General features: G+C 73.0%; 103 protein-coding genes (1 of these 103 running past the window's edge). 83 read left to right on the top strand and 20 right to left on the bottom strand.

Annotated features, from left to right (window positions below; all coding sequences use genetic code 11):
* Positions 1 to 307: 307 nt before the first annotated feature.
* The 22 genes from ACTG9Q_RS30555 (at position 308) to ACTG9Q_RS30450 (ending at position 25,991) form a co-directional block, all read left to right on the top strand.
* A complete protein-coding gene (locus ACTG9Q_RS30555) occupies positions 308 to 2,122 on the top strand; it encodes a peptidoglycan D,D-transpeptidase FtsI family protein (RefSeq protein ID WP_455576402.1) in 1,815 nt (604 codons plus the stop codon).
* Between the two features lie 224 nt (positions 2,123 to 2,346).
* On the top strand, positions 2,347 to 3,897 hold the full coding sequence (locus ACTG9Q_RS30550) for a UDP-N-acetylmuramoyl-L-alanyl-D-glutamate--2,6-diaminopimelate ligase (RefSeq protein WP_455576401.1): 1,551 nt from the start codon (positions 2,347 to 2,349) through the stop codon (positions 3,895 to 3,897).
* Entirely contained in the window at positions 3,894 to 5,351 is a 1,458-nt protein-coding gene (locus ACTG9Q_RS30545; RefSeq protein ID WP_455576400.1) for a UDP-N-acetylmuramoyl-tripeptide--D-alanyl-D-alanine ligase, read from the top strand. The genes ACTG9Q_RS30550 and ACTG9Q_RS30545 overlap by 4 nt, the downstream gene beginning before the upstream one ends.
* Complete coding sequence (mraY, locus tag ACTG9Q_RS30540) at positions 5,348 to 6,436, top strand: phospho-N-acetylmuramoyl-pentapeptide-transferase (RefSeq protein ID WP_455576399.1); 1,089 nt, start codon at positions 5,348 to 5,350, stop codon at positions 6,434 to 6,436. The genes ACTG9Q_RS30545 and mraY overlap by 4 nt, the downstream gene beginning before the upstream one ends.
* Before the next feature lie 2 nt (positions 6,437 to 6,438).
* Positions 6,439 to 7,818, top strand: a complete 1,380-nt coding sequence (murD, locus tag ACTG9Q_RS30535; protein ID WP_455576413.1) for a UDP-N-acetylmuramoyl-L-alanine--D-glutamate ligase — start codon at positions 6,439 to 6,441, stop codon at positions 7,816 to 7,818.
* Positions 7,818 to 9,221: a putative lipid II flippase FtsW gene (ftsW, locus tag ACTG9Q_RS30530; protein WP_455576398.1), complete on the top strand. Its 1,404-nt coding sequence runs from the start codon at positions 7,818 to 7,820 to the stop codon at positions 9,219 to 9,221. Before murD ends, ftsW begins: the two co-directional genes overlap by 1 nt.
* Positions 9,218 to 10,336, top strand: a complete 1,119-nt coding sequence (murG, locus tag ACTG9Q_RS30525) for an undecaprenyldiphospho-muramoylpentapeptide beta-N-acetylglucosaminyltransferase (RefSeq protein WP_455576397.1) — start codon at positions 9,218 to 9,220, stop codon at positions 10,334 to 10,336. Before ftsW ends, murG begins: the two co-directional genes overlap by 4 nt.
* Positions 10,337 to 10,356: 20 nt before the next feature.
* The gene (gene murC, locus ACTG9Q_RS30520) at positions 10,357 to 11,733 is read left to right on the top strand and encodes a UDP-N-acetylmuramate--L-alanine ligase (protein ID WP_455576412.1); all 1,377 of its coding nucleotides are present in this window, start codon (positions 10,357 to 10,359) and stop codon (positions 11,731 to 11,733) included.
* A gap of 49 nt (positions 11,734 to 11,782) precedes the next feature.
* Entirely contained in the window at positions 11,783 to 12,424 is a 642-nt protein-coding gene (locus ACTG9Q_RS30515) for a cell division protein FtsQ/DivIB (protein WP_455576396.1), read from the top strand.
* Positions 12,425 to 12,473: 49 nt separating this feature from the next.
* Complete coding sequence (locus tag ACTG9Q_RS30510; RefSeq protein WP_455576395.1) at positions 12,474 to 12,980, top strand: DinB family protein; 507 nt, start codon at positions 12,474 to 12,476, stop codon at positions 12,978 to 12,980.
* A gap of 188 nt (positions 12,981 to 13,168) precedes the next feature.
* Positions 13,169 to 14,437, top strand: a complete 1,269-nt coding sequence (ftsZ, locus tag ACTG9Q_RS30505; RefSeq protein WP_455576394.1) for a cell division protein FtsZ — start codon at positions 13,169 to 13,171, stop codon at positions 14,435 to 14,437.
* A 9-nt stretch (positions 14,438 to 14,446) separates the two neighbouring features.
* Positions 14,447 to 15,154, top strand: a complete 708-nt coding sequence (gene pgeF / locus ACTG9Q_RS30500) for a peptidoglycan editing factor PgeF (RefSeq protein WP_455576393.1) — start codon at positions 14,447 to 14,449, stop codon at positions 15,152 to 15,154.
* A complete protein-coding gene (locus tag ACTG9Q_RS30495) occupies positions 15,151 to 15,885 on the top strand; it encodes a YggS family pyridoxal phosphate-dependent enzyme (protein WP_455576392.1) in 735 nt (244 codons plus the stop codon). Before pgeF ends, ACTG9Q_RS30495 begins: the two co-directional genes overlap by 4 nt.
* Positions 15,886 to 15,996: 111 nt before the next feature.
* A complete protein-coding gene (locus ACTG9Q_RS30490; protein ID WP_455576391.1) occupies positions 15,997 to 16,614 on the top strand; it encodes a cell division protein SepF in 618 nt (205 codons plus the stop codon).
* A gap of 19 nt (positions 16,615 to 16,633) precedes the next feature.
* Positions 16,634 to 16,918 carry a YggT family protein gene (locus tag ACTG9Q_RS30485; protein WP_455576390.1) on the top strand — a complete coding sequence of 95 codons (285 nt, stop codon included), beginning with the start codon at positions 16,634 to 16,636 and terminating at the stop codon, positions 16,916 to 16,918.
* A 46-nt stretch (positions 16,919 to 16,964) separates the two neighbouring features.
* A complete protein-coding gene (gene wag31 / locus ACTG9Q_RS30480; RefSeq protein WP_455576389.1) occupies positions 16,965 to 17,774 on the top strand; it encodes a DivIVA-like cell division protein Wag31 in 810 nt (269 codons plus the stop codon).
* Positions 17,775 to 17,837: 63 nt separating this feature from the next.
* A complete protein-coding gene (locus tag ACTG9Q_RS30475) occupies positions 17,838 to 18,404 on the top strand; it encodes a hypothetical protein (protein ID WP_455576388.1) in 567 nt (188 codons plus the stop codon).
* A 2-nt stretch (positions 18,405 to 18,406) separates the two neighbouring features.
* Positions 18,407 to 18,991, top strand: a complete 585-nt coding sequence (locus tag ACTG9Q_RS30470) for a nitroreductase family protein (RefSeq protein WP_455576387.1) — start codon at positions 18,407 to 18,409, stop codon at positions 18,989 to 18,991.
* Positions 18,992 to 19,056: 65 nt separating this feature from the next.
* Positions 19,057 to 20,277, top strand: coding sequence for an MFS transporter (locus ACTG9Q_RS30465; protein ID WP_455576386.1), 1,221 nt, complete (start codon positions 19,057 to 19,059; stop codon positions 20,275 to 20,277).
* A 39-nt stretch (positions 20,278 to 20,316) separates the two neighbouring features.
* Positions 20,317 to 20,976: a hypothetical protein gene (locus ACTG9Q_RS30460; protein ID WP_455576385.1), complete on the top strand. Its 660-nt coding sequence runs from the start codon at positions 20,317 to 20,319 to the stop codon at positions 20,974 to 20,976.
* A 182-nt stretch (positions 20,977 to 21,158) separates the two neighbouring features.
* Positions 21,159 to 24,296: an isoleucine--tRNA ligase gene (gene ileS, locus ACTG9Q_RS30455; RefSeq protein ID WP_455576411.1), complete on the top strand. Its 3,138-nt coding sequence runs from the start codon at positions 21,159 to 21,161 to the stop codon at positions 24,294 to 24,296.
* 111 nt (positions 24,297 to 24,407) lie between these two features.
* The gene (locus ACTG9Q_RS30450) at positions 24,408 to 25,991 is read left to right on the top strand and encodes a penicillin-binding transpeptidase domain-containing protein (RefSeq protein ID WP_455576384.1); all 1,584 of its coding nucleotides are present in this window, start codon (positions 24,408 to 24,410) and stop codon (positions 25,989 to 25,991) included.
* A 78-nt stretch (positions 25,992 to 26,069) separates the two neighbouring features.
* Here ACTG9Q_RS30450 and ACTG9Q_RS30445 read toward each other — a convergent pair whose 3' ends face one another.
* Entirely contained in the window at positions 26,070 to 27,113 is a 1,044-nt protein-coding gene (locus ACTG9Q_RS30445) for a hypothetical protein (protein WP_455576383.1), read from the bottom strand.
* A 196-nt stretch (positions 27,114 to 27,309) separates the two neighbouring features.
* Between ACTG9Q_RS30445 and ACTG9Q_RS30440 the strand changes: the two genes are divergently transcribed.
* The 6 genes from ACTG9Q_RS30440 to ACTG9Q_RS30415 all read left to right on the top strand — a co-directional run bounded on the left by ACTG9Q_RS30440 (position 27,310) and on the right by ACTG9Q_RS30415 (position 32,460).
* On the top strand, positions 27,310 to 27,582 hold the full coding sequence (locus ACTG9Q_RS30440; protein WP_455576382.1) for a DUF167 domain-containing protein: 273 nt from the start codon (positions 27,310 to 27,312) through the stop codon (positions 27,580 to 27,582).
* 116 nt (positions 27,583 to 27,698) lie between these two features.
* Positions 27,699 to 29,180, top strand: coding sequence for a potassium/proton antiporter (locus tag ACTG9Q_RS30435; protein WP_455576381.1), 1,482 nt, complete (start codon positions 27,699 to 27,701; stop codon positions 29,178 to 29,180).
* A 76-nt stretch (positions 29,181 to 29,256) separates the two neighbouring features.
* The gene (locus ACTG9Q_RS30430) at positions 29,257 to 30,579 is read left to right on the top strand and encodes an aminotransferase class V-fold PLP-dependent enzyme (protein ID WP_455576380.1); all 1,323 of its coding nucleotides are present in this window, start codon (positions 29,257 to 29,259) and stop codon (positions 30,577 to 30,579) included.
* Positions 30,580 to 30,613: 34 nt separating this feature from the next.
* A complete protein-coding gene (gene lspA / locus ACTG9Q_RS30425) occupies positions 30,614 to 31,171 on the top strand; it encodes a signal peptidase II (RefSeq protein WP_455576379.1) in 558 nt (185 codons plus the stop codon).
* 41 nt (positions 31,172 to 31,212) lie between these two features.
* Complete coding sequence (locus tag ACTG9Q_RS30420) at positions 31,213 to 32,097, top strand: RluA family pseudouridine synthase (RefSeq protein WP_455576410.1); 885 nt, start codon at positions 31,213 to 31,215, stop codon at positions 32,095 to 32,097.
* Positions 32,098 to 32,208: 111 nt separating this feature from the next.
* A complete protein-coding gene (locus ACTG9Q_RS30415) occupies positions 32,209 to 32,460 on the top strand; it encodes a hypothetical protein (RefSeq protein WP_455576378.1) in 252 nt (83 codons plus the stop codon).
* Here the strand turns inward: ACTG9Q_RS30415 and ACTG9Q_RS30410 are convergent.
* On the bottom strand, positions 32,457 to 33,542 hold the full coding sequence (locus ACTG9Q_RS30410) for an AsnC family protein (protein ID WP_455576377.1): 1,086 nt from the start codon (positions 33,540 to 33,542) through the stop codon (positions 32,457 to 32,459). The genes ACTG9Q_RS30415 and ACTG9Q_RS30410 overlap by 4 nt on opposite strands.
* A gap of 315 nt (positions 33,543 to 33,857) precedes the next feature.
* On the bottom strand, positions 33,858 to 34,487 hold the full coding sequence (locus tag ACTG9Q_RS30405; protein WP_455576376.1) for a uridine kinase: 630 nt from the start codon (positions 34,485 to 34,487) through the stop codon (positions 33,858 to 33,860).
* A gap of 62 nt (positions 34,488 to 34,549) precedes the next feature.
* On the opposite strand from ACTG9Q_RS30405, the gene dnaE reads away from it, so the two are divergent.
* From dnaE to ACTG9Q_RS30385, 4 genes are all read left to right on the top strand, one after another.
* Entirely contained in the window at positions 34,550 to 38,110 is a 3,561-nt protein-coding gene (gene dnaE / locus ACTG9Q_RS30400; protein WP_455576375.1) for a DNA polymerase III subunit alpha, read from the top strand.
* A gap of 49 nt (positions 38,111 to 38,159) precedes the next feature.
* Positions 38,160 to 39,365, top strand: a complete 1,206-nt coding sequence (locus ACTG9Q_RS30395) for a cytochrome P450 family protein (RefSeq protein WP_455576374.1) — start codon at positions 38,160 to 38,162, stop codon at positions 39,363 to 39,365.
* Between the two features lie 188 nt (positions 39,366 to 39,553).
* Positions 39,554 to 40,240, top strand: coding sequence for a hypothetical protein (locus ACTG9Q_RS30390; RefSeq protein ID WP_455576373.1), 687 nt, complete (start codon positions 39,554 to 39,556; stop codon positions 40,238 to 40,240).
* 10 nt (positions 40,241 to 40,250) lie between these two features.
* Positions 40,251 to 41,522 carry an adenosylmethionine--8-amino-7-oxononanoate transaminase gene (locus ACTG9Q_RS30385; protein WP_455576372.1) on the top strand — a complete coding sequence of 424 codons (1,272 nt, stop codon included), beginning with the start codon at positions 40,251 to 40,253 and terminating at the stop codon, positions 41,520 to 41,522.
* On the opposite strand, the gene ACTG9Q_RS30380 is transcribed toward ACTG9Q_RS30385, so the two are convergent.
* The gene (locus ACTG9Q_RS30380; RefSeq protein WP_455576371.1) at positions 41,512 to 41,763 is read right to left on the bottom strand and encodes a glutaredoxin family protein; all 252 of its coding nucleotides are present in this window, start codon (positions 41,761 to 41,763) and stop codon (positions 41,512 to 41,514) included. The two genes, ACTG9Q_RS30385 and ACTG9Q_RS30380, sit on opposite strands and share 11 nt — an antisense overlap.
* A gap of 69 nt (positions 41,764 to 41,832) precedes the next feature.
* Between ACTG9Q_RS30380 and bioD the strand changes: the two genes are divergently transcribed.
* The 4 genes from bioD to ACTG9Q_RS30360 all read left to right on the top strand — a co-directional run bounded on the left by bioD (position 41,833) and on the right by ACTG9Q_RS30360 (position 44,499).
* A complete protein-coding gene (bioD, locus tag ACTG9Q_RS30375) occupies positions 41,833 to 42,549 on the top strand; it encodes a dethiobiotin synthase (protein ID WP_455576370.1) in 717 nt (238 codons plus the stop codon).
* A 72-nt stretch (positions 42,550 to 42,621) separates the two neighbouring features.
* Positions 42,622 to 43,647 (top strand): biotin synthase BioB, encoded by a 1,026-nt coding sequence (gene bioB / locus ACTG9Q_RS30370; RefSeq protein ID WP_455576369.1) that lies wholly within the window; start codon positions 42,622 to 42,624, stop codon positions 43,645 to 43,647.
* Positions 43,648 to 43,654: 7 nt separating this feature from the next.
* On the top strand, positions 43,655 to 43,855 hold the full coding sequence (bsaP, locus tag ACTG9Q_RS30365) for a biotin synthase auxiliary protein BsaP (RefSeq protein ID WP_455576368.1): 201 nt from the start codon (positions 43,655 to 43,657) through the stop codon (positions 43,853 to 43,855).
* A gap of 65 nt (positions 43,856 to 43,920) precedes the next feature.
* Positions 43,921 to 44,499 carry a DUF2567 domain-containing protein gene (locus ACTG9Q_RS30360; protein WP_455576367.1) on the top strand — a complete coding sequence of 193 codons (579 nt, stop codon included), beginning with the start codon at positions 43,921 to 43,923 and terminating at the stop codon, positions 44,497 to 44,499.
* An 86-nt stretch (positions 44,500 to 44,585) separates the two neighbouring features.
* Here the strand turns inward: ACTG9Q_RS30360 and ACTG9Q_RS30355 are convergent, their stop codons facing one another.
* On the bottom strand, positions 44,586 to 45,266 hold the full coding sequence (locus tag ACTG9Q_RS30355) for an LON peptidase substrate-binding domain-containing protein (protein ID WP_455576366.1): 681 nt from the start codon (positions 45,264 to 45,266) through the stop codon (positions 44,586 to 44,588).
* A gap of 52 nt (positions 45,267 to 45,318) precedes the next feature.
* Positions 45,319 to 46,026 carry an NUDIX hydrolase gene (locus tag ACTG9Q_RS30350; RefSeq protein ID WP_455576365.1) on the bottom strand — a complete coding sequence of 236 codons (708 nt, stop codon included), beginning with the start codon at positions 46,024 to 46,026 and terminating at the stop codon, positions 45,319 to 45,321.
* A gap of 61 nt (positions 46,027 to 46,087) precedes the next feature.
* On the opposite strand from ACTG9Q_RS30350, the gene nadA reads away from it, so the two are divergent.
* The 4 genes from nadA (at position 46,088) to ACTG9Q_RS30330 (ending at position 50,999) form a co-directional block, all read left to right on the top strand.
* Positions 46,088 to 47,095, top strand: coding sequence for a quinolinate synthase NadA (nadA, locus tag ACTG9Q_RS30345; RefSeq protein ID WP_455576364.1), 1,008 nt, complete (start codon positions 46,088 to 46,090; stop codon positions 47,093 to 47,095).
* Positions 47,092 to 48,711, top strand: a complete 1,620-nt coding sequence (locus ACTG9Q_RS30340) for an L-aspartate oxidase (RefSeq protein ID WP_455576363.1) — start codon at positions 47,092 to 47,094, stop codon at positions 48,709 to 48,711. Before nadA ends, ACTG9Q_RS30340 begins: the two co-directional genes overlap by 4 nt.
* Positions 48,712 to 48,791: 80 nt before the next feature.
* Complete coding sequence (gene nadC, locus ACTG9Q_RS30335) at positions 48,792 to 49,682, top strand: carboxylating nicotinate-nucleotide diphosphorylase (protein ID WP_455576409.1); 891 nt, start codon at positions 48,792 to 48,794, stop codon at positions 49,680 to 49,682.
* Between the two features lie 27 nt (positions 49,683 to 49,709).
* Positions 49,710 to 50,999 (top strand): cytochrome P450, encoded by a 1,290-nt coding sequence (locus ACTG9Q_RS30330; RefSeq protein WP_455576362.1) that lies wholly within the window; start codon positions 49,710 to 49,712, stop codon positions 50,997 to 50,999.
* Here ACTG9Q_RS30330 and ACTG9Q_RS30325 read toward each other — a convergent pair whose 3' ends face one another.
* A complete protein-coding gene (locus tag ACTG9Q_RS30325) occupies positions 51,000 to 51,791 on the bottom strand; it encodes a carbon-nitrogen hydrolase family protein (RefSeq protein WP_455576361.1) in 792 nt (263 codons plus the stop codon).
* A 63-nt stretch (positions 51,792 to 51,854) separates the two neighbouring features.
* Here ACTG9Q_RS30325 and ACTG9Q_RS30320 point away from each other — a divergent pair, with 63 nt between their 5' ends.
* From ACTG9Q_RS30320 to ACTG9Q_RS30295, 6 genes are all read left to right on the top strand, one after another.
* Positions 51,855 to 53,312: an ABC transporter substrate-binding protein gene (locus ACTG9Q_RS30320; protein ID WP_455576360.1), complete on the top strand. Its 1,458-nt coding sequence runs from the start codon at positions 51,855 to 51,857 to the stop codon at positions 53,310 to 53,312.
* A gap of 59 nt (positions 53,313 to 53,371) precedes the next feature.
* A complete protein-coding gene (locus ACTG9Q_RS30315; protein ID WP_455576359.1) occupies positions 53,372 to 54,538 on the top strand; it encodes an aminotransferase class V-fold PLP-dependent enzyme in 1,167 nt (388 codons plus the stop codon).
* Between the two features lie 71 nt (positions 54,539 to 54,609).
* Positions 54,610 to 55,932 carry a histidinol dehydrogenase gene (hisD, locus tag ACTG9Q_RS30310; RefSeq protein ID WP_455576358.1) on the top strand — a complete coding sequence of 441 codons (1,323 nt, stop codon included), beginning with the start codon at positions 54,610 to 54,612 and terminating at the stop codon, positions 55,930 to 55,932.
* Positions 55,929 to 57,029 carry a histidinol-phosphate transaminase gene (locus ACTG9Q_RS30305; RefSeq protein ID WP_455576357.1) on the top strand — a complete coding sequence of 367 codons (1,101 nt, stop codon included), beginning with the start codon at positions 55,929 to 55,931 and terminating at the stop codon, positions 57,027 to 57,029. The genes hisD and ACTG9Q_RS30305 overlap by 4 nt, the downstream gene beginning before the upstream one ends.
* Complete coding sequence (hisB, locus tag ACTG9Q_RS30300) at positions 57,029 to 57,631, top strand: imidazoleglycerol-phosphate dehydratase HisB (protein WP_455576356.1); 603 nt, start codon at positions 57,029 to 57,031, stop codon at positions 57,629 to 57,631. The genes ACTG9Q_RS30305 and hisB overlap by 1 nt, the downstream gene beginning before the upstream one ends.
* An 11-nt stretch (positions 57,632 to 57,642) precedes the next feature.
* The gene (locus ACTG9Q_RS30295; protein WP_455576355.1) at positions 57,643 to 57,798 is read left to right on the top strand and encodes a hypothetical protein; all 156 of its coding nucleotides are present in this window, start codon (positions 57,643 to 57,645) and stop codon (positions 57,796 to 57,798) included.
* A 6-nt stretch (positions 57,799 to 57,804) separates the two neighbouring features.
* Here ACTG9Q_RS30295 and soxR read toward each other — a convergent pair whose 3' ends face one another.
* From soxR to ACTG9Q_RS30280, 3 genes are all read right to left on the bottom strand, one after another.
* Entirely contained in the window at positions 57,805 to 58,269 is a 465-nt protein-coding gene (gene soxR, locus ACTG9Q_RS30290; RefSeq protein WP_455576354.1) for a redox-sensitive transcriptional activator SoxR, read from the bottom strand.
* 24 nt (positions 58,270 to 58,293) lie between these two features.
* Positions 58,294 to 58,812 carry an RNA 2'-phosphotransferase gene (locus tag ACTG9Q_RS30285; RefSeq protein ID WP_455576353.1) on the bottom strand — a complete coding sequence of 173 codons (519 nt, stop codon included), beginning with the start codon at positions 58,810 to 58,812 and terminating at the stop codon, positions 58,294 to 58,296.
* 63 nt (positions 58,813 to 58,875) lie between these two features.
* Positions 58,876 to 59,094 carry a hypothetical protein gene (locus ACTG9Q_RS30280; protein WP_455576352.1) on the bottom strand — a complete coding sequence of 73 codons (219 nt, stop codon included), beginning with the start codon at positions 59,092 to 59,094 and terminating at the stop codon, positions 58,876 to 58,878.
* Positions 59,095 to 59,194: 100 nt separating this feature from the next.
* Between ACTG9Q_RS30280 and hisH the strand changes: the two genes are divergently transcribed.
* Positions 59,195 to 59,824 carry an imidazole glycerol phosphate synthase subunit HisH gene (gene hisH / locus ACTG9Q_RS30275; RefSeq protein WP_455576351.1) on the top strand — a complete coding sequence of 210 codons (630 nt, stop codon included), beginning with the start codon at positions 59,195 to 59,197 and terminating at the stop codon, positions 59,822 to 59,824.
* A 19-nt stretch (positions 59,825 to 59,843) separates the two neighbouring features.
* Positions 59,844 to 60,575: a bifunctional 1-(5-phosphoribosyl)-5-((5-phosphoribosylamino)methylideneamino)imidazole-4-carboxamide isomerase/phosphoribosylanthranilate isomerase PriA gene (priA, locus tag ACTG9Q_RS30270; RefSeq protein WP_455576350.1), complete on the top strand. Its 732-nt coding sequence runs from the start codon at positions 59,844 to 59,846 to the stop codon at positions 60,573 to 60,575.
* Between the two features lie 15 nt (positions 60,576 to 60,590).
* Here the strand turns inward: priA and ACTG9Q_RS30265 are convergent, their stop codons facing one another.
* Positions 60,591 to 60,980, bottom strand: coding sequence for a PPOX class F420-dependent oxidoreductase (locus ACTG9Q_RS30265; protein ID WP_455576349.1), 390 nt, complete (start codon positions 60,978 to 60,980; stop codon positions 60,591 to 60,593).
* 99 nt (positions 60,981 to 61,079) lie between these two features.
* Here ACTG9Q_RS30265 and ACTG9Q_RS30260 point away from each other — a divergent pair, with 99 nt between their 5' ends.
* Positions 61,080 to 62,690, top strand: a complete 1,611-nt coding sequence (locus tag ACTG9Q_RS30260; RefSeq protein WP_455576348.1) for an alkaline phosphatase D family protein — start codon at positions 61,080 to 61,082, stop codon at positions 62,688 to 62,690.
* A 4-nt stretch (positions 62,691 to 62,694) separates the two neighbouring features.
* Here ACTG9Q_RS30260 and ACTG9Q_RS30255 read toward each other — a convergent pair whose 3' ends face one another.
* Positions 62,695 to 63,270 (bottom strand): S1 family peptidase, encoded by a 576-nt coding sequence (locus ACTG9Q_RS30255; RefSeq protein ID WP_455576347.1) that lies wholly within the window; start codon positions 63,268 to 63,270, stop codon positions 62,695 to 62,697.
* Positions 63,271 to 63,525: 255 nt separating this feature from the next.
* Between ACTG9Q_RS30255 and ACTG9Q_RS30250 the strand changes: the two genes are divergently transcribed.
* From ACTG9Q_RS30250 to hisI, 4 genes are all read left to right on the top strand, one after another.
* A complete protein-coding gene (locus ACTG9Q_RS30250; protein WP_455576346.1) occupies positions 63,526 to 64,050 on the top strand; it encodes a hypothetical protein in 525 nt (174 codons plus the stop codon).
* 266 nt (positions 64,051 to 64,316) lie between these two features.
* Positions 64,317 to 65,078, top strand: coding sequence for an imidazole glycerol phosphate synthase subunit HisF (gene hisF / locus ACTG9Q_RS30245; protein WP_455576345.1), 762 nt, complete (start codon positions 64,317 to 64,319; stop codon positions 65,076 to 65,078).
* Positions 65,075 to 65,422, top strand: a complete 348-nt coding sequence (locus ACTG9Q_RS30240) for a hypothetical protein (RefSeq protein WP_455576344.1) — start codon at positions 65,075 to 65,077, stop codon at positions 65,420 to 65,422. Before hisF ends, ACTG9Q_RS30240 begins: the two co-directional genes overlap by 4 nt.
* Complete coding sequence (gene hisI / locus ACTG9Q_RS30235) at positions 65,415 to 65,753, top strand: phosphoribosyl-AMP cyclohydrolase (protein ID WP_455576343.1); 339 nt, start codon at positions 65,415 to 65,417, stop codon at positions 65,751 to 65,753. The genes ACTG9Q_RS30240 and hisI overlap by 8 nt, the downstream gene beginning before the upstream one ends.
* A 12-nt stretch (positions 65,754 to 65,765) precedes the next feature.
* On the opposite strand, the gene ACTG9Q_RS30230 is transcribed toward hisI, so the two are convergent.
* Positions 65,766 to 66,374, bottom strand: coding sequence for a TetR/AcrR family transcriptional regulator (locus ACTG9Q_RS30230; RefSeq protein ID WP_455576342.1), 609 nt, complete (start codon positions 66,372 to 66,374; stop codon positions 65,766 to 65,768).
* Between the two features lie 92 nt (positions 66,375 to 66,466).
* Here ACTG9Q_RS30230 and ACTG9Q_RS30225 point away from each other — a divergent pair, with 92 nt between their 5' ends.
* From ACTG9Q_RS30225 to tesB, 15 genes are all read left to right on the top strand, one after another.
* Complete coding sequence (locus ACTG9Q_RS30225) at positions 66,467 to 68,023, top strand: anthranilate synthase component I (protein ID WP_455576341.1); 1,557 nt, start codon at positions 66,467 to 66,469, stop codon at positions 68,021 to 68,023.
* A 19-nt stretch (positions 68,024 to 68,042) separates the two neighbouring features.
* Entirely contained in the window at positions 68,043 to 68,510 is a 468-nt protein-coding gene (locus ACTG9Q_RS30220) for a Trp biosynthesis-associated membrane protein (protein ID WP_455576340.1), read from the top strand.
* Positions 68,511 to 68,628: 118 nt separating this feature from the next.
* Positions 68,629 to 69,438, top strand: coding sequence for an indole-3-glycerol phosphate synthase TrpC (gene trpC / locus ACTG9Q_RS30215; protein ID WP_455576408.1), 810 nt, complete (start codon positions 68,629 to 68,631; stop codon positions 69,436 to 69,438).
* Complete coding sequence (gene trpB / locus ACTG9Q_RS30210; protein WP_455576407.1) at positions 69,417 to 70,685, top strand: tryptophan synthase subunit beta; 1,269 nt, start codon at positions 69,417 to 69,419, stop codon at positions 70,683 to 70,685. Before trpC ends, trpB begins: the two co-directional genes overlap by 22 nt.
* Positions 70,685 to 71,479, top strand: a complete 795-nt coding sequence (gene trpA / locus ACTG9Q_RS30205; protein WP_455576339.1) for a tryptophan synthase subunit alpha — start codon at positions 70,685 to 70,687, stop codon at positions 71,477 to 71,479. The genes trpB and trpA overlap by 1 nt, the downstream gene beginning before the upstream one ends.
* Before the next feature lie 140 nt (positions 71,480 to 71,619).
* Positions 71,620 to 72,168 (top strand): Uma2 family endonuclease, encoded by a 549-nt coding sequence (locus ACTG9Q_RS30200; protein ID WP_455576406.1) that lies wholly within the window; start codon positions 71,620 to 71,622, stop codon positions 72,166 to 72,168.
* A 47-nt stretch (positions 72,169 to 72,215) separates the two neighbouring features.
* On the top strand, positions 72,216 to 73,298 hold the full coding sequence (lgt, locus tag ACTG9Q_RS30195; RefSeq protein ID WP_455576338.1) for a prolipoprotein diacylglyceryl transferase: 1,083 nt from the start codon (positions 72,216 to 72,218) through the stop codon (positions 73,296 to 73,298).
* Between the two features lie 44 nt (positions 73,299 to 73,342).
* Positions 73,343 to 74,098, top strand: a complete 756-nt coding sequence (locus ACTG9Q_RS30190; RefSeq protein ID WP_455576337.1) for an SAM-dependent methyltransferase — start codon at positions 73,343 to 73,345, stop codon at positions 74,096 to 74,098.
* A 208-nt stretch (positions 74,099 to 74,306) separates the two neighbouring features.
* The gene (gene gltB, locus ACTG9Q_RS30185; protein ID WP_455576336.1) at positions 74,307 to 78,839 is read left to right on the top strand and encodes a glutamate synthase large subunit; all 4,533 of its coding nucleotides are present in this window, start codon (positions 74,307 to 74,309) and stop codon (positions 78,837 to 78,839) included.
* Positions 78,832 to 80,319 carry a glutamate synthase subunit beta gene (locus ACTG9Q_RS30180; protein ID WP_455576335.1) on the top strand — a complete coding sequence of 496 codons (1,488 nt, stop codon included), beginning with the start codon at positions 78,832 to 78,834 and terminating at the stop codon, positions 80,317 to 80,319. Before gltB ends, ACTG9Q_RS30180 begins: the two co-directional genes overlap by 8 nt.
* Before the next feature lie 142 nt (positions 80,320 to 80,461).
* Positions 80,462 to 81,928, top strand: coding sequence for a PstS family phosphate ABC transporter substrate-binding protein (locus ACTG9Q_RS30175; RefSeq protein WP_455576334.1), 1,467 nt, complete (start codon positions 80,462 to 80,464; stop codon positions 81,926 to 81,928).
* A gap of 22 nt (positions 81,929 to 81,950) precedes the next feature.
* Positions 81,951 to 82,709, top strand: coding sequence for an aminotransferase class IV (locus ACTG9Q_RS30170; RefSeq protein ID WP_455576333.1), 759 nt, complete (start codon positions 81,951 to 81,953; stop codon positions 82,707 to 82,709).
* Positions 82,706 to 83,362 carry a DUF2461 domain-containing protein gene (locus tag ACTG9Q_RS30165; protein WP_455576332.1) on the top strand — a complete coding sequence of 219 codons (657 nt, stop codon included), beginning with the start codon at positions 82,706 to 82,708 and terminating at the stop codon, positions 83,360 to 83,362. The genes ACTG9Q_RS30170 and ACTG9Q_RS30165 overlap by 4 nt, the downstream gene beginning before the upstream one ends.
* Positions 83,363 to 83,449: 87 nt before the next feature.
* Positions 83,450 to 84,874: a pyruvate kinase gene (gene pyk, locus ACTG9Q_RS30160; protein ID WP_455576331.1), complete on the top strand. Its 1,425-nt coding sequence runs from the start codon at positions 83,450 to 83,452 to the stop codon at positions 84,872 to 84,874.
* Positions 84,875 to 84,908: 34 nt separating this feature from the next.
* Positions 84,909 to 85,799: an acyl-CoA thioesterase II gene (tesB, locus tag ACTG9Q_RS30155; protein WP_455576330.1), complete on the top strand. Its 891-nt coding sequence runs from the start codon at positions 84,909 to 84,911 to the stop codon at positions 85,797 to 85,799.
* Positions 85,800 to 86,018: 219 nt separating this feature from the next.
* On the opposite strand, the gene ACTG9Q_RS30150 is transcribed toward tesB, so the two are convergent.
* Positions 86,019 to 86,354: a hypothetical protein gene (locus ACTG9Q_RS30150; RefSeq protein WP_455576329.1), complete on the bottom strand. Its 336-nt coding sequence runs from the start codon at positions 86,352 to 86,354 to the stop codon at positions 86,019 to 86,021.
* A 342-nt stretch (positions 86,355 to 86,696) separates the two neighbouring features.
* Between ACTG9Q_RS30150 and ACTG9Q_RS30145 the strand changes: the two genes are divergently transcribed.
* From ACTG9Q_RS30145 to ACTG9Q_RS30130, 4 genes are all read left to right on the top strand, one after another.
* On the top strand, positions 86,697 to 87,548 hold the full coding sequence (locus ACTG9Q_RS30145; RefSeq protein WP_455576328.1) for a helix-turn-helix domain-containing protein: 852 nt from the start codon (positions 86,697 to 86,699) through the stop codon (positions 87,546 to 87,548).
* A 23-nt stretch (positions 87,549 to 87,571) separates the two neighbouring features.
* Positions 87,572 to 87,772: a DUF397 domain-containing protein gene (locus ACTG9Q_RS30140; protein ID WP_455576327.1), complete on the top strand. Its 201-nt coding sequence runs from the start codon at positions 87,572 to 87,574 to the stop codon at positions 87,770 to 87,772.
* A gap of 150 nt (positions 87,773 to 87,922) precedes the next feature.
* Complete coding sequence (locus ACTG9Q_RS30135) at positions 87,923 to 88,075, top strand: hypothetical protein (protein ID WP_455576326.1); 153 nt, start codon at positions 87,923 to 87,925, stop codon at positions 88,073 to 88,075.
* A gap of 11 nt (positions 88,076 to 88,086) precedes the next feature.
* Positions 88,087 to 91,071 carry a helix-turn-helix transcriptional regulator gene (locus ACTG9Q_RS30130; protein ID WP_455576325.1) on the top strand — a complete coding sequence of 995 codons (2,985 nt, stop codon included), beginning with the start codon at positions 88,087 to 88,089 and terminating at the stop codon, positions 91,069 to 91,071.
* A 47-nt stretch (positions 91,072 to 91,118) separates the two neighbouring features.
* On the opposite strand, the gene ACTG9Q_RS30125 is transcribed toward ACTG9Q_RS30130, so the two are convergent.
* From ACTG9Q_RS30125 to ACTG9Q_RS30115, 3 genes are all read right to left on the bottom strand, one after another.
* Positions 91,119 to 92,048, bottom strand: coding sequence for a zinc metalloprotease (locus tag ACTG9Q_RS30125; RefSeq protein ID WP_455576324.1), 930 nt, complete (start codon positions 92,046 to 92,048; stop codon positions 91,119 to 91,121).
* A 91-nt stretch (positions 92,049 to 92,139) separates the two neighbouring features.
* On the bottom strand, positions 92,140 to 93,708 hold the full coding sequence (locus ACTG9Q_RS30120) for a succinic semialdehyde dehydrogenase (RefSeq protein WP_455576323.1): 1,569 nt from the start codon (positions 93,706 to 93,708) through the stop codon (positions 92,140 to 92,142).
* Between the two features lie 52 nt (positions 93,709 to 93,760).
* A complete protein-coding gene (locus ACTG9Q_RS30115) occupies positions 93,761 to 95,065 on the bottom strand; it encodes a GNAT family N-acetyltransferase (RefSeq protein WP_455576322.1) in 1,305 nt (434 codons plus the stop codon).
* A 131-nt stretch (positions 95,066 to 95,196) separates the two neighbouring features.
* Here ACTG9Q_RS30115 and ACTG9Q_RS30110 point away from each other — a divergent pair, with 131 nt between their 5' ends.
* Positions 95,197 to 95,691 (top strand): hypothetical protein, encoded by a 495-nt coding sequence (locus ACTG9Q_RS30110; RefSeq protein WP_455576321.1) that lies wholly within the window; start codon positions 95,197 to 95,199, stop codon positions 95,689 to 95,691.
* A 52-nt stretch (positions 95,692 to 95,743) separates the two neighbouring features.
* Here ACTG9Q_RS30110 and ACTG9Q_RS30105 read toward each other — a convergent pair whose 3' ends face one another.
* A complete protein-coding gene (locus ACTG9Q_RS30105) occupies positions 95,744 to 96,094 on the bottom strand; it encodes a helix-turn-helix transcriptional regulator (RefSeq protein ID WP_455576320.1) in 351 nt (116 codons plus the stop codon).
* A gap of 238 nt (positions 96,095 to 96,332) precedes the next feature.
* On the opposite strand from ACTG9Q_RS30105, the gene ACTG9Q_RS30100 reads away from it, so the two are divergent.
* Complete coding sequence (locus ACTG9Q_RS30100; RefSeq protein ID WP_455576319.1) at positions 96,333 to 97,274, top strand: TerC family protein; 942 nt, start codon at positions 96,333 to 96,335, stop codon at positions 97,272 to 97,274.
* Positions 97,275 to 97,308: 34 nt separating this feature from the next.
* Here the strand turns inward: ACTG9Q_RS30100 and ACTG9Q_RS30095 are convergent, their stop codons facing one another.
* Positions 97,309 to 97,704, bottom strand: a complete 396-nt coding sequence (locus ACTG9Q_RS30095) for a PAAR domain-containing protein (protein ID WP_455576318.1) — start codon at positions 97,702 to 97,704, stop codon at positions 97,309 to 97,311.
* On the bottom strand, positions 97,701 to 98,297 hold the full coding sequence (locus ACTG9Q_RS30090; RefSeq protein ID WP_455576317.1) for a Pvc16 family protein: 597 nt from the start codon (positions 98,295 to 98,297) through the stop codon (positions 97,701 to 97,703). The genes ACTG9Q_RS30095 and ACTG9Q_RS30090 overlap by 4 nt, the downstream gene beginning before the upstream one ends.
* Before the next feature lie 189 nt (positions 98,298 to 98,486).
* Here ACTG9Q_RS30090 and ACTG9Q_RS30085 point away from each other — a divergent pair, with 189 nt between their 5' ends.
* From ACTG9Q_RS30085 to ACTG9Q_RS30045, 9 genes are all read left to right on the top strand, one after another.
* Positions 98,487 to 100,013, top strand: a complete 1,527-nt coding sequence (locus ACTG9Q_RS30085; RefSeq protein ID WP_455576316.1) for a phage tail sheath family protein — start codon at positions 98,487 to 98,489, stop codon at positions 100,011 to 100,013.
* A gap of 9 nt (positions 100,014 to 100,022) precedes the next feature.
* The gene (locus ACTG9Q_RS30080) at positions 100,023 to 100,484 is read left to right on the top strand and encodes a phage tail protein (protein WP_455576315.1); all 462 of its coding nucleotides are present in this window, start codon (positions 100,023 to 100,025) and stop codon (positions 100,482 to 100,484) included.
* Positions 100,481 to 100,876 carry a phage tail assembly protein gene (locus tag ACTG9Q_RS30075; protein ID WP_455576314.1) on the top strand — a complete coding sequence of 132 codons (396 nt, stop codon included), beginning with the start codon at positions 100,481 to 100,483 and terminating at the stop codon, positions 100,874 to 100,876. The genes ACTG9Q_RS30080 and ACTG9Q_RS30075 overlap by 4 nt, the downstream gene beginning before the upstream one ends.
* On the top strand, positions 100,873 to 101,025 hold the full coding sequence (locus ACTG9Q_RS30070) for a DUF6760 family protein (protein ID WP_455576313.1): 153 nt from the start codon (positions 100,873 to 100,875) through the stop codon (positions 101,023 to 101,025). The genes ACTG9Q_RS30075 and ACTG9Q_RS30070 overlap by 4 nt, the downstream gene beginning before the upstream one ends.
* Positions 101,026 to 101,206: 181 nt before the next feature.
* Entirely contained in the window at positions 101,207 to 103,399 is a 2,193-nt protein-coding gene (locus tag ACTG9Q_RS30065) for an eCIS core domain-containing protein (protein WP_455576312.1), read from the top strand.
* A gap of 16 nt (positions 103,400 to 103,415) precedes the next feature.
* On the top strand, positions 103,416 to 103,880 hold the full coding sequence (locus ACTG9Q_RS30060) for a phage tail protein (RefSeq protein ID WP_455576311.1): 465 nt from the start codon (positions 103,416 to 103,418) through the stop codon (positions 103,878 to 103,880).
* Positions 103,881 to 103,905: 25 nt separating this feature from the next.
* Entirely contained in the window at positions 103,906 to 104,352 is a 447-nt protein-coding gene (locus ACTG9Q_RS30055) for a phage tail protein (RefSeq protein WP_455576405.1), read from the top strand.
* Entirely contained in the window at positions 104,352 to 105,188 is an 837-nt protein-coding gene (locus ACTG9Q_RS30050; RefSeq protein ID WP_455576310.1) for a LysM peptidoglycan-binding domain-containing protein, read from the top strand. Before ACTG9Q_RS30055 ends, ACTG9Q_RS30050 begins: the two co-directional genes overlap by 1 nt.
* A protein-coding gene (locus ACTG9Q_RS30045) for a phage baseplate assembly protein V (RefSeq protein ID WP_455576309.1) crosses the window boundary here: on the top strand, positions 105,185 to 106,338 show its 5' portion. Its footprint extends 757 nt past the window's final position; 1,154 of the gene's 1,911 nt are visible here — the first part of the coding sequence; its start codon is at positions 105,185 to 105,187; its stop codon lies beyond the right edge, outside the window. Before ACTG9Q_RS30050 ends, ACTG9Q_RS30045 begins: the two co-directional genes overlap by 4 nt.

Raw genomic sequence — 106,338 nt, 5'->3', positions numbered from 1 at the left:
CGCGGGGCGGGGGGGATGGCGTGGGGCGGCGGCTGGGCAGGCGCACGTTCGGGGGGTGGCTGAGGGCGGTGCCGGTGGGCGAGGGGGTCAGGGGGTCCGTGGTGCGGGTAGCAGGCAGTGGCGGGGCAGCGAGGGGACGGGCTCGCTCGGGTGGAGTGGGCGCGGGCCTGGAACCGGCAAGGCCGGGGGGCGGGGTGGGTCTGGTTCGGGCGGTGGCCGGGGTGGCGGCGGTGGGCCGGTCGCTCCCGGGCGGATGCGGCGGGTCAAGAAGCGGGCGCAGGGGACCGATCACCGGGTTCGGGTGGTGGTGACCCGGTTCCTGTTGATCGCGTCGCTGCTGGCCGCCGGGGTGCGGTTGGTGCAGGTGCAGGTTTTCGAGGCCGAGGCCCTGGCGGCCAAGGCGGAGAGGCAGCGGGTGCAGACGATCCCCATTCCCGCTTCGCGGGGATCGATTGTGGACCGCAACGGGGTGGAGCTGGCGTTCAGCGTCGAGGCGCGGGCGTTGGCGTTCCGGCCACGGCCGCAGCGAGAGTTGTTCGACAAGCACAACGCCGAGCAGATGGAGAAGCCCGAGGCGCAGCGCAAGCTGCTGGACTTCGACGCCGAGACGGCGGCGCTGGCCAAGCGGATGGTGCAGGTCCTGGGCAGGGAGGTGGTGTCCGAGGCCGAGGTGCTGGCGAAGCTGCGGTCGGACAAGAACTACGTCTACCTGGTCACCAACGTCGAGCCGGGCAAGGCGCGCGTCCTCAAGACCGAGTTCCCCTGGCTGAACGAGGAGTACCGGGCGCTGCGGGAGTACCCGGGCGGAAACCTGGCCTCCAACGTCGTCGGGTTGGCGACGTGGTGGATGGAGGACCCCGTCCCGGCCAACCACAACCTGCACGGGCGCGTCGGGCTGGAGATGCTGCGGGACAACGACCTCGCCGGGCGGCCGGGGTCGATGCGGGTGGAGACGCAGGGCGGGTCCAACGTCGTGCTGCCCGGCAGCGAGCAGAACCGCCAGCCCGCGGTGGACGGGTCCGACGTCGAACTGACCATCGACGCCGACCTGCAGTTCTACCTTCAGCAGAAGGCGGGCGAATACGCCAAGCGCAGCGGGGCCGAGTCGGTCAGCGTCGTGGTGCTCGACGCCAAGACCGGCGAGGTCTACGGGCTGGCCAACGACCGGGCCTTCGACCCGACCGCGGGGCGCTGGGACCCCAAGCTGATGACCAACCCCGCGGTGACCACGCCCTACGAGCCAGGGTCGGTCAACAAGGTCGTGACCGCCATGGCGGCGATCGAGTACGGGCTGACCACGCCGGGAGAAGTGCACCCGGTGCCGGGCTCGACCAAGGTCGCCGACCGGGTGATCAGGGACGCCTGGACGCACGGGCGGCTCAACATGACCACCACCGGCATCTTCGGTAAGTCGTCCAATGTGGGCACGCTGCTGCTGGCCGACGAGATCGGCCCCGACCGCTACGCCGACATGCTGACCCGCCTCGGCATCGGCCGGCGGACCGGCGTCGGGCTGCCCGGGGAGAGCCCCGGGTCGTTGCTGCCGCAGAGCCAGTGGTCGGGCAGCACGTTCGGCAACCTGCCGATCGGGCAGGGCCTGTCCATGACCGTGCTGCAGATGGCGGGCATGTACCAGACCATCGCCAACGGCGGGGTCCGCGTGCCGCCGCGCATCGTGCGGGCCGTGGTCAAGGCCGACGGCACGCGGGTGGAGGAGCCGCGCCCGGAGGGGATTCGGGTGGTCTCCCCGGAGACGGCGAAGACCACGACGGAGATGTTCCGCGCCGTGGCGCAGAAGGCGCCCGGCCAGAACAGCGGCACCGCGCCCAAGGCGGCGGTGACCGGCTACCAGATCGCCGGGAAGACGGGCACGGCGCAGCAGTTCGACAAGGCCCTCGGCCGCTACAGCGACTCCAACTACTGGATCACCTTCGCCGGGATCATGCCCGCGGACGACCCGCGCTTCGTGGTGGGCATGGTCTACGACCGGCCGAGCTACTCCACACCGGAGGGACACTCGGCCGCGCCGTTCTTCCATGACGTCGCCACGTTCCTCGCGCAGCGTTACAACCTGCCGATGTCGAAGGAGGCCAGCCCCGTCGTCCCGCTCGTGGTGCCGTGACCGGGGTGGCGGGCCGGTGTCCGGAGAGGACAGTGGGACGCGGGCCGGGATCAATTCGCTCATGTGTTCGAGATTACCCGGATCGCGACCGGCTTGAGCTGGGAAAATGTTCGGGTTGTGTTCGGGTTCTGTAAAGATCGGCCGGGCTTCTACCCCATGCCCGCGCACCCGGTGCCTGCCAGGGGTGGGATGGTCGCACTCCGTGCGCGGGTAGCCTCCCCGACGTGCCCGCCAAGCTCGTCGGCAAGGCAGTCACAGCGCCGCCTCGCCCCTCCCGCATACCGCCCGTCGCGCTCGCCGACCTGGCCGCTCGCGCCGACGTCCGCACGGCTCCCGGTCTTCCCGGGTTGTCCGATGTGGCCGTGACCGGTGCGACGCTGCGCGCGCAGCACGTCCGGCCCGGTGACGTCTTCGCCGCCTTGCCCGGCGCCCGCGCGCACGGCGCCGATTTCGCCGGCGACGCCATCCGCGCGGGCGCGGTCGCCGTCCTGACCGACGCCGCGGGCGCCGACCGGCCCGCCGTGCGCGCCGCGGGCGTCCCCGTCCTGATCCACGACGACCCGCGCACCGCGCTGGGCCCGATGGCCGCCCGGATCTACGGCGAGCCCGCCCTCGCGCTCAAGATCATCGGGGTGACGGGCACCTCGGGCAAGACCACCACGACCTACATGATCGACGCCGGGCTCGTCGCGGCCGGGCACACCACCGGCCTGATCGGCACCGTCGAGACCCGCATCGCGGGCGAGCGGCTGGCCAGCGCGTTCACCACCCCCGAGGCCCCCGACCTGCAGGCCCTGCTGGCCGTCATGCGCGAGCGCGGCGTCACGCACGTGCCGATGGAGGTCTCCAGCCACGCCCTGGAGCTGGAGCGGGTGGGCGGGACGCGGTTCGCCGTCGGCGCGTTCACCAACCTCTCCCAGGACCACCTGGACTTCCACACCGACATGGACGACTACTTCCGGGCCAAGGCGCGGCTGTTCGACGGCCGCTCCGCCACCGAGGTGGTGTGCGTCGACGGCGAGTGGGGTCCCCGCCTGGTCACCCCGGACACGATCACCGTCGCCCTCGGCGCCGACGCCCAGTGGACCGCCTCCGACGTGCGGACCTCGCGCTCCGGCGAGCAGTCCTTCGCGATCCGGCCCCCCGACGGCGCGCCGCTGGAGATCGTGCTGCCCATGCCGGGGCTGTTCAACGTCGCCAACGCCCTGGTCGCCGCCGCCTGCCTCGACGCGGCGGGCATCGCGCGCGGGGCCATCGCCGCGGGGCTGGCGACCGTGCAGGTCCCCGGCCGGATGGAGCGGGTCGCGGTCGGGCAGGACTTCACCGCCGTCGTCGACTACTCCCACAAGCCCGAGGCCGTCGCGCTGGCCCTGGACGCCGTGCGCGCCCGCACCGACGGCCGGGTGATCGTCGTCCTGGGCTGCGGCGGCGACCGCGACACCGCCAAGCGCCCGCTGATGGGCGCGGCCGCGGCCCGCCGCGCCGACCTGCTCGTGGTGACCGACGACAACCCGCGAGGGGAGGACCCGGCCGCCATCCGCGCCGCCATGCGCGCGGGCGCGGAGGCGGTGTCCGAGCGCGGCGAGGTCACCGAGGTCGGCGACCGCCGCGCGGCCATCCGCACCGCCATCGCCGCCGCCCGTCCCGGCGACGTCGTCGTCGTCGCGGGCAAGGGGCACGAGACCGGCCAAGAGGTCGCCGGGGTGGTCCACCCCTTCTCCGACCGCGACGAACTGGAGGCGGCGATCCGCGCCCGTCTGGGAGACACCGCATGATCCCGCTGACCCTCGCCGAGATCGCCACGGCGACCAACGGCCGCCTGCACAACGCCGACGGCACCGAGACCGTGACCGGCAGCGTCGAGTTCGACTCCCGCAAGGTCACCCCCGGCGGGCTGTTCGTCGCCGTGCCCGGCGAGAACGTCGACGGCCACGACTACGCGGCGGCCGCCGTGGAACGAGGCGCGACCGCAGTGCTGGCCGCCCGCGAGGTCGACGCCCCCGCGGTCATCGTCCCGCCGGTCGCCGAGGCCCACCGCGGCTCGGTCGCCCTGGCCGGCGACCGCGACGGCTCCGGCGCCGCCGTGCTGGCGGGCCTGGCCGCGCTGGCCCGCGCCGTGGTCGACCGCCTCGATGGCCTCACGGTCGTCGGCGTCACCGGCTCCTCCGGCAAGACCTCCACCAAAGACCTGATCGCCCAGGTGCTCGCTCCGATAGGCGCCACGATCGCCCCGCCCGGCTCGTTCAACAACGAACTGGGCCACCCGTGGACCGCGCTGCGCGCCGACGAGCAGACGAAGTTCCTCGTCCTGGAGCTCTCCGCCCGCGGCCCCGGCCACATCGCCGCCCTCTGCGACACCGCCCCGCCCCGGATCGGCGTCGTGCTCAACGTCGGCTCGGCGCACCTGGGCGAGTTCGGCTCGCGGGAGGACATCGCCCGCACCAAGGGGGAGCTGGCCGAGAAGCTGCCCGCCGACGGCGTCGCCATCCTCAACGCCGACGACCCACTGGTCGCGGCGATGGCCGCGCGCACGAAGGCGCGCGTCGTGCTGGTCGGCGAGGCCAGGAACGCCCACGTCCGCGCCGAGGACGTCCGCCTCGACGAGCAGGCCCGCGCGTCCTTCCGGATGGTCACCCCGCACGGCGACGCCGACATCGCGCTGGGCCTGCACGGCGCCCACCACGTCGGCAACGCGCTGGCCGCCGCCGCCGTGGCGCTGGAAGCGGGCGCCACCCCGGACCAGGTCGCCCGCGCCCTGTCCGACGCGCGGCGGGTGTCGGCGCGCCGGATGGAGGTCACGACCCGCGCGGACGGCGTCACGATCGTCAACGACTCCTACAACGCCAACCCGGAGTCCGTGCGCGCGGCGCTGAAGACCCTGGCGACCATGGCGCGCACGGGCAACCGACGCCGCTCCTGGGCCGTCCTGGGAGTGATGGGCGAGCTGGGCGCGGAGTCGGTGGCCGCGCACGACGAGATCGGCAGGCTCGCCGTTCGACTGGACATCAACCGCCTGGTGGTGGTCGGCGAGCAGGCCCGGCCGATGCACCAGGGGGCGAGCCTCGAGGGCTCGTGGGGAGAGGAGTCGGTGCTGGTGGGGGATGTCGACGCCGCCGTCGCGCTGCTGCGCGCCGAGCTGGCCCCCGGTGACGTGGTGCTCGTGAAGGCCTCCAAGGTGGCCGCCCTGTGGCGGGTCGCCGACGCGCTGCTGGACGGGGACGCCCGGTGAAGTCAATCCTGATCGCCGCGGCGATCGCGCTCATGGCCTCCATCCTGCTCACCCCGTACCTGATCCGGGTCTTCTCCCGGCAGGGCTTCGGGCAGGAGATCCGGGAGGAGGGCCCGCAGGGGCACAAGTCCAAGCGCGGCACCCCGACCATGGGCGGCGTCGCCATCATCGTCGCGATGTGGGTGGGCTACGGCACCGCGCACGTGTTCAACGCGATGACCGCCCCGACGAGCGAGGCGCCGTCGGCGTCCGGCCTGCTGGTGCTGTTCCTGGCCACGGGCCTGGGCATGGTCGGCTTCCTCGACGACTTCATCAAGATCCGCAAGCAGCGCAACCTCGGTCTCAACAAGACCGCCAAGCTGGTCGGCCAGCTCGTCGTCGCGATCGTCTTCGCCGTCCTGGCGCTGAGCTACCCCGACGAGAACGGCCTGACCCCGGCCTCGGACCACCTGTCCTTCGTCCGCGACATCAGCATCGTCTCCTTCGGCACCATCGGCTTCATCGTCTTCTGCTACCTGGCGGTCTCGGCCTGGTCGAACGCGGTGAACTTCACCGACGGCCTCGACGGCCTCGCGGGCGGTTCGTCGGCGATGGTGCTCGGCACCTACGTGGTGATCTCGTTCTGGCAGTTCAGCCACGACTGCGCCCGGGTGCAGGAGGCGGCCTGCTTCGACACCCGCGACCCGCTGGACCTCGCCGTCGTGGCCGCCGCCGCGATGGGCGCGTGCATCGGGTTCCTCTGGTGGAACGCCGCCCCGGCGAAGATCTTCATGGGCGACACCGGCTCGCTCGCCCTCGGCGGCCTGGTCGCGGGCCTGTCCATCGCCACCCGCACCGAGCTGCTGATGATCGTCATCGGCGGTCTGTTCGTGGTCGAGATGATGTCGGTGGTCCTGCAGATCGCGGTCTTCCGCACGACCCGCAGGCGGCTGTTCCGGATGGCGCCGTTCCACCACCACTTCGAACTCGCCGGGTGGGCGGAAACCACGGTGATCATCAGATTCTGGCTGCTGGCCGGGGTCTGCGCGATGTTCGGCCTCGGCCTGTTCTACGCCGACTGGCTGGGCCTCGGCGGCGCCCAGTGACCCTGTTCGCCGGGCGGAACGTCCTGGTCGCGGGCGCGGGAGTCGCGGGAACGGGCGTGGCGAGGGCGCTGCTGGCCCTGGGCGCCGAGGTCACCGTGGCCGACGGCAACGCCGAGCGGCTGGCCGCGCTCGGCCTCGACGTCCGCACCGCGCACGCGATCACCGAGCCGCCCGCGGGAACCGACCTCGTGGTCACCAGCCCCGGCTGGCGCCCGGACAGCCCGCTGCTGCGCGCGTCCGAGGTCGAGGTGATCGGCGACGTCGAGCTGGCCTGGCGGATCGGCGCGACGCTGCCCGAGCCGCCGGTCTGGCTGGCCGTCACCGGCACCAACGGCAAGACGACCACGGTCGGGATGCTGGAGTCGATCCTGCGCGCCGCCGGGCTCAACGCCGTCGCCTGCGGAAACGTGGGCCTGCCCGTGGTCGACGCGGTGCTGGCGGGCCACTCGGTGCTGGCCGTGGAGCTGTCGAGCTTCCAGCTGCACTGGCAGTCCTCCCTGCGCGCGCACGCCGCCGCCGTGCTCAACATCGCCGAGGACCACCTCGACTGGCACGGCTCGATGGACGAGTACGCCAAGGCCAAGGCGAAGATCTACGCAGGCACGCGATACGCCGTGTACAACACCGCCGACGAGTGGTCCACCCGCCTCGCCCAGGACGCCGAGACCCAGCGGGTCGGCTTCGGCCTGGACACCCCGCGGCCCGGCGGGCTCGGCGTGGTGGAGGACCTGCTCGTCGACCGCGCCTTCACCGCCGACCCCGTCAACGAGGCCGCCGAGCTGGCCACCCTCGCCGACGTGCGCCCGCCCGGTCCGCACAACGTCGCCAACGCCCTTGCCGCCGCCGCCCTGGCGCGCTCATACGGAGTGACGCCAGAGGACGTCAGGGCGGGCCTGCTCGCCTTCACGCCCGGTGCCCACCGCGCCGAGACCGTCGCCGAGGACAGCGGCCTCACCTACGTCAACGATTCCAAGGCGACCAACCCGCACGCCGCCGGGGGTTCCCTGCGCGCCTTCGAGTCCGTCGTGTGGATCGCGGGCGGACTGCTCAAGGGCGCGACCGTCGACGACTTGGCCAGGGAAGTGGCGGGCAGGCTGCGCGGGGTGGTGGTCATGGGCGCCGACGGCGAGGTCATCGCCACGTCCGTGGCGCGACACGCGCCGGATGTCCCCATCGCGCGGGTGTCGGGGGGAGACGATGAACCCATGATCGCAGCGGTCCGCGCGGCACGCGCCCTGGCACGCCCGGGTGACGTCGTCCTGCTCGCCCCCGCCGCGGCCTCCCTCGACATGTTCCGCGACTACGCCCACCGCGGCGAGGCGTTCGTCGAAGCCGTCCAGCGGCTCATCGGGGAGGACCACGGCGGCACCGGGGTCCGGTGATGGCCGTCGAGGCGGCGCCCCGGCCGCGGCGCGCCATCCGCGCCACCGGGAAGCTCGCCGCGTTCCGCACCGCCCTGACCGCGTGGCTGGGCAGGCCGCTGGCGTCCTTCCACCTCGTCCTCGCCGTGTTCGGCCTGCTGACGGTCCTCGGGCTCGTCATGGTGCTGTCCGCCTCGTCGGTGGTGTCCTATGACACCGGTGACGGCCTCTACACGGTGTTCATCAAGCAGCTGATCTACGTGATCATCGGCTCGGTCCTGTTCTGGCTGGGCGTGCGCCTGCCGCTGGCCAAGATCCGGGCGTGGAGCCCGCCCGCGCTGATGGGCAGCATCGTGCTGCTGGTCCTGGTCATCACCCCGCTGGGCGCGAACATCAACGGCACCAGCAGCTGGTTCGTCGTCGGGCCGGTGTCGTTCCAGCCGGTCGAGGTGGCCAAGGTCGCGCTGGCGCTGTGGGGCGCGCACGTGCTCGTGATCAAGAAGGCGGTGCTGCACCGCTACCGGCACCTGCTGGTCCCGGTCCTGCCCGTCGCGCTGCTGATGTTCGCGCTGATCATGCTGCAGCCCGACCTCGGCGGCACGGTCACCCTCGGCGTCATCCTGGTCGCCCTGCTCTGGTTCGCGGGCGCGCCGATGCGCCTGTTCGGCGCGCTGGTCGCGGGCGGGCTGGCCGGGGTCGCCCTGCTGGCCGTCGGCACCGGGTACCGGCTGGAGCGGGTCCTGGGCTTCTTCTCCCCTGAGGCGGACACGAGCGGGAAGAACTACCAGGCGGTGCAGGCGTTGCTCGCCCTCGCCGACGGCGGTGCGTTCGGCCAGGGCCTCGGCCAGGGCTCGTCCAAGTGGAGCTTCCTGCCCAACGTCCACAACGACTTCATCTTCGCGCTGATCGGCGACGAGCTGGGCCTGCTGGGGTGCTCGCTCGTCCTCGGCCTGTTCGCCATGCTGGCCGTGGTCGGGCTGCGGATAGCGACGCGCAACATCGACCCGTGGATCAGGATGGTCGCGGGCACGCTGACGGTGTGGCTGGTCGCGCAGGCGTCCATCAACGTCGGCTACGTCGTCGGCCTGCTCCCGGTCACCGGCATCACCCTGCCGATGATCTCCTCCGGCGGGACGTCGGTGGTCGTGACCATGTTCGTCTTCGGCGTCCTCGCCAACTGCGCGCGGAATGAGCCCGAGGCCGTCTCGGCGCTACGCTCGCAGGGGCCGGGCCGGTTCGGCCGGGTCATGCGCCTGCGGGCCCCCGACCCGTACCAGCCGCCGAAGAAGCGCAGGCCGGTGCGGCCCACCGCCCGCCCGCGCGGCGCGGACCGGCCCACCGGGCTCACCCCCAAGAGGGTGCCCCAGGCCCGGCAGAAGGGAAGCCGCGCGACCCCGCGCGCCACTAAAGGAGGACGTCGTTGAGCTCTGGTAGTCAGGCCGCCCGCACGGGACCCTGCGTCGTCGTCGCGGGAGGTGGCACGGCCGGGCATATCGAGCCTGCCCTCGCCCTGGCCGACGCGGTGCTCAGGCTGCGCCCGGACGCCCGGGTCGTGGCCCTGGGCACCGAGCGCGGTCTGGAGAAGACCATCGTCCCCGCCCGCGGCTACCAGCTGGAGATGATCCCGCCGGTCCCGATGCCGCGTAAGCCCAACATCGACCTGCTCAAGCTGCCGCTGCGGGTCCGCTCGGCCATCAAGCAGACCCGCGAGGTGCTCGACCGCGTCGGCGCCGATGTGCTGGTCGGCTTCGGCGGCTACGTCGCCCTGCCCGCCTACCTGGCCGCGCGCGGGCGAATGCCGATCATCGTGCACGACTCCAACGCCCGGGTCGGCCTGGCCAACAAGGTCGGCGCCCGCTTCGCCGACCGGGTCGCCGTCGCGGTGCCGGACTCGGGGCTGCCGGGCGCGGAGGTCGTCGGCATCCCGCTGCGCGAGTCGATCATCAAGCTGGACCGGGTCGCGCTGCGCGCGCAGGCCCGCGAGTTCTTCGGCCTGCACCCCACCGCGCCGACCCTGCTCGTCTTCGGCGGCTCCCAGGGGGCGCGCTCCATCAACACCGCGGTGTCCGGGGCCGCGCGCGCCCTGGCCGACGCCGGTATCGGCGTCCTGCACGCCCACGGCCCCAAGAACACCCTGGCAGTGCAGGAAGTCCCCCATGCGCCCCGGTACGCGTCGGTGCCGTACCTGGAGCGCATGGACCTCGCCTACGCCGCCGCGGACGCCGTGCTGTGCCGCTGCGGCGCGATGACGGTCGCCGAGGTCTCCGCCGTCGGCCTGCCCGCGGTCTACGTCCCGCTGCCGCACGGCAACGGCGAGCAGGCCCTCAACGCGGGCCCGGCCGTCACCGCGGGCGCCGCGCAGCTCATCGCCGACGCCGACCTGACCCCGGAGCGGGTCGCCGAGCTGGTCATCCCGATGCTGCGCGACCCGGCCCGCCTCTCGGCGATGAGCACGGCCGCGCAGGGCAGCGGGCACCGCGAGGCCGCCGACGTGCTGGCCCGCATGGTGCTCGACGCGGTCGACAAGGCGCGGTCGTGAGCCTGGAGAGGGCCCACCTGATGGGCATCGGCGGGGCGGGGATGAGCGGCATCGCGCGCATCCTGCTCGCCCGCGGCATGGCCGTGTCCGGGTCCGACGCGAAGGAGGCGCGGGCGTTCCTGCCGCTGCGCGCGCAGGGGGCGAAGATCGCCGTCGGCCAGGCCGCGGCGAACCTGGACCTGCTCGACGGCGGGCCGACCGCGGTGGTCGTGTCCACCGCGATCAAGGAGTCCAATCCGGAACTCGCTGAGGCGCGCAGGCGCGGACTGCCCATCCTGCACCGCGCGGAGGCCCTCGCCGAGCTGATGGTCGGCCAGCGCGCGGCCTGCATCGCGGGCACCCACGGCAAGACCTCCACCACGTCGATGCTGACGGTGGCGTTGCAGCACTGCAGGCTCGACCCGTCCTTCGCCATCGGCGGGGACCTCAACGAGTCCGGCTCCAACGCCCACCACGGCAGCGGCGGGGTGTTCGTCGCCGAGGCCGACGAGTCCGACGGCTCGTTCCTGGTGTTCAGCCCGTCGGTGGCGGTGGTGACCAATGTGGAGGCCGACCACCTCGACCACCACGGCACCGTCGAGGCCTACGTCGCGGTGTTCGACGCGTTCGTCGAGCGCATCGAGCCCGGCGGGGTGCTGATCGCCTGCGCCGACGACCCCGGTTCGGCGGCGCTGGCCGAGCGCGCTTCCGCCCTCGGCGTCCGCGTCCGCCGCTACGGCCGCGCGGCCACCGGCGAGCAGGACGCGGTGCTGCTGGACTACCAGCCGCGCGACGGCGGCGGGCAGGCGCGGGTGCGGATCGGCGCCGACGAGTTCGACATGGGTGTGTCCGTGCCCGGCGAGCACATGGCGGGCAACGCCCTGGCCGCGCTGCTGGCGGGGGAGGAGCTGGGCGCGCCCAGGGAGTGCCTGGCCGAGGGCATCGGGTCCTTCGGCGGGGTGCGCAGGCGCTTCGAGTACAAGGGCCGGGTCGACGGGGTGCGGGTCTACGACGACTACGCCCACCACCCGACCGAGGTCGACGCCCAGCTGCGCGCTGTGCGGCCCGCGGCAGGGCCCGGCCGCATCGTGGTGGTCTTCCAGCCGCACATGTACTCGCGGACGAAGGCGTTCTCCGCGGAGTTCGCCACCGCGCTGGCGTTGGCCGACGAGGTCGTGGTGCTCGACGTCTTCGGGGCTCGCGAGGAGCCCATGCCGGGGGTGTCCGGGGCGCTGATCGCCGACGCGGTCCCGCTGCCGCGCGAGCGGGTGCACTACGAGCCGGCGTTCGACAAGGTGATCGTGAAGGTCGCCGACCTCGTCCGCGACGGCGACCTGGTGCTCACCATGGGGGCGGGCGATGTGACCTCGCTCGGACCGGAACTGCTCGCGGAACTGGACCGACGCGCCGGTGAGTAGGGCGGTGGCGGCCCGATCACGACGACGGGCGATCAGGCGCAGGTACCTGATGCGCCGTCTGACCGTGGTCGGGGCGCTGCTGGTCACCACGGCGGTGGTCTACGTGGTGCTGTTCACGCCGGTGCTGGGTGTGCGGCAGATCGAGGTGGTCGGCGTGCGGGAGATGCCCGCCGACGAGGTGCGGGCCGCCGCGGCGGTGGCGGCGGGGACCCCCCTGGTGCGGCTGGACACCGACGAGGTCGCCGAGCGGGTGGCGCAGCTGCCGCGGGTGGCCGGGGTGGACGTGCAGCGGTCGCTGCCGGGCACGCTGGAAATCCTGATCACGGAGCGGACACCGGTGGCGGTGATCGTCGCCGAGGACGGTTTCCACCTCGTGGACGTCGAAGGCGTGGACTACTCGGTGAAGAAGAAGCGCCCGCCCGCGCTGCCGACGCTGAAGGCGGCGGAGCCCGCGGCGGTGAAGGCCGCGGTGACCGTGCTGGGCTCGGTGCCGGACAAGCTGCGGCCCAAGGTGACGCTGGTGGACGCGCAGAGCCCGCACAACGTGCGCCTCACGCTGGCCGACGGGCGCCTCGTCAAGTGGGGCGGGGTGGAGGACTCCCATCGCAAGTCCGCCGTCCTCGGCCCGCTGCTCACCCAGCCCGGCAAGGTCTACGACGTCGCTGCCCCGGAGTTCCCGACGATCGGCTGAGCGGGAACTCGGGTGCGGGGTGCCGGTTCCGTGGGCGAGACTGCGCGCCATGACGACCGCTGACACCCGCACCGACCCGCCCTACACCGGGACCGAGCCCGACCAGGCCATCGGTTTCCTGGACTACCTGCGCGAGACCGTCGTCATGAAGGCGGCCGGGCTGTCCGAGGACGAGACCCACAAGGCGGTGCTGCCCTCGCCGCTGATGACCGTCGCGGGGCTGCTCTCCCACTTGCGCTGGGTCGAGGCGTATTGGTTCCGCACCGTGCTCTGCGGCGAACCCGATCGCGCGCCCTACAGCACGGAAAACCCGGACGGTGAGTTCGAGGCCGCCGCGGACCTGCCGACCGAGCAGTTGATCGCCGAGTACCGCGCCGAATGCGCCAACAGCCGGGCCGTCACGACCCGGATGCCATTCGACGACACCGTGCCATTTCGGGACCGCGGGCAGGTCAGCGTGCGGTGGGTGGTGCTCCATATGATCGAGGAGACCGCGCGGCACGCGGGCCACCTCGATATCATTCGCGAGTTGCTCGACGGCGCCACCGGTGAATAACCACCGGGCGTGTTCACACCGAGTGACACACATCCGGATGCCCCTACGGCGTGGCGGCTGGATCGTGCGTCATTCGGTGCCTACCTTCCTCACAGTAGGTCCGGGGTTGACACAGCTCTGACTCTCTGGTTGAGGTCGAGGGTTTCGCCGGGCGGCACCGCAGGTCCAGCGAACAGGAAGGCGGCTCGATGACGCCCCCGCACAACTACCTCGCCGTGATAAAGGTCGTCGGCATCGGTGGCGGCGGCGTGAACGCCGTCAACCGAATGATCGAGGTCGGTCTCAAGGGCGTCGAGTTCATCGCCGTGAACACCGACGCGCAGGCGCTGCTGATGTCCGACGCCGACGTCAAGCTCGACATCGGCCGCGAGCTGACCCGCGGCCTGGGCGCGGGCGCCAACCCCGACGTGGGAACCAGGGCGGCCGAAGATCACCGCGAGGAGATCGAAGAGGTCATCAAGGGCGCCGACATGGTGTTCGTCACCGCTGGTGAAGGCGGTGGCACCGGCACCGGCGGAGCGCCCGTGGTGGCCTCGATCGCCCGCAAGCTGGGCGCGCTCACCATCGGCGTGGTCACCCGGCCGTTCTCCTTCGAGGGCAAGCGCAGGGCCAAGCAGGCCGAGGACGGCATCAACGCGCTGCGCAACGAGTGCGACACGCTCATCGTGATCCCCAACGACCGGCTGCTCCAGCTCGGCGACGTGGGCGTCTCGCTCATGGACGCCTTCCGCTCCGCCGACGAGGTGCTGCTCTCCGGTGTCCAGGGCATCACCGACCTGATCACCACCCCCGGCCTGATCAACCTGGACTTCGCCGACGTCAAGTCGGTCATGTCCGGCGCGGGGTCGGCCCTCATGGGAATAGGGTCCGCGCGCGGGGAGGGCCGCGCAGTGCAGGCCGCGCAGAAGGCGATCAACTCGCCGCTGCTGGAAGCCAGCATGGACGGCGCGCACGGCGTGCTGCTGGCCATCGCGGGCGGCTCCGACCTCGGCCTGTTCGAGATCAACGAGTCCGCCTCGCTGGTGCAGGAGGCCGCGCACCCCGAGGCCAACATCATCTTCGGCACGGTCATCGATGACTCCCTCGGCGACGAGGTGCGGGTCACCGTGATCGCCGCCGGGTTCGACGCGGGCGCGCCGACCCACAAGAAGCTCGAGCCGACGGCGCTGACCTCGGCCAAGCCGAGCCAGGCCACCGCGACCGCGACGGCGGGCCAGGTGCAGGAGCCCGTCGAAGCCGCGCCGCCGCCCCCGCAGCCGATCCCCGCCGACCCGCCGCCCCCGCCGACCTACGCGGGCGGCTACCAGAGCACGGCGTACCCGTCGCGCCCGGCGCCGTCGCAGGCCGCCCAGCCGGTGGCGCGGCCGACCTCGCAGGGCAGCCTGCCCCACCACGCGTTCCCGGTCGGCGACGACCCCGACGACGAGGTCGACGTCCCGCCCTTCATGCGCCGGTAGGGTTCCCGCGTGCGGATACGTCGCGTGGTGACCACGCGTGAAGGCGGGGTCTCCAAGGCCCCCTACGACTCGTTCAACCTCGGCGACCACGTCGGCGACGACCCGGGGGCCGTGACGGCCAACCGGGCGCGGCTGGCGGCGGAGCTGGGCCTGCCCGACGAGCGCGTCGTCTGGATGGAGCAGGTGCACGGCCGGACGGCGACCGTGGTCGACGGGCCGAGGAAAGAGCCGGTCGAGGTGACCGACGCCCTGGTGACCGCCGAACCCGGCCTGGCCGTGGTCGCGCTCGTCGCCGACTGCGTTCCCGTCCTCCTGGCCGACGCGGAGGCGGGCGTGGTCGCCGCCGTGCACGCGGGCCGCGTCGGCGCGCGGATCGGGGTGATCCCGGCGGCCCTGGGCGCCATGGCGTCGCTGGGGGCCGACGCGGCGCGGGTCGAGGCGCTGCTGGGCCCGTCGGTGTGCGGCGAGTGCTACGAGGTCCCGGCCGCCATGCGCGAGGACATGGAGTCCCGGCTGCCCGGCAGCGGGTGCCAGACGCGCTCCGGCACGCCCGGGGTCGACCTGCGCGCGGGCCTGTGGCGCCAGCTCGCCGACGCGGGTGTCGGACGCATCGGCGTGGACCCACGGTGCACCCTTGAGGACCGATCCCTGTTCAGTCACCGCAGGGAAGGGACCACTGGGCGATTGGCTGCCCTCATCTGGATCGAGGGCTCGTGAACCCCGAGGGACGGGCCGCCGAGATCGCGGCCAACCTCGCCGACGTGCGCGCCAGGGTCGACGCCGCCTGTGCCGCGGCGGGCCGCGACCCCGCCGGGGTGCGGCTGCTCGCGGTCACCAAGACCTTCCCGGCCCAGGACGCCGCCACCCTCTCCGACCTGGGGGTACTCGACCTGGCGGAGAACCGCGACCAGGAGGCGGCGCTGAAGACCGACGAGGTCCGCGCGCTGCGGCCACACGCGCCGGTCCGCTGGCACATGGTCGGGCGGATGCAGCGCAACAAGGTCCGCTCGGTGGTCCGCTGGGCCGACGAGGTCCAGTCCGTGGACTCCCCGCGCCTCGCCGACGCCCTGGCCACGGCCGTCGCCGCCGCCCGGGAGGCGGGGGAGCGGGAGGCGCCGCTGGACGTCCTGCTCCAGGCGAGCGTCGACGGCGACCCCGCGCGCGGCGGGTGTCCGCTGGGGGAGATTGAGAACCTGGCTCACGGGGTAATTCGTTCGAGTGAGCTTCGACTCCGCGGAATCATGGCGGTCGCACCGCTCGGGATGGAACCCCGGGCGGCCTTCGATCGTCTTGCAAGTGTGGCCGGAGAGCTGCGAGCCGTGTTCCCCACGGCCAGCGAGCTTTCCTGCGGCATGAGTAACGATCTCGAGGAAGCGATCGACTATGGGTCGACCTGTGTGCGTGTCGGAACAGCCCTGCTCGGGGGCCGAGGATTAGCCTCCGGATGAGCAAGTTCCGGTTGCCAGAACCCCGGGGAGTGGTTGAGTCGGGCTGGGACGGGGTAGATCGACGCAGGTCGCGAACGTCGAACCACGTCCGGGGAGTCGCGGAGGAACGCCATGAGCACACTGCAGAAGCTGAAGGCTTACTTCGGCATGGTGCCTGCCGACGAGTTCGACGACTACGAGGCGGAGGACTACGACCGGCGTGGTGGCTACCGGCGACCGGAGTACCTGGACGAGGACTTCGACGACTACCCGCCCGGCCGTCGCCGGTGGTTCGGCGGCCAGCGTGACTATGCCGACGATGACTTCGAGCCCGCGGACCGCCCCCCGGCGCGGCCCGCGTGGACTCCCGCGGCCGAGCCCGCCACCCACGGCGCCTTGGCCGTCGACGCCCGACGCGAGCCCGCTGTCCGGCTGCGCCCGGTCGAGCTGCCCGTGACCGGCGCCTACCCGCTCGGTCGGGTCATCACACTGCACCCGACCAGCTACAACGAGGCCCGCACGATCGGCGAGCACTACCGCGACGGCCGCCCGGTGATCATGAACCTCACCGAGATGGACGACGCGGACGCCAAGCGGCTGGTCGATTTCGCCGCCGGTCTGGCCTTCGCGCTGCGGGGCTCGATCGACAAGGTCACCAACAAGGTGTTCTTGATCTCACCACCCAATATCGACCCCACCGCCGAGGACAAGAGGCGCCTTGCCGAGGGTGGGTTCGACCGGCGTGGCTGAGAGATGGCAGAGTTGAGCTGTGAACCTGGTGCTGCTCATCGCCTACTGGCTGCTGTTCGCCTTCTGGCTGGTCCTCACCGCGAGGGTTGTCGTCGAACTCGTGCGCACGTTCGCTCGCGAGTGGCGGCCCGCCGGTGGAGTTGCGGTGACGCTGGAGACCATCTACACAGTGACGGACCCTCCCGTTCGGTTGCTTCGTCGGATCATCCCGACGGTCCGAATCGGAGGCGTGGGCCTGGACCTATCGATTATGGTGCTGCTGTTGGTCGTATTCATCCTGATGCGGCTGGCCTATCCCGGGTGACGGGGAACCTGGGTCATCGCAGCCCTGGAGTGCGTGAGGTGATCAGATGTCGTTGACCCCCGCTGACGTGCACAACGTGGCGTTCAGCAAGCCTCCCATTGGCAAGCGGGGCTACAACGAGGACGAGGTGGACGCTTTCCTCGACTTGGTCGAGGTGGAGCTCTCCCGCCTGATCGAGGAGAACAACGACCTGCGCGCGCAGGTCGAGCAGCTCGACGCGCAGCTGGAGTCCACCCGCGCCGACCTCGACGAAGCCCGCTCCGGCGCCGCTCCTGTCCGTGAGGAGCCGCGGCGGCTGCAGCCGGTGCCCCCGCCGAGCCCGATGGAGCAGACCAGCCCCGGCGGTGGCGACCACCACGTGCAGGCGGCCAAGGTCCTCGGTCTTGCCCAGGAGATGGCCGACCGGCTGACCGGCGAGGCCAAGGCCGAGGCCGACGGGATGCTCGCGGAGGCCCGGACCAAGTCCGAGCAGCTGCTCTCCGAGGCGCGCACCAAGGCCGACACGATGGTCAACGAGGCCCGCACGCGGGCCGAGACCATGCTCAACGACGCCCGCACGCGGGCGGAGACGCTGGAGCGGCAGTCGCGCGAGAAGGCGACCACGCTGGAGCGCGACGCGCAGCGCCAGCACGCGGAGATCATCGGCGCGGTGCAGCTGGAGCGCACCACGCTGGAGAAGAAGATCGACGAGCTGCGCACGTTCGAGCGGGAGTACCGCACCCGCCTGAAGACCTTCCTGGAGTCCAGCCTGCGCGAGCTCGGCGACCGCGGCTCCGCGGCCCCGTCCACCGAGGGCGGGCGCGCGGGCGGTCAGCAGACCGGATACTCGTTCGGCCCGCGGGCCGAAGCGGGCTGATCCTTCTCACCGGTCGACCCGGGCCGCCGTGATGGCAGCCCGGGTCACCGCTGAGGCGCAACCGTGCTGTACATCGTCCTGATCCTGGTTCTGGCCGCGCTGGGCCTGCTGGTCGCCGCGCTGTCCACGGCCAGCACGCTGTGGGCCTGGCTGTCGATCGTGGTCAGCCTGGCGGGCGCGACCATCCTGTTCCTGGACTGGCTGGGCAACCGTCGCGTCTCCGCGTCCCCGGAGGAGTCGTCGCAGGAGGAGTCGTCCCAGGAAGAGTGGCGGGCGGAGTCGGAGCCCGCCGACGACCCCTGGGCCGAGGAGCCTGTCGAGGCCGTCGAACCGGTCGCCGCCGTCGCCGAGGATGTTCCGGACACATCGGACGTACCCGATGATGAGCCCGGCGAGGAGTCGACCGACGCCGCGGACCTGCTGGTCGTCGCCGCGCTGACCGTCGAGGTGCGGGTGGTCGATGAGCGCCCGCGCTACCACCTGGCTGCGTGTGCCTGGCTGGCAGGCCGCCCCACGCTGGGTGTGCCCGTCGCCGAGGCCCGTCAGCTGGGCTTCACCCCGTGCGCCCGCTGCACCCCCGATGCCTCCCTGGCCACCCGCCACCGGGACGCGAAACGCCAGAGGACGTAGCCGTGGACTTCCAGGACGTGGTGCGCCGCCGCCGGATGGTGCGCAAGTTCACCGGGGAGCCGGTCTCCGAGGAGAGCCTGGGCCGGGTCCTGCGCAACGCGAGCCGCGGCCCGTCCGCCGGGTTCTCCCAGGGGCAGGCGTTCCTGGTCCTGCGCGAGGCCGAGCTGGCGGAGTTCTGGGAGCACGGCGGCGGCCAGTACACCATCGACTCGGTGCGCACCGCGCCGGTGGTGGTCATCCCGTTCGCGGTCAAGGACGACTACCTGGACCGCTACGCCCGCCCCGACAAGGGCTTCGACCGCGACGAGTCCCTGTGGCCGGTGCCGTTCTGGTACATCGACACGGGGATGGCGGTCCTGCTCATCCTGCAGACGGCGGTCGACGAGGGCCTGGGCGCGGTGTACTTCGGTGTGGGGCACGACACGGCCGAACGCCTGCGCGCCGACTTCGGCGTCCCGGCCGGGCACGAGCCCATCGGCGCCATCGCCCTGGGCCACGGCGACGAGCCGGAGATCGCGGCCGACGCCTCACCCCGCCGGGTGCCCCGCCGACCGTCGTCCGACGTCGTCCACTTCGGGCGCTGGTGACCCCGACCCGACGCTGAGAGTGAAACCCGGTGCCCGCCAACGGGAGCACCGGTTAGGTTGGCCCAATGGGGGCGGAGACGATCCCGAAGCCGCGTCTCGGGCGGGACTTCGGAAAGCTGTGGACGGCGGCCGCGGCGACCAACGTCGGCGACGGGATCGCGCTCGCGGCCGGTCCGCTGCTGATCGCCTCGCTCACCGGCGACCCCCGGCTCGTGGCCGGGGCCGTGTTCGCCCAGCAACTGCCGTGGCTGCTGTTCGCGCTGCTCAGCGGGGCGTGGGTGGACCGGCTGGACCGGCGCAGGCTGATCGCGGTGGTGGACGTCGCGCGGGCGCTGGTGGTGGGGGCGCTCGCGGTGGCGGTGTGGGCGGACGTGGCGACGGTGTGGGTGGTGTACCTGGCGTTCTTCCTGGTCGGCACGGGGGAGACGGTGGCCGACACCGCCTCGGGCGCGCTGCTGCCCGCGATCGTCAGCCCCGAGGCGCTGCCGAGGGCCAACGCGCGCCTGACCGCGGTGCTCTACGTCGGCAACCAGTTCGTGGCCCCGCCGATCGGGGCGGCGTTGTTCGTGGCGGCCGCGGCGCTGCCGTTCGGGGTGAACGCGGTGGCCTTCCTCGTCGCCGCCGTGGTGATGCTCACGATCCGGCACCGGCCGGAGCCGGTGGAGCGGGAGCCAAGGAAGGCCATCGGGCAGGAGATCAAGGCGGGCGTGCGGTGGCTGTGGGGGCACAGCCTCCTGCGCACCCTGGCCGTCTGCCTCGGTGTGATGAACCTCCTGCTGATGGCCGCCTTCGCGATCTACGTCCTCTACGCCAAGGAGCGCCTCGGCCTCGGGGAGCTCGGGTTCGGGGTGCTGATCACCGCGGGAGCGGTCGGCGGACTCATCGGGACCGGGCTGGTCACGCCGCTGCGGGCCCGCTTCGGCGACCACACCCTGCTGCGGGTCGGGCTGATCGTGGAGACGCTGACGCACGTGGGGCTGGCGCTGGCGACCAGCGTGTGGGTGGCGGGCGCGGTCACCGTCGCCTTCGGCGTCCACGGCGCGATCTGGGGCGTGGTGGCGACCTCGATCCGGCAGCGGGTGGTGCCCGACGAGCTGCGGGGGCGGGTCGGGAGCGTGTATTACCTGCTCGTGGTGGGTGGGGCGGCCATCGGGGCGCCGATCAGCGGGGTGCTGGCGGTCTGGCTCGGGGTGACCGGGCCGTTCTGGGTGGCCGGTGGCGCGATGGCCGTGTTGACGATCTTGGTGTGGCGGAGGTTCAGCGCCGACGCCTTTCGTGTCCAATAGGCCCTCAGTCGTTCACGCGCCAGGGACAGGGGTGGGCACATGCCGGTCGACGGATACTGCGAGCGCACGGGGCCGGAGTTCTGGTCGGAGCCGGTCAACGCGCTGACCAACCTGGCGTTCCTGATCGCCGCGGTCCTGGCCTACCGGTACGTGGCCACCCGGCGCCCCATCCCGCCGACCCTGGTCGCCCTGGTGGTCATCCTCGTCGCCATCGGCGTGGGCAGCTTCACCTTCCACACGGTGGCCACCGACTGGGCCGCGTCGCTGGACACCACGGCGATCCTGCTGTTCATGCTCGCCTACGTCGTCGCGTTCACCCGGCACTTCATGGGCGCGCCGTGGAAGTGGGCGTGGGTCGGCGTGCCCGTCTTCGTCGGCCTGTCCATCGGGGTGAACTCCATGGTCGCCTTCGGCGGGTACGTGCCCGCGCTGCTCGGGCTGTTCATCCTCGCGGGCATCACCGCGTTCCGGCGCATGTACGCCTACACCCGCTGGTACGTGGCCATCGGCGGCCTGTTCGCCCTCTCGCTGGCCCTGCGCACCATCGACGAGCCGATCTGCGAGAGCGTCCCGCTCGGCACCCACTTCCTCTGGCACGTGATCACCGCCGCGGTGCTCTACCTGCTGATCCGGGTGGCCGCCGACCGGGCCGCCAACCAGGTTGCGGGCATTGGCTACCCTGGGGACACACGGCGCTGATCCGGCCATCACCGGGGAGCCTCCGGAAGAACGGGCGCGAGCCCCAGTAGACCCGGACGGGACGGCCCGTCACAGCCGACCAGCGAGAGGTCGCCGGACTTCCGGCGGCAAGCGGGGTGGTACCGCGGCCCACGGGTCGTCCCCGTGTGGGTCCGACCGATCCGTACGAGGAGCACCACGAGATGTACCCCCGCGCCCACCACGGCGAGACCGCAGAGGTCCCGGCCCAGCCCGCCTTCCCCCAGTTGGAAGCCACCGTGCTCGACTACTGGGCCGCCGACCGCACCTTCCAGGCCACTGTGGACGCCCGCCCGGCCGGTGCCGACGGCGACAACGAGTTCGTCTTCTACGACGGCCCGCCCTTCGCCAACGGCCTGCCGCACTACGGCCACCTGCTGACCGGCTACGTCAAGGACGTCGTCCCCCGCTACCAGACCATGCGCGGGCGCCACGTCGAGCGCCGCTTCGGCTGGGATACCCACGGCCTACCCGCCGAGGTGGAGGCCGAGCGGCAGCTGGGCTTCAGCGCCAAGAGCGAGATCGAGGACTTCGGGGTCGAGAAGTTCAACGAGCACTGCCGCGCCTCGGTGCTGCAGTACACCGGCGCGTGGCGCGACTACGTGACCCGCCAGGCCCGCTGGGTGGACTTCGACAACGACTACAAGACCCTCGACCTGGACTACATGGAATCCATCATGTGGGCCTTCAAGTCCCTGCACGACAAGGGCTTGATCTACGAGGGCTTCCGCGTGCTCTGGTACTGCTGGCGCTGCGAGACGCCGCTGTCCAACACCGAGACGAAGATGGACGACACCTACCGCCAGCGCCAGGACCCGGCGGTGACGGTCAGCCTGCGCCTGGACGCCCCGGGCACGGAGCTGGACGGCGTGCACGCCCTGGTGTGGACGACGACCCCGTGGACGCTGCCGTCCAACCTCGCCGCCGCCGTGCACCCCGAGGTGGACTACGTCGTCGTGGAGGCGTTCGACCACCCCGACCGCAAGTACCTGCTCGCCGAGGCCCGCGTGCCCGCCTACGCCCGCGAGCTGGGCGACGAGCCGACCGTGGTGGGCCGGTACACGGGCGCGGACCTGCTGGGCACCCGCTACCGCCCGCCGTTCGACTTCTTCACCGGCCGGGAGAACGCCCACCAGGTGCTCGCCGCGGACTACGTCACCACCGAGGACGGCACCGGTGTCGTGCACATCGCGCCCGCCTTCGGTGAGGAGGACAAGGTCGTCACCGACGGCGCGGGCATCGAGGTGGTCAACCCGGTCGACGCGCACGGGCGCTTCACCGCCGAGGTCGCGCCGTACGAGGGCCTGCAGGTGTTCGAGGCGAACAAGCCGATCATCCGCGACCTCAAGGACGCGGGCCTGCTGCTGCGCCACGAGACCTACGACCACCCGTACCCGCACTGCTGGCGCTGTGGCAGCGCGCTCATCCAGCGCGCGGTGTCGTCGTGGTTCGTCGCGGTGAGCACGTTCGCCCCGCGCATGGTGGAGCTGAACAAGCAGATCAACTGGGTGCCCGGGCACATCAGGGACGGCCAGTTCGGCAAGTGGCTGGAGAACGCCAGGGACTGGAACATCTCCCGCACCCGGTTCTGGGGCTCGCCGATCCCGGTGTGGGTCTCCGACGACCCCGCGTACCCGCGCATGGACGTCTACGGCTCGCTCGACGAGCTGGAGCGCGACTTCGGCGCGCGCCCGACCGACCTGCACCGGCCCCACATCGACGAGCTGACCCGGCCCAACCCGGACGACCCGACCGGCAGGTCGACCATGCGCAGGGTGCCGGAGGTGCTGGACTGCTGGTTCGAGTCCGGCGGGATGTCCTTCGCCCAGGTGCACTACCCGTTCGAGAACCGCGAGTGGTTCGAGAACCACTACCCCGGCGACTTCATCGTCGAGTACAACGCCCAGACGCGCGGCTGGTTCTACACGATGCACGTGCTGGCCACGGCGCTGTTCGACCGGCCCGCGTTCGTCAACTGCATGGCCCACGGCATCGTGCTGGGCGACGACGGGCAGAAGATGTCCAAGTCGCTGCGCAACTACCCCGACGTCAACGAGGTGTTCGACCGCGACGGCTCCGACGCCATGCGGTGGTTCCTGATGTCCTCGGCGATCCTGCGCGGCGGCGACGTGGTCGTCACCGAGCGGGGCATCCGGGAGGCGGTGCGCCAGGCGGTGCTGCCGCTGTGGAACTCGTACTACTTCCTGGCGCTGTACGCCAACGCCGAGGGGCGCACCGGCGCCTGGCGCACGAACTCCCCGCACGTGCTCGACCGCTACGCGCTGGCCAAGACGCGGCAGCTGGTGGAGTCGGTCACCGCGGCGATGGACACCTACGACATCTCCGGCGCGTGCCAGACGGTGCGCGAGTTCCTGGAGGTGCTGACCAACTGGTACGTCCGCCGCTCGCGCGACCGCTTCTGGGAGGGCGATGTCAACGCGATCGACACGCTGCACACCGTGCTGGAGACGGTGTGCAGGCTGACGGCGCCGCTGCTGCCGCTGACCACCGAGGTGGTGTGGCGGGGGCTGACCGGCGAGCGCTCGGTGCACCTGGCGGACTGGCCGTCGGCCGAGACGCTGCCCGGCGATGACGCGCTGGTCGCGGGCATGGACCGGGTGCGGCAGGTGTGCTCGTCGGCGCTGGCGCTGCGCAAGGCGAACAAGCTGCGGGTGCGGCTGCCGCTGGCCTCGCTGCTGGTCGCGGCCGAGGACGTGGCCGTGCTGGCCCCGTTCACCGACCTGATCCGCGACGAGGTCAACGTCAAGACGGTCGCGCTGACCACCGACGTCGCCGCGCACGGGCGCTTCGAGCTGGTGGTCAACGCCAGGGCGTGCGGGCCGCGTCTGGGCAAGGACGTGCAGGCGGTCATCAAGGCGGTCAAGGCCGGGCAGTGGTCCACCGACGAGGCCGGCGCGGTGGTCGCCGCGGGCATCGCGCTGCGCGAGGGCGAGTACGAGCGGCGCCTGGTCGCGGTCGACCCCGGCGCCACCGCCGAGCTGCCCGGCGGCTTGGTCGTGCTGGACACCGCGGTCACCGCCGAGCTGTCCGCCGAGGGCGTGGCGCGCGACCTGGTGCGGGTGGTGCAGCAGGCCCGGCGGGACGCGGGGCTCGCGGTGTCCGACCGGATCGCGCTGACCGTCGACGCGCCCGCCGAGGTCGCGTCCGCGGCCCAGGCGCACCAGGAGTTCGTGGCGGGGGAGACCCTGGCGGGCGCGGTGTCCTACGGCCCGGTCGAGGGCGGCTCGACGGGCACGGTGGGCGACGGCGTCGAGGTGCGGGTGTCGGTCCGGCGTTCGTAAGGGTTCTGTTCGGCGTTCGTAAGAGTTCTGTGTGGAGGGGCGGTTCCCGGGTTTCGGGGGCCGCTCCTCTGGCATCGTGGAGGGGCACAGGCAAACTGGGGGGTTCCGCACGTGTCGTCTCATGGCAAACGCTGGATCATGTCCATTGGCGCGCTGATGGTGGTGGCGATCGTCGCCGTGGCGTACTTCGTCCTCCTGCCCGCCGACCCACCGCCCCAACGGATGGCGGCGTCGGTCGAGCCGCCCGCGCCGACCGCCCAGCAGGTCGGGGAACGGTACGTGGCCGCGTGGGCGCGCGCCGACCACGCGGGTGCCGCCGCGTTGACCACCGATCGCGCCGCCGCCCAGCGGGTGCTCGCGGACGCCCGGACGGCGCTGGCGCCCGCGGAGTTCTCCGTGGCGCTGAGCGGGCCGGTGGTCGAGTCCGGGGAGACCGCGGGTGCCAGGGCGGAGGTGACGTGGACGCTGGCCGCCGCGCGGACGTGGACGTACGCGGTCGAGGTGGCGCTGGCGCGCGCCGACGGGCAGTGGAAGGTGCTCTGGAACCCGACCCTGGTGCACCCGAAGATGGCCGCGGGCTCAAGGCTGTCGCTGCGCGGTGGCCCGGACGTCGGCGTGGTGGACCGCGACGGCAGGCCGCTGGTGCGCCGAGGCGCCGCCGACCCGGCGGCCGGGCCGATCCTGGGGCCCGGCATGGCCCGGATCGCCCAGTCGCGGACCGAGGGCGCCAAGGCGGTCGTCCTGGTCGACGGATCGGGCGCGGAGAAAGCGGAGCTGCTCGCGGCCCCCGGCGGCGCGCAGGAGCCATACAAGTCCACAGTGGACATCGAGGCGCAGGCGGCGGCGCAGAAGGCCGTCAACGGCGTGAGCGCGCCCGCGTACCTCGTCGCGATCGACGCGGCCAGTGGCGGAATCCTCGCCGTGGCGCAGAATGCGACCGCCGAGGGCACGCACGCGCTCAACGGCCTCTACCCGCCGGGATCGACGTTCAAGGTCGTCACCGCGGAGGCGGTCCTCTCCGCGGGCGCGGCGAACCCGGGCACCGTGCTCCCGTGCCCCGGGGAGGCGACCATCGGCACCCGCACTATCCGCAACGACGGCTTCGCGCTGGGCGAGGTGGCGCTGGGGACGGCGTTCGCGCGGTCCTGCAACACGACCTTCGCGGCGCTGGCCGCCGACCTGCCCGGTGACTCCTTACCCGCTGCCGCGGCCCGCTTCGGGTTCGCCGCCGACTTCACCATCCCGGGCATCACCACCCAGACCGGCGGGGTCGAGCCCGCGGGCGGCACGCCGGAGCAGGTGGAGAACTCCATCGGCCAGGGCACGGTGCGGGCCAGCCCGTTCGGCCTCGCCCTGATGGCGGCCACCGTCGCCCGCGGCGGCGCGGTGGTCCCGTCGCTCTACAGCGATGTGGGGACCGAGGTGACCCGCGGCTACCGGGGCCCGTCCGCAGGCTCGGTCTCCGCCCTGCGCGCCATGATGCGCGCCGTGGTCACCTCGGGGACGGCCACGTCGTTGGGCAGGCACGGCGCGGTCGCGGGCAAGACGGGCACGGCCCAGTACGGCGACGGCACCGGCTCCCACGGGTGGTTCGCGGGCTACCGCGGCGACCTGGCCTTCGCGGTGCTCGTGGAGGGCGCCGGGGAGTCGGGCCCGGCGGTGGCGACGGTGGGCCGGTTCCTGGGCGGGTTATAGGCCCCGAGTCATAGGCCCCGAGTCATAGGCCCCGGGTCATAGGTCTCGGGTCACAGGTCTCGGGTCACAGGCCCCGGGTCACAAAACCGTCGACAGGCCCGTCCACGCCGCCGCGGCGGCCAGGAGTGCCGTTCCCGCCAGGGCGACCGTCGGCTTGCGCAGCGGGTGGGCCAGGGCGTGCCTGCCGATCCTGGCCTGGTGCGTCACGCCGCACTCCACCGTGCCCGCGATGAGCAGCGCGGCCAGCGGCACCGCCAGCACCACCGCCGACCCGCCCGGGCCGCCGGGCAGGGTCGCCAGCACGATCAGCCCCAGCACACCGACCGCCAGCGGACGCAGCCGGTGCGAGAACAGGGCCCCCGCCGCCGCGACGATCCCCGCCGCCGCGGACACCGGGTCCAGCAGCAGCCACTCCGCCACCGCGGGTGTCCACGCCGGGCGCAGGTCCGCCGACGTCCACCCGATCCCCACGCCCAGCCCGAACAGGCAGCCCAGCATCAGCGACAGCCGCCGACGCCTGCGCCGCCACACCAGCCACGCCGCCGTCGGGGCCAGCACCAGCGCCACCGGCGCGGTCAGCACCGCGACGACCAGGAACGCCGTCGCCCACAGGTCCGGGGCCAGGGTCCGGTGCCGCCGCGGCGTCCACAACAGGACCAGGCCCGCGATCGCCCACGCCGCCGCCAGGTTCTCCGGGCGCACGCCCAGCTGCGCGGTGACCGCCAGCGGCGAGAACGCGGCCAGGGCGACGGCCGCCCCGGCGCTCCACCGGGACAGCCCCACCCGCCTGGCCAGCCACCAGATCCCCACCCCGACGGCCACCGCGGCCAGCACCAGCGGCTCGCGCACGGCCGCCAGCCCGGTCTCGTGCCTGCCGAAGGCGCCCGTCACCGCCGTGTACACGCCCAGCTGCAGCCAGGCCAGCGTCGACGCCGCGCCGCCGGGAGCGGGCGCGGTGCTGAGGCGGTCGAGGGAGTGCACGCCCAGGACGTGGAGGGCCTCGTCCGCCTGGGTGGGGTCGTCGAGGGCGGCGACGCGGACCGCGGCCGTCGCCGCGACCAGGACGAGCAGGCCGCCGCGGGCGATCACCGTGGCGTGCGCGGCGAGGGGGTGGGGGGACATCGGGCGGACGATGGGGCTGGCGCTCCAGCGTTCTGTGGTCATAGGAGGCCCCGGAGGGGATCTCCTCCTTCCGGGCTGCGGATTGCCCATGCTAAACCGCCATTCGGTCCCTTGCGTACTACAACTTTCTGTGCTCGCCGATACGGCCGGCTGGGTGATCGATCACGCCGGACCTTGGGCTGAACGGGGCAGTGCCATGCTGCTCGGCGTGCGGTTCGGGGTGCGGGTCAAGCCGGGCGCGCGGCGGAGCGCCGTCGGCGGGCGGTGGGGCGCCGACGCGCTCGTCGTGGCGGTCGCGGCGCCCGCCGTGGAGGGCAAGGCCAACGAGGCGGTGCGGGAGGCGCTGGCCGAGGCGTTCGGCGTGCGCAGGCGGGACGTGGTGATCGTCACCGGGGAACGCGGCCGGGACAAGGTCGTCGAGATCGACGCCGACCTCACCCCGGTGCTCGCCCGCCTGCTCGACTCCTGAGCTGCTCGACTCCTGGGCTGCTTGACTGCCGTGCCGCGTGACTTCGGGGCTGCCCAGTCCACTTCGTTCTGTTTCCGAGGATGCGAGAATGTCCTCCCGGCGGGCATGGAGGTGTGGTGAGCGAGCTGACCGCGGCCCTGGGCGTGGGCGCGGCCGTGGTGCTGCTGGCGGCCTTGGCCGTGCGCGTGTCCGTCCGATTGGGACTGCCGTCGCTGCTGCTGTACCTGGGGATCGGCGTGATCCTCGGCGAGTCGGGACTCGGCATCGAGTTCTCCGACGCCGGGCTGACCCAGGCGCTCGGGCTGGCCGCGCTGGTGCTCATCCTGGTCGAGGGCGGGCTCACCACCCGCTGGAGCGACATCAAACCCGCCGTCGGGGCCGGGCTGACGCTGTCCACTGTGGGCGTGCTCATCAGCATCGGCGTCGCCGGGACCGTCCTGCACTACCTGCTGGGCCTCGACTGGCGCACGGCGCTGCTCTGGGGCGCCGTGCTCGCCTCCACCGACGCCGCCGCCGTGTTCAGCGTGCTGCGGACCCTGCCGATCACCCGCAGGCTCGCCGGGTCGCTCGAACTGGAGAGCGGCACCAACGACGCCCCGTGCTACATCGCCGTCGTGCTGCTGGCGGGCACCGCGCCGATCGGCTGGGACGCCGCCGTGAAGCTCGGCTACGAGCTGGTCGTCGGCGGCGTCATCGGCGGCGCGCTCGCCTGGTTCGGCGCGCTGGCGCTGCGCAAGGCCGCGCTGCCCGCCACCGGCCTGTACCCGCTGGCCACCGTCGCGGTGTGCGTGCTCGCCTTCGCGGGCGGGCAGGCCGCGCACGCCTCCGGGCTGCTCGCGGCGTACCTCTGCGGGCTGGTGCTGGGCAACTCCCGGCTGCCGCACCGCGCGGACACCCTGTCCTTCGCCGAGGGCCTGGGCTGGCTGGCCCAGATCGGGCTGTTCGTGCTGCTCGGCCTGTTCGCCAGCCCGGGCAGGCTGCTCGACGCCCTGGTGCCCGCCCTCGTCGCGGGCGCGGTGGTGACGTTCCTCGCCCGGCCGCTGTCGGTGGTGCTGTCGGTGTCCTGGTTCGGGATGCCGTGGCGGGAACAGGTCTTCCTGTCCTGGGCCGGGCTGCGCGGCGCGGTGCCGGTCGTGCTGGCCGTCATCCCGCTCTCGCAGAACAGACCCGGCTCCGAACTGCTGGTCGACGCCGTGTTCGTCCTCGTCGTCGTGCTGACCCTGTTGCAGGGCAGCACGCTGCGCCCGCTGGCCCGGCTGCTCCGCCTGGACTCCGGCGCCCAGACCCACGAGGTGCAGGTCGACGTGGCCTCCCTCGACGAACTCGACGCGAGCCTGCTGCAGGTCGTCATCCCGCCGGGCTCCAAACTGCACGGCGTCTACGTCGCGGAGCTGCGCCTGCCGCCCGGGGCCACGGTGAGCCTGGTGGCCCGCGCGGGCGGGGCGTTCACCCCCAGCCCGACGACGCGCCTGCAGGAGGACGACCACGTCCTGGTGGTGGCCACCGAGACCGTGCGCGACGCCACCGAGGCCAGGCTGCGCGCGGTCGACCGGGCGGGCCGCTACGCCCGCTGGCGCGGGGAGACCGGGCGGGCCTGAGCTTTTTGGGACAAGGACGGTGATCGCGTCCTTGTTACCTTCGGTAGCAGGTCATGCCGGAACCCGGAGGTACGCCATGGTGACCGCGCACGCCGCCCGAACCGCAGAACCCTGGCCGCCCACAGTGGTCGGCGCCTACCAGACCGTTCCCCTGGTCGACGGCCGCACGGTCACCTACGCCAACCTCGACCACGCCGCCAGCGCGCCCTGCCTGACCACGGTGCGCGCGGCCGTCGACGACCTGCTGCCCTACTACGCCGGGGTGCACCGGGGTGCGGGCTACCCGTCCCGGATCTCCACCCGGGTCTACGAGCAGGCGCGCGAGGACGTTCGCCGGTTCGTCAACCACGACGGCGCCGTGGTGTTCACCCGCAACACCACCGACAGCCTCAACCTGCTGGCCCGCAGCCTGCCCCCGGACACCTCCGTCGTGCTGTTCGACACCGAGCACCACGCCGCGCTGCTGCCCTGGCGCGGCCCGCGCGTCCACCACCTGCGCACCCCCGACGACGCGGCGGAGACCGTCGCGGTGCTCTCGGCGGCGCTGGCCGCGCTGCCCACCGGGCCGCGGCTGGTGGTGCTGACCGGGGCGTCCAACGTCACCGGCGAGGTGTGGCCGGTGGCCGCGCTCACCGAGGCCGCCCACGCCCACGGCGCCCGGGTCGTCCTCGACGCCGCCCAGCTCGCCCCGCACCGGCCGGTGGACGCCGCGGCCCTCGGCGTGGACTACGTCGCGCTCTCCGGCCACAAGCTCTACGCGCCCTTCGGCGTCGGCGCGCTGGTCGGCCCCGCCGACTGGCTGCAGGCCGCCGAGCCCTACCTCATCGGCGGCGGCGCCACCCGCGAGGTCGCCGAGGGGATGGCGGTGACCTGGTCGGACGTCCCGCACCGGCACGAGGCGGGCTCGCCCAACGTCGTCGGGGCGCATGCGCTGGGCGTGGCCTGCCAGACCCTGGCGGACTCCTGGGACGCGGTGACCGGGCACGAGGAGGCGCAGCTGACCCGGCTGCGCGCCGGGCTGGCCAGGGTGCCGGACCTGGCCGAGCTGGCGCTGTTCGGGCCGGGCCACGACCGGGTGGGCGTCGTGAGCTTCACCATCGCGGGCCTCGACGCCGGGCTGACCGCCGCGGTGCTCTCGGCCGAGCACGGCATCGGCGTGCGCGACGGCGCGTTCTGCGCGCACATCGCCGTCCGCCGGATGGCGGGGCGGGCGGGCGGCGGCGGCCAGGCGGTGCGGGCCAGCGTCGGGCTGGGCACCGCGCCCGAGCACGTCGACCGGCTCGTCCGGGCCCTGCGGCTGCTGGCCGCGCGCGGGCCGCGGGTGGAGTACGCCGTGGTCGACGGGCGCTGGAGCCCGGTGCCCGACCCGCGCCCGCTGCCCCCGTTCCTGGTGCGCTGACGGGCGCGGTGCCCTCGGGGTGGACAATGGGCCGGTGAGCAGCGAGCACCCCATCGAGACCAACCCGCCGGAACCGGCCGCCGAGCCCGTCCTCCCCTGGCGCGGGCTGTGGCTGATCGCCGCGGCGGCGGTGGTGTACGCCCTCGACGTGATCACCAAGGTCATCGCCGTGGCGACGCTGGAGGGCGAGGCCCCGGTGCGCTTGCTCGGCGGCGCCGTCTACTTCCAGCTGGTGCGCAACCCGGGCGCGGCGTTCTCCATGGCATCGGGGATGACGTGGCTGTTCACGCTGGTCGCCGCCGGGGTCGTGGTGGCGATCATCTGGATCTTGCCCAAGCTGCGGTCGGTGGGCTGGGCCGTCGGCCTCGGCCTGGTGCTGGCGGGCGCGCTGGGCAACCTGACCGACCGGGTCTTCCGCGCCCCCTCGGTGTTCCAGGGCCACGTGGTGGACTTCGTCTCGGTGTTCGCGCCCAACGGCGACTTCTTCCCCGTGTTCAACGTCGCCGATTCCGGCATCACCATCGGCGGCATTCTGATCGTCCTGCTCACCCTGCGCGGACGCGACTACGACGGCAAGGTGGCAAAGAAGTGAGGGACGCGCGCACCCTGCCGGTGCCCGACGGACTGGACGGTATGCGGGTCGACGCCGGGGTGGCGAAGCTGCTCGGCCTGTCCCGGACCGTGGTCGCCACGCTGACCGACGCGGGCGACGTGCTGGTCGACGGCCGCCCGGCGGGCAAGTCCGACCGGCTCATGGCGGGCAGCTGGCTGGAGATCACCCTGCCGGAGCCCGACCGGCCGGTCGAGGTGCGGGCCGTCCTGGTCGAGGGCATGGCGCTGCTGCACGAGGACGACGACATCGCCGTGGTGGACAAGCCCGTCGGCGTGGCGGCGCACCCGAGCCCCGGGTGGACCGGCCCGACGGTGATCGGCGGGCTGGCCGGGGCGGGCGTGCGGGTCTCGACCTCGGGGGCCGCCGAGCGCCAGGGCGTCGTGCACCGGCTGGACGTGGGCACGACCGGGGTGATGGTCGTGGCCAAGAGCGAGCACGCCTACACGGTGCTCAAGCGCGCCTTCAAGGAGCGCACGGTGGAGAAGCGCTACCACGCGCTGGTGCAGGGCCACCCCGACCCGAGCGTGGGCACGATCGACGCGCCGATCGACCGTCACCCCCGCCATGACTACAAGTGGGCCGTCGTCGCGGGCGGCAAGCCCAGCGTCACCCACTACGAGACGCTGGAGGCGTTCCGCGCCGCGTCGCTGCTCGACGTCAAGCTGGAGACCGGGCGCACCCACCAGATCCGGGTGCACTTCTCCGCGCTGCGCCACCCCTGCGTCGGCGACCTGACCTACGGCGCGGACCCGGTGCTGGCCAAGCGGCTCACCCTCCCCCGCCAGTGGCTGCACGCCCGCGCCCTCGGCTTCCACCACCCCGCCGACGGGCGCTGGGTGGAGTTCACCAGCGAGTACCCCACCGACCTGGCCACCGCGCTGGAGATCCTCGCCGCGGAGTCCTGACCTGGGCCAGCGCCTCGACCCAGAGCCTTCATCATGTCGAGACATGGTGAAGGTTCCGGGTCGAGGCGCTAGGTTGGCTGACGGAATTCCCGTCCCCGCGGAAGGCCCGGCATGAATCGCACCCCCGACGACGACCCGTTCGCCACCGGCGGCCACGGACGTTTCCTGGACAACGGCGTCGCCCCGCCGGTCATCGGCGGGCCGCCCGCTGACGAGACCGACGAGACCGTGCGCGTCACCCCGCGGGAGGTGGCCTACGACCGGGAGCCGCCGACCTCGCCGATCCCGGCCCAGCCGCAGGGCGGGACCGCTGGGACGCAGAAGAAGCCCGGCTTCTTCGGAAAGCTTTTCGGGCGCGGCTAGTTCTCCACGACCCAGGTGAGCGTGCGGGACTCCTCGTCGGGGCGCGGGCTCCAGCGCACCGAGGTGACGACGGTGTCCTCCGGGACGACGTAGACGGTGTGCCCGCCCGCGGTCTCCCCGGACGCCACACCGATGCGGTGCGCGGGCCGGGAGGACAGCGACACCGGGGCCTTGGTGATCTCCTGGCCGTCCGCGGCGACCAGGACCAGGTAGAGGTCGGGCAGGCTGGCGAACGTGACGCGGCCGCGGTTGGTCAGTTCCGTGTGGACGACGACGGAGCGCTCGCCCGGCTGCAGGGTGTAGCCCGCCGCGGTGAACAGGTAGTCGGCGGGGTCGACGACCTCGATCAGCTTGATCGCCAGCCGCTCGCCCTCCAGGCCCTCGGCCTCAAGGGACTCGCCCGACCTGCCCTCGCGCCGGGGGCGCGCCGCGGGCTGGGTGCGGTCCACGGCGCCGGGCGGCTGGTCGCCGCGGGCCCAGGACGAGGTCTGCGGCGGGCCCCAGGTGTTGATGGCCTCGCCCAGGTCCGCGGCGGGGAAGGGCTGGCTCGGCGGGCCCGGGTACGGCGGCGGGCCTGCCTGGTGGGGGCCGCCCTGGGGCTGGTGGGGCGGCTGGTACATCGGCCGGGGGTTCTGCTGGACCTGGTGGGGACCGCTGGGCTGCCGCGTCGGAGCACCGCTCGGCTGCCCCTGGTGGGACTGCGCCTGGTGGGACTGCCCTTGGTAGGACTGTCCCTGGTGGGGCTGGACCTGGTGGGGCGCCGGGGGCTGGTGCGGGCCGCTGGGCTGGCCGACCTGGTAGGGCCCGCTGGGCACCGGACCGGACGACGGGTACTGGGGCTGCGCGGGCGGGTAGCCGTAGCCGGGCTGCGGGGCCATCCGCGCCAGCGCGGCGCGCAGGCCGTTGGGGTCGCACTCGACGCCGACCAGCAGCGGCAGGCCCGCGGCCGACAGCGCCACCAGCCGGGCCGCCACCTCGCGCGGGTCCATGCCCAGCCGGGCGGCCACCTCGTGCACCGCCGCCCGCCCCAGCTCGGCGACCACGCCGAGCAGGCGAGCGTCCACCGCATCCGTCCCGACCACGGTCCGCACGCTACCGGGTCCCCCTGGCCCGCGCGCCGGAAGCCGAGCCTCGACACGGCCCCTCACCCCGCTCGGTGATCAACCCGTCGCGCTCAGCCGCAGAGCCGGTCGCCGCCGGGGCGCGCACCACCGCTGACCCGCGCTTGGCGTCCAGCCGCGGGGCATGGCGGTCGCCGAGGTGTGCCCGTCACTGACCTGGCCGGTCAGTGTCCAGTCGCGGGGCTTGGCGGTCGCCGAGGTGTGCCCGTCGCTGACCCCGCCGGTCCGGTGTCCAGTCGCGGGGCCTGGTCGTAGCCCCGCTGACCCGCGACCTTGTCAACTCCGCGGGTCCAGGCGCTGGGCGGGGCGGCGGGGGTCGTCCACCCGGGCGGCGATGTCGGCGGTGGCCAGGGGCGCCACCTCGGCGTCGTAGCGGGCGTACGCGGGCAGTGCCCACGGGTCCGCGCCGCGCCTGGCCAGCGCCGCCGCGCTCAGGGACAGGTGCGCGGACAGCTCGTGCGGCAGGCCGCGCCCCAGCAGCAGCTCCCCGTCGACCAGCAGCACGCCGCCCTCGGGCAGCCCCACGTAGGACGCCCGGGTGGCCCGGTCGGCCGCCGCGTCCCACAGCGACGGCAGCACCCGGCCGGACCCGTCGCGGCCGAGCGGGTCCAGCACCTCCCGCCGCAGCGCCCCCTCGTCCAGCCATCCCTCGTAGCGCGCGTCGGCGTCCTCCCGGCCCTGCTCGAACCGCAGCGAGGCGGGGCGCAGGAAGTCCTCGGCGCGCACCCGCAGCACCGGCCTGCCGAGCACCCGCAGCCGCTCGCCGACCGCGTCGGCGAGCGCCGACGGGGCGGCGGCGGGGGCGCCGTCGACGAGCACCCGAACCCACCGCCGGGGCTCACCCGAGACGATCGCCTCCGCGACGTCTTCGGCGAATTTCTGTTGTGTCGTAGGGGAAAACCTCACGTCACCCGCTTCCTCGGAGTGTCGCCGCTCGACACGGGGCGGGCGCGCACTAGGCTGCCCGGGTGGCCGCTGACTCCTTCGCTCACCTGCATGTGCACACCGAGTATTCAATGCTCGACGGAGCGGCCAAGCTCAAGGACATGTTCACCGAGTGTGAGCGGTTGGGCATGACGTCGGTCGCGATCACCGACCACGGCCACACCAACGGCATCTACGACTTCTACAAGCAGGCGACCGCCGCCGGGATCAAGCCGATCCTGGGCATCGAGGCCTACCTCGCCCCCGCCTCGCGCTTCTCCAAGGACCGCATCCGCTGGGGCGACCCGTCGCAGAAGTCCGACGACGTCTCCGGCAGCGGCGCCTACACCCACCAGACGATCTGGGCGCGCAACAACACCGGCCTGACCAACCTGATGAAGCTGTCCAGCCGCGCGTCGCTGGAAGGCCAGCTCGGCAAGTGGCCCCGGATGGACCAGGAGCTGATCGCCGAGCACGCCGACGGGCTGATGGCCACCACCGGCTGCCCGTCGGGCGAGGTGCAGACCCGCCTGCGCCTCGGGCAGGACGCCGAGGCGCTGGCGGCGGCGGCGGCCTACCGGGACATCTACGGCGCGGAGAACTTCTTCGTCGAGCTGATGGACCACGGCATCGAGATCGAGAGCCGGGTCCGCGGTGGGCTCGTGGAGATCGGGCGCAAGCTCGACATCCCCTTCGTGGTCACCAATGACTCGCACTACACCTACCGCAGCGACCGCGACTCCCACGACGCGCTGCTGTGCGTGCAGACGGCCAGCACCCTGCAGGACCCGACCCGGTTCCGCTTCGACGGCGACGGCTACTACCTCAAGTCCCCCGACGAGATGCGCGCGGTCGACTCCTCCGACCCGTGGCAGGAGGGCTGCCGCAACACCCTGCTGGTCGCCGAGAAGGTCGACCCCGCCGGGATGTTCGAGTTCCGCAACCTCATGCCGCGCTTCCCCATCCCGGAGGGCATGTCCGAGGACGAGTACTTCCGCGAGCAGGTCTGGGCGGGCATGCGGCGCCGCTTCCCCGACGGCATCGATGAGGAACACACCCGGCAGGTGGAGTTCGAGATCGGCGTCATCCTGCAGATGGGGTTCCCGGCGTACTTCCTCGTCGTCGCCGACCTCATCCAGTGGGCCAAGAACAACGGCATCCGGGTCGGCCCCGGCCGTGGCTCGGCCGCGGGCGCGCTGATCGCCTACGCCATGGGCATCACCGACCTCGACCCGCTGGCCCACGGGCTGATCTTCGAGCGGTTCCTCAACCCCGACCGGGTCAGCCCGCCCGACATCGACATCGACTTCGACGAGCGCCGCCGCGGCGACGTCATCCGCTACACCACCGAGAAGTGGGGCGCGGAGAAGGTCGCGCAGGTCATCACCTTCGGCACGATCAAGGCGAAGGCGGCGATCAAGGACTCCGCCCGGGTGCTGTTCGGCCAGCCCGGCTACGCCATCGCCGACCGGATCTCCAAGGCGTACCCGCCCGCGGTGATGGCCAAGGACATCCCGCTCAACGGCCTGTTCGACCCGCAGCACAAGCGCTACGCCGAGGCCACCGAGATCCGCGAGCTGTACAAGAACGACCCGCAGGTCAAGGAGATCATCGACACCGGCCGCGGGCTGGAGGGCCTGATCCGCAACGCGGGCGTGCACGCCTGCGCGGTGATCCTCTCCGCCGAGCCGCTGATGGAGTCGATCCCGCTGTGGAAGCGCCCGCAGGACGGCTCGATCATCACGCAGTTCGACTACCCGACCTGCGAGGCGCTCGGCCTGCTGAAGATGGACTTCCTCGGCCTGCGCAACCTGACCGTCATCGATGACGCGCTGCAGAACATCGAGCGCAACGGCAAGCAGCTCACCTACGACGGGCAACCGGTCGAGGGCAACGACATCTCCCTGATCGGCCTTGAGGACAAGGAGACCTACGAGCTGCTGTCCAAGGGCGAGACGCTCGGGGTGTTCCAGCTCGACGGCGGGCCGATGCGCGACCTGCTGCGCCTGATGCGCCCGGACAACTTCGAGGACATCTCCGCGGTCGGCGCGCTGTACCGGCCCGGCCCGATGGGCGCCAAGTCGCACACGAACTACGCGCTGCGCAAGAACGGCCAGCAGGAGATCACCCCGATCCACCCGGCGCTCGCCGAGCCGCTGGAGGACGTCCTCGGCACGACCTACGGCCTGATCGTGTACCAGGAGCAGGTCATGGCCATCGCCCAGAAGCTCGCCGGGTACACGCTCGGACAAGCGGACCTGCTGCGCCGGGCGATGGGCAAGAAGAAGAAGGAGGTCCTGGACGCGGAGTACGGCAAGTTCTCCAGCGGCATGAAGGAGAACGGCTACCCCGCCGACGCGATCAAGACGCTGTGGGACATCCTCGTCCCCTTCGCCGACTACGCCTTCAACAAGGCGCACTCCGCCGCGTACGGGCTGATCTCCTACTGGACGGCGTTCCTCAAGGCGAACTACCCCGCCGAGTACATGGCCGCGCTGCTGACCAGTGTCCGCGACGACAAGGACAAGGCCGCGGTGTACCTGTCCGAGTGCCGCAAGATGGGGATCACCGTCCTGCCGCCGGACGTCAACGAGTCCGCCCGCGACTTCGCCCCGGTCGGCACCGACATCCGCTTCGGCCTCGGCGGCATCCGCAACGTCGGCGCGAACGTCGTCGAGTCGGTCATCCGCTCGCGCGGGGAGAAGGGCGGCTTCTCCGACTTCTCCGACTACCTGCGCAAAGTGGACGCCTCGGCGTGCAACAAGAAGGTCGTCGAGTCGCTGATCAAGTCCGGCGCGTTCGACTCGCTCAAGCACCCGCGCAAGGGCCTGTTCCTGGTGCACACCGACGCCATCGACGCGGTGATGGAGACGAAGAAGGCCGAGGCGGTCGGCCAGTTCGACCTCTTCGGCGCGGGCGGCGACGGGGACAAGGACGTGACCAGCGTCTTCGACGTCCGGGTGCCCGACGAGATGTGGGAGTCCAAGCACCAGCTCGCCTTGGAGCGGGAGATGCTGGGCCTCTACGTCTCCGGCCACCCCCTCGACGGCGTCGAGCACGTCCTGGCCGCGCAGTCCGACACCCCCATCGCCGCGATCCTGGAGGGCGGCATCGCCGACGGCGCGCAGGTCACCGTGGGCGGCATCCTCGCCTCGGTCAACCGGCGGGTGAACAAGAACGGCGAGCCGTGGGCCTCGGCGCAGCTCGAAGACCTCCACGGCGGCATGGAGGTGCTGTTCTTCCCCAAGACCTACGCCGTGGTGGGGATGAGCGTGCTGGAGGACGCGATCGTCCTGGTGAAGGCCCGGGTGGCCAAGCGCGAGGACCGCATCTCGCTGATCGCCAACGACCTCGCGGTGCCGGACCTCTCGGTCACCGACGCGCCGTTCCGGCTCAGCATGGCGGCCACCAAGTGCACGCCGAAGCTGGTCACCCAGCTCAAGGACGTGCTCTCCGCACACCCCGGCCGCACCGTGGTGCACCTCAAGCTGGTCAACGGCCACCGCCAGACCCTGCTCAAGCTCGACGACGGCCTCTCGGTGACGCCGTCGCCGTCGCTGATGGGTGACCTGAAGGCGCTGCTCGGGCCCAGCTGCCTGATGTGATCTTTCGGTAGCCTGGGGTTGGCGGGACCAACCCGAGGGGGTACCACTTTTGTCCACAGTGGATAGACTGCGGCTGGATGACGACTTCGTGCAGGACCCGTACGGGGAGTACGCGGCGCTGCGGGCCGAGGCCCCGGTGCGGCGCGTGCTCCTGTCCGGCGGGCTCAACGCCTGGCTGATCACCCGCTACGCCGACGTCCGCGCGGCCCTGGCCGACCCGACGATGAGCAAGAACCTCAGCGCCGCGATGGACCTGGTGCGGCGCCACAGCGAGCCGGGGACGCCGATGGGCGAGTTCTCCCCGGAACTGGCCCACCACATGCTCAACACCGACCCGCCCGACCACACGCGCCTGCGCAAACTGGTCAACCGCGCCTTCACCGTGCGCGGCGTGGAGTCGCTGCGCCCGCGCATCGAGCAGATCACCACCGAGCTGCTGGACGCGATGGCGGCCGGGCCCGCGGAGACGGACCTGTTGTCCGCCCTCGCCTTCCCGCTGCCGATGACGGTGATCTGCGAGGTCCTCGGCGTCCCCGACCACGACCGCGACGACTTCCGCGCGTGGACCTCGGTGCTGGTCTCCTCGGCTCCCCCCGCGGAGATGCAGGCCGCGGGCGCGTCGATGGTGCGCTACCTGGTGGCCCTCATCGAGGCCAAGCGCGCCGACCCGGGCGCGGACCTGCTGACCGCGCTGATCCACGCCAGCGAGGACGACGACCGCCTCAGCCAGGACGAGCTGGTCTCGATGGCGTTCCTGCTGATGCTGGCGGGCCACGAGACGACGACCAACCTCATCGGCAACGGCGTCCTGGCGCTGCTGCGCAACCCGGAGCAGCTTGACCTCCTGCGCTCCGACCCGGCCCTGATGCCCGGCGCTGTCGAGGAGTTCCTCCGCTACGACAGCCCGGTCAACCTGGCCTCGATGCGCTACACCACCCGGCCGACGACCTACGGCGAGGTCACCATCCCCGAGGGCGAGTTCGTCATGGTGGCCCTGAGCTCGGCCAACCGCGACCAGGAGCGCTTCCCCGACGCGGACCGCCTGGACGTGACCAGGGCCCCGGCCGCGCACCTGGGGTTCGGCCACGGAATCCACTACTGCGTCGGCGCTCCGCTGGCGCGGATGGAGGCGGAGACGGCGCTGGCCGCCCTGCTGGCGCGGTTCCCGGACCTGGCCCTGGCCGACGGGGAACTGCGCTACCGCGACAGCGCGATCCTGCGGGGACTGGAACGGCTGCCCGTCCGGCTGCGGTGACCGCGATGCCCGGAAGGGGGCTGCCCCCTTCCGGGCTCGCCGGACTTCGTTCCACGACCGGCGCGCGGCGGTCCGGCCGTTGGGGTCGGGGGCGCGGCTGTCGGTGTGGCATCCCGGCATCGGCCTGGCGCTTGGGTACCGTACCGGCGATGCGGGGGCGAGGAGATCGTTCGGGTTCCGGTGGGGTGGTGGCGGCACGGCTGCGGCGGGTGCGCCCTCACCTCGCGTTGGCGACCCTGCTGGGACCGGTCGTCGGGGTGGCCTCGGTGGCGGTCTCCGGCGGACCGCTCCCGCTGCTGGCGGCGCCGGTCCTGGTGGCGGCCGCGGGGATGGCCTGGGCGTGGCGCAGCCGGTTCCGCCCGCGCCGGTGGCCGTCGCGGGCCGCGGTGCTCGGCGTGGCCGCCGGGGTCGCCGCCGGGTTCAGCGTGCCGCAGGTCGCCTGGCTGGTGGCGCCGGTCGCCGCCGTGGCGCTCGGCGCGGTCGGGTGGTGGGTCGCCGACCGGGCGCGGGTGGTGGTGCTGGAGCCCTACACCCCGGAGCTGGCGGACTCCCCGGTCGAGGTGCCGTGGCAGGCGCGCGGCGCGCGGGGGCTGGAACTGGTGGTGGGCACCGACCGGATCTCCCTGGCGGGCGGGCGCTTCCGGACCGTGCGGCCCATGGTGGCGCTGTCCGGGGTGGGCGCCGTCGAGCAGGTGATGGTGGCGCGGCGGGCGACGCTGCCGGTGCCCGGGGTCGGCGAGGTGCGGGTGACGGTCACGCCGGGGCCCGCGGTGCGGATCACCGTGCCGCCGGGGGAGTGGATCGTGCCGACCGACCACGGGCGCGAGATCGCCAGGCTCGTCGCCCGGCGCAAGGTCATCGCCGGGGTGGAATAGCCTCCCGGGCGTGACCCCTGAGGAGCTGATCGCCGCCGACCGCGCCCACGTGTGGCACCCCTACGGGCCCATGCCGGGCACCCAGGACCCGCTGGTGGTCGCCGAGGCGCGGGGGGTCCGGCTGACCCTGGCCGACGGGCGCGAACTCGTCGACGGGATGTCCTCGTGGTGGGCGGCCATCCACGGCTACCGCCACCCGGTGCTCGACGCCGCCGTGACCGAGCAGCTGGGCCGGATGAGCCACGTCATGTTCGGCGGCCTCACCCACGAGCCCGCCGTCCGGCTGGCCACCACGCTCGTGGAGATCACCCCCGACCCGCTCCAGCACGTCTTCCTCTGCGACTCCGGCTCGGTCTCGGTCGAGGTCGCGGTGAAGATGTGCCTGCAGTACTGGCGCTCGCGCGGCGAGACCCGCAAGACCAGGCTCCTCACCTGGCGCGGCGGCTACCACGGCGACACCTTCCACCCCATGAGCGTCTGCGACCCCGAGGGCGGGATGCACTCGCTCTGGCGCGGCGTCCTGCCGGTCCAGACCTTCGCCGACGCCCCGCCCGCGGCCGTCGAGCACGACTACGTCGCCCACCTCGCCGCGATGATCGCCGAGCACGCCGACGACCTCGCCGCCGTCATCGTCGAGCCCGTCGTCCAGGGCGCGGGCGGGATGCGCTTCCACGACCCCCGCTACCTGCACATCCTGCGGGAGCTCACGCTGGCCCACGACGTCCTGCTGATCTTCGACGAGATCGCCACCGGCTTCGGCCGCACCGGCGCCCTCTTCGCCGCCGACCACGCGGGCGTCAGCCCGGACGTGATGTGCGTCGGCAAGGCCCTGACCGGCGGCTACCTCAGCCTCGCCGCGACCATGTGCACGACGCGGGTGGCCGAGGGCATCTCCAGGGGCGAGGTCCCCGTCCTGGCCCACGGCCCCACCTTCATGGGCAACCCGCTGGCCACCGCCGTCGCCTCGGCCTCCATCGACCTGCTCCTGTCCGCGGACTGGCAGGGCACCGTCAAGCGCGTCGAGGCCGAACTCATCGACGGCCTCGCCCCGGCGCGCGACCTGCCGCACGTGCGCGATGTGCGGGTCCTCGGCGCGATCGGCGTCGTGCAGCTCGACGGCCCGGTCGACATGGCCGCCGCGACGAAGGCGGCGGTGGACGCGGGCGTGTGGTTGCGCCCCTTCCGCGACCTGATCTACACGATGCCGCCGTACGTCAGCACGTCGGAGGACATCGCGGCGGTCACCGCGGGGGTGCTCGCCGCCGCGTCGGTCAGCCGGTAGCCGACAGCACCGACTCCAGCTCGGTGTTCGTCGGCTCGACCAGCACCCTGCCGTCGGGCAGCACGACGACCGGGATGTTGCGCCGCCCGCCCGCGAGGCCGATGGCACGGGCCTTGGCCTGCTCGTCCCTGGCGACGTCGAACTCGGTGAACCCGATGCCCGCGCGCCGCAGCCACGCCTTGGCCCTGCGGCAGTCACCGCACCAGTCCGCGCCGTAGAGGACCACTTCCCCGTTGTTCACCAGCCGACCATAACCGGTCCATGGCCCGGCTTAGGTCCATACCAATTGCCAGGTCTAGCCTGTTCCGGCGTGAGCGTGCTCGTGATCAGCGGGACAGGGACCGAGGTCGGCAAGACCGTCGTCACGGCCGCCGTGGCGGCGCTCGCGGTGGCGGCGGGCAGGCGGGTCGCGGTGCTGAAACCGGCCCAGACCGGCGTCACCGCGGGGGAACCCGGGGACGTCGACGTGGTGCGCGCGCTGGCGGGGGAGATCACCGCCGTCGAACTGCGCCGCTTCCCCGACCCGCTCGCCCCCGACACCGCCGCGCGCCGGGTGGGGATGCCGCCGGTGCGGCCCTCCGAGGTCGCCGCCGCCGCGGGCGAGCTGGCCCGCACCCATGACCTGGTGCTGGTGGAGGGCGCGGGCGGGCTGCTCGTCCGGCTGGACCCCGACGGCGGCTCGCTGGCCGACGTGGCCTGGTCGCTCGGCGCGCCGGTGCTGGTCGTGGCCACCGCGGGCCTGGGCACGCTCAACGCCGCCGCGCTGACCGGCGAGGCGCTGCGCACCCGGGGGGTGGCGTGCGCGGGGGTGGTCATCGGGTCCTGGCCCGCCGAGCCCGACCTGGCCTCGCGCTGCAACCTCGACGACCTGCCCTCGGTCACCCAGGCCCCGCTCGTGGGCGCGCTGCCCGCCGGGGTGGGGGAGCTGCCCGCCGCGGAGTTCCTCCCGGTCGCCCGGCTCGGCCTGGCGCCCGCCCTCGGCGGGGAGTTCGACGCCAAGGAGTTCGCGGGCCGCTTCCCGGCGTGAGGAACATCGCGCGTCCGTGTCAGCGGGATGCGGCAGACTGACGCGTCGAACCCCAGACCGAGGAGGACCACCGTGACGGCAACCGCCGAGCGCACCCACACCGGCGACGTGCTCGCCGTGGCCCGCGAGCAGGTGCTGGAGCGCGGGGTGGGCCTGGACGAGGCCCAGGTGTTGGCGGTGCTGCGGCTCGGCGACGACCGCATGGAGGAGCTGCTGGCGCTGGCCCACGAGGTCAGGATGAAGTGGTGCGGGCCCGAGGTCGAGGTCGAGGGGATCATCTCGCTCAAGACCGGCGGCTGCCCGGAGGACTGCCACTTCTGCTCGCAGTCCGGCCGCTTCCCGACGCCCGTGCGCTCGGCCTGGCTGGACATCCCCGGCCTGGTGAAGGCCGCCGAGCAGACCCGCGCCACCGGCGCGACCGAGTTCTGCATCGTGGCCGCCGTGCGCGGTCCCGACGAGCGGCTGCTCTCCCAGGTCCGCGACGGCATCAAGGCGATCAGGGAGTCCGGCAACGACATCCAGATCGCCTGCTCGCTGGGAATGCTCACCCAGGAGCAGGTCGACGAGCTGGTCGCCATGGGCGTGCACCGGTACAACCACAACCTGGAGACCGCGCGCTCGCACTTCCCGCAGGTGGTCACCACGCACACCTGGGAAGAGCGCTGGGACACCCTGCGGATGGTGCGCGAGGCGGGCATGGAGGTCTGCTCCGGCGGCATCGTCGGCATGGGCGAGACCGACGAGCAGCGCGCCGAGTTCGCCGTGCAGCTCGCCGAGCTGGACCCGCACGAGGTGCCGATGAACTTCCTCATCCCGCAGCCGGGCACCCCCTACGAGCACTACGAGCCCATCGAGGGCCGCGCCGCCCTGCGCGTCGTCGCCGCCTTCCGCCTCGCCCTGCCCCGCACGATGCTGCGCTTCGCGGGCGGCCGCGAGCTGACCCTGGGCGACCTGGGCGCGGAGCAGGGGATGCTGGGCGGGGTCAACGCGATCATCGTCGGCAACTACCTGACCAACCTCGGCCGCCCGGCCCAGCGCGACCTCGACATGCTGGCGGACCTGCGCATGCCGATCAAGGCGCTGAGCGACAGCCTGTAGGAGCCCCATGTTCTGCGTCCACTGCGGCAAGCCGGGGTCCGAGGGACCGCACACGGCCTGCCACACCCCCAGGGCCGCCCTCGAACCGCCCCGCTACTGCGCCTCCTGCGCCCGGCGCATGGTCGTGCAGGTGACCCCGGTCGGCTGGAGTGCCCGGTGCAGCAGGCACGGCGACACGTCGAGTGCTGACCTGCACCCGACGGCGTAGGGGCTACGCTCCGTTCGGGTCGGGTGGGGTCGGCATTCGGAGGCTTTGGCGTGGCGCAGCATCGGTTGGAGTCTCGATCGGACGACGAGGCCCAGGCCGCTGCCGTCGCCCACCCCTGGCTCACCGAGGAGCCCCCGCGGGTGGTGGTCAAGCGGGACCTGCTGCCCGCCGTCAGCGTGCTGTCCTCGATCGCGCTGCTGGGGATGGTCGTGGGCTGGCTGTGGTCGCGGCTGGCGCCCGGGCAGCTCTCCGCCGTCGCTGAGGGCGGCGAGTACATCCCCCTGCGCGCGGAGAGCCACCACCGCTTCGAGGACTTGGCCGTCTTCCTGCTCCTGTCGCTGGCCGCGGGCGTCATCACCGGCACGGCCGTCTGGCTGCTGCGCGAGCGCAGGGGGCCGGTCATGCTGCTCGCGGCGACCGGCGGCTCCGCGCTCGCCGCGTGGCTGGCCACCCAGGTGGGGGTGTCCTGGGCGCAGGCGCGCTTCGCCGTCACGACCACCCCCGAGCTGGGGGACGTGATCGCGCTGGCGCCCCGGCTGGAGTCGGCCTGGGTGATCGTGGCCTGGCCGCTGGGCACGGCCCTCGCCTACGGCATCGCGGCGGCGTGGAACGGGCACAGCGACCTCGGGCGCCGTCTGGGCTAGGACCTGTCCCCAGACCCCGATCCCGACTCTCATCGACCGGGGTCTGAGGACAGGCCCTAGGCCGTGCTCCACACCTGGAACACGGCCTAGTTGAGGTTGATCGGGGTGGTGAACTCCGAGGGCGGCGCGGGCACCGCCCGCAGCGTCGTCAGCAGGCCCGTCTCCCGGTTGAGCAGCCGCACCACCATGCGCAGGCGGTGGATGGGGCGCGTCTCCTCCAGCAGCCGCTGGCGGTCCTCCAGGGTCAGCAGGCAGTCCGCGGCGATCACGTGCGCCAGCTCGCAGACGTCGAGGTCGGCGTCGGGCTCCGACCAGTCCTCGTCCTGCCAGGCCGCCTCGCAGTAGCGGCGGTGGGCGGCCCTGGCCGTCTCGGCGAGGGTGTTCACCGACGCCGGGGCGACCTCCGGCTGCGCGATGTCCGGCAGCCACTCGATCGTGCCCAGCAGGTAGGGCGCGCTCGTGTGGTCGAGGTCCAGGAGCCGGAACCGGCGCCCACCGGTGGTGATGATGTCGTAGCGGCCGTCGGGCAGTCGCTTGGCCTGCCGCAGCGCCGCCGTGCAGCCGATCTCGCGCAGCTGCGACACATCGGTCACCTCGTGCTCGCCCGCGGGCCGCATGGCGACCACGCCGAACTCCCGGCCCGGCACGGTGCCGGTCACCAGGTCGACGGTCAGCTGCCGGTACCGCGGCTCGAAGATGTGCAGCGGCAGGCTCGCTCCCGGCAGCAGGACCGCCTGCAGGGGGAATAGCGGAAGCGAATCAGGCACTCGACAAAACTACGACGAAGCGGCCCGCTCCGCTCTTCGATTCTCGGACCGGCTACTGGGACGGCCCGCCGGAGGGGGGTCGGAGCACCGCGAACGGGTCGGTCACCACCATCGCGGTCTCGGCGAACCGGAACTGCGCGGCGGGCCTGCCGCCGCTGCGGCCGGGCTTGGTGGTGTGGCCGGTGGCCTCCAGCAGGCCGCGGCGGGCGAGCACCCGCTGCAGGTTGGTGGCCGAGACCCGGTAGCCGAGCGCGGCGGAGTACAGCTCGCGCAGCGCGGAGATCGTGAACTCCGGCGGGGCGAGGGCGAAGCCGACGTTGGTGTAGGACATCTTCGCCCGCAGCCGGTTGCGCGCTCGAAGCACGATCGCGCCGTGGTCGAAGGCGGTCTCGGGGAGGGCGTCGACGGCGTGCCACGCGGTGTCCGGCGGGAGCTCGGGATCGAGGTGCGAGGGGACGAGGCAGAGGAACGCCGTCGCGAGCACCCGGGGACCCGGCACCCGCTCCGGCGCGCTGAACACCGCGAGCTGCTCGACGTGGCTGACCTGCCTGACGTCGACTTTCTCGGCGAGCTGACGGCGGATCGAGGTCTCGACGTCCTCCCGCGCGCCCAGCGTCCCGCCGGGCAATGACCACCGGTGCGCGTGCGGTTCCCGTCCGCGTTCCCAGAGCACGACCCGCAGTGATCCGTCTCTCACCTGCAGCACAGCGGCCAGTACTTCGTGGGCCAGGGCGCTGTGCGGGGTGATAACATCAGCCATGTTTTCGATCCTAAGGCGAAAACCTCGGGAACGGAAACGCACCGGACGGATGGAGGACCCGATGACCGCCGAACTGCTCGACCTGACCCCGTACGGCGGGGTTGAGGCGGACGCCGCTTGGCGCGACGAGGTGCGCAGGCTCGCCCGGGAGCGGGACGCGGTCCTGCTGGCGCACAACTACCAGCTCCCGGAGATCCAGGACATCGCCGACCACACCGGCGACTCCCTGGCCCTGTCCCGGATCGCCGCGCGGAGCGACGCCTCGACGATCGTGTTCTGCGGCGTGCACTTCATGGCCGAGACCGCCAAGATCCTCAGCCCGGACAAGACCGTGCTGATCCCCGACGCCCGCGCGGGCTGCTCCCTCGCCGACTCGATCAACGCCGACGAGCTGCGCGCCTGGAAGGCCGAGCACCCCGGCGCGGTGGTGGTGTCCTACGTCAACACCACCGCCGAGGTGAAGGCCGAGACCGACATCTGCTGCACCTCCTCCAACGCCGTCGACGTGGTGGCCTCCATCCCCGCCGACCGCGAGGTGCTGTTCCTGCCCGACCAGTTCCTCGGCGCGCACGTCAGGCGGGAGACCGGCCGGGAGAACCTGCACATCTGGGCGGGGGAGTGCCACGTGCACGCGGGCATCAACGGCCCCGAGCTGGCCCAGCGCGCGGCCGAGAACCCCGAGGCCGACCTCTACATCCACCCCGAGTGCGGCTGCGCCACCTCGGCGCTCTACCTCGCCGGGGAGGGCATCGTGCCCAGCGAGCAGGTCAAGATCCTCTCCACCGGCGACATGGTGGGCCACGCCAAGGCGACCAAGGCCAAGACCGTGCTGGTGGCCACCGAGGTCGGCATGCTGCACCAGCTGCGCAAGGCGGCCCCCGGGGTGAACTTCGAGGCGGTCAACGACCGCGCGTCCTGCCGGTACATGAAGATGATCACCCCGGCCGCGCTGCTTCGCGGGCTGCGGGAGAACAAGGACGAGGTGCTCGTGGCGCCGGAGGTGGCCGCGCGGGCCAGGGGCGCCGTGCAGCGCATGATCGAGATCGGCACACCGGGCGGCGGCGAATGACCGCGCGCTGGGCCGCCCGCGCCGACCTCGTCGTGGTCGGCACCGGCGTCGCGGGCCTGACCGCGGCGCTGCGGGCCCACGAGCTGGGGCTGCGGGTGCTGGTGGTGACCAAGGCCGACGCCGAGGACGGCAACACCCGCTGGGCGCAGGGCGGCGTCGCCGTCGTCCTGCCCGGCGAGCACGACGCGGGCGACTCGGTCGCCCGCCACGTCGCCGACACGCTGACCGCGGGCGCGGGCCTGTGCGACGAGGACGCCGTGCGCGCGATCGTCGCCGGTGGCCCGGCCGCGGTGACGCGCCTGCGCTCGCTGGGCGCGGTCTTCGACAGCGGCCCGGACGGACGGCTGGCGCGCACCCGCGAGGGCGGCCACAGCGCGTTCCGCGTGGTGCACTCCGGCGGTGACGCGACCGGGGCCGAGGTCGAGCGGGCGCTGCTGGCCGCGACCCGCGACGGGCGCGTGCCGGTGCTGGAGGGCCATGTCGCCGTCGACGCCGTGCGCACGCCGTCCGGGGCCGTCGCCGGGCTGCTGGTGCTCGACCGCTCCGGGGTGCCCGGCGTGCTCGGCGCGCCCGCGGTGCTGCTGGCCTCCGGCGGGCTCGGGCAGCTCTACCAGGCCACGTCCAACCCCGAGGTGGCCACCGGCGACGGTGTCGCGCTCGCGCTGCGGGCCGGGGCCGCGGTGGCCGACATCGAGTTCGTGCAGTTCCACCCGACCGTGCTCTACACCGGGGCGGGCGCGCGCGGGCGCTGCCCGCTGGTCACCGAGGCCGTCCGCGGCGAGGGCGCCGTGCTGCTCGACGCGACCGGCGCGCCGGTGATGGCGGGCGTGCACCCGCTGGGTGACCTCGCCCCGCGCGACGTCGTGGCCGCGGCGATCACCCGCCACCTCGCCGCCGCCCCCGGCGGCGTCGACGACCACGTCTACCTCGACGCGACCGGCCTGGCCAGGTTCTCCGCCCGCTTCCCGACGGTGCACGCCGCCTGCGTCGCCGCGGGCATCGATCCGGCGCTCTCGCCGATCCCGGTGGCCCCGGCCGCGCACTTCGCCTGCGGCGGGGTGGTGACCACAGTGGACGGCCGCACCGCTGTCACCGGGCTCTACGCCGCCGGTGAGGTCGCCAGCACCGGCCTGCACGGCGCGAACCGGCTGGCGTCCAACAGCCTCCTGGAAGGGCTCGTCGTGGGCGCGCGGGCCGCCGAGGCCGTCGCCGCCGACCTGGCGCTGGGCCTGCTCGCCGACCCGCGGTCCACTCTGGACTCCCCGCTGCCGGTGGCGCCGGTGGCCTCCCGGGACTCCCTGCAGCGGGTGATGAGCCGCTACGCGGGCATCGGCCGCGACGCCGAGGGCCTCGACGTCGTCGGCTCGGTGCTCGACGTGTCCGCCCTCGCCCGGCCGCTGGAGACCAGGGAACTGGTCGAGGACGCCGCCCTCACCCTGGTCGCCCGCGCGCTGATCGCCGCGGCGTCGGCGCGCACCGAGAGCCGCGGCTGCCACGTGCGCACCGACTTCGCCGAGCGCGACGACGCGGCCTGGCGCCGCAGCCTCCTCGTGCGCACCACCCCGTCCGGCCAGCCCGTCCTGGCCCGCCCCATGGTCTTGGGAGGAGTCGCGTGAGCCTCGGCGAGGAAACCGACCGCGACGGCCAGGCGTACGAGAAGCGCGCGCAGGCAGGCATCAGCCTGGATCGGGCCGACCTGGACTGGGCTGGCCTGGACCGGGCCGGCCCGGACTGGGCTGGCCTGGACCGGGCCGATCTGGACCGGGTGGTGTCGACCGCGCTCGCCGAGGACCTGCGCTACGGCCCGGACGCCACCACCGAGGCCACCGTGCCCGCCGACGCGGTCGCCACCGCCGAGATCACCCCGCGCAAACCCGGTGTCCTCGCGGGCGTCCCGGTCGCGCTGGCGGTGTTCGAGAAGGTCGTCCCCGACCTGCGCGTGCTGTCCAGTGCGGAGGACGGGACGCGCGCGGTCCCCGGCGAGCCCGCGCTCGTCGTCCGCGGCAGCACCCGCGCCCTGCTCACCGCCGAGCGGACCGCGCTGAACCTGGTGTGCCACCTCTCCGGCATCGCCACCGCGACCGCGGCCTGGGTGGCGGCACTGGAAGGCACCGGCGCGGCCGTGCGGGACTCCCGCAAGACCCTGCCCGGCCTGCGGCTGCTGGAGAAGTACGCCGTGCGCTGCGGAGGCGGGCTCAACCACCGCCTCGGACTCGGCGACGCCATCCTCATCAAGGACAACCACGTCGTCGCCGCGGGCTCGGTCGCCAAGGCGATCGCCGCGGCCCGCGCGCACGCCCCGCACCTGTCGTGCGAGGTGGAGGTCGACACCCTCGACCAGCTCGACGAGGCGCTGGCCGCGCGGGCGGAACTGGTGCTGCTGGACAACTTCACCCCCGCCCAGTGCGCCGAGGCCGTCCGCCGCGCCCGCGGCACCGGGACCGGCCTGGAAGCCTCCGGCGGCCTGACCATCGACGTCGCCCGCGCCTACGCCGAGACCGGCGTCGGCTACCTTTCCGTCGGGGCCCTGACCCACTCGTCCCCGGCGCTGGACCTGGGCATGGACCTCTCGTCAAGGCCGGCCTGAGCGGGGCGAGCCGAACCTGGAGGGCGGATGGGCATGGCGGACACCGGTGAGCTGCCCGCGGGCCCCCGCCTGCCGCGGCCGCTGCAGACCGTGCTGTTCATGCGCTCGCGCCACCGCTTCGCGCCGCGCTGGCGCGAGCGGTACGGCCCGGTGTTCACCCTGCGCCTGGCCATGGGCCGCACGGTGGTGGTGATCACCAGGCCGGAGGACATCCGCGCGGTGTTCGCCGGGGCGCCGAGCGTGTTCCACGCGGGGGAGGGCAACGACATCCTGGCCCCGGTGATGGGCCGGGACTCGGTGCTGCTGCTGGACGAGGACGAGCACCTGCGCAGCCGCAAGCGGCTGATGCCCGCCTTCAACGGCGCGGCCCTGCGCGGGTACGCCGGGATGATGCGGGAGCTGGCGGCGGAGGCGGCCGCGCGGCTGCCGGTCGGCAGGGCGTTCCCCGTGCACGCGCCGATGAACGCGGTGACCCTGGAGATCATCCTGCGGGTGGTGTTCGGGATGGCCGAGGGGGAGCGGCTGGCCCGGCTGCGGCCGCTGATCGGCAAGGTGACCGACATCGGGCCGCTGGAGATCCTCGGCTGGACGTACCCGAGGCTCCAGCGCTTCCAGCCGTGGCGCCGGATGGGGGACGACCTCGCCGCGGTGAACGAGCTGCTCCACGCCGAGATAGCCGAGCGGCGCACCGAGGACCTGGCAGGCCGCGACGACGTGCTCTCGCGGCTGCTGGCCGCCGACCCGGCGACCCCGGACGCGCAGCTGCGCGACCACATGATCACCCTGCTGCTGGCCGGGCACGAGACCACGGCCACCGCCCTGGCGTGGGCCCTGCACGAACTGGCCCGCAACCCCGAGGTGCTGCGCCGCGCCCAGGCCGCCGCCGACACCGGCGACGAGGACTACCTGCACGCGGTGGCCAAGGAGGCCATGCGGCTGCGCCCGGTGATCTACAGCGTCGCCCGCAGGCTGACCGAGCCCACCGAGGTCGCCGGGCTGGTGCTCCCGGCGGGCACGGTCGTCACGCCCAGCATCGGCCTGGTGCAGAGCGATCCCGAGCACCACGCCGAGCCCCGGGAGTTCCGCCCGGAGCGCTTCGTCGGCGCGGGCCCGGAGACGGGCACCTGGATTCCCTTCGGCGGCGGGGTGCGGCGGTGCATCGGGGCGGGTTTCTCCCTCCAAGAGGCCGCGACCGTGCTCCAGGAGATCCTCACCCGCTACGACATCGCCCCCGTGGGCCCGCCGGAGCAGGTCCGCTCCCGCAACGTCACCCTGGTCCCGGCCAAGGGCGCGCGGATCGTCCTGCGCGAGCGCTGATCAGAGCCTGCGGTTGGCCAGCACCGGGATGGCCTCGCGGGCCAGGGCCGCCATCGCCGGGTCGACGTCGACGAACAGGATGTCCGGGGCGGGGCCCGCTTGCGCCACGATCCGGCCCATCGGGCCTGCCGCGGTGCTGTAGCCGATGCCGGTGGGCGCGGCGCCGGAGAGCGCAATGCCGGACGCGGCCGGGTCGGCCTGCCCGCAGGCCAGCACCCAGGAGGTCGAGTCCAGGGCGCGCGCCCTGGCCAGCAGCTCCCACTGCTCGCGCTTGCCCTCCCCGGAACCCCAGGACGCCGCCACCAGCATCACCATCGCGCCCTGGTCGGCCAGCCCCCGGAACAGCTCGGGAAACCGGATGTCGTAGCAGGTGGCGACGCCGAACACGACGTCGTCGACGGTGAAGGTGACCAGCTCCGAGCCCGCCGCCACCGTCTGGGACTCGGTGAAGCCGAACGCGTCGAACAGGTGGATCTTGTCGTAGCCCCGGTGCGTCCCGCGCCCGGTGATCAGCAGCGTGTTGCGCACCCTGCCGGACGGGTCGGGGGTGAACATCCCCGCCACCACCACGATCCCGTGCGCGTCCGCGGTCTCGCGGACGGCCGAGGCCCACGGCCCGTCCACCGCCTCGGCCACCGGGCCCAGCGGCACCCCGAAGCGGCACTGGGCGGCCTCCGGGAACACCGCCACGGCCGCACCCCCCGCCGCGGCTCGTGCCGTCCACGACCGGACGAGGTCGAGGTTGGCGGCTGGATCGTCGGTGCTGGTGATCTGGCACAGCGCCACGCGCACGTCTGCTCCCTTGGGGACGGGGGCCCACTGCGGGCCGATAGTGTCGGGTGCGTGGTTCCCAGGTTGTCAAGGCCGTCAATGGTGCTCGCCCTCGCCCTGCTGGCGACCGCCTGCACGGACACCCCGCCCCCGCCCGCCTCCGGCGACGGCGACGGGCGCTCCCTGGTGATCGCGGTGGGCGCCGCGCCGAAGAGCCTGGACCCGACCAAGGGGTACGCCCCCCACGGCGCCGCGCACCTCTACGACGGGCTCACCGAGCTGACCCCCACCGGCGTGCGCGCCGCGTTGGCCGCCACCCTCCCCGAACCCTCGGCCGACGGGTTGACCTGGACCGTCCGGCTGCGCACGGACGTCTCCTTCCACGACGGCACCGGCCTGGACGCCACCGACGTGGTCAGCACCTACCGGCAGGCGCCCAAGGAGCGGTTCTGGATGCTCGCGGGCGTCCAGCCGGTCAACGCGAGCACGGTCGCCTTCCGCCTCACCCAGCCCGTCCCGGACTTCGCCGCCCTGCTGACCCTCGGGATCAAGCCCAGCGAGTCCGCGGCCGGCGAGCAGGCAGTCGGCACCGGGCCCTACCGGCTGGCCGCGTGGGAGCCGGGCCGCAGGCTCGTCATGACCGCCAACCCCAGCTACTTCGGCGACCGGCCCGCCATCACCGAGATCACCGTCGAGTTCGTCCCCGACCCCGACGAGCGCGCCGCCCGGCTGCGCGCGGGCACCGTCGACGGCGCGCCGCTGCCCGCGCGGCTGGCCGCGGAGTTCGACGGCGCCGACGGGCTGAGCACCCTGACCCACCGGGCCGCCGACCTGCGGGCGGTCACGCTGCCCGGCGGGCACCCGGTCACCGGCGACCCGGCCGTGCGGCTGGCGCTCAACCTCGCGCTCGACCGGCAGGCGGTGGTGGACTCGGTGCTCGCGGGCGTCGGGGCGCCGGTGTCGGTGCCGGTGCCGGACGTGCAGGCGGAGTTCGTCGAACCCGCCGCGGCCTTCGCCCACGAGCCGGTGAGCGCCGCCACCGCGCTGACCTCGGCGGGCTGGGTCGCGGGGACCGACGGGATCAGGGCCCGCGACGGGGTGCGGGCGGCCTTCGCCGTCGGCCACCCCGATGGCGACGAGGAGGCGGCCGACCTCGTCGCGGCGTTCGCCAGGGCAGCCGCGGCCGTGGGCGTCGAGGTCACCGCGGCCCCCGGCGGCAAGGGCGGGGCCCAGTACCGGGCGGTCGGCGACCCGGTGGACCCCGCCGCCGCGCTGAGGGCGCTGCTCTACCCGGCGGGCGGGGCGGCGGCGACGGCCCTGGACAAGGCCAGGGCGGCGGGCGACCCCGTCGAGACGACCGTGGCCCTGCGCTCCGCCCAGCGCGCCAACCGGACCACCCCGGCCGCGGTCGTGCTGGCCCAGGCCGACCACACCTACGTCCACCGCGACGCCTGGGCGGGGCACCGGCCCGTCCCGGACGCGCCCGCGCCCGACCACACGTGGGGGGCTTGGTGGAATGTGGCTGACTGGACTCCCCGCTGACTGGACTCCCCACCGGGTGATTGAGTGGAGGCGTCCGCCACGCCACCGGGAGGGTTTCCGTGTCCTTCGATCTCGACGCCGTCCGAGCTGACACCCCCAGCTGCCTCGACCACGTGTTCCTCGACAGCGCGGGCTCGTCGCTGCCGCCGCGGCCGGTCGTGGACGCCGTGGTCGGCCACCTGCGGCGCGAGGCCGAGATCGGCGGCTACCTCGCCGCCGACGAGGCCGACCTCGACCAGGGCTACCCGCTGTTCGCCGAGCTGCTGGGCTGCGCGCCGGACGAGGTCGCCTTCACCGACAGCGCGACCCGCTCCTGGCTGGCGGCCTTCGACGCGATCCCGCTCGGCGAGGGCGACCGGGTGCTGGTCACCGAGGTGGAGTACGGCGGCAACGCCATCCCGATGCTGCACACCGCCGCCCGCACCGGGGTCAGCGTCGAGCCGGTGCCGTCCACCCCCGACGGCGAGGTCGACGTCGACGCGCTGCGCTCGATGCTCGACGAGCGGGTCAAGCTGGTCTCGCTGGTGCACGTGCCCACCAACGGCGGGCTGGTCAACCCGGTCGCCGAGGTCGTCGAGGCCGCCCACGGCGTCGGCGCGCTGGTGCTCCTGGACGCCTGCCAGTCCGCGGGCCAGGTGCCGGTGTCGGCCGCGGCCACCGGCGCCGACATCATCACCGGCACCGGCCGCAAGTGGCTGCGCGGGCCGAGGGGGACCGGGTTCCTGGTGGTCCGCGCGGGCGTGCAGGCCCGGCTGCGGCCCCGGCTGCCCGACCTGCACGGCGGCGAGTGGACCGACATCGACCAGGTCAAGGTCCGCGACGACGCGCGGGTCTTCGAGCTGTGGGAGAGCGGCGTCGCCGACCGGCTGGGGCTCTACGCCGCCGCGCGCTACATGCTGGACCTGGGCGTGGACACCGTCGCCGCCGAGGTGGCCGCGCGGGCTGGGCGGCTGCGGGCCGGGCTGGCCGAGGTGGCCGGGGTGACGGTGCACGACCTGGGCAGGCGGCGCTGCGGGATCGTCACCTTCGGCAAGGCCGGGGTGTCGGCGGCGGAGGTCCGCGACCGGCTGCGGCCACTGGGGGTGACGGTCACGGTCACCGGCCGCGACTCCACCCGCTACGACATGACGCGCCGCGGGCTCGACACGATCGTGCGGGCCTCGCCGCACTACTTCGTCAGCGACGAGCAGATCGACCAGGCGGTCGCGCTGGTCGCGGCCATGTGAGCTGCGCCTACCGGCGCGCCGGGCACGCCCAGGGGCGCACTACCCTGGTGAGGGTCGGCTGAAAGGACACCATGCTCACCCGAATCGACCTGCGATCCGCTGTCCCGTCGTCCGCCGAGCTGCGCACCACGCTGCCCCGGGCGCAGGTCGACGTGGACGCCGTGCTGCATCGGGTGCGGCCGATCGTCGAGGCGGTGCGGGACCGCGGCGCCGAGGCCGCGCTGGAGTACAGCGAGCGCTTCGACGGGACGCGGCCGGACACCGTCCGGGTGCCCGAGGCCGAGCTGGGCCGGGCGCTGGCGTCGCTGGACCCCGCGGTCAGGGCGGCGCTGGAGGAGTCGATCTCGCGGGCCCGGCGCGTGCACGCCGACCAGCGGCGGGTGGACGCCACGACCAGGGTCGTGCCGGGCGGGACGGTCACCGAGCGCTGGGTGCCGGTCGCGCGCGTCGGGCTGTACGCGCCCGGCGGGCTGGCGGTGTACCCGTCGAGCGTGGTCATGAACGTGGTGCCCGCGCAGACCGCGGGCGTGGAGTCGCTGGTGGTCTGCTCGCCGGGGCAGGCGGAGTTCGGCGGGCTGCCGCACCCCGCGGTCCTGGCCGCGGCCGCCCTGCTGGGGGTCACCGAGGTGTGGGCGCTCGGCGGGGCCCAGGCGATGGCGCTGCTGGCCTACGGCGGCGTGGACACCGACGGCTCGCCGCTGGACCCGGTGGACATGGTCACCGGGCCGGGCAACATCTACGTCACCGCGGCCAAGCGGATGCTGCGCGGGTTCATCGGGATCGACTCCGAGGCGGGGCCGACCGAGATCGCCGTGCTGGCCGACTCCGGCGCCGACCCGGCGCACGTGGCCGCCGACCTGATCAGTCAGGCCGAGCACGACCCGCTGGCCGCCAGCGTGCTGGTCACCGACTCGCCCGCCCTCGCCGACGCCGTCGACGCCGAGCTGGCCGCGCGGGTGCCCGCGACCAAGCACAGCGAGCGGGTCGCCGAGGCGCTGTCCGGGCCGCAGTCGGGCTGCGTGCTCGTGTCCTCTGTGGACGACGGTCTGCGGGTCGTGGACGCCTATGCCGCCGAGCACCTGGAGATCCAGACCGCCGACGCCGCCGCGGTGGCGGCCAGGGTCCGCAACGCCGGGGCGGTGTTCGTCGGGCCGTGGTCGCCGGTGTCGCTGGGCGACTACTGCGCGGGCTCCAACCACGTGCTGCCGACCGGCGGCTGCGCGCGGCACTCCTCGGGGCTGTCGGTGCAGACCTTCCTGCGCGGCATCCACGTCGTGGAGTACACAGAGGACGCCCTGCGCTCGGTGGCAGGCCACGTGGTCGCACTGGCCAACGCCGAGGACCTGCCCGCGCACGGCGAGGCCGTCACCGCGCGGTTCGGGGCCCGCCCATGAGCGCGCCCGGCTCCTCGGTCGACCTGGCCGACCTGCCGCTGCGCGAGGACCTGCGCGGCCGCACTCCCTACGGCGCGCCGCAGCTGGACGTGCCGGTCCGGCTCAACACCAACGAGAACCCCTACCCGCCGCCGCCGGAGCTGGTCGCCGACATCGTGGCGGCGGTGGGGGAGATCGCGGGCACGCTGAACCGCTACCCCGACCGCGACGCCGTGGCGCTGCGCACGGAGCTGGCCGCATACCTGGGCGGCTCGACCGGGGTCGGGCTGACGGTGGCGAACCTGTGGGCGGCCAACGGGTCCAACGAGATCCTGCAGCAGATCCTGCAGGCCTTCGGCGGCCCGGGGCGGAGCGCCATGGGGTTCGAGCCGTCGTACTCGATGCACCCGATCATCGCCGCCGGGACGCGCACGGAGTGGGTGCCTGCGCCCCGGCGCGCGGACTTCTCCCTCGACGTCGAGGCGGCGTGCGCGGTCGTGGCGGAGCGGTCCCCGGACGTGGTCTTCGTGACCAGCCCGAACAACCCGACCGGCCAGTCGATCCCGCTCTCGGAGCTGCGCTCGCTGGTGGCGGCCTGCCGGGGTGTGGTCGTGGTGGACGAGGCGTACGCGGAGTTCTCCTCCCGGGAGAGCGCGGTGCGCCTCATCGAGGAGTTCCCGACCCGGGTGATCGTCACCCGCACGATGAGCAAGGCGTTCGCCTTCGCGGGCGGGCGCCTGGGCTACCTGGCCGCCGCCCCCGCGGTGGTCTCGGCCCTGCTGCTGGTGCGCCTGCCGTACCACCTCTCGGCGCTGACCCAGGCGGGGGCGCTGGCCGCGCTGCGGCACGCCCCGGCGACCCTGGCCTCCGTGCACGCCCTGGCCGCCGAACGCGACCGCGTCGTCGGGGTGCTGACCGAGCTGGGCGCCGCCGTCGTCGACAGCGACGCCAACTTCCTGCTCTTCGGACCGTTCCCCGACCGCGCGGGCACCTGGCAGTCCTATTTGGACAGGGGCGTCCTGGTTCGCGACGTCGGCATCGATGGCCACCTCCGCGTCACCATCGGCACCCCCGCCGAGAACGACGCGTTCCTGGCCGCCAGCAAGGAGATCGTGTGATGGCCAACCGCACCGGCCGCGTCGAGCGGGTCACCAAGGAGTCCTCCGTCGTGGTCGAGGTCGACCTCGACGGCACGGGCAAAGTCGAGGTCGACACCGGCGTTCCCTTCTACGACCACATGCTGACGGCGTTCGGCGCGCACGCCGCCTTCGACCTGACCGTCTCCGCCTCGGGCGACACCCACATCGACGCCCACCACACGGTGGAGGACGTGGCCATCGTCCTGGGCCAGGCGCTGCGCGAGGCTTTGGGCGACAAGTCCGCCATCCGCCGCTTCGGCGACGCCTGGATTCCCATGGACGAGACGCTGGCGCACGCCGCCGTCGACGTCTCGGGCAGGCCGTACTGCGTGCACACCGGGGAACCGGAGTCGATGGTCGCCTTCACGGTGGGCAACAACTACCCCACGGTCCTCAACCGCCACGTCTTCGAGTCCATCGCCTTCCACGCCCAGATCGCCCTGCACCTGCGCGTGATCCACGGCCGCGACCCGCACCACATCACCGAGGCGGAGTACAAGGCCTTCGCCAGGGCCCTGCGGGCCGCCTGCGAACCCGACCCCCGGATCGGCGGCATCCCGTCGACCAAGGGCGTCCTGTAGAAGGAGCAGTTGTGCAGCCACTGGCCACCATCGGCCTGCTCGCCCTGGCGGGCATCCTCGTCGGGGGCGCCTACACGACGTGGAAGACCGCCAGGCTGATGGCCGTGGTCCTGGGCGTCCTGGCCCTGCTCGCCGCGGGCGGGGCCGTCGCCTGGTACCTGTCCTAGCGCTTGTCAGCCGATGCCGCCCTCGGTGCCCGCCTTCAGCCGGGGGGCGCCGGGGCCGAAGGCGGCCAGGTGGTCGTTGGTGTTGATCAGGGTGCAGGACTTCAGGGACAGGCAGCCGCAGCCGATGCAGCCGGTCAGGTTGTCGCGGAGCCGGTGCAGGGCGTCGATGCGGGTGTCGATCTCCGCCTGCCACATCTTCGACAGCCGGGCCCAGTCCGCCTTGGTGGGCGTGCGCCCGTCCGGCAGGGTGGCCAGGGCGTCGCGGATCTCCTCCAGGGACAGGCCGACGCGCTGGGCCGTGCGGACGAAGGCCAGGCGGCGGAGGACGGCCCTGGGGTAGCGGCGCTGGTTGCCCGCGGTGCGCAGCGAGGCGATGAGGCCGCGCTCCTCGTAGAACCGCAGCGCGGTGTGCGGGATGCCGCTGCGGTCGGCTACCTCACCGATGGTCAGGTGGTCAGGCAGGGTGGACACCGGCCCGAGCGTACCCGCCGTTCCTCAATGTAGGTCGAGGTACTTCGGCGGCACGTGGGCCGCCAGCCACACGCCGTTGGCGCTGAGGAAGAAGTCCAGGCCGTCGGCGGCCATCCGGGCGGCCGCGACCCGCAGGATGACGGGACGGCCGTGCCGGGAGCCGACCCGGGTGGCGGTCTCGACGTCGGCGGAGAGGTGGACGTGGGTCCGGCGCATGGGGCGCAGGCCCTCGGCGCGGATCGCCGCCAGGGCGGGGGCCACGGTGCCGTGGTAGAGGACGTCCGGGGGGTCGGCGGGGCGCAGGCCGAGGTCGACCGGGACCGAGTGGCCCTGGCTGGCCCGGATCAGGGCGCCGGTCGGGTCGTAGGCGAAGCGCGACTTGCTGTTGTCGGCGACCACCTCGTCGAGTTCCGCGCGGGTCATCCGCAGGTGGGCCAGCACCTCGGGGACGGGGACCCAGCCCGCGGCGTCCATGGTGACGCCGGTGGGGTCGTGCCGCAGGAGGTGGGCGAGCCGCTTGGAGCGGCGGATCATGTCGTTCATCTCGTGGTCAAGTAGAGCAGGGCGGCGCAACGGGATTACCGGTCCACTCCGGACGGCCCGGGGTCAGCTGCTGTAGGCCGCCGGTTCCTTGGCCCGCCGTGCCGCGGGCGGAATGACGGGCTCCCGGGTCTCGGCCGTCAGCAGGGCCGCGGCGAGACCCACCCACAGCAGGGCGAGCGCGACCGGCCAGAGGACGCCCTCGCTGGCCGCCAGATAGCCGTCCACCAGCGCGGCGGAGACGAGCACCGCCGCCAGGGCCCACCGCACAAGTTGATCACCCATCGCCATCACCACCCACGACGGGTGTACCCACTTCCGCGACATCCCAACCACCAGTTAAGGTCACGGTCGGGTCACGGCGAGGGGCGACTACGCTGTGAGCGTGGCACGTGTCGTCGTACTGGATTACGGCTCAGGGAACCTCCGCTCCGCCGAGCGCGCCCTGCGCCGCGTCGGCGCCGACGTCGAGGTGACCGCCGACTTCCGCGCCGCGCTCGACTGCGACGGCCTGGTCGTCCCCGGGGTGGGCGCGTTCGCCGCGTGCATGGCCGGGCTCAAGGGCGTGCGCGGCGACCGGCTCATCGAGCGCAGGCTGGCCGGGAGCCGCCCGGTGCTGGGCATCTGCGTGGGCATGCAGATCCTCTTCGACCGCGGCATCGAGCACGGCGTGGAGAGCGAGGGCTGCGGGCAGTGGCCCGGCACGGTCGACCGCCTGGAGGCCGAGATCGTCCCGCACATGGGCTGGAACACCGTGCGCCCGCCGGAGAAGTCGGTCCTGTTCGAGGGCTTGGACGACGCCCGCTTCTACTTCGTGCACTCCTACGCCGCGCGCACCTGGGACCTCGTCGCCGAGCCGCCGATGATCCCGCCGCTGGTGACCTGGGCCACCCACGGCGGGGACTTCGTCGCCGCCGCCGAGAACGGCCCGCTCTCGGCCACCCAGTTCCACCCGGAGAAGTCCGGCGACGCCGGGGCGCAGCTCCTGCGCAACTGGCTCATCGCGCTGAAATAGCGCCCCGTAGGCTGACGCGGTGAGCTTCCAGCTGCTGCCCGCCGTCGACGTCGTCGACGGCAAGGCCGTCCGCCTCACCAGGGGCGAGGCGGGCACCGAGACCGAGTACGGCACCCCGTGGGACGCGGCCGCCGCCTGGCAGGCCGACGGGGCGCGGTGGCTGCACCTGGTCGACCTCGACGCCGCCTTCGGCCGCGGCGACAACCGCGAGCTGATCGCCGAGGTCGTCGGCAGGCTCGACATCAAGGTCGAGCTCTCCGGCGGCCTGCGCGACGACGAGACCCTCGCCGCCGCCCTGGCCACCGGCTGCGCGCGCGTCAACCTCGGCACCGCCGCGATCGAGAACCCGCAATGGTGCGCCGCGGCCATCGCCGAGTACGGCGAGAAGGTCGCCGTCGGCCTGGACGTGCGCATCGGCGACGACGGCATCCGCGTCGCGGGCCGCGGCTGGACCACCGACGGCGGCGACCTGTGGGAGACCCTGGCCCGCCTCGACGCCGACGGCTGCAGCCGCTACGTCGTCACCGACGTCAGCCGCGACGGCACCCTCACCGGCCCCAACCTCGACCTGCTGCGCCAGGTCTGCGCCCGCACCACCGCCCCGGTCATCGCCTCCGGCGGCGTCTCCAGCCTCGACGACCTCCGCGCCCTCGCGACCCTCGCCGACGACGGCGTCGAGGGCACGATCATCGGGAAAGCCTTGTACAACGGCAACTTCACCCTCCCGGACGCCCTCGCCGCCGTGCGCTGACCCGGGCGCGCCCGGTCAGGCCGGGTCCACTGTCAGGGCGATGCCGATGGTGCCCTTGCCGCCGCGGCGGAGTTTGCTGCCCGCGATGACGAGGAAGCCCGCGATGCCGTACTTGCCGCGGATCAGGGTGCGGGCGCGTTCGGTGCCGTCGGCGTCGAGGAGGCGGGCGGTGGCCGGGACCGGGGTGCCCTTGGGGTTGCCCTTGATGTCGCACTCGGCGAGTTCGACGCGGGGGTTGTTGCGCATCCGCTTGACCTTGCCGGAGTCGGTGACGGTCCAGATGAGGAGTGCGGCGCCGTCGCGGGCCACCCAGACCGGGGTGGGGACGGCGCGGCCGTCGCGGCGGTAGGTGGTGACGAGCAGGTACTTGCCCGAACCGAGGCGCGCGAGGACGTCGGAGGTCATGGGGCCACCGTAGGGGATCGGGCGACCGGCGGGAATTCGACGGAAGTTCACCCGGGCAGTGGGTGTGACACTCCTCATCGAGGTGTACCACTGAAAGGCGTGACCATTACGCCGTTCGACCGCCGCGCCTTCCTCCGCAGTTCCGCTGTCGCCGGGGGCGTGCTGCTGATCCCGGCCGCGCTCGCCGCCAAGGCCGCCGCGGCGGCCGTGCCGCAATTCGCGCACGGCGTCGCCTCCGGCGATCCGCTGCCCGACCGGGTCCTGCTGTGGACCCGGGTCACCCCCACCCCCGAGTCGACGCCCGGGTCCGGCCAGGGCCCCAGCGTCGAGGTGCGCTGGGAGGTGGCGACCGACGCGGCGTTCAGCGCCGTGGTGGCCAGCGGCGCGCTCACCACCGGGCCGGAGCGCGACCACACCGTCAAGGTGGACGCGGCCGGACTCGCCCCCGCCACCGCGTACCACTACCGGTTCCTCCTCGACGGGATCGCCTCCGCCACCGGCCGCACCGCCACCGCGCCCGCGGCCGACGCCGATGTCGCGAGCCTGCGCCTCGGCCTGGTCTCCTGCTCCAACTGGCAGGCGGGCTACTTCTCCGCCTACCGCCACCTCGCCGCCCGCGCCGACCTCGACGGCGTCCTGCACGTCGGCGACTACCTCTACGAGTACCCCGTCGGCGGCTTCGGCGCCCGCGGCGTCACCGTCCGCCCGCACGTGCCCGCCAACGAGATGGTGACCATCGCCGACTACCGCAGGCGCCACGCCCACTACAAGACCGACCCGGACCTGCAGGCCCTGCACGCGGCCAAGCCCTGGTTCATCACCTGGGATGATCATGAGTACGCCAACGACACCTGGTCCGACGGCGCCGAGAACCACCAGCCGGGCGAGGGCCCGTGGAGCACCCGCAAGGCCGCCGCCCGCCAGGCGTACTTCGAGTGGATGCCGGTGCGCCAAGGGCCCCAGGGCGAGATCTACCGCCGCCTGCGCTGGGGCCGCCTGGCCGAACTGTCCCTATTGGACCTGCGCAGCTACCGCTCCAAGCAGACCACGCCCTCCAGCGGCAATCCGGACGACCCGGCCCGCACGATCACCGGCGACCCGCAGATGGCCTGGCTCAAGTCCGGCCTGCTGACCGACGCCCGGTGGAAGCTGGTCGGCAACTCGGTGATGGCCACCCCGATCTCGCTGTCCAACGTCGAATCCCGCTTCCTCGAAGCCCTCGGCCAGCTGCTGGGCCTGCCGATCGGCGGGGTCGCGGCCAACGCCGACGCCTGGGACGGCTACACCGCCGACCGCCAGGAACTGCTCGGCCACCTCAAGGACAACCGGATCACCAACACCGTCTTCCTCACCGGCGACATCCACACCTCGTGGGGCGCCAACGTGCCGCTGGACCGGTCGAGCTACTGGTGGAACGGCAACAGCGCCGCCGTCGAGTTCGTCACCCCCTCGGTGACCAGCGACAACATCGACGACATCCTCAACGTCGCCCCGCGCACGGTCTCCCCGGTCGCCGAGAGCGCGCTGATGGCGCGCAACTGGCACCTCAAGTACGTCGAGCTGGACTCCCACGGCTACTCCGTGGTCGACGTGGACCGGGCCCGCGTGCAGGTCGACTGGTACTACGTGGACCGGCTCAGCCCGACGTCGGGCGTGCGCCACGGCAAGTCGCTGGCCACCCTCAGCGGCACCCAGAAGATCGCCGGGTGAGCGCTCACCCTCCATGCCGGGCGGGGGCCAGCCCGGTGTGGAGGGTGAGCCCGTGCGCCGACAGCACCTGCTGCACCGGCTGGAAGTACGTCGTGCCCCCGCTGGAGCAGTTGCCCGACGCGCCCACGACGAGCCCCTGCGCGTGGCCGTTCCACATGATCGGGCCGCCCTCGTCGCCGGGCTCCGAGCAGAGCGAGGTGCGGGTCAGGCCGTAGATGACGCCGCCGGAGTAGTACACGGTGACGTTCTTGGCCTGCACGGTGCCGCAGCGCCAGCCGGTCGTCGGCCCGCTGCGGCACACGCTCGCGCCGACCGGCGCGGACTGGGCCCCGACCACGGTGATCGTCGTGCCGTTGGGACCGCGGACCAGCGGCGTCGACGTCGCCCCCGCGGGTGGCGTGAGCACGCTGGTCTGCCAGGCCGAGCCGGTGCACCGGCCGCCGACCAGGATGCGGTGCTCCCCGGCCATGGTCTTGGCGTTGTAGCCGACGACGCACCGCATGCCGTTGTAGATGAAGGAGTCACCCCCGACGAGCGGCGCGAGGGGGATCAGCAGCGCGAGCACGGCGGCGGCGATCACGAGACCTCCAAGGACGGCGTCACCTCTGACGGTAGGCACGGGCGGTGCGGCCGAGGCAGCCGCCATTCGGCTACCGCCATTGCCATCTCGGTGGTCAAGGCACTTGGCGGCCCGTGCCGCCCTCCCGCGCGCGGTGCTCGACACCGTCGAGTCGGCCGGTGATCGGATCATTTACCGGGGGAGGGTTCCTCCGACAAGAGGTATGCGCGGCGCGCCAGGGTCGCTATTTTTGGCCCGCCTGATCACGGAGGTCTGATGTCCGCTGCCACCGCACTGTCCACACTGCTGGACGGCCTGGGGGAGGCCCGAAGGACCCTGCGGACCGACCCGGCCCTCGCCGGGTTCGTCGCCCTGGTGCAGGAGGGCATCGACGCCTGGGAGGCGACGCTGGTCGCGATCGACGGCGGCGCCGACGGCTCGGCGCACCTGGGGACCGTGGGCGGGCTGTTCACCGCGGACGAGGACCTCGTCAAGGACACCCAGACGGCCGAGGACATGGTGCGCCTCGGGGTGGGCACGCCGTCGCACCGGCTGCAGGCCGGCCTGGTCCCGGTCCGCCGCGAGCTGGTGAGGGCGAACAACCCCGTCGTCGCCCTGCTGCGCAAGGCGGCCGTGCTCGGCAGGCGGACGCAGAGCCGCTGGCGCGGCCAGCAGGGCCGCGAGTCGGCCCAAGTGGACCGCGACCTCAAGCTGGAGGAGGTCCGGGTGGCCGTGAAGGACCTGGTGGCCGACCTCCGCGAACTGGTCGACCAGGTGCGCCGGGAGACCCGGCCCGCATGACCGGCCAGCGATAGCTGGACCGGATCAACTGGCTGGATCGGCTGACCGGATCAACTGGGCCGGATGCACTGACCGGATTGGCCGGGTCGGATCAGCTGGGCCGATTGGCTGGGTCGGGTCAGCTGGCCGATTGGTCGGGCCGGATTGGCCGGGCCGGATCAGCTGGCCTGGATGACTGGGCCGGGATGATTGGGCCGGGATGGCTGGGCCGGTGAGCCTGCCTCACCGGTCGCCGGGGGTGAACGCCGCCGTCGTAGGCTGCGCGCATGGCTGTGGCGGTGCGCGTGATCCCCTGTCTCGACGTCGACGCGGGCCGGGTGGTGAAGGGCGTCAACTTCACCGACCTGGTCGACGCGGGCGACCCGGTCGAACTGGCCGCCGCCTACGACGCCGAGGGCGCCGACGAGCTGACCTTCCTCGACGTCACCGCCTCCTCGGGAGAGCGCGAGACCACCTACGACGTCGTCCGGCGCACCGCGGAGCAGGTCTTCATCCCGCTGACCGTCGGCGGCGGCATCCGCGAGGTCGGCGACGTGGACCGGCTGCTGCGCGCGGGCGCGGACAAGGTCAGCGTCAACACCGCCGCCATCGCCCGCCCGGAGTTCCTCCGCGAGGCGTCGCACCGCTACGGCGCCCAGTGCATCGTCCTGTCGGTCGACGCCCGGCGGGCCGGGACCACCCCCTCCGGCTTCGAGGTCACCACCCACGGCGGCAGGCGGGGCACCGGCATCGACGCGGTGGAGTGGGCCGCGCGCGGGCAGGAGCTGGGCGTGGGGGAGATCCTGCTGAACTCCATGGACGCCGACGGCACCAAGGCGGGCTTCGACCTCGAGCTGATCCGGCTGGTGCGCGCCGTCGTGGACGTGCCGCTGATCGCCAGCGGCGGGGCGGGCGCGCTGGAGCACTTCCCGCCCGCGGTCGCCGAGGGCGCCGACGCCGTGCTCGCCGCCAGCGTGTTCCACTTCGGACAGCTGCGCATCGGCGAGGTCAAGGACGCCCTGCGCGCGGCGGGGGTGGAGGTCCGATGACCCGTCCCATCGAGGTGCGGGCAGTCATTCTGATCTTCGCCGTCGGCGCGGTCGCGTTCGTCGGCGCGGGCATCCTGCGCGACGCGGTCGCGTTCCCGCTGCTGGCCGCGATCGTCTCGGGCCTGACCGCGGCGGGCCTGGTGACGCGGTGGCACCCGGCCAGGGGGGTGGCGTTCGTGGTGGCCGCGCTGCTGGCCGTGGCGCACACCCTGGTCGTGCTGGGCCCGGTCCACTGGGGATTCCGGGTGCTCTCGGGGGTGCTCGCCGCGGGGTACGTGTACGTGGTCGTGCTGCTCCTGACCAAGCCCGCGCGGGAGTACTTCGGAGGGGTGTTCGATGAGTGAGCTGGACCCGGGGATCGCCGCCCGGCTCAAGCGGAACCCGGACGGGCTGGTGTGCGCGGTGGCGCAGCAGCGGGGCACGGGGGAGGTGCTGATGGTCGCCTGGATGGACGACGAGGCACTGCACCGCACCCTGACCACGCGCCGGGCGACGTACTTCTCGCGCAGCCGGGGACGGCTGTGGGTCAAGGGCGAGACCTCCGGCCACACCCAGGAGGTCCACGACGTCCGCCTCGACTGCGACGGCGACACGGTCCTGCTGGTCGTCGACCAGCGGGGCGCCGCCTGCCACACCGGCGCCCGCACCTGCTTCGACGCCGACACCCTGCTCTGAGCAGGCCGTGTTTCAGACCTGGATCTCGCCGGTCAGGTACCGCTGGATCGTCGGGCCGATCGCGGCGACGAGGGTGTCCACGTCCTGGGTCGAGATCGGCTCGAAGTGCGCGACGTAGCGCACCATGCCCAGGCCGATCATCTGGCTGGCCACGAGGTTGGCGCGCAGCAGGCCGGTCTCGGTGTCGCCGAGGGCGTTGAGCATCTCGCCGAACACCTGGTGGACGAAGTACTCCCGCAGCGCGTTGGCCACTTGGTCGTGGGAGGACACGCTCCTGATCATCGCGGTGAAGACCCCGCCTGCCTGCCCGTCCCAGGCGGTCAGGAAGGTCCGGATGATCCGCTCGCCCAGCATGTCGCGGTCGCCCTTGAGGATCTCGGCGATCAGCGCCTTCGGGTTGAACGGCAGGTTCAGCACCGCCTGGGCGAACAGGGCCTCCTTGCTGCCGAACCAGTGGTTCACCATCGCCGCGTCCACCCCGGCCCGCCCGGCGATGGCGCGGACGGTGGCCCCCTCGTAGCCGTTCTCGCCGAACACCTCGCGGGCGGCGGACAGCAGGGCGGCACGGGTGTCGGCGCCGCCGGGGCGGCGGCCGCGGCGGCGTTCCGGCTCGGCAGTCACCCCTCCATCATGGCCTACCGCCGCTGGCGCTCAACGCACGTTGAATTAAACCCGGAACCGGCGGACCGGCCGGGCACGGCAGAATGACGCCCATGGTGAGTGCGATCGGCGTCCAGCCGCGGTACCCGGCTCCGGCGGGCATGGGCGATGTGAGCCCGTCCCGGGAGGAGTTCCACACCCTCGCCGCCGACCGGCGGGTCATCCCCGTGGTCCGCAGGGTGCTGGCCGACGCCGAGACCCCGGTCGGGGTGTACCGCAAGCTCGCGGGCGGCAGGCCGGGGACGTTCCTGTTCGAGTCCGCCGAGAACGGGCGGTCGTGGTCGCGCTGGTCCTTCGTCGGGGTGCGCAGCCCCGCCGCGCTCACCGCCACCGGGGGCGAGGCGCACTGGACCGGCACCCCGCCGGTCGGGCTGCCCGACGGCGGCGACCCGCTCGACGCGCTGCGCGAGACCGTCCGCGTGCTGCACAGCGACCCGCTGCCCGGCCTGCCGCCGCTGACCGGGGGCATGGTCGGGTTCGTCGGCTACGACTCGGTGCGCCGCCTCGAGCGCCTGCCCGAGCTGACCGAGGACGACCTCAAGCTCCCCGAGCTGGTCATGCTGCTGGCCACCGACCTCGCCGCGCTCGACCACCACGAGGGCACCATCACCCTCATCGCCAACGCGGTGAACTGGGACGACGCCCCCGAGGGGGTCGAGGCCGCCTACGACGACGCCGTCGCCCGCCTCGACGCCATGACCGTCGCCCTGCAGACCCCGGCCCCGCCGTCGGCCACGGTCTTCACCCGCCCGCAGCCCGACTACCGCCGCAAGCGCACCCCGGAGGACTTCCAGTCCGCCGTGCGCACCGCCAAGGAGGCCATCCGCGCGGGCGAGGCCTTCCAGGTGGTGCTCTCCCAGCGCTTCGAGGTCGACACCGACGCCGACCCGCTCGACGTCTACCGCGTGCTGCGCACCACCAACCCCAGCCCGTACATGTACCTGCTGCGCCTCGACGGCTTCGACATCGTCGGCTCCAGCCCCGAGGCCCTGGTCACCGTGCGCGACGGGCGGGCCACGACGCACCCCATCGCCGGGACGCGGTGGCGCGGGGTCGACCCGGACGAGGACCAGATCCTGGAGAAGGACCTGCTCGCCGACGAGAAGGAGCGCGCGGAGCACGTCATGCTCGTCGACCTCGGCCGCAACGACCTGGGCCGGGTGTGCTCGCCGGGCACCGTGCGGGTGCTCGACTTCTTCCGCGTCGAGCGCTACAGCCACGTCATGCACATCGTCTCCACCGTCACCGGCGAGCTGGCCCCGGGCAAGACCGCCTTCGACGCCGTCGCGGCCTGCTTCCCCGCGGGCACGCTGTCCGGCGCGCCCAAGCCGAGGGCGATGGAGCTGATCGAGGAGCTGGAGCCGACCCGCAGGGGCCTCTACGGCGGCGTCGTGGGCTACCTGGACTTCGCGGGCGACGCCGACACCGCCATCGCCATCCGCACCGCGCTCATCCGCGGCGGCGTGGCGTACGTGCAGGCCGGGGCGGGCATCGTGGCCGACTCCAACCCGCAGGCCGAGGACACCGAGTGCGTCAACAAGGCCGGGGCCGTGCTGGCCGCCATCGCCACGGCCGAGACCATGCGCCCGGCCGCGCCCACGGATGGGTAAGCGTCCACTCTGGACGGCGGTGCTGACGCTGCTGTGCGCCGCCGGGGCGCTCTCCGCCGCCTCGACGCTGGCTTGGGGCGGGCGGACCCGGCCGCGGCCCGGCACCGACGTCCCGCTCGCGGTGGACGTGCCCGGCTCGGAGGTCGCGCCCGCCCTGGTCCCGCTGGCCCTGCTGGGCCTGGCGGGCATCGCCGGGGTGCTCGCGCTGTCGGGCGCCTGGCGCAGGGCCGTCGGCCCGCTGCTGGCCGCCGCGGGGGTGTACCCGGTCTGGGCCGGGCTGAACGCCCCCGCGCTGACCTGGGGCTCCGGCCTCGCCGTGCTGGGCGGGGTCCTGCTCGCCGCCGCGGGCGCGGTGATCTTCCTGCGGGGCCAGGCGATGCCCCGTATGGGAGCGCGCTACTCCGCGCCAGCTTCCGGCAGGAAGACGCAACCGGACTTGTGGCAGTCCCTCACCGATGGCGATGATCCCACCGACTTGCCGCGGTGAACCGCCGACCCGGTTCGGGGGGCTCCGCAGGGCCGGAGCTAGCATCGAACCGGCGGGAAGGGGCAGCGCTTGTGAGGCAATACACGAGCAGGTCAACGAACGAGGGTGCCGCATGAACATGAGCATCCTGGAGTCGATCGTCAACGGTGTCCGGGAGGACCTCGCGGCGCGCGAGGCCATGATTCCCTTCGACGCCATCAAACAGCTGGCCCTCAAGGCCGCGCCCCCCAGGGACGCGCACGCCGCGCTGCGGGCCTCCGACGTCGGGGTGATCGCCGAGGTGAAGCGGCGCAGCCCGTCCAAGGGCGACCTCGCCCCGATCGCCGACCCGGCGTCGCTGGCGAAGGACTACGCCGACGCGGGCGCCAGGGTCATCAGCGTGCTCACCGAGGGCCGCCGCTTCGGCGGGTCGCTCGCCGACTTCGACGCCGTGCGCGCCAAGGTCGACATCCCCCTGTTGCGCAAGGACTTCGTGGTCGCGCCCTACCAGGTGCACGAGGCGCGCGCGCACGGCGCGGACATGGTGCTGCTCATCGTGGCGGCGCTGGAGCAGCCGGTGCTGGCGTCGCTGCTGGACCGCGTGGAGTCCCTCGGGATGACCGCGCTGGTCGAGGTGCACACCGCCGAGGAGGCCGACCGGGCCCTGGAGGCGGGCGCGTCGGTCATCGGCGTCAACGCCCGCGACCTGCACACCCTGAAGGTCGACCGGGACGTCTTCGGGCGGCTGGCACCGGGGCTGCCGTTCGAGACGGTGAAGATCGCCGAGTCGGGCGTGCGCGGGCCGAGCGACCTGATGACCTACGCCGGGGCGGGCGCGGACGCCGTGCTCGTCGGCGAGGGCCTGGTCACCAGCGGCGACCCGAAGGCCGCGCTGCAGCAGCTGGTCACCGCGGGCTCGCACCCCGCCTGCCCGAGGCCGAGCCGATGAGCGACGACGAGCGGGGGACGGCGCGGGACTTCGACGCCCACGCCCAGAGCGGGCACGACCCCGACCAGCGCGGCCACTTCGGCGTCTTCGGCGGCCGGTACATGCCCGAGGCGCTCATCGGCGCGCTGGACGAGCTGGCCGCCGAGTACGACAAGGCCCGGCTGGACCCGGAGTTCATCGCCGAGTTCAACCGCCTCCTGCGCGACTACGCGGGCAGGCCGTCGCTGCTGACCGAGGCCCCGCGCTTCGCCGAGCACGCGGGCGGCGCCCGGGTGTTCCTCAAGCGCGAGGACCTCAACCACACCGGCTCTCACAAGATCAACAATGTGCTGGGCCAGGCGCTGCTCACCAAGCGGATGGGCAAGGAGCGGGTCATCGCCGAGACCGGCGCGGGCCAGCACGGAGTGGCCACGGCCACCGCGTGCGCGCTGCTCGGCCTCGACTGCGTGGTCTACATGGGCGAGGTCGACACCCAGCGCCAGGCGCTGAACGTGGCCAGGATGCGGCTGCTCGGCGCCGAGGTCATCCCGGTGACCTCCGGCTCCCGGACGCTCAAGGACGCCATCAACGAGGCGCTGCGCGACTGGGTGACCAATGTGGACAGCACCCACTACCTGCTCGGCACGGCGGCGGGCGCGCACCCGTTCCCCCTGATGGTGCGCAACTTCCACCGCATCATCGGCGCCGAGGCGCGCGCGCAGATCCTCGACCTGGCGGGCAGGCTGCCCGACGTGGTCACCGCGTGCGTCGGCGGCGGGTCCAACGCCATCGGCATCTTCCACGGCTTCGTCGACGACGCGGACGTGCGGCTGGTCGGCATCGAGCCCGGCGGGCACGGGATCGCCTCCGGCGAGCACGGCGCGACGCTGTCCGAGGGCAGCCCGGGGGTGCTGCACGGGGCGATGTCGTACCTGCTGCAGGACGAGGACGGCCAGACCATCGAGGCGTACTCCATCTCGGCGGGCCTGGACTACCCCGGCGTCGGCCCCGAGCACTCCTGGCTCAAGGACACCGGCCGCGCCGAGTACCGCTCGGCCACCGACGACGAGGCGATGGCCGCGTTCAAGCTGCTGGCCCGCACCGAGGGCATCATCCCGGCGATCGAGTCCGCGCACGCCCTGGCCGGGGCGATGGTGCTGGGCCGCGAGCTGGGCCCCTCCGGGCTCGTGCTGGTGAACCTGTCCGGGCGCGGGGACAAGGACATGGACACCGCGGCGAAGTACTTCGGCTTCTCGGAGGAGTCCTGATGGGCAGGCTCGACCCGCTGTTCTCCGCTGTGCGCGCCGAGGGGCGGGCCGCGCTCGTCGGGTACCTGCCCGCGGGGTTCCCGACCGTGGACGGGTCCGTCGAGCTGCTGACCGGCATGGTCGACGCGGGCTGCGACCTGATCGAGGTCGGCGTCCCGTACTCCGACCCGGTCATGGACGGCCCGACGATCCAGGCGGCGGCCGAGACGGCGCTGTCGGCGGGCTTCCGGCTGCGCCAGCTGTTCTCCGTGGTGGAGGCCGTCGCCTCCGCCGGTGGGCGGGCTGTGGTGATGACGTACTGGAACCCGGTGCTGCGCTACGGGGTGGACGCGTTCGCCCGCGACCTCGCCGCCGCCGGGGGCCTGGGCATCATCACGCCCGACCTGGTGCCGGACGAGGCCGAGGACTGGATGGCCGCCTCCGCCGCGCACGAGCTGGACCGGATCTTCCTGGTGGCGCCCTCGTCGTCCCCGGAGCGCATCGCGACGACCGTCGCGGCGTCCTCCGGGTTCGTCTACGCCACCGCGGTCATGGGCGTGACCGGGGCGCGCGACGCCGTCGGGTCGGCCGCCGAGGGCCTGGTGGCCCGCACCCGCGAGCACACCGACCTGCCGATCGGCGTGGGCCTCGGCGTGCGGTCCGGGGCGCAGGCCGCCGAGGTGGCCGGTTTCGCCGACGCCGTCATCGTCGGCTCGGCCTACGTCACCCACGCCGCCGACGGGGTCGCCGGGGTGCGGGCCCTGACCGAGGAACTGGCCGCCGGGGTACGACGGGCACCATCCACGATCGGGTGAACTCGGGCGCGGGGCCGCTGACCTGGCCCCGTTCCTGTCGGTGGCCGTCCCGATACTCGCCGCATGCAGTTCGTGCTCCCGCATTCGGCGTGCCAGACTGGTTTGGCACCGGTTGACCTCGGAGGTGCCCCAGAGTGGCCATGCCCATCGATTACGACTCCTACTTCCGGCGCCCCCACAAGTGGACGCTGGGCGAGGTGTTCATGCTCCCCGATGACGAGGGTGAGCGGGTCGAGCTCGTCGACGGCGAGCTCGTCGTGAGCCCGGCGCCGAGCATCCCGCACCAGCGGGTCGAGCGCCGCGTCCTCGTGGGGTTCGACTCGGTGCTGCCCGCGACCATGGAGGTTCTCAGCGGGGTCAATGTCGTCCTGAACCTCTCCAGGATGCTGATTCCCGACATCACGGTCGTGGGCACCCCGGGGAGGAACGCGCTGTTCTTCGAGCCGGGGGAAGTCCTCCTGGTCGTGGAGATCGTGTCGCCGTCCTCGCGCACCTACGACCGGACCCGGAAGCGCGTCCTCTACGCCGAGGCGGGGATCGAGCACTACGTGGTGGTCGACCCGACGGTCACGCCTGTGCGGACCGACGTGCTCCGCCTGTCGCAGGGCAGGTACGAGCCGGTGGGGGAACCCATGTTGGGGATGTTCGCGCTGACCGAGCCGTTCGAGGTCGCCGTCAAGCTCGACTGAGGCCACCTCCTCACAGCCACGAGACGCCAGGCCGTTACGGTGGGGCCGTGACGAGCGCATCCAGCCTGGTCCTGGCGTCCATTCCCAGCCCCGACCGCGGGGTGTGGGAGATCGACCTGGGCTTCATCAGCTTCCCGCTGCGCGCGTACGCGCTGTGCATCATCGCGGGCATCATCGTGGCGATCTGGTGGGGCGAGAAGCGGTTCGTGGCGCGGGGCGGGGCGCCGGGGACCGTACTGGATGTCGCGGTGTTCGCGGTGCCGTTCGGGCTCGTCGGCGGGCGGCTGTACCACGTGGCCACCGACTACCACCGGTACTTCGGCGAGGGCAAGAACCCCCTCGACGCCCTGCGCATCTGGGAGGGCGGGCTCGGCATCTGGGGCGCCATCGCCCTCGGCGGTGTCGGCGCGTGGATCGGGTGCAGGCGCCGGGGTGTGCCGCTGTCCGCGTTCGCCGACGCCGTCGCGCCCGGCATCGTCGTCGCGCAGGCGATCGGGCGGCTGGGCAACTACTTCAACCAGGAGCTCTACGGCGGCCCGACCGACCTGCCGTGGGGCCTGGAGCTGTACCGCAGGGTCAACGAGTTCGGCGTCGAGGACCCGCTCAACGGCGTGGCCATCGACCACACGCTGATCGACGGCAGCCCCGTGCACCCGACGTTCCTCTACGAGCTGCTGTGGAACCTGCTGGTCGCCGCGTTCGTCGTGTGGGCGGACCGCAAGCTGCGGCTCGGCCACGGCCGGGCGTTCGCGCTCTACGTCGCCGGGTATTCCCTGGGCCGCGGCTGGATCGAGCTGATGCGCACCGACGAGGCCACCCTGGTGTTCGGGGTTCGCGTCAACGTCTGGACCTCGGTCGTGCTGTTCCTCGGCGGCCTCGCGTACTTCGTCATCGCCCGCAAGCGCGGCGAGCGGGAGGACCTGGCCGCCATCAGGGCGGAGCACGACCCCGAGTCCACCGACCCCGACTCCGCTGGCCCCGACTCCGCCGACGGTGAGCCCGTCAAGGACAGGAGCGAGGAGCAGGCGGGCGACGACACGCCCGATGGCGTGAAGCCCGGGGACGTGACCGCCAAGGACGAGGGCGACGCGCCCGCGGAGGCGTCGGCGAGCACCGAGAAGCGCGACTGACCCTCCTCGATGCGCCGCACCCGAACCCCCGACAGGCACCAGCCATGACCGTCCTCGACGCCCTGCGCCTGCCCGATTACCCGCGCTCCGCCCAGTACGACCCCACCTGGATGATCAGGGGCTGCATGGGTCCCAACCCGCTGTGGCTCCTGGAGGACCTGCTCGCCGACCTGCCCCTGCGCCCCGGCGACCGGGTGCTCGACCTGGGCTGCGGCCGCGGCCTGACCTCGGTGTTCCTGGCCCGCGAGTACGGCGTCACGGTGTTCGCCGCGGACCTGTGGGTCAAGCCGACGGAGAACTACAAGCGGTTCATCGAGGCGGGCGTGGCCGACCGGGTCTTCCCGATCCACGCCGACGCGCACGACCTCAAGTTCGCCAAGGGCTTCTTCGACGCCGCCATCAGCGTCGACGCCTACCAGTACTTCGGCACCGACGACCTGTACCTGCCCTACCTGACGCCGTTCGTCCGCAAGGGCGGCCACGTCGGGATCGCGGTCCCCGGCGTGCGCGAGGAGGTCGTCACCCCGCCGGAGTGGCTGCTGCCGTACTGGGAGTACGATTTCGCCGTCTTCCACACCGCCGACTGGTGGCGAACCCACTGGTCGCGCCCCGGGCAGGTCACCGTCACCTCGGCCAGGACCGCCCGCGAAGCCGTCGCCAACTGGCGCACCTGGTCGGCGGCCTGCGCCGAGCACGGCGAGAGCGACTTCGTCCGCAAGATGTCCACCCAGACCGTCGACATGCTCGACGCCGACGCCGGGCGCACCTTCGCCTTCCCCCTGGTCGTCGCCCGCGTCTAGCCGGGCCATCGACCGCGCGGACCGCGCGTGCGGCGCTATATCGCTCCCGGCGGCGAGTTCGTTACAGCTCGCGCGAGTTCTCCTGGTGTCTCGCACGTTTCCGTGCTGTTAGGCTCGGGTGACACGCGGGCCACCGCCGTCCCGTGCCCAGCCGTGACACAGCCGGAATCACGTTCCTGAGCGCGAGACGCCAAGGGGGCACCACGCGATGACCTTCTCCGCCCGACCGCGCCCGCAGGGCCTCTACGACCCGGCGCACGAGCACGACTCCTGCGGTGTGGCCATGGTCGCCGACGTGCGGGGCCGCCGGTCGCACGGGATCGTGGTCGACGCGCTGACGGCGCTGGCGAACCTGGAGCACCGCGGCGCCGCCGGGGCCGAGCCGACCAGCGGGGACGGCGCGGGCATCCTCGTGCAGCTGCCCGACGAGCTCTTCCGCGCCGATGTCCCCTTCGACCTCCCCGGACCCGGCCGCTACGCCGCGGGCCTGGCGTTCCTGCCCGTCGACGCGCCCCAGCGGACCAAGGCCGTCGAGCTCGTCGAGCGCGTCGCCGAGGAGGAGGGGCTGACCCTGCTCGGCTGGCGGGACGTGCCCGTCGACCCCGACGGCGCCGAGGTCGGGCCGACCGCGCGCGGGGTCATGCCGCACGTCGCCATGCCGTTCCTGAGCGCCCCCGGCGCCGAGGGCGTCGCGCTGGACCGGCTGGCCTACGTCCTGCGCAAGCGGGTCGAGCGGGAGAGCGCGGTGGCGGGCTGCGGCACGTACTTCCCGTCGCTGTCGAGCCGGACCCTGGTCTACAAGGGAATGCTGACCACCGCCCAGGTGCCGCGCTTCTTCCCCGACCTGGTCGACCCGCGGCTGGTCACCGCCATCGCCCTGGTGCACTCCCGCTTCTCCACCAACACCTTCCCGTCGTGGCCGCTGGCCCACCCGTTCCGCTACGTCGCGCACAACGGCGAGATCAACACCATCCGGGGCAACCGCAACCGCATGCGCGCCCGCGAGGCGCTGCTGGCCAGCGACCTGCTGCCCGGCGACCTGACCAGGCTGTTCCCGGTGGTCGACCCGCACGGCTCGGACTCGGCCTCCTTCGATGAAGTGCTGGAGCTGCTGCACCTCGGCGGCCGGTCGCTGCCGCACGCGGTGCTCATGATGATCCCGGAGGCGTGGGAGAACCACGCCACGATGGACGCGGGCCGCCGCGCCTTCTACCAGTTCCACGCCAGCCTGATGGAGCCGTGGGACGGCCCGGCCTGCGTCACCTTCACCGACGGCGCCCTGGTCGGCGCGGTGCTCGACCGCAACGGCCTGCGCCCGGCCCGCTGGTGGCACCTCGCCGATGACCGGGTCGTGCTGGCCAGCGAGACCGGCGTGCTGGACGTGCCGCCGTCGCAGGTCGTGGCCAAGGGGCGGCTGCGGCCGGGGCGCATGTTCCTTGTGGACACCGCCGCGGGCAAGATCGTCGACGACGACGAGGTCAAGGCCGGGCTCGCCGCCGAGCTGCCCTACGAGGAGTGGCTGCACGCGGGCCTGCTGACCATCGCCGACCTGCCCGACCGCGAGCACGTGGTGCAGAGCCACGAGTCGGTGGTGCGCCGCCAGCAGACCTTCGGCTACACCGAGGAGGAGCTCAAGATCCTCCTGGCCCCGATGGCGGTCAGCGGCGGCGAGCCGATCGGCTCGATGGGCACCGACACCCCGCCCGCGGCGCTCTCGCAGCGCTCGCGGCTGCTCTATGACTACTTCAAGCAGAACTTCGCCCAGGTGACCAACCCGCCGCTGGACGCGATCCGCGAGGAGATCGTCACCAGCGTGCAGCGGATCATGGGGCCCGAGCAGAACCTGCTCGACCCCGGTCCGGCGTCGTGCAGGCACATCCAGCTGCCGTACCCGGTCATCGACAACGACGAGCTGGCCAAGCTCATCCACGTCAACGACGACGGCGACCTGCCCGGCCACGCCTGCACCGTCCTTTCCGGACTGTACGAGGTGGACGGTGGTGGTGTCGCGCTGGCCGACGCCGTCGCGCGGGTGCGCAGGGAGGCGTCGGAGGCCATCGCCGCGGGCGCGCGCACGCTGGTGCTCTCCGACCGCGACTCCGACCACCGGATGGCGCCGATCCCGTCGCTGCTGCTGGTCTCGGCCGTGCACCACCACCTGGTGCGCACCAAGGAGCGGCTGCGGGTGGCGCTGGTGGTGGAGAGCGGTGACGCCCGCGAGGTGCACCACATCGCGCTGCTGCTGGGCTACGGCGCCGCCGCGGTGAACCCGTACCTGGCGTTCGAGACGATCGAGGACCTGATCGCCCAGGGCGCGGTGACCGGCGTCGAGCCGCGGACCGCGATCCGCAACTACGTCAGCGCCCTGGTCAAGGGCGTGCTCAAGATCATGAGCAAGATGGGCATCTCCACCGTCGGCGCCTACACCGCCGCCCAGGTGTTCGAGGCGTTCGGGCTGTCCCAGGACACCCTCGACGAGTACTTCACCGGCACGGTGTCCAAACTCGACGGTGTGAGCCTGGACGTGGTGGCCGCCGAGGTGCGGGCCAGGCACCGCCGCGCGCACCCGGACAACCCGACCGACCGCGAGCACCGCACGCTGGAGACGGGCGGGGAGTACGCCTACCGCCGCGAGGGCGAGCTGCACCTGTTCACCCCGGAGACGGTGTTCCTGCTCCAGCACGCCACCAGGACCGGGCGCGAGGACGTGTACCGCCAATACGTCGCCGAGGTCGAGCGCCTCAACCGCGAGGGCGGCGCGCTGCGCGGGCTGTTCCGCTTCACGCCCGACCGCGCCCCCGTCCCGGTGGCCGAGGTCGAGCCGGTCGAGGCGATCCTCGCGCGCTTCAACACCGGCGCGATGTCCTACGGCTCGATCTCGGCCGAGGCGCACGAGACGCTGGCCATCGCGATGAACGAGATCGGCGGGCGCTCCAACACCGGCGAGGGCGGCGAGGACGTCGAGCGGCTCTACGACCCGGCGCGGCGCTCGGCGATCAAGCAGGTGGCCTCCGGCCGGTTCGGCGTGACCAGCGAGTACCTGGTCAACGCCGACGACATCCAGATCAAGATGGCCCAGGGCGCCAAGCCCGGCGAGGGCGGCCAGCTGCCGCCGAACAAGGTGTACCCGTGGATCGCGCGCACCCGGCACTCCACGCCCGGTGTCGGGCTGATCTCCCCGCCGCCGCACCATGACATCTACTCGATCGAGGACCTGGCCCAGCTGATCCACGACCTCAAGAACGCCAACGAGAACGCCCGCGTGCACGTGAAGCTGGTCTCGGAGCTGGGCGTGGGGACGGTCGCGGCCGGGGTGTCCAAGGCGCACGCCGACGTGGTGCTGATCTCCGGGCACGACGGCGGCACCGGCGCCTCACCGCTGAACTCGCTCAAGCACGCGGGCACGCCGTGGGAGGTGGGCCTGGCTGAGACGCAGCAGACGCTGATGCTCAACGGCCTGCGCGACCGCATCACCGTGCAGGTCGACGGCGCGCTGAAGACGGGCCGGGACGTGGTGGTCGCGGCCCTGCTCGGCGCCGAGGAGTACGGCTTCGCCACCGCGCCGCTGGTCGTCGCGGGCTGCGTGATGATGCGGGTGTGCCACCTGGACACCTGCCCGGTCGGGGTGGCCACGCAGAACCCGGCCCTGCGCGAGCGCTACACCGGGCAGGCCGAGCACGTGGTGAACTACTTCCGGTTCATCGCCGAGGAAGTCCGGGAGCTGTTGGCGTCGCTGGGGATGCGGACGCTGGACGAGGCCGTCGGCCACGCCGAGCTGCTCGACACCGACGAGGCGGTGGCGCACTGGAAGGCGGCCGGGCTGAACCTGGCCCCGGTCTTCGCCGTGCCGCCCGCGCCGTACGGGACGTCGAGGCGGCGCACGCGCGCGCAGGACCACGGGCTGGCGCAAGCGCTTGACCGGACGCTGGTGCAGCTGTCCGAGGCGGCGCTGGAGGACGCGCACCCGGTGCGGCTGGACCTGCCGGTGCGCAACGTCAACCGGACCGTGGGGACGCTGCTGGGCGCCGAGGTCACGCGGCGCTTCGGCGGCGACGGGCTGCCCGAGGGCACCATCCACGTGACCCTGACCGGGTCGGCGGGGCAGTCGCTGGGCGCGTTCCTGCCGCGCGGGATCACCCTGGACCTGGTGGGCGACGCGAACGACTACGTCGGCAAGGGTCTCTCCGGCGGGCGGATCGTGGTCCGCCCCGACCCCTCGGCGACCTTCGCCGCCGAGCGGCAGGTCATCGCGGGCAACGTGATCGCCTACGGGGCGACCGCGGGCGAGGTCTTCCTGCGCGGGTGCGTGGGGGAGCGCTTCGGGGTGCGCAACTCCGGGGCGACCATCGTCGCCGAGGGGGTGGGCGACCACGCGTTCGAGTACATGACCGGCGGCGTGGCCGTCGTGCTCGGCGCGACCGGGCGCAACCTGGCCGCGGGCATGTCCGGCGGCGTGGCGTACGTCCTGGACCTGGACCCGCGCGCGGTCAACCCCGACATGGTCGAGCTGCAGCGCCCCGGCGCCGAGGACCTGCGCGTCCTGCGGGCCGTCGTCGCCCGCCACGGCGAGCTGACCGGCTCCCCGGTCGCGGCGTCCCTGCTCGGGGACTGGACGCGCCGCTCGGCGGGCTTCACCAAGGTCATGCCCCGCGACTACCAGCGCGTCCTCGCCGCGATGCGCCTGGCCCGCGCCGAGGGCCGCGACGTGGACACCGCGATCATGGAGGCATCCCGTGGCTGACCCCGAGGGCTTCCTGCGCCACTCCCGCGCCGACATCCCCAAGCGCCCGGCCGACGAGCGCGCCGGGGACTGGCACGAGGTCTACCGGCCCGACGACCCCGGCGCGGTGCGCGTGCAAGCCACTCGCTGCATGGACTGCGGCATCCCGTTCTGCCACTCCGGCTCGGCGGGCTGCCCGCTGGGCAACCTCATCCCGGAGTGGAATGACCTGGTCCGCCGGGGGGACTGGGGCGCGGCAGGCCACCGCCTGCACGCCACCAACAACTTCCCCGAGTTCACCGGCCGCCTCTGCCCGGCGCCGTGCGAGGCCGCGTGCGTCCTGTCCATTTCGGACACCCCGGTGGCGATCAAGCGGGTGGAGAACGCGATCGCGGACATGTCGTGGGAGCGCGACCTCGTGCACGCCCGGGTGTCCACTGTGTCCTCGGGTCGTCGGGTCGCCGTGGTCGGCTCGGGCCCCGCGGGCCTGGCAGCCGCCCAGCAGCTCACCAGGGCCGGGCACGAGGTCACCGTCTACGAGCGCGACGACCGCCTCGGCGGCCTGCTGCGGTACGGGATTCCCGAGTTCAAGATGGAGAAGCGGCTGCTGGACCGCCGGTTGGGCCAGCTGCGGGCGGAGGGGACGAAGTTCGTGACCGGCTGCGAGGTGGGCGGCCCCGCCCTGCCGGTGTCGGAACTGCGCGCCTCGCACGACGCCGTGGTGCTGGCCGTCGGGGCCCTGGCGGCGCGGGACGTGCCCGAGGTCCCCGGCCGCGCGCTGTCGGGCGTGCACCTGGCGATGGAGCACCTGGTCGCGGCCAACCGCGCCTGCGAGGGCGACGGCCCCCCGGCGATCGACGCGGCAGGCAAGCACGTGGTGATCATCGGCGGCGGCGACACCGGCGCCGACTGCTACGGAACCGCCGTCCGCCAAGGCGCGCTCTCGGTGACCCAGCTCGACCAGTACCCCCAGCCCCCGGCGAGCCGCGACGACTCCCGCTCCCCGTGGCCGACGTGGCCGTGGGTCCTGCGCACCTACCCGGCGCACGAGGAGGGCGGGGAACGCCGCTTCGCGGTGGCGGTGGACGAGTTCGCGGGCGTCTCCGGCGCCGTGTCGGCGGTGCGGCTGCGCGAGGTCCGGGTCCGCAAGGACCCGGTCACCGGCGTCCGCGAGGTCGTCCCGGTCAACGACGCGGTCCACGAACTCCCCGCCGACCTGGTCCTGCTCGCCGTCGGCTTCACCGGCGTGGAACCCATGCCCCTGCTGGCCGACCTGTCCCTGACCCGCACCCCCCGAGGCACCCTCTCGTGCGGCAGCGACTGGCAGACCCCCACCCCCGGCGTCTTCGTCTGCGGCGACGCCCACCGAGGCGCCTCCCTGGTGGTCTGGGCCATCGCCGAGGGCCGCTCCGTCGCCCACGCGGTGGACGCCCACCTGACTGGCTCCTCGGAACTCCCCTCCCCAGTCCACCCCACCGCCCTGCCCCTCTCGGTGGTGTGACCGCGCGGCCGGTGCGGGTGGGGAGTTGGGCGAACGGCAGGCGAACGTCCGATGAAGCGCGCCACCTGGATGTACCGCGGATCCCTACCGTGGGCTTGTGTTATCCAAGTGGGTTGGGGACAACCTCGAAGCGTCCGTTGGCATGGCCACGTTGGTGCTCAGCGTCAGTGGGTATCTGTTCTCCCTGTGGCTGCGGCGCAAGCGGATCACCTACCGGGTTCACCTTGACACCTCGATCGGGCTCACCCCTCAGGTGACCGACATGATCGACGTCAAGCTGAGCAACAAGGACGCGCCGGTCGAGCAGCCCAGCCTGGCGCTCGTCCGGATCATGAACACCGGCAGCACCGGGATCAAGTCCGCCGACTTCCCCCGCCAGGCCCCGCTGACCCTGCGCTTCGCGGGGCGCACGGTGGTCGACGCGCAGATCGTCGAGGTGGCCGACGGGGTGCGGCCGATGATCGAGCCGGACTGGCCCGCCTGCGGGGGGACCGAGCTGGTGCTGCCGGTGATCCCGCTCAACCGGCGGCACCGGATGAAGGTGCTGGTGCTGCTCTCCGGCAAGCCCGAGGTGGCCGGGACGCGCGCCGGGGTGACCTGTGACGGGTTCGTCAGCGACGGCCGGATCGTGCGGGACACCACCAGGGGCAACGGGCCCAGCAGGCGCAGCCTGGTCCTCGGCGGGATCGCCATGACGATGGTCGGCGCGTCCCTCGTCCTGCTGCTCAGCCCGCTCAGCGGCTCCGACGCGACGGCCGTGCAGTGCGCCGAGGGTGCCGTCGTGATCAGCGGGTCCAGCGCGTTCGCCCCCGTGGTCGGCGACATCGTCGCCGCCTACACCGCCCAGTGCCCCGAGGCGTCCGTGCGCGTGGAGGGCCGGGGCAGCCTCGACGGTGTCCGCGAGCTGGACACCCAGGGGCGCGGCGACCCGGCCCAGCGCGAGCGCCGCCTGGCCATGTCCGACGACCCGCTGCCCGGGTTCCCGAACCTCAAGCCCTACCCCATCGGCGTGGTGGCGTTCTCCGTCGTGGTGAACAAGACCGCGGGCGTGACCGAGCTCAGCCAGGCCCAGCTCCGCCAGATCTTCGACGGCACCATCACCGACTGGTCCCAGTTGGGCGGCCCGGACCTGCCGATCAGCATTGTCAGCCGCAACTCCGGCTCCGGCACCCGCCAGGCCTTCGAGAACAAGGTCCTCAAGACCCAGGAACCGGCCGTCTCCTCGGCCGACTGCGCCTCCCGCGCCCCGCTGGCGGGCGCCGCGCGCGTGCTGCGCTGCGAGCGCGACTCCACCGCGGCGCTGCTCGGCGAGGTCGAGCGCATCCCCGGCGCCATCGGCTACGCCGACACCACCGCCACCGCCGAGCACCCCCACGTCGCCCGCGTGCGCCTGGACGGCCGCGAGCCCGACATCGACTCCGTCGTCCGCACCGACTATCCCTTCTGGACCGTCGAGTACTTCTACAGCTACGGCACCCCCGAGCCCGGCGGCCTGGTCGACCTGCTGCTCAAGCACATGGAGACCGACGCGGCCAAGAACATCCTGCGCCGCGAGGGCTACGTCCCCTGTGTCGACGGCGGTGTCGACCTCCGCGGCGACCTCTGCTGAGCGGGGTCGTAGGCTGCCCCGGGTGAGCGATCTGGAAGCCCTCGCGTTGGTCAACTACGGGCACTACACGGCGATGCTGGTCGACGGCGGGCGGGTGCGCGGCCTGGCCCGGCACCTGGAGCGGCTGAACCGGGACTCCTGGGTGGTGTTCGGCCAAGGGGTGGCCGAGGCGGACGTGCGCGCGGCCGTGCGGGCGGCCATCAGCGGGACCGACGGGCCGGTAGTCGCCAAGGTGCAGGTCTTCGCCCCCGGCTTCGACCCCCGCGACCCGAGGACCCCCGACGAGGTCAGCATCGTCGTGACCACGTCCGCGCCTGCCGCGGCCGAGCCCGGGCTCGCCGTGCGCACCGCCGGGTACCGGCGCGACCTGCCGCAGGTCAAGCACGTCGGCACCTTCGGGCTGTACTACCAGCGCAGGCTCGCCCGCATGGCGGGCTTCGACGACGTCCTGTTCGCCCCCGACGACGAGGTCTCCGAGGGCGCCACCTGGAACGTCTGCTTCCTCGACGCCGCGGGGACCATCGTCTGGCCGAGCGCCCCCGCGCTGCCCGGCGTGGCGATGGCGCTGATCCAGAACGGCCTCACGCGGCTGGGCCACAAGCACGAGACCCGGCCCGTCGCCGTCGCCGAGCTGGCCGAGTTCCAGGCCGCGTTCGCCTGCAACTCGCTGCGCCCCGTGCGCCCCATCACCCGCGTCGACGAGACCGAGTACGCCGAGGACGAGGGCACCGCCGCGCTGCTGGGCAAGGCGCACGACCTCGTCCCCCAGGAGCGGGTGTGAGCTTCCAGGGCTTCGGCGAGTACGCCATCGACTTCTACGACGGCCTCGTCGCGGACAACTCCAAGTCGTACTGGGAGGCCAACAAGGCCACCTACGAGAACGACGTCCGGGCCCCCATGCAGGCCCTGCTCACCGAGCTGGAGGCCGAGTTCGCCCCCGGCCTCGGACCGGGCAAGATCTTCCGCCCCTACCGCGACGTCCGCTTCGCCAAGGACAAGAGGCCCTACAAGAACCACTGCGGCGGCGTCATGGAGTCCGGGCGCGGCGGCGGCGCGTACTACGTCGAGGTCAGCCCGGACGGCCTGCGGGTGGGCGGCGGCTGCTTCCACCTCGCCCCCGACCAGCTCAGCCGCTACCGCGACGCGGTGGACGCGGGCGGCGACGAGCTGAACGCGATCCTGGCGACGCTGCGCAAGCAGGGCTTCTCCATCGAGGGCGACCGGATGCGCACCGCTCCCCGGGGCTATTCCAAGGACCACCCCCGGCTGGAACTCCTCCAGTACCGCTCGATCTACGCCGCCAGGGTCTGGGAACCGGACGACACGCTGCACGAACGCGGCGCGCTCACGCGGGTGCGCAAGGCGTGGCGTCAGCTCAAGCCCTTCAACGAGTGGGCACGTCACCGTGTGGGAGCGCACACAGACAGCAAGTGACCAGCGGCGGAACTTTCTGAATCGAAACCGAACTTACCGACGAGTACATCAGGATCGGTACAGCACGACGTATTAGGCTCTGACACCGTGAGCCGACGCGCGAAGATCGTTTGTACGATGGGCCCTGCCACCGGCACTCCGGAGCGAGTGGCGGAGCTGGTCGCGGCAGGCATGGACGTGGCGAGGATGAACTTCAGCCACGGCAGCCACGGTGACCACAAGCAGATCTACGACATGGTCCGCCACGCCGCCGACACGGCGGGCCGGGCGGTGGGCGTGCTCGCCGACCTGCAGGGCCCCAAGATCCGACTGGGCACCTTCGCCAACGGACCTGTCGAGTGGCGCACCGGGGACGTCGTGCGCATCACCGTCGAGGACGTCGCGGGCACCCACGACCGGGTCTCCACCACCTACAAGGGCCTGGCGACCGACGCCAGGGCCGGTGACCGGCTGCTGGTCGACGACGGCAAGGTCGGCCTCACGGTCACCGCCGTCGAGGGCCAGGACGTGGTCTGCGAGGTCACCGAGGGCGGCACGGTCAGCAACAACAAGGGCCTGTCGCTGCCGGGCATGGACGTCTCCGTCCCCGCCCTCTCGGAGAAGGACATCGAGGACCTGGAGTTCGCGCTGTCGCTCGGCGTCGACTTCATCGCGCTGTCCTTCGTCCGCTCGCCCGCCGACATCGACCTGGTCCACCAGGTCATGGACCGCGCGGGCCGGGGCAGGCTGCCGGTGATCGCCAAGCTGGAGAAGCCCGAGGCCGTCGACAACCTCGAAGCCATCGTGCTGGCCTTCGACGGGGTCATGGTCGCCCGCGGCGACCTGGGCGTCGAGCTGCCCCTGGAGCAGGTCCCCCTGGTGCAGAAGCGGGCCATCCAGATCGCCCGCGAGAACGCCAAGCCGGTCATCGTGGCCACCCAGATGCTCGACTCCATGATCAGCAACTCGCGCCCGACCCGCGCGGAGGCCTCCGACGTGGCCAACGCCGTGCTCGACGGCGCCGACGCGGTGATGCTCTCCGGCGAGACCAGCGTGGGCCGCTACCCGATCGAGACGGTGCGCACCATGAGCCGCATCGTCGAGGCGGTGGAGTCCGAGACCCTGGTCGTGCCGCCTCTGAGCCACGTCCCGCGCACCAAGCGCGGCGTCATCTCCTACGCCGCCCGCGACATCGGCGAGCGCCTCAACGCCAAGGCGCTGGTCGCCTTCACCCAGTCCGGCGACACCGTGCGCAGGCTCGCCCGCCTGCACACCCACCTGCCGCTGCTGGCCTTCACCCCCGAGCCCAGCGTGCGCAGCCAGCTCTCGCTGACCTGGGGCACCGAGACGTTCCTGGTGCCGAGGGTGGACTCCACCGACGCCATGGTCCGCCAGGTGGACACCTCGATGCTGTCCATCGGGCGCTACCAGGACGGCGACGTCGTGGTGGTCGTCGCGGGATCGCCGCCGGGCACGGTCGGCTCGACTAACCTCATCCGCGTCCACCGGCTCGGCGAAGACGACCACGCGTAGGTCCCTCCCGCGCCTCGGGCGCAGGGAGGAATGAATGACCGACGTGGCGGAGACCCCGACCGTTCTCGACCGGCTGGTCCAGCTCCTGGACCTGGAGCGCGTCGAGGAGGACATCTACCGCGGCGTGAGCCCGAAGGACTCCCCGGTGCGGGTCTTCGGCGGGCAGGTGGCCGGGCAGGCGCTGGTGGCCGCCGGGCGCACGGTCCCGCCGGAGCGCCCGGTGCACTCGCTGCACGCGTATTTCATCCGCGGCGGCGACCCGACGGTGCCGATCGTCTACCAGGTGGACCGCATCCGCGACGGGCGCTCGTTCACCACCCGGCGGGTGGTCGCGGTCCAGCACGGCAAGCCGATCTTCGCACTGTCGGCGTCGTTCCAGCGGGTGGAGGCGGGGCTGGAGCACGCCGAGGCGATGCCGGAGGTGCCCGACCCCGAGTCGCTGCCGACCTACCACGAGCTGATGAGCCCCGAGCTGCGGGAGAAGTTCGGCCCGTGGGCGCAGCGGCCCCGGCCCATCGACGTGCGCTACGTGTCCGAGCCCGCCTGGGTGTCCCGGGAGAACGGCCCGCGCGACGCCCGCAACCAGGTGTGGATGCGCGCCGACGGCCTGCTGCCCGACAACCCGCTGACCCACGTCTGCGTGCTCGCCTACGCCTCGGACATGACGCTGCTCGACGCCGTCCTCGCCCGCCACGGCGTCTACTGGGGCGTGGACAACGTCCTGGGCGCCAGCCTGGACCACGCCATGTGGTTCCACCGCCCGTTCCGCGCCGACGAGTGGGTGCTCTACGACTGCGCCTCGCCGAGCGCGTCGGGCGGGCGCGGCCTGGCCACCGGCCGGTTCTTCTCCCGCACGGGCGAGCTGATCGCCACCGTCGTCCAGGAGGGAATGGTCCGCGTCCTCTCCGAATCGGGTCCTGAGTGATCGGGGTACTGAAATGACCGGGTCCTGAATGACCGGTCGGGACTGACACCGTCCTATAAGGGCAATACGAAACCCTATGAGGGCAATACGAAACAGGGCCGGAACCGTCGGGGTGGTTCCGGCCCTGTTCGTGTGTCGGGCGCGGGCACCTGAGTGCTCGATCGTCCGACGCGGGGCACGGGCGGGAGGGGGGTGGGAGTGGCCCGAGCCCCGGGCTTTTCAGGTGCGGTACGGCTGGAAGGTGTCGAACGGCTGGGTGCGGATGCCCTCGAAGTCGGCGGAGTCCGTGGTGTCCTCGGTGGCCAGCAGGCACAGGTGGGCGGTCAGGTAGGCCCGGCAGGGCGCGGGGGCGCGGGTGAACAGCCGGGTGCGGCAGGTGGGGCAGCGGCCGTCGAGGTCGGGGCGGTGGTCGTCGAGCAGGGCGCGCAGGGCGGCGACGACCCTGGGCAGTTCCACCCTGGCCAGGGTGGGGTCGCCGGTGGCGGCGCGGCGGTCGAGGTCGCTGAGGTGGCCGTGCAGTGACGCTTCCAGATGTCCGAACAGCGTTTCGCGCACCGCCGACTCCTCCTGCCCGTTGTGGACGCCGGTTCGACGGGGCTCAAGTGGACACCCCGGACTGCCGATGACACTGCTGGTCGGGGTGTTCGGCACCGGTGCTCCTGCTCGGTCCGGGGAACAATGAGCAGCCTGCGCTCTGCCACCGGCATTCTGCAAGTTGCACCACTCGATTGGGTGACAACCGTAGCGGTGACGTGAACTTCTCACCGACTATGCCCGGGAGCCGGAGGAGCGTCCCTTGTGTGTGTCCGGATCACAGTCGAGACTGGCGACCGAAGGCAACCCGCGCACCCCTTTGTGCGCCTTGGTCGTTAGGCGGGCAGAAACGAGGTGACGAACGTGGCGCGTGGTCACAGCCCCACCGTGCGCAGGCGCAGGTTGGCCAGCGAGCTGCGGCGGTTCCGCGAGGCGGCCAACCTGACCATCGACGAGGTCGGCGAGAAGCTGGAGTGCTCGGCCTCGAAGATCAGTCGCATCGAGACCGGCCACGTCGGTGTCACCCCCCGCGACGTGCGGGACATGTCCGAGCTGTACGGCATCGACGAGGACCGCCGCGAGGCCCTGGTGCAGCTGGCCCGCGAGGCCCGCCAGAAGGGCTGGTGGCACACCTACACCGAGGTCTTCACCGGCTCGTTCGTCGGGCTGGAGGCCGAGGCCGCGTCGCTGCGCGCCCACCAGGCCCTGCTCGTGCCCGGCCTGCTGCAGACCGAGGAGTACACCCGCGCGGTCATCAGGGCGATACGGCCCGACGCGGGCGATGCCGAGATCGACAAGCGGGTGCGCGGGCGGCTGGCCCGCCAGCGGCTGCTCACCGACCCCCACCCGCCGGAGTACTGGGCGGTCGTCGACGAGGCGGTGCTGCACCGCGCGGTCGGCGGCCCGGAGGTCATGCGCGCCCAGCTGCTGCGCCTGGCCGAGGCGGCGGCCCTGCCGCACGTGACGCTGCAAGTGGTGCCCTTCGCCACCGGCGCGCACGCGGGCATGGAAGCCCCGTTCCTGATCCTGGGCTTCCCCGAGCCCGCGGACCCGGACGTGGTCTACGTGGAGAGCACCAGCTCGGGTGTTTACCTGGAACAGGCCACCGACGTGCACCGCTACACGCTGATGTTCGACCATCTGCGGGCCGCGGCGCTCAAACCCGACGACACCGTCGACCTCGTCCGGCGGGCAGCCGACCGGTTTGCCCCGTGATCCGAAACCGAAAGGAGTGGGGCGTGACCGCAGATATGGCACGTGCCCAATGGCGCAAGAGCAGCCGCAGCGGAGCGGGCAACGACTGCGTGGAGTTGCTGGTCGATCCGTCCGGCGCCGCCATCCGTGACTCCAAGAACGCCGCGCACGGCCACCTGTCGCTCGCGGCGGGCCCGTGGCAGGGCTTCCTCGGCGCGGTGAAGGACGACCGGCTGGCGCACTGACCGCGGACGGCCCCTTACCCAGGGCTGAGGCACCCCTCGGCACACCTGAGTAAGGGGTCGTCCGCCGTTTCCGACGTGTTCCCCCACTGTCGAGGCCCCACCCTCAGCGGCACCGTCGTCGGTACCAGAGAGACCGACGAGGGAGCCGACGTGAACTACGGGATGAACGAGATCAAGGCCGAGGTCGAGTACCGCCGCTACGGCACCGCGGACCGCGGCGCGCGCAAGCACCTCGACCAGCTGCGGGGGCGCCCGACGTGGTGGGGCCGGGTACGGGCGCGGGGAGGTCGGCGGCTCGACTGAGGTGTGCGACCATGCCGACCATGCCGCGCCTCGGTTCCGGAATACCCCTGGTGGCCCGTGGCCGCGAACTGCGCTCGCTGCGGGCCGCCTACACCGCGGCGGCGGGCGGCAAGGCCACGGCCGTCCTGCTCTCCGGCGACGCGGGCGTCGGCAAGACCAGGATGGCCGAGGAGCTGGCCCGCCTGGCCCGCGCGGACGGCGCCGTGGTGCTGACCGGGCGGTGCCTGGACTCCGGGGAGACCGGGCTGCCGTACCTGCCGGTCGTGGAGGCGCTGGGGGCGGTCCGCGAGCGCGCGGCGACCCGGGTCGCGCTGGGCAGGCTGTTCGGCGACTCCGTCGAGCCGGGACTGCCCGACGCCGGCCTGTCCACCGGGGTGAGCGCGGCGGTCGGCGGTCCGCGCGCCGAACAGGACATCGGCCAGTTGCAGCTGTTCGACGCCGTGCACGCGCTGCTGGCCGAGCTGGCCGCCGAGGCGCCGGTGGTGCTGGTCCTCGAAGACCTGCACTGGGCCGACGCCTCGACCCGGCGGCTGCTGACCTTCCTGCTGAGCCGCCTGCGCACCCAGCCGCTGATGGTGCTGGGCACCTACCGCGGCGAGGACCTGCACCGCCGCCACCCGCTGCGGCCGCTGCTGGCCGAGCTGCTGCGCCTGCCCGCCGTCGAGCGCCTGGACATGGCCGCGTTCAGCCGGGCGGACGCGCGCGCCTTCGTCGGCGCGCTGGCCGAGGGCGGGCTGGGCGAGGCCGCGGTGCGCGAGCTGGCCGACCGCTCCGACGGCAACGCCTTCTTCGCCGAGGAACTGCTGGCCGCCTACACCGACTGCGCCGACCGGGCCGACGCGCTGCCCGCGACCCTGGTCGACGTCCTGCTGGCCCGCATCGAGCGGCTGGGGCCCGCCGCGCAGAACGTCGTGCGCCTGGCCTCGGTGGCCGGTCGGCGGGTGCCCGACGCGCGGCTGCGCGCGGTGGCCGAGATGGCCGAGGCCGACCTGGAGACGGCGCTGCGCGAGGCCGTGCAGCACTACGTGCTCGTGCCGGAGGACGGCGACCTCTACACCTTCCGCCACGCCCTGCTGCGCGAGGCGGTGTACCACGATCTGCTGCCGGGAGAACGGGTCCGGCTGCACGCGGCGTACGCCAGGGAGCTGGCGGGCCGGGCGGGCGAGCGCGGCGCGGCGGCGGCGCTGGCCCACCACAGCATGGAGAGCCACGCGCTGACGGCGACGCTGCGCGCCTCGGTCGAGGCGGCCGCGGAGGCCGAGCGCCTCGGCGCGCCCGCGGAGGCGCTGGAGCACCTCGAGCGGGCGCTGAAGGTGTGGGCGGCGGTCCCGGCGGGCGAGCGGCCCGAGCCGGACAACAGCACGCTGCTGGAGCGGGCGTCGTGGGTGGCGGGCACGTCGGGGGAGCCGGAGCGGGCGATCGCCTACGCCCGCTCGGCGGTCGGCTGCGTCGACCCCGCGGCCGACCCGGAGAAGGCCGCGCACATCCGGCGCAGGCTCGCGCAGGCGCTCTACGCCGTCGACGGCCGCGAGCTGGAGGCGCGGGCGGTCATCGAGGAGGCGCTGGGGCTGGTCAGGGACCGGCCGTGCACGGCGGTGACGGCGTGGGTGTACGCCGCCTACGCCACGATCCTGCGCGGGCTGGGCCGCCCCGAGGAGTCCGCCGCGCACGCGCGGGAGGCCGTGGCCCAGGCGCGGGTGGCAGGCGCGGGCGCCCCGGAGGCCGACGCCCTGATCACCCTGGCGATGCTCGACGAGACCAGCGGCGAGACCGCCGCGTCCCGCGAGCGCCTGCGCGCGGCGATGGACCTGGCGACCCGCGTCGGCGCGCCCACGGTGGAGGTTCGCGCCCGGTTCACCCTCGCGCTGAACCAGTACGAGCACGGGGACCTGCACGACGCCGGTCTCACCCTGGACGAAGGCGTGGCCAGGGCCTATGAGCGCGGGCTTTCCTGGAGCACGTACGGGTTGGAGCTGCGGGCCCTGCAGCTAACCACCCGCTACGCCTCGGGCGAGTGGGACCTCGCCGAGTCGGCCGTCGAGCCCGGCCACCGGGTGTCCCACGTGGTCTGGGGACGGCTGACCATGCTGGGCGCCCTCATCGCCGTGGGGCGCGGGCGCTTCGCCGAGGCCGACCGCGTCCTCGCCGAGTTCCGCACCGAAGACCACCGGGAGAGCCCGACCCCGCTCGTCGCGGGCATCCTGGCCACCGAACTGGCGCAGTGGCGGGGCAGGCCCGATCGCGCCATCGAGCACCTGCGCGCGACCCTGGACTGGTGCGACCGGATGCACTGGGACATGGTCGGCATCCGCCTCGCCGCCCTCGGCATCGCCGCGGGCGCCGACCTCGCCCACGCCGCGGCCACCCGCCGCGACGAGGACGCCACCCGCGTCGCCCGCGCCGAGGGCGCGCGCCTGCTGAAGCTGGCCCGCACCACCGCCGTGGACGGCGCCCCGCGCACCGGCGCCCTGGGGCCCGAGGGGCAGGCCTGGCTGGCCCGCGCCGAGGCCGAGCACTCCCGCCTGGGCGGGGAGTCCGACCCGGCCCTGTGGGAACGCGCGGTGTCGGCGTTCTCCTATGGCGCGGTGTACGAGCAGGCCCTGTGCCGCTGGCGGCTGGCCGAGGCCCTGCTGGCGGCCGACGACCGCGCCGCCGCCGCCACCGAACTGCGCCTCGCCGACGCGACGGCGAACTCCCTGGGCGCCAAGCCGTTGCGGGAAGCCCTGCGCCGCATCGCCCGCCGCGCACGGATTCCGCTGGACCCGGACGCGACGCCGCGGGACCGGATCGACCTGTTCACCCCGAGGGAGCGGGCGGTGCTGGCGCTGGTGGCGCAGGGGCGCACCAACCGGCAGGTGGGCGATGAGCTGTTCATCAGCGAGAAGACGGTGAGTGTCCACTTGAGCCGGATCATGGCCAAGCTGGGCGCGAGCCGCCGCGCCGAGGCGGTGGCGGTGGCCTACGACCGCGGCCTGCTGGACAGGGCGGACCAGTAGCCACCCCGGTGCCTTCGCGCCGGAGTGGCCACTGGGTGATCAGGTGATCAGGCCCGGTAGGCCGTCCACATGTCGCTCATGCGCTGGCTCTGGCCGGGGGAGAACTGGTTGTAGCAGGAGTCGTAGGAGTAGTCCATGTAGTTGTGGATGGGGTCCACACCGGACAGCGCGCAGGAGTCGCGGCCCTCGGGGCAGCCCTCGGTCGGGCTCGACTGGGCCGGGGTGTCGGCGACCTCGTCGTTCCTGGCTTTGCAGCCGCCCTGGAAGGTGTGGTACAGACCGAGCCAGTGGCCCGCCTCGTGGGTCGCGGTCTCGCCGAGGTCGTAGTTGGCGATGCCGCCGCCGGGCAGGGAGTCCCAGTGCACGCGGATGCCGTCGACCTTGTCGTTGCCGCTCCACGGGAACGTGGCGATTCCCAGGTAGTCGAAGTCGACCAGCCAGATGTTGAGGGCGTTCATGCCGCCCTGGCGCGTCGCGGCGCGGTAGGTGCTGCTCTGCTGGTCCTTGTGCCAGCGGGCGTCGTAGAAGCGGTCGACCCCGGCCAGGGTGAAGGTGAAGCCGGTGTCGGCCGCCTGCGCGGACTCCCCGCCGGAGAAGGTCTTGTTCAGCACCGCGATCTGCTGGGTGATCTGCTGGTCGGTGACGTTGCCCTCGCCGTTGGCGCCCGCCATCACGTGGACGTACACCGGCACGGTCGCCGCGGCCAGCGCGCCCGGCGGGACGTGGTAGCCGCGGGATCGCTTCTCCCGCAACAGGGACTTGGTCCGCTCCTCGACTCTGGCGACGTCCGCGGCGGACATGGGCTCGTGATCCAGCGGCCTGCCGCCGCGGGCCGCTGCGGGCGCCTCGACGCACGCGGCGGCCAGGGGACTGGGGGACAGCGCGGACGACGCGGTGGAGGCGAACGGAGTGATGGCGAGCGCGACCGCGGACATGGTCGCGATGCCTGCTGCTCGGAACGCGCGGGATCGGCCCATCGCCTTCTCCTCACGATGTGGGGACGGGGCCACGAACCTATGCACCGAAAGATGTGCAAGGGAAGATCCGGCTATCCGTGGATTTTCCCAGTTAACGGGGGATTCGCTTGAGGGCTTTGAGGCCCAGGGTCATCCCCTTGGTCCACAGCGCCGTCGGGATGGCGCGCGTGGGCCGCAGCGGCACGACCCGCTGGGCGGCGATCGTCTGCGACTCGGTGTACTTCAGCAGGCCCTCGGCGCCGTTGCGCCGTCCGACGCCGGACTCCCCCATGCCGCCCATCGGCGCGTCCAGGCTGCCGAACGAGGCGCCGAAGCCGTCGTTGACGTTGACCGTGCCCGCGTGGATGCGCGCGGCCAGGCGCTCACCGGCGCGCCGGTCGCGGGTCCAGACGCTGGCGTTGAGGCCGTAGCGGGTGTCGTTGGCGCGGGCGAGGGCGTCCTCGACGTCGGTGTAGCCGTAGACCGAGACGACCGGGCCGAAGGTCTCCTCGGCGTAGAGGGTCATGCCCTCGCGGACGCCGGTCAGGATCGTCGGCTCGTAGAACAGCGGGCCGAGGTCGGGGCGCGGCTTGCCGCCCGCGAGCACGGTGGCGCCCTTGGCGCGGGCGTCCTCGACGTGCGCGGTGATCGTCGCCAGCTGCTCGGCGGAGGTCAGCGAGCCCATGTCGGCGCTGTAGTCCAGGGCTGAGCCCAGCCTGACCGCCCTGGTCCGGTCGGCGAACGCCCGCACGAACGACTCCCGCACGCTCTCGTGGACGTAGATCCGCTCGACGGACACGCACAGCTGCCCGGCTGAGGAGAAGCACGCGGTGACCGCGCCCGCCGCCGTGCGGTCGATGTCGGCGTCGGGCAGCACGATCATCGGGTTCTTGCCGCCGAGCTCCATCGAGTAGCTCGTCAGCAGGGCGGCGGCCTTGGCGGCCAGGCCCTTGCCGGTCTCGGTCGACCCGGTGAACCCGAGGTAGTCGGCCTCCTCGATCAGCGCGGCGCCGATCGCGGACCCGCGCCCGAGCGCGATCTGCCAGACGTGCTCGGGCAGCCCGGCCTCGGCGGCGAGCTCGTGCAGCCACAGCGCGGTCAGCGCCGTCTGGTTGTCCGGCTTCTGCACCAGTGCGTTGCCTGCGACCAGCGCGGGGATGGCGTCGAGCCCGGTCAGCGCCAGCGGGTAGTTCCACGGCGAGATCATCGCGACGACGCCCTTGGGGTGGCGCACCTCGGTGGTGCGGGTGAACACCGGCAGGGCGCCCGCCTTGCGCCGCGGCGCGAGCAGCTTGGCCGCCTTGCGGCCGTAGTAGGCGGCCGTGATCGCGGTGACGGCCACCTCGTCGTAGGCGTCCAGCCGCGACTTGCCGGTCTCGACCTGCATCAGGTCCAGCGCCTCGTCCTGGCGCGCCAGGACCAGGTCGTGCAGCCGCAGCATGACCCGGGCCCGCTCGCCGACCGGCGTCGCCGCCCACTCCCGCTGGGCGACCCTGGCCCGCGCGAACGCCCGCCGCACGTCCGGGTCATCGATCTGCGGCAACGCCACGATCGGCGCCCCGGTGAACGGCGCGACCATCTCCACGGTCGCGGGCACCGCCGCGCTGAGCGCGCGCGCGACCAGCTCCGCGGCCCGCTCTGCCGATGGCGCCCCCGGCACGGCCCCCAGGGTCACGGTCATGGGCACTCCTTGGGTCGGAGGGGTGAGCGCCCATGTTACTTCCGGGTAATAGCTAGTGCGCGGTGGCGGGGACCACACCCGGCTCCCGCGCGCCCGCGCCGACGGCCAGCTCCACCCGGACCATGCCGTCCTCCCTGCGGACGGTGACCGGCAGACCGGACGCGGTGGCCGCGCGCTCGAACCCGGCCTCCGACGACAAGCACCAGGCGACCAGCCGCTCGTGCCCGGCCGCCCTGGCGATCGCGCCCAGGCGGGTGATCAGCGCGGCGCCCAGGCCCTGGCCCTGCCAGGAGTCCTCGACCAGCACCGAGATCTCCGCCTCCGCCGGGTCGTTCGTGCGGATCACCTGCGCCATCCCGATCACCGTCGACCCGCACACCGCCAGCAGCGTCCGGCCGCGCGGGGGCTGGAGCAGGCGGTGCAGCCAGCGGCGCGGCAGGGTGCGCACCCCCGCGTGGTACCGGGTGAACAGCGTCTGCGCCGAGCACCGCGAGTGCAAGTCCACCACGGCCGCCGAGTCCGCGGGCGTGCCCTGCCGCAGGACGACACCCGCCCCGGAACGGGTGAGCACGGCCGAGGGCCCGGCCGCGGCGGCGTCACCCGCGACCAGCAATTCCCCGAAGGCGGCCACCCTGGCCAGCTCCACCTCCGTGAACGGCGCCCAGCCACGACGGGCCTCCAGCACCGTGCCGTCCGGCAGGCGCAGCCGCACGCGGGCCCCTGCTTCCGCGCCGCCTGCCGTCGGTTCCGCGCTGCCGGGCAGGCGGGACCACGCGCCGGAGGCCGGTTCCACGCCGCCCGGCTCTGGTTTCTTGTCGTCGGCCTGGTGCGGCCGTACGTGGGACCTTGGTTCCGCGCTGTCGACCTCAGGTTCTGGGCTGCCGGGCGGGCGCGACCGCGTACCGGGTACCGGTTCCACACCGCCGGGCTCCGGTTCCGTGCCGCCGAACTGGTGCGGGTGTGTGCCGGACTCCGGGGTCGTGCCGGTGACGGCCACCACCGAGTCCGCGCCCAGCAGGGTGCGGACCGCGTCGGCGGTGGCGATGGGGTCGCGGAGGGCGGCCGCGGCGGCGCGCAGGGCCGAGGTGGTGCCGTCGACCAGGTGCCGGACGTCGGCGCGGGTGATGCCCACGCGGTGGCCGCCCTCGGCGCGGATCTCCTCGATCAGCGTGGCCGGGGCCACCCCCGGCGGGGTGCTCACCACGATCTCGTCGACCACGCCGCCGGGGACCGGCAGGACCGCGAGGCCGAGGACGTTGCAGTCGCGGGCGGCCAGCCGGGTGGCGACCCTGGCCAGGGCGCCGGGACGGTCGTCGAGGCGCACGCGCAGCCGCCACGTCGTGGGTGTGGTGTCCATGGCGCCCAGCGTGCCCGCGCACTGTTGCCGCGCGGGGGCAGGCGGGTTTCGGTTCTGTGATGAGCGTGAGTGCACCTAGTGCTGCCCGTTGGTACATCGCCGCCCGTGCCCGGAGTTCCTACCGTCGTGACATGGTCGGGTTCCGCTATCGGCTGCCGAGCGCGCCGGTGGCCCGCACGTCCGTCGACATAGGACAGATCGAGGTCCGGGTCGCGCTCACCCTCCTCGGCGACGTCGACGTGCGCGGGGCTGGCAGGCAGCCCTGCCTGACCGCGGTCCGCGAACTCGGCGCCGGGGTGATGGTGGGCGGGATCGGCGGGACGCGCCCCCGCATCACCGCGGGCGCGGGCCACCGGTTCACCCAGACGGCCCGCTCCTTCCGGGTGCCGGACACCGCCGTCACGGCGGGGGAGTGCGTGGTGGACTTCGCCCACGCCGCGGTGTCGGTCACCGGCACCCTGCGCTACCGCCTCACCGTCTCCGCCCGCCCCCGCCTCGACGTCGGGATACCGGCCTGGGACGGCGCCCGAGCCTGGCTGCTGCGCCACGACCAGGAACTCTCGGCGATCGGCATGGTCGTCCTCGCCGCCGTCCCCATCCCCCCGGACCGGCTGATCGCCTGCTAGCCACCGGCAGGGGGTCGGGTTCGGTCGCGCGGACCGGCCGGTTCGCCTGCTGCTATCCGGTCCGGTCGGCGGCTGTCGGGTCGGCCGGACCGACGGCGGCGATGAGGTCCGCCACGCGGTGGTGGGCTTCCAGCGGGTGGCGCAGGTGCCCTTCCGGGTTGATGCTGTAGTGGTTCTGCCGCCCCACTTTGGTGCGCTCGACGTATCCGCTCTCGATCAGGTCGTGCAGGATGAGCTGGACCGCTCGGGTCGTCACCCCCACCCGCTCGGCGATGGCGGGCAGGGTGAGCCGCGGGTCGGTGGCCAGGCAGAGCAGCACGTGGGCGTGGTTGGTCAGGAATGTCCACGACCTGGCCCTCGTCCCCGGCGCGCGGGCTGGTTCGGTCGGGGGCTCTGGCCGCATCGTTCGACCATAGGCGACCTCGCTCGGTGGTCACCACCGGCGTGCGGTGGGACCGTGTGGTGTTGACAGACGAACTGCAGTTCGTCATTCTGGGGGTGCGGAGGGGAGTACCCAACCAGTCCGGGGTCGTCACTACGGCAGCTGAGGTGAGCTGCCCGGTCCTGGCACCACCACGTGCGATCCGGCACGGGTGGTCGGGGAGACCTCCGGTTCACGTGACGTGACCGGAGGTGCTGTCGTGGCTGTTCCCCTGTGGGCGTGGTTTGCCGTCTTGGCCGTGATCCTGGCGATGCTCGCTGTCGACCTGTTCGCGCACCGGCGCGCGCACGTGGTCGGGGTGCGGGAGGCCGCGGTGTGGTCGGCGGTGTGGATCGCGTTCGGGATCGGGTTCGGCGCTGTCGTGTGGTGGACGTGGGGCGCGGAGTTCGCGGGCCAGTACTTCGCGGGCTACGTGATCGAGAAGTCCCTGGCCGTGGACAACGTGTTCGTCTTCGCGATCATCTTCGGCTACTTCGCCGTCCCGAGGGAGTACCAGCACCGCGTGCTGTTCTACGGGGTCCTCGGGGCGCTGGTGTTCCGCGCCGCCTTCATCGCCGTGGGGTCCGCCCTGATCGCCAGTTTCGCCTGGGTGCTCTACGTGTTCGGCGCGTTCCTGGTCGCCACCGGCGTCAAGATGGCCCGCCACCGCGACGAGACCATCGACTCCGAGCGCAGCGTGGTGCTGCGCCTCTTCCGCAGGGTCATGCCCACCACCGACAAGTACCACGGGAACAGGTTCCTGATCCGCGTGGCGGGCCGCTGGGTGGCGACCCCGCTGCTGTCGGTGCTGGTCCTGGTCGAGGTCACCGACATCGTCTTCGCCGTGGACTCCATCCCCGCCATCTTCGCCGTCACCCAGAAGCCCTTCCTCGTCTTCACCTCCAACGCCTTCGCCATCCTCGGCCTGCGCGCCATGTACTTCCTGCTGGCCGACCTGATCCACCGCTTCGTCTACCTCAAGCTCGGCCTCGCACTCGTCCTGGTCTGGGTCGGTGTCAAGATGCTCCTGCTGGAGGTCTACAAAATCCCCACCGGCATCTCCCTCGCCGTCGTCGCCGCCATCCTCGTCACAGCGGTCACGGCCAGCCTTATCCGCACCCGCGGCGTCGAAGCGCGGGCGAGTCACCGGACGAGCACGTGACGAGGACCGCCGGTGTCCCGTCGCCGCGCGCCTGCTAGCCGCCGATCATGACCGTGCCCGTGGCGATGATGGAGCCCGTGGGGGCGGGGGCGGGGTCGTTGCAGGTGGTGGCGGTGTCGCCGTTGCGGGCGGCGGGTTTGTTGTTGATCAGCACCGTTGAGCTGCCCTTGGCCACCGTGCCCTGGTTCGTCGGGGGGACCTGGAAGGTCGACGGGGGCGGCACGATGTGGGGTGGGAGGTTGGTCGCCGTGCTGCCGACGACCGCAGCGGGGGCGCCGCCGATGAAGACGTCGGGGCTGCAGCCGCCGGTGATGGTGCCCGTGAAGGGCAGCGGGGTCGGGGTGGGCACCGGGCCGCCGGGGGAGGGGACCATGACGACGTGGGTGTCGGTGCCGACGACCTTGTCGCCCATCTTCGCCGCGAAGCTCACGTTCGCACCCAGCGCTTGCCGCCCGAAGGGGCCAGCGGGCCCGGCACGCCCTGGGCCGAGCGCAGTGCCATCTTCTCGGCGGGCGGGGCGATGGCGGTGTCCTCGGGCGGCAGGTACGCCGCGCCGACGGTGAGCACGAACGCCGCCCTGGCGGGCATTCCCAGGCTGCTCCACAGGTCGCCGGGGCCGTCGTCGGCGACCGCGAGCACCACCGGCTCGCCGGAGGCGGCCAGTTCGCCGTCGAGGCAGTCCGGGGGGACGGTGTCGGCGAACAGGACCGTGCGCAGGGCGAGGTCGAGCAGGGTGTGCTCGTCGCCGACCTTGGGGGCGCGGGCGGTGACCAGGTAGGACAGGGTGCACCGGCGCACGGGGGCGCGCCGGGACCGGACCGCGCCGCGCTCGTCGCGCACGTCGTCCCAGCCGGACTCGCGCCCGCGCGGGTCGTTGTGCAGGCCGAAGAGGAACAGGTCGATGGCCGCCGACGGGCGCTCGGTCTGCCAGGTCGGCTTGGGCGGGTCCAGCCGCACCGCAGTGCCCTCCGGCAGCGCGCGGCCGAACAGCACGCACAGCGCGTCGTCCACCTCGGTGATCACACCGGCCACTCTCCTCCGCGCGGCGGGGCGGTCCCACGGTCGCCCGCCCGTCCTATCGGCGCGACCGGCCCGCCCGAAGGGGCGGACCTGGCTGCCCTCGCCCACGCCCCGCGGCGACTGCGCCGGACGGGCCGCCCACTCCAAGCTCGGAAGCCGGGAACGACCGCACAGTGAGGGAGACCAGTCGACATGGCCAGCAGCTACCTCGCGCCCGGCGTGTACATGGAGGAGGTCTCCTCCGGTTCGCGGCCCATCGAGGCCGTGGGCACCGCGGTCGCCGCGTTCGTCGGGTTCGCCGAGCGCGGCCCGCTGCACGAGCCGGTGCTCGTGACGAACTGGACGCAGTTCAAGACCACCTTCGGCGACTTCGTGCCGGGCTGCTACCTGGCCCACGCGGTGTACGGGTACTTCCAGAACGGCGGCGGCGTGGCCTACGTCGTGCGGGTCGGGGCGTCCCCGACCGGCGCCGAGGGCAACGGCCAGGCGCCGACCTCGCGGGCCGAGCTGCCCGGGGCTGAGGGCCGCCCGGGGCTGACCGTGTCCGCCCGCTCCGCCGAGGACACCGACCTGGCCGTCGAGATCGCCCCTGACGGCGAGGACACCTTCACGCTCGTGGTCAAGAAGTCCGGCCAACCGGTGGAGACCTTCGAGGGCGTCACCGCCAAGCGCGGCCAGAACCACGTGGCCACCGTCGTGCAGCAGAAGTCCAAGCTGATCACCGTCGAGGAGGTCAAGGGCAAGGCGCTGGCGGTGCCGTCGGCGGGGGAGACCGCGCTGGCCCCGCCCGCGGACGCCAACCTGCCCGCCAAGATCGACTCCGGGGAGTACGTCGGCAACGCCGCCGACCGCACCGGGTTCGCCGGGCTGGAGGCCATCGACGAGATCACCATGCTCTGCGTGCCCGACCTCATGGCCGCCCACCAGGCGGGCGCGCTCTCCGACGAGGACGTCAAGGCCGTGCAGCTGGCGATGATCGCCCACTGCGAGCTGATGGCCGACCGGGTGGCCATTCTGGACACCCCGCCCGGCCTGAAGGCCCAGCAGGTCAAGGACTGGCGGCAGGACTTCGCAGGCTACGACTCCAAGTACGCCGCCCTGTACTGGCCGTGGATCAAGGTCGCCGACCCGGTCGCGGGCAAGCAGGTCCACGTCCCGCCCAGCGGCCACATGGCGGGCATCTGGGCCCGCAACGACTCCTCCCGCGGGGTGCACAAGGCCCCGGCCAACGAGGTCGTGCGCGGCGCGGTCACCCTGGAGCTCACCATCACCAAGGGCGAGCACGACCTGCTCAACCCGATCGCGGTGAACTGCATCCGGTCCTTCCGCGGCCAGGGCATCCGGGTGTGGGGCGCGCGCACGCTCTCCAGCGACCCGGAATGGCGCTACCTCAACGTGCGCAGGCTGTTCAACTACGTGGAGAAGTCGATCCTCCAAGGCACGAACTGGGTGGTGTTCGAGCCCAACGACCCCAAGCTGTGGGACTCGGTCAAGCGCACCGTGACGATGTTCCTGCGCCGGGTCTGGCGCGACGGCGCGCTGTTCGGCAAGTCGCCCGCCGAGGCGTTCTTCGTCAAGTGCGACGCGGAGAACAACCCGCCGGAGAACCGCGACGCGGGAATCCTGACCGTGGAAATCGGCATCGCCCCGGTCAAGCCCGCCGAGTTCGTCGTGTTCCGCATCTCGCAGTTCGCCGAAGGCGCCGGTCTCGAGGAATAAGGAGTCACCATGGCCGCAGGACTTGGTTCCAACCAGCCGAACGACGCGCTGACCGCCGCGCGGTTCTCCATCACCATCGACGGCTACGAGATCGCCTCGTTCTCCGAGTTGCAGGGCATCACCACGGAGGTGGAGCCGGTGGAGCTGATGGAGTCCACCGACAAGGAGGTCGTCCTGAAGAAGCTGCCCGGCAAGACCAAGCCCGCCACGCTGGTCCTCAAGCGGGGCAAGAACGCCAGCATGGAGCTGTGGGCCTGGCACGAGGCGGTGCTCTCCGGGGACATCGTCGCCGCCCGCAAGAGCTGCTCGCTGATCATGTACGGCACCGACGGCAAACCCGTTGCCCGGTACCACCTCGAGCACGCCTGGCCGTCCAAACTGGAGATCGGCGCGCTGAAGGCCGGGTCCAGCGAGGTGCTGATGGAGACGGTCACGATCGTGTCCGAGCGCATCCAGCGCGTGTCGGTGTGACGGCGGCGGTCACCTCGACGGGCCTGCGCACCGAATACCCGTTCACGCTCCCGCGCGGCTACGTCGACGAGCACGGCCGGGTGCACCGCGCGGGCGTCATGCGCCTGGCGACCGCCCGCGACGAGATCACCACGCAGTCCGACCAGCGGGCCCGGTCCAACCCGGCGTACCTGACGGTCCTGCTGCTGGAGCGCACGGTCACCAGCCTGGGTGAGCTGCCCGCGGTGGACACCTTCGTGGTGGAGAACCTCTTCGCCTCGGACATGGCCTTCCTCCAGGACCTCTACCGGCGGATCAACGCCGACGGGCACACCGAGGTCGCCGTCGACTGTCCGCACTGCGGCAAGGGCTTCGCGGTGGACCTCGCCGGTGATGCCCCGGGGGGATCGTGACGTACGCGGCCGACCGACTCTGGGAGGAGGTCGCGTACGTCGCCTACTACCTGCACTGGCCGTTCGACTCGATCCTCGACCTCGAACACCCGGTGCGCACCCGGCTGATCACCGAGATCGGCAACATCCACACCCGCGGCGAGCAGTAGAGGGGAGGGCGCCATGCGCTGGAAGTTCTGGGACAAGGACGCGGACACGGCGTCCGAACCCCCCGTGGCCGAACCCGCAATGTTCGGACCCGCAGTGCCGGAACCCGCAGTGTCCGAACTGGTGGCGCCCGGACCCGCGGTGCCGGAACCGGTGGCGCCCGAACCGGTGGCGCCCGGACCCGTGGCAACCGGACCCGCGGCACCCGAGTCCCCTGGGCCTGAGTCCGGGCCGCCGGTTCGCGCGGCCCGCGAGTGGGTGCTCCTGCCGCCGCTGACCCCGGTGGTCCGCCCGGTCGCGCCGCTGGTAGTCGGGTCGGCCCCGGTCCGCCCGCCGCTGACCACCCCGCGCCCGGCGGTCACGACCGAGACGGGCATCGTCGGCACGGTGACCGGGCTGGCGCGGGTCCTGCCGCCGCCGCAGGCGTTCGCGCCCGGTCCGGCGCTGCCACGGCCCGCCCCGCGCAGGCGCGTCACCGCGGTGCCGTCGGCGGCCGAACCCGCGCCGCTGACCGCCGCGACGGACGCCTACGTCGGCGAGGCCCGCGAGCCCGCCGAGCCGCACCGCGCGCCGGGGTGGATGCGGTACGTGCCCGAATGGCTGCAACAGCAGCAGTCCGAGCCCGAGCCCGTCGCCATCCCCTCGAACCTGCCCCCGAGCCTCCGGCAGCCCCGGCCGATCGAGCAGGCAGCCCCGGCGCCCGAGCAGGCCCGCCCCGAGCTGATCCGCCCCGAGCGGGTGTCGGAGGCCAGGGCCGAGCCGGTCGAGCGGCCGGCGCACCCCCGGCGCAGGCCCAACCTCGGCCAGGCCCGCCGCCTCGGCCTCGGCGCCCCGGTGTCCCAGTCTCCGGCCGAGTCCGCGGTGCCCGAGCCGCCCCCGGCCGGGACACGCACCGGTTTTCCGTACACAATGGACGGCCTGCGCCGGCTGGACCAGCCCCCGGTGGCGCCGTCCCTCGCCGACGCCCTCGGCGCGCTGGGCCAGGCCCCGCTGCTGCACACCCGCGCCGAACCACCCCCCACGCCGGAGCGGGCATCACCCGAGGTGGCACGGGAGAGCCGTCCGCCCAGCACCCCGGCGCCCGAACCCGCAGAGCCGCCGCCCGCGCCGCCGCGGGCGGCGGACTCCGTGGTGGTGCCGGATATCGTGGCCGTCCCCGTGCCCGCCGACATCGCCGCCGACGTCGGCCGGGCAGGCGACGTCGACGTCGCGGCCGTGCCGGTGTACCGGGGTCCCGCGGTGGACGCCGCCGCCCGCGCCCGCGGCGCCCGCGCGTTCGCCCGCGCGGACGCGGTGTTCCTGCCCGACGCCGCGGGCCCGCTGACGGCCCCCAAGGCCCGCGCGCTCGTCGCGCACGAACTCGTCCACGTTGCCCAGCAGCGCACCCGCGGCCGGACCCCGGACCCCGGAACCGCCGAGGGCCGCGGGATGGAGGCCGAGGCGAGCGCCGTCGAGCGCCGCTACGAGACCACCGCGGCCTCCCGCCCCGCACTGCGCCACCCGCCGACGCCCGCGGCGCCGGAGATGAGCGGCCCGGCCCAGCTCGCCCCCGTTACCCCCGCCGTCCCGGACCCGGTGAACTCGCACTTCGATCCCCCCGCCCGCGAGGAGATCGTCGCGCTGGCGGAGAGCTCGGCGCACCGCGTCGTCGAGGAGTGGACCCACCCCGCGCTCGGTGGACAGCCCGCGCGGGCGCCCGCCCCCAGCGCGGGCGGTGGCGGGTTCGACCGCGCCACCCGCCGCCGGCAGCTGGAAGCGGAGATGCTGGACCTGATCAACGAGGACCGCGCCGAGCAGAACCTGCCGACGCTGGGCTACCTGGAGCCCGGGGACGTCGAGCGCCTCGAACGCCGCCTGGACCGCGAGGAGGTCACCGGCGTGCGCTCCTCCGGCGTCGGGGGCCGGACCCCGCCGCCACCGCTGGCGGGCGGCGCGTTCGGCGACACCGTGTCCTTCACCCAGACCATCGGCGGCGCCACACCAGGCGGTCCCCAGCGTCCCGGAGCCCGCGCACCCCAGACACCGGCGGGGTCACCGGTTGCGGCGGCGTCGCGGCTGGGCCTGGCCGCCGCCCTCACCGGTCAGGCGGGCGGGGAGGCCGAGCGCCTGCCCGCCGTCGAGGGCGGCAGGCTCGGCGACACCGTGTCCTTCACCGAGCGCGGCGGCGACGACCAGTACGTGGGCGGCAGGCGGCCCGAGCGGTCCGCTGAGGACAGTCGAGCGGACATGCACGGCAGCGAGCAGGAGCCGATCGACCTCGACCGCGTCGACCTTGAGGAGCTGACCGCCCGGCTCTACGACCGGCTGCGCGGGCGGCTGCGCCTGGAACTGCTCGTCGACCGCGAACGCGCGGGCCTGCTGACCGACTTCCGATGAGGGAAAGGAGACAACCGTGCCTCTGAGTGACAGCAGCACCATCGCGCTCGCCAACCGGTTCGTCGTGCGCATGTCCGGCAAGTCCGAGTACGACCTGGGCAGCTGGACCAAGGCCGACGGCCTGGACGTGAGCTGGGACGTCGCCGAGTACCGCACCGGCGACGCGGGCAACGAGCGCTTCTACTTCCCCGGCAACACCAAGTACAGCAACGTCAAGCTGACCAGGGCGGTGTCGGAGGAGACCAAGAAGGTGCGCACCTGGCTGGACAAGAACTCCTTCGAGTTCGAGCCGTTCGTCGGCAAGATCGAGCTGTACACCGCCAAGCAGGCCGACGGCCCGGTCACCGACTGGGAGCTGCGCGACGTCATGCCGATCAAGTGGGCGGTCACCAGCTTCGACGCGGGCGCCAGCCAGGTGTCGCTGGAAACCCTCGAATTAGTCCACAAAGGATTCCTGCTCGACGAGCGGAAGCTGTTCTAGAACTCGGAGGAGGTGCGCCGTGGCGATGAGCGTGAACGCGATGCTCGCCCTTACCGTGCGGTTCCACGTCTCGGTCGACGGCGTGGACCTCGGCGGCTGGGCGCGCTGCAAGGGCCTGGCCGTGAAGTTCAACCCGCACAAGGTGAAGGAGGGCGGCAACTACCTGTACCAGCCGGTGCTGCCCGGCTTCCTGGAGTACTCCGAGGTCACGCTGGAGCGCGCCATGGACAAGGCGGGCGCGGCCAGCGTGCAGGCGTGGCTGCGCAACCGCGCGCAGGCGTGGGTGCAGTCGATGCTCGGCGCGCCCGGCGGTACCGCCCAGATCACCCTCTACGACGCCCACGCCCAGGAGGTTACCTCCTGGCACCTGCGCAACGTCTACCCCAGCAGCTGGAAGGGCCCCGACCTCGACGCCTTCACCCTCGGCGTGGCCATCGAGTCGCTGACCCTGGTGCACGAGGGGTTCCTCTGATGACCGGCTTCGACGTGGCGATGTCCGGCGGCCCTGCCGACCGGGCCGTCAGCTCGGTCACCGCGCCAATGGACACCGCCCACGGCGCTGCGTCGGCGGTGGTGGGCGCCGGGATCGGCGCCGCCGTGGTGGCGGGGGCCCGGGTCCCCGCGCTGCTGTACTGCGTCAACCCGCTGACCCCCGGGGTGGTGAACTTCGACTTCAACCCCGAGAAGATCGCCGTCAAGCGCACGGCGACCTACACCGTGCGCCCGAACATGCAGGGGATGCAGAGCCCCGGCGGCGCGTCCGGCACGATCACCAAGGTCGTGCAGGCCCCGCAGATCACCCTCAGCAAGGTGATCTTCGAGGGGCTCACCGCCAAGCTGCGCTGCGACCAGCTGCTGCGCTGGATGAGCCCGTTCAGCGGCCCCGGCTCCATGGGCATCGGCGGCGCGACGCTGGAGACCACGCTGCCGAAGCTGACCTTCCAGTGGGGGCCGCCGATGGTGGCGTTCATGTACGAGGTGCGGCTGGTGTCGGTGTCCATCGCCTACGTCCGCTTCGACGTCACCGGCATCCCGCTGCGCGCCGAGGTGGACCTGTCGCTGCGCGAGCAGCCGAGCGTGCTGGCCAGCCTGCCGACCAACCCGACCTCCGGCGGCCTGCCGGGCAGGCGCACGCACACCGTCGGCGAGGGCGAGACGCTGGCCGCGATCGCCACGAAGCACTACGGCAGGCCGGGGCTCTGGCGGCGCGTCGCCGAGGTCAACGGCATCACCGACCCGAGCAGGCTGCGCCCCGGCCGCACGCTCTACCTGCCCAACCCCCACGAGCTGACCGGGGGCGCGGCATGACGAGCCTGTTCAGCGACCGCTCGGCGGTGGTCATGCCCGCGGTGTCGGTCGGTCATCCCGTCGGCATCCCGATGATGCCCAACCACTCCCAGTTGCTGGTGCGCGCGGTCGTCGACACCCACCTGCACCTGCCGGACATGTTCGAGCTGACCTTCGCCGACGACGCCGGGACCGTGGTGGCCGACACCGGCCTGCGCATCGGCGCGGTCGTGACGGTCAAGGGCCGCGAGGCGGGCGGCACCGACACCGAGCTGATCACCGGCGAGGTGACCGCGATCGAGGCGCTCTGCCAGGACGCCATGATCCTCACCGTCGTGCGGGGCTACGAGAAGGCGCACCGCCTGCAACGGGCCCGGCGCACCCGCACGTTCGTCAACATGACCGATTCCGACATCGCGCGCAAGGTCGCCCAGGGCGCGGGTCTGCGGATCGGCACGATCGAGGCGTCCACCGGCACGCACGCCCACATCGCCCAGATCGCCCAGACCGACTGGGAGTTCCTGCTCTCCCGGGCCCGCGAGATCGGCTACGAGACCGGTGTCGCGGGCGGGAAGTTCTTCTTCCGCAAGGCATCGGGGTCATCCGGCGGCGGTCTCGGCGGGCTCGCCGACGCGGCGGCGTCGATGGTCGGGCTCGGCTCGACGCTGACGTTCAAGGACAACCTGCACACGTTCCTGCCCAGGATGAGCGCGGCCAACCTCACCCCGGACGTCGAGGTGCGGGTGTGGGACGCGAAGGCGGCCACGGTCGTCGTCGGCCGCTCGGACGCGGTCACCGGGACGGCGACGGTGGACGACGACCCCAAGGCGCTGGCGCAGTCGTTCACCGACGGGTTCTCCCTGCCCATCCCGATCCCCGCGCCGCCGCCGTTGCCGGGGATGCCCGCGCTGAACCTGGGCTCCGCGCCGAGCCCGACCGCCTTCCTGGTCGTCGACCGCCCGGTGGCCAGCGGGCCGAGCGCGCAGAGCGCCGCCGAGCAGGTCGCCCGCAGCGTGGCCGACCACATGGCGAGCACCTTCGCCGAGGCCGACGGCGACGCCAACGGTGACCCGGCGATCCAGGCCGGGGCGTCGGTCACCGTGGCCGGGGTGCCGGAGCAGTTCGCCGGGTCGTGGGTGGTGACCAACGCCCGGCACATCTTCGACCCGAC

This window comes from Actinokineospora lacus (assembly GCF_053813445.1).
Note: the sequence above shows the minus strand (reverse complement) of the source record. Positions and strands in the feature narration are given on the sequence as shown.

Bases quoted from the DNA above. Each gene is read 5' to 3' on its own strand.
- ACTG9Q_RS30545 (WP_455576400.1), top strand. From the start codon at position 3,894: ATGATCCCGCTGACCCTCGCCGAGATCGCCACGGCGACCAACGGCCGC.
- ftsW (WP_455576398.1), top strand. From the start codon at position 7,818: ATGGCCGTCGAGGCGGCGCCCCGGCCGCGGCGCGCCATCCGCGCCACC.
- murC (WP_455576412.1), top strand. From the start codon at position 10,357: ATGGGCATCGGCGGGGCGGGGATGAGCGGCATCGCGCGCATCCTGCTC.
- ACTG9Q_RS30515 (WP_455576396.1), top strand. From the start codon at position 11,783: ATGCGCCGTCTGACCGTGGTCGGGGCGCTGCTGGTCACCACGGCGGTG.
- ACTG9Q_RS30510 (WP_455576395.1), top strand. From the start codon at position 12,474: ATGACGACCGCTGACACCCGCACCGACCCGCCCTACACCGGGACCGAG.
- ftsZ (WP_455576394.1), top strand. From the start codon at position 13,169: ATGACGCCCCCGCACAACTACCTCGCCGTGATAAAGGTCGTCGGCATC.
- ACTG9Q_RS30490 (WP_455576391.1), top strand. From the start codon at position 15,997: ATGAGCACACTGCAGAAGCTGAAGGCTTACTTCGGCATGGTGCCTGCC.
- wag31 (WP_455576389.1), top strand. From the start codon at position 16,965: ATGTCGTTGACCCCCGCTGACGTGCACAACGTGGCGTTCAGCAAGCCT.
- ACTG9Q_RS30465 (WP_455576386.1), top strand. From the start codon at position 19,057: ATGGGGGCGGAGACGATCCCGAAGCCGCGTCTCGGGCGGGACTTCGGA.
- ACTG9Q_RS30460 (WP_455576385.1), top strand. From the start codon at position 20,317: ATGCCGGTCGACGGATACTGCGAGCGCACGGGGCCGGAGTTCTGGTCG.
- ileS (WP_455576411.1), top strand. From the start codon at position 21,159: ATGTACCCCCGCGCCCACCACGGCGAGACCGCAGAGGTCCCGGCCCAG.
- ACTG9Q_RS30445 (WP_455576383.1), bottom strand. From the start codon at position 27,113: ATGTCCCCCCACCCCCTCGCCGCGCACGCCACGGTGATCGCCCGCGGC.
- ACTG9Q_RS30440 (WP_455576382.1), top strand. From the start codon at position 27,310: ATGCTGCTCGGCGTGCGGTTCGGGGTGCGGGTCAAGCCGGGCGCGCGG.
- ACTG9Q_RS30430 (WP_455576380.1), top strand. From the start codon at position 29,257: ATGGTGACCGCGCACGCCGCCCGAACCGCAGAACCCTGGCCGCCCACA.
- ACTG9Q_RS30420 (WP_455576410.1), top strand. From the start codon at position 31,213: ATGCGGGTCGACGCCGGGGTGGCGAAGCTGCTCGGCCTGTCCCGGACC.
- ACTG9Q_RS30415 (WP_455576378.1), top strand. From the start codon at position 32,209: ATGAATCGCACCCCCGACGACGACCCGTTCGCCACCGGCGGCCACGGA.
- bsaP (WP_455576368.1), top strand. From the start codon at position 43,655: ATGTTCTGCGTCCACTGCGGCAAGCCGGGGTCCGAGGGACCGCACACG.
- ACTG9Q_RS30350 (WP_455576365.1), bottom strand. From the start codon at position 46,026: ATGGCTGATGTTATCACCCCGCACAGCGCCCTGGCCCACGAAGTACTG.
- nadA (WP_455576364.1), top strand. From the start codon at position 46,088: ATGACCGCCGAACTGCTCGACCTGACCCCGTACGGCGGGGTTGAGGCG.
- ACTG9Q_RS30340 (WP_455576363.1), top strand. From the start codon at position 47,092: ATGACCGCGCGCTGGGCCGCCCGCGCCGACCTCGTCGTGGTCGGCACC.
- ACTG9Q_RS30330 (WP_455576362.1), top strand. From the start codon at position 49,710: ATGGGCATGGCGGACACCGGTGAGCTGCCCGCGGGCCCCCGCCTGCCG.
- hisD (WP_455576358.1), top strand. From the start codon at position 54,610: ATGCTCACCCGAATCGACCTGCGATCCGCTGTCCCGTCGTCCGCCGAG.
- ACTG9Q_RS30305 (WP_455576357.1), top strand. From the start codon at position 55,929: ATGAGCGCGCCCGGCTCCTCGGTCGACCTGGCCGACCTGCCGCTGCGC.
- hisB (WP_455576356.1), top strand. From the start codon at position 57,029: ATGGCCAACCGCACCGGCCGCGTCGAGCGGGTCACCAAGGAGTCCTCC.
- ACTG9Q_RS30285 (WP_455576353.1), bottom strand. From the start codon at position 58,812: ATGAACGACATGATCCGCCGCTCCAAGCGGCTCGCCCACCTCCTGCGG.
- ACTG9Q_RS30280 (WP_455576352.1), bottom strand. From the start codon at position 59,094: ATGGGTGATCAACTTGTGCGGTGGGCCCTGGCGGCGGTGCTCGTCTCC.
- ACTG9Q_RS30265 (WP_455576349.1), bottom strand. From the start codon at position 60,980: ATGACCTCCGACGTCCTCGCGCGCCTCGGTTCGGGCAAGTACCTGCTC.
- ACTG9Q_RS30250 (WP_455576346.1), top strand. From the start codon at position 63,526: ATGTCCGCTGCCACCGCACTGTCCACACTGCTGGACGGCCTGGGGGAG.
- hisF (WP_455576345.1), top strand. From the start codon at position 64,317: ATGGCTGTGGCGGTGCGCGTGATCCCCTGTCTCGACGTCGACGCGGGC.
- ACTG9Q_RS30240 (WP_455576344.1), top strand. From the start codon at position 65,075: ATGACCCGTCCCATCGAGGTGCGGGCAGTCATTCTGATCTTCGCCGTC.
- hisI (WP_455576343.1), top strand. From the start codon at position 65,415: ATGAGTGAGCTGGACCCGGGGATCGCCGCCCGGCTCAAGCGGAACCCG.
- ACTG9Q_RS30225 (WP_455576341.1), top strand. From the start codon at position 66,467: ATGGTGAGTGCGATCGGCGTCCAGCCGCGGTACCCGGCTCCGGCGGGC.
- trpC (WP_455576408.1), top strand. From the start codon at position 68,629: ATGAGCATCCTGGAGTCGATCGTCAACGGTGTCCGGGAGGACCTCGCG.
- trpA (WP_455576339.1), top strand. From the start codon at position 70,685: ATGGGCAGGCTCGACCCGCTGTTCTCCGCTGTGCGCGCCGAGGGGCGG.
- ACTG9Q_RS30200 (WP_455576406.1), top strand. From the start codon at position 71,620: ATGCCCATCGATTACGACTCCTACTTCCGGCGCCCCCACAAGTGGACG.
- ACTG9Q_RS30190 (WP_455576337.1), top strand. From the start codon at position 73,343: ATGACCGTCCTCGACGCCCTGCGCCTGCCCGATTACCCGCGCTCCGCC.
- gltB (WP_455576336.1), top strand. From the start codon at position 74,307: ATGACCTTCTCCGCCCGACCGCGCCCGCAGGGCCTCTACGACCCGGCG.
- ACTG9Q_RS30175 (WP_455576334.1), top strand. From the start codon at position 80,462: ATGGCCACGTTGGTGCTCAGCGTCAGTGGGTATCTGTTCTCCCTGTGG.
- tesB (WP_455576330.1), top strand. From the start codon at position 84,909: ATGACCGACGTGGCGGAGACCCCGACCGTTCTCGACCGGCTGGTCCAG.
- ACTG9Q_RS30130 (WP_455576325.1), top strand. From the start codon at position 88,087: ATGCCGACCATGCCGCGCCTCGGTTCCGGAATACCCCTGGTGGCCCGT.
- ACTG9Q_RS30125 (WP_455576324.1), bottom strand. From the start codon at position 92,048: ATGGGCCGATCCCGCGCGTTCCGAGCAGCAGGCATCGCGACCATGTCC.
- ACTG9Q_RS30120 (WP_455576323.1), bottom strand. From the start codon at position 93,708: ATGACCGTGACCCTGGGGGCCGTGCCGGGGGCGCCATCGGCAGAGCGG.
- ACTG9Q_RS30115 (WP_455576322.1), bottom strand. From the start codon at position 95,065: ATGGACACCACACCCACGACGTGGCGGCTGCGCGTGCGCCTCGACGAC.
- ACTG9Q_RS30110 (WP_455576321.1), top strand. From the start codon at position 95,197: ATGGTCGGGTTCCGCTATCGGCTGCCGAGCGCGCCGGTGGCCCGCACG.
- ACTG9Q_RS30105 (WP_455576320.1), bottom strand. From the start codon at position 96,094: ATGCGGCCAGAGCCCCCGACCGAACCAGCCCGCGCGCCGGGGACGAGG.
- ACTG9Q_RS30085 (WP_455576316.1), top strand. From the start codon at position 98,487: ATGGCCAGCAGCTACCTCGCGCCCGGCGTGTACATGGAGGAGGTCTCC.
- ACTG9Q_RS30080 (WP_455576315.1), top strand. From the start codon at position 100,023: ATGGCCGCAGGACTTGGTTCCAACCAGCCGAACGACGCGCTGACCGCC.
- ACTG9Q_RS30055 (WP_455576405.1), top strand. From the start codon at position 103,906: ATGAGCGTGAACGCGATGCTCGCCCTTACCGTGCGGTTCCACGTCTCG.
- ACTG9Q_RS30050 (WP_455576310.1), top strand. From the start codon at position 104,352: ATGACCGGCTTCGACGTGGCGATGTCCGGCGGCCCTGCCGACCGGGCC.